59 protein-coding genes and 2 pseudogenes (1 of these 61 running past the window's edge) are annotated in these 94,360 nt (G+C 61.4%); 25 read left to right on the top strand and 36 right to left on the bottom strand.

Features of this window, described 5'->3' with window-relative positions; genetic code table 11:
- Both ASD60_RS15800 and ASD60_RS15795 read right to left on the bottom strand, forming a co-directional pair.
- A pseudogene (locus ASD60_RS15800) lies at positions 1 to 2,408 on the bottom strand (type IV secretion protein Rhs); the annotation flags it as partial.
- Entirely contained in the window at positions 2,327 to 4,213 is a 1,887-nt protein-coding gene (locus tag ASD60_RS15795) for a DUF6531 domain-containing protein (protein WP_442966007.1), read from the bottom strand. The gene ASD60_RS15795 and the pseudogene ASD60_RS15800, both read right to left, overlap by 82 nt.
- Positions 4,214 to 4,457: 244 nt before the next feature.
- Between ASD60_RS15795 and ASD60_RS15790 the strand changes: the two genes are divergently transcribed.
- From ASD60_RS15790 to ASD60_RS15770, 5 genes are all read left to right on the top strand, one after another.
- Complete coding sequence (locus ASD60_RS15790) at positions 4,458 to 5,153, top strand: HAD-IA family hydrolase (RefSeq protein ID WP_056854884.1); 696 nt, start codon at positions 4,458 to 4,460, stop codon at positions 5,151 to 5,153.
- Positions 5,154 to 5,234: 81 nt separating this feature from the next.
- Complete coding sequence (locus tag ASD60_RS15785) at positions 5,235 to 5,969, top strand: thioesterase II family protein (protein WP_056854883.1); 735 nt, start codon at positions 5,235 to 5,237, stop codon at positions 5,967 to 5,969.
- A 183-nt stretch (positions 5,970 to 6,152) separates the two neighbouring features.
- Positions 6,153 to 17,138: a non-ribosomal peptide synthetase gene (locus tag ASD60_RS15780; protein ID WP_056854882.1), complete on the top strand. Its 10,986-nt coding sequence runs from the start codon at positions 6,153 to 6,155 to the stop codon at positions 17,136 to 17,138.
- A complete protein-coding gene (locus ASD60_RS15775; RefSeq protein WP_056854881.1) occupies positions 17,138 to 28,900 on the top strand; it encodes a non-ribosomal peptide synthase/polyketide synthase in 11,763 nt (3,920 codons plus the stop codon). The genes ASD60_RS15780 and ASD60_RS15775 overlap by 1 nt, the downstream gene beginning before the upstream one ends.
- A 132-nt stretch (positions 28,901 to 29,032) precedes the next feature.
- A complete protein-coding gene (locus ASD60_RS15770; protein WP_056854880.1) occupies positions 29,033 to 29,989 on the top strand; it encodes an alpha/beta hydrolase in 957 nt (318 codons plus the stop codon).
- Between the two features lie 822 nt (positions 29,990 to 30,811).
- Here ASD60_RS15770 and ASD60_RS15765 read toward each other — a convergent pair.
- The 5 genes from ASD60_RS15765 to pvdM all read right to left on the bottom strand — a co-directional run bounded on the left by ASD60_RS15765 (position 30,812) and on the right by pvdM (position 39,111).
- Positions 30,812 to 33,292 carry a TonB-dependent siderophore receptor gene (locus ASD60_RS15765; protein WP_056854879.1) on the bottom strand — a complete coding sequence of 827 codons (2,481 nt, stop codon included), beginning with the start codon at positions 33,290 to 33,292 and terminating at the stop codon, positions 30,812 to 30,814.
- A gap of 240 nt (positions 33,293 to 33,532) precedes the next feature.
- Positions 33,533 to 35,179, bottom strand: a complete 1,647-nt coding sequence (locus ASD60_RS15760; protein WP_056854878.1) for a cyclic peptide export ABC transporter — start codon at positions 35,177 to 35,179, stop codon at positions 33,533 to 33,535.
- Between the two features lie 275 nt (positions 35,180 to 35,454).
- Positions 35,455 to 36,327, bottom strand: coding sequence for a dihydropyoverdine dehydrogenase (gene pvdO, locus ASD60_RS15755; RefSeq protein WP_056854877.1), 873 nt, complete (start codon positions 36,325 to 36,327; stop codon positions 35,455 to 35,457).
- A gap of 112 nt (positions 36,328 to 36,439) precedes the next feature.
- Complete coding sequence (gene pvdN, locus ASD60_RS15750) at positions 36,440 to 37,732, bottom strand: pyoverdine-tailoring periplasmic protein PvdN (protein ID WP_056854904.1); 1,293 nt, start codon at positions 37,730 to 37,732, stop codon at positions 36,440 to 36,442.
- A 29-nt stretch (positions 37,733 to 37,761) separates the two neighbouring features.
- Positions 37,762 to 39,111: a pyoverdine-tailoring dipeptidase-like protein PvdM gene (gene pvdM / locus ASD60_RS15745; RefSeq protein ID WP_056854876.1), complete on the bottom strand. Its 1,350-nt coding sequence runs from the start codon at positions 39,109 to 39,111 to the stop codon at positions 37,762 to 37,764.
- A gap of 254 nt (positions 39,112 to 39,365) precedes the next feature.
- Between pvdM and pvdP the strand changes: the two genes are divergently transcribed.
- Positions 39,366 to 40,985 (top strand): pyoverdine maturation tyrosinase PvdP, encoded by a 1,620-nt coding sequence (pvdP, locus tag ASD60_RS15740; protein WP_056854875.1) that lies wholly within the window; start codon positions 39,366 to 39,368, stop codon positions 40,983 to 40,985.
- A gap of 133 nt (positions 40,986 to 41,118) precedes the next feature.
- Here pvdP and ASD60_RS15735 read toward each other — a convergent pair whose 3' ends face one another.
- From ASD60_RS15735 to ASD60_RS15725, 3 genes are read right to left on the bottom strand one after another with little or no spacing between them, the layout of a single operon-like run.
- Complete coding sequence (locus tag ASD60_RS15735) at positions 41,119 to 42,513, bottom strand: efflux transporter outer membrane subunit (RefSeq protein ID WP_056854874.1); 1,395 nt, start codon at positions 42,511 to 42,513, stop codon at positions 41,119 to 41,121.
- Between the two features lie 7 nt (positions 42,514 to 42,520).
- A complete protein-coding gene (locus ASD60_RS15730; RefSeq protein WP_056854873.1) occupies positions 42,521 to 44,494 on the bottom strand; it encodes a MacB family efflux pump subunit in 1,974 nt (657 codons plus the stop codon).
- Positions 44,495 to 45,667 (bottom strand): efflux RND transporter periplasmic adaptor subunit, encoded by a 1,173-nt coding sequence (locus ASD60_RS15725; RefSeq protein WP_056854872.1) that lies wholly within the window; start codon positions 45,665 to 45,667, stop codon positions 44,495 to 44,497.
- Between the two features lie 388 nt (positions 45,668 to 46,055).
- On the opposite strand from ASD60_RS15725, the gene ASD60_RS15720 reads away from it, so the two are divergent.
- The 5 genes from ASD60_RS15720 to ASD60_RS15700 all read left to right on the top strand — a co-directional run bounded on the left by ASD60_RS15720 (position 46,056) and on the right by ASD60_RS15700 (position 52,672).
- Positions 46,056 to 46,568, top strand: coding sequence for a sigma-70 family RNA polymerase sigma factor (locus ASD60_RS15720; protein ID WP_082557599.1), 513 nt, complete (start codon positions 46,056 to 46,058; stop codon positions 46,566 to 46,568).
- 149 nt (positions 46,569 to 46,717) lie between these two features.
- On the top strand, positions 46,718 to 48,055 hold the full coding sequence (locus tag ASD60_RS15715; RefSeq protein ID WP_056854870.1) for a lysine N(6)-hydroxylase/L-ornithine N(5)-oxygenase family protein: 1,338 nt from the start codon (positions 46,718 to 46,720) through the stop codon (positions 48,053 to 48,055).
- Positions 48,056 to 48,277: 222 nt separating this feature from the next.
- On the top strand, positions 48,278 to 48,691 hold the full coding sequence (locus ASD60_RS15710; RefSeq protein WP_056854869.1) for a hypothetical protein: 414 nt from the start codon (positions 48,278 to 48,280) through the stop codon (positions 48,689 to 48,691).
- 108 nt (positions 48,692 to 48,799) lie between these two features.
- A complete protein-coding gene (locus tag ASD60_RS15705; protein WP_056854868.1) occupies positions 48,800 to 49,426 on the top strand; it encodes a response regulator transcription factor in 627 nt (208 codons plus the stop codon).
- Positions 49,427 to 49,465: 39 nt separating this feature from the next.
- Positions 49,466 to 52,672: a transporter substrate-binding domain-containing protein gene (locus tag ASD60_RS15700; protein WP_056854867.1), complete on the top strand. Its 3,207-nt coding sequence runs from the start codon at positions 49,466 to 49,468 to the stop codon at positions 52,670 to 52,672.
- Here the strand turns inward: ASD60_RS15700 and dkgB are convergent.
- Together dkgB and ASD60_RS15690 are read right to left on the bottom strand one after the other, a co-directional pair.
- On the bottom strand, positions 52,669 to 53,472 hold the full coding sequence (gene dkgB, locus ASD60_RS15695) for a 2,5-didehydrogluconate reductase DkgB (RefSeq protein WP_056854866.1): 804 nt from the start codon (positions 53,470 to 53,472) through the stop codon (positions 52,669 to 52,671). The genes ASD60_RS15700 and dkgB overlap by 4 nt on opposite strands.
- A 264-nt stretch (positions 53,473 to 53,736) precedes the next feature.
- Positions 53,737 to 54,276: a PaaI family thioesterase gene (locus ASD60_RS15690; protein ID WP_056854865.1), complete on the bottom strand. Its 540-nt coding sequence runs from the start codon at positions 54,274 to 54,276 to the stop codon at positions 53,737 to 53,739.
- Positions 54,277 to 54,511: 235 nt separating this feature from the next.
- Between ASD60_RS15690 and ASD60_RS15685 the strand changes: the two genes are divergently transcribed.
- Together ASD60_RS15685 and ASD60_RS15680 are read left to right on the top strand one after the other, a co-directional pair.
- The gene (locus ASD60_RS15685) at positions 54,512 to 55,378 is read left to right on the top strand and encodes a pirin family protein (RefSeq protein ID WP_056854864.1); all 867 of its coding nucleotides are present in this window, start codon (positions 54,512 to 54,514) and stop codon (positions 55,376 to 55,378) included.
- 147 nt (positions 55,379 to 55,525) lie between these two features.
- Positions 55,526 to 56,968, top strand: a complete 1,443-nt coding sequence (locus tag ASD60_RS15680; protein WP_056854863.1) for a mechanosensitive ion channel family protein — start codon at positions 55,526 to 55,528, stop codon at positions 56,966 to 56,968.
- Positions 56,969 to 56,989: 21 nt separating this feature from the next.
- Here the strand turns inward: ASD60_RS15680 and ASD60_RS15675 are convergent, their stop codons facing one another.
- On the bottom strand, positions 56,990 to 57,949 hold the full coding sequence (locus ASD60_RS15675; protein ID WP_056854862.1) for a FecR domain-containing protein: 960 nt from the start codon (positions 57,947 to 57,949) through the stop codon (positions 56,990 to 56,992).
- Positions 57,949 to 58,455, bottom strand: coding sequence for a sigma-70 family RNA polymerase sigma factor (locus ASD60_RS15670; protein WP_056854861.1), 507 nt, complete (start codon positions 58,453 to 58,455; stop codon positions 57,949 to 57,951). Before ASD60_RS15670 ends, ASD60_RS15675 begins: the two co-directional genes overlap by 1 nt.
- A 213-nt stretch (positions 58,456 to 58,668) precedes the next feature.
- On the opposite strand from ASD60_RS15670, the gene ASD60_RS15665 reads away from it, so the two are divergent.
- Positions 58,669 to 59,109: a carboxymuconolactone decarboxylase family protein gene (locus ASD60_RS15665; protein WP_056854860.1), complete on the top strand. Its 441-nt coding sequence runs from the start codon at positions 58,669 to 58,671 to the stop codon at positions 59,107 to 59,109.
- A gap of 221 nt (positions 59,110 to 59,330) precedes the next feature.
- Here ASD60_RS15665 and ASD60_RS28395 read toward each other — a convergent pair.
- The 4 genes and pseudogenes from ASD60_RS28395 to ASD60_RS15650 form a co-directional block, all read right to left on the bottom strand.
- A pseudogene (locus tag ASD60_RS28395) lies at positions 59,331 to 59,599 on the bottom strand (type II toxin-antitoxin system RelE/ParE family toxin).
- Entirely contained in the window at positions 59,589 to 59,780 is a 192-nt protein-coding gene (gene relB, locus ASD60_RS15660; protein ID WP_056854859.1) for a type II toxin-antitoxin system RelB family antitoxin, read from the bottom strand. The pseudogene ASD60_RS28395 and the gene relB overlap by 11 nt, the downstream one beginning before the upstream one ends.
- A 237-nt stretch (positions 59,781 to 60,017) precedes the next feature.
- Positions 60,018 to 61,199, bottom strand: coding sequence for an acetyl-CoA C-acyltransferase family protein (locus tag ASD60_RS15655; protein WP_056854858.1), 1,182 nt, complete (start codon positions 61,197 to 61,199; stop codon positions 60,018 to 60,020).
- A complete protein-coding gene (locus ASD60_RS15650) occupies positions 61,196 to 61,978 on the bottom strand; it encodes an enoyl-CoA hydratase-related protein (RefSeq protein WP_056854857.1) in 783 nt (260 codons plus the stop codon). Before ASD60_RS15650 ends, ASD60_RS15655 begins: the two co-directional genes overlap by 4 nt.
- Before the next feature lie 217 nt (positions 61,979 to 62,195).
- Here ASD60_RS15650 and ASD60_RS15645 point away from each other — a divergent pair, with 217 nt between their 5' ends.
- Genes ASD60_RS15645 through ASD60_RS15635 form a run of 3 tightly spaced genes read left to right on the top strand, consistent with a single transcriptional unit; the run spans position 62,196 to position 65,665 of the window.
- A complete protein-coding gene (locus tag ASD60_RS15645) occupies positions 62,196 to 63,302 on the top strand; it encodes a polyamine ABC transporter substrate-binding protein (protein WP_056854856.1) in 1,107 nt (368 codons plus the stop codon).
- A 39-nt stretch (positions 63,303 to 63,341) separates the two neighbouring features.
- Positions 63,342 to 64,760, top strand: a complete 1,419-nt coding sequence (locus ASD60_RS15640; protein ID WP_056854855.1) for an aminotransferase — start codon at positions 63,342 to 63,344, stop codon at positions 64,758 to 64,760.
- Positions 64,757 to 65,665, top strand: a complete 909-nt coding sequence (locus ASD60_RS15635) for a LuxR C-terminal-related transcriptional regulator (protein ID WP_056854854.1) — start codon at positions 64,757 to 64,759, stop codon at positions 65,663 to 65,665. The genes ASD60_RS15640 and ASD60_RS15635 overlap by 4 nt, the downstream gene beginning before the upstream one ends.
- A gap of 56 nt (positions 65,666 to 65,721) precedes the next feature.
- Here ASD60_RS15635 and paaZ read toward each other — a convergent pair whose 3' ends face one another.
- The 14 genes from paaZ to paaF form a co-directional block, all read right to left on the bottom strand.
- On the bottom strand, positions 65,722 to 67,791 hold the full coding sequence (paaZ, locus tag ASD60_RS15630; protein WP_056854853.1) for a phenylacetic acid degradation bifunctional protein PaaZ: 2,070 nt from the start codon (positions 67,789 to 67,791) through the stop codon (positions 65,722 to 65,724).
- Positions 67,792 to 67,853: 62 nt separating this feature from the next.
- Positions 67,854 to 69,500, bottom strand: coding sequence for a cation acetate symporter (locus ASD60_RS15625; protein ID WP_056854852.1), 1,647 nt, complete (start codon positions 69,498 to 69,500; stop codon positions 67,854 to 67,856).
- The gene (locus ASD60_RS15620) at positions 69,497 to 69,805 is read right to left on the bottom strand and encodes a DUF485 domain-containing protein (protein ID WP_056854851.1); all 309 of its coding nucleotides are present in this window, start codon (positions 69,803 to 69,805) and stop codon (positions 69,497 to 69,499) included. Before ASD60_RS15620 ends, ASD60_RS15625 begins: the two co-directional genes overlap by 4 nt.
- A gap of 176 nt (positions 69,806 to 69,981) precedes the next feature.
- Positions 69,982 to 71,058 (bottom strand): 1,2-phenylacetyl-CoA epoxidase subunit PaaE, encoded by a 1,077-nt coding sequence (paaE, locus tag ASD60_RS15615; RefSeq protein ID WP_056854850.1) that lies wholly within the window; start codon positions 71,056 to 71,058, stop codon positions 69,982 to 69,984.
- Between the two features lie 34 nt (positions 71,059 to 71,092).
- A complete protein-coding gene (gene paaD / locus ASD60_RS15610; protein WP_056854849.1) occupies positions 71,093 to 71,626 on the bottom strand; it encodes a 1,2-phenylacetyl-CoA epoxidase subunit PaaD in 534 nt (177 codons plus the stop codon).
- Complete coding sequence (gene paaC / locus ASD60_RS15605; RefSeq protein ID WP_056854848.1) at positions 71,613 to 72,374, bottom strand: 1,2-phenylacetyl-CoA epoxidase subunit PaaC; 762 nt, start codon at positions 72,372 to 72,374, stop codon at positions 71,613 to 71,615. The genes paaD and paaC overlap by 14 nt, the downstream gene beginning before the upstream one ends.
- Before the next feature lie 8 nt (positions 72,375 to 72,382).
- Positions 72,383 to 72,664: a 1,2-phenylacetyl-CoA epoxidase subunit PaaB gene (gene paaB / locus ASD60_RS15600; RefSeq protein ID WP_007943393.1), complete on the bottom strand. Its 282-nt coding sequence runs from the start codon at positions 72,662 to 72,664 to the stop codon at positions 72,383 to 72,385.
- 28 nt (positions 72,665 to 72,692) lie between these two features.
- Positions 72,693 to 73,682 (bottom strand): 1,2-phenylacetyl-CoA epoxidase subunit PaaA, encoded by a 990-nt coding sequence (gene paaA, locus ASD60_RS15595; RefSeq protein WP_056854847.1) that lies wholly within the window; start codon positions 73,680 to 73,682, stop codon positions 72,693 to 72,695.
- A 297-nt stretch (positions 73,683 to 73,979) separates the two neighbouring features.
- The gene (paaK, locus tag ASD60_RS15590; protein WP_056854846.1) at positions 73,980 to 75,305 is read right to left on the bottom strand and encodes a phenylacetate--CoA ligase PaaK; all 1,326 of its coding nucleotides are present in this window, start codon (positions 75,303 to 75,305) and stop codon (positions 73,980 to 73,982) included.
- Positions 75,306 to 75,404: 99 nt separating this feature from the next.
- Positions 75,405 to 76,616, bottom strand: coding sequence for a 3-oxoadipyl-CoA thiolase (pcaF, locus tag ASD60_RS15585; protein WP_056854845.1), 1,212 nt, complete (start codon positions 76,614 to 76,616; stop codon positions 75,405 to 75,407).
- Positions 76,609 to 77,058 (bottom strand): hydroxyphenylacetyl-CoA thioesterase PaaI, encoded by a 450-nt coding sequence (gene paaI / locus ASD60_RS15580; RefSeq protein ID WP_056854844.1) that lies wholly within the window; start codon positions 77,056 to 77,058, stop codon positions 76,609 to 76,611. Before paaI ends, pcaF begins: the two co-directional genes overlap by 8 nt.
- The gene (gene paaH / locus ASD60_RS15575; RefSeq protein WP_056854843.1) at positions 77,051 to 78,568 is read right to left on the bottom strand and encodes a 3-hydroxyacyl-CoA dehydrogenase PaaH; all 1,518 of its coding nucleotides are present in this window, start codon (positions 78,566 to 78,568) and stop codon (positions 77,051 to 77,053) included. The genes paaI and paaH overlap by 8 nt, the downstream gene beginning before the upstream one ends.
- Positions 78,569 to 78,571: 3 nt before the next feature.
- Positions 78,572 to 79,363, bottom strand: a complete 792-nt coding sequence (gene paaG / locus ASD60_RS15570; RefSeq protein ID WP_056854842.1) for a 2-(1,2-epoxy-1,2-dihydrophenyl)acetyl-CoA isomerase PaaG — start codon at positions 79,361 to 79,363, stop codon at positions 78,572 to 78,574.
- A 37-nt stretch (positions 79,364 to 79,400) separates the two neighbouring features.
- Entirely contained in the window at positions 79,401 to 80,174 is a 774-nt protein-coding gene (paaF, locus tag ASD60_RS15565; protein WP_056854841.1) for a 2,3-dehydroadipyl-CoA hydratase PaaF, read from the bottom strand.
- 348 nt (positions 80,175 to 80,522) lie between these two features.
- Between paaF and paaY the strand changes: the two genes are divergently transcribed.
- The 3 genes from paaY to feaR all read left to right on the top strand — a co-directional run bounded on the left by paaY (position 80,523) and on the right by feaR (position 83,152).
- Positions 80,523 to 81,119: a phenylacetic acid degradation protein PaaY gene (gene paaY / locus ASD60_RS15560; protein ID WP_056854840.1), complete on the top strand. Its 597-nt coding sequence runs from the start codon at positions 80,523 to 80,525 to the stop codon at positions 81,117 to 81,119.
- A gap of 92 nt (positions 81,120 to 81,211) precedes the next feature.
- Positions 81,212 to 82,135 (top strand): phenylacetic acid degradation operon negative regulatory protein PaaX, encoded by a 924-nt coding sequence (gene paaX / locus ASD60_RS15555; RefSeq protein WP_056854839.1) that lies wholly within the window; start codon positions 81,212 to 81,214, stop codon positions 82,133 to 82,135.
- Between the two features lie 102 nt (positions 82,136 to 82,237).
- A complete protein-coding gene (gene feaR, locus ASD60_RS15550) occupies positions 82,238 to 83,152 on the top strand; it encodes a transcriptional regulator FeaR (RefSeq protein WP_056854838.1) in 915 nt (304 codons plus the stop codon).
- Between the two features lie 130 nt (positions 83,153 to 83,282).
- On the opposite strand, the gene tynA is transcribed toward feaR, so the two are convergent.
- The 3 genes from tynA to ASD60_RS15535 all read right to left on the bottom strand — a co-directional run bounded on the left by tynA (position 83,283) and on the right by ASD60_RS15535 (position 86,702).
- Entirely contained in the window at positions 83,283 to 85,571 is a 2,289-nt protein-coding gene (gene tynA / locus ASD60_RS15545) for a primary-amine oxidase (RefSeq protein ID WP_056854837.1), read from the bottom strand.
- 107 nt (positions 85,572 to 85,678) lie between these two features.
- Positions 85,679 to 86,353 carry a DUF3313 domain-containing protein gene (locus ASD60_RS15540; RefSeq protein ID WP_056854836.1) on the bottom strand — a complete coding sequence of 225 codons (675 nt, stop codon included), beginning with the start codon at positions 86,351 to 86,353 and terminating at the stop codon, positions 85,679 to 85,681.
- Between the two features lie 46 nt (positions 86,354 to 86,399).
- On the bottom strand, positions 86,400 to 86,702 hold the full coding sequence (locus ASD60_RS15535; RefSeq protein ID WP_056854835.1) for a hypothetical protein: 303 nt from the start codon (positions 86,700 to 86,702) through the stop codon (positions 86,400 to 86,402).
- Positions 86,703 to 86,866: 164 nt separating this feature from the next.
- On the opposite strand from ASD60_RS15535, the gene ASD60_RS15530 reads away from it, so the two are divergent.
- From ASD60_RS15530 to ASD60_RS15510, 5 genes are all read left to right on the top strand, one after another.
- Entirely contained in the window at positions 86,867 to 87,574 is a 708-nt protein-coding gene (locus tag ASD60_RS15530; RefSeq protein WP_056854834.1) for a response regulator, read from the top strand.
- On the top strand, positions 87,571 to 88,926 hold the full coding sequence (locus ASD60_RS15525) for an ATP-binding protein (protein WP_056854833.1): 1,356 nt from the start codon (positions 87,571 to 87,573) through the stop codon (positions 88,924 to 88,926). Before ASD60_RS15530 ends, ASD60_RS15525 begins: the two co-directional genes overlap by 4 nt.
- Before the next feature lie 96 nt (positions 88,927 to 89,022).
- Positions 89,023 to 89,523: a sigma-70 family RNA polymerase sigma factor gene (locus ASD60_RS15520; protein WP_056854832.1), complete on the top strand. Its 501-nt coding sequence runs from the start codon at positions 89,023 to 89,025 to the stop codon at positions 89,521 to 89,523.
- Between the two features lie 40 nt (positions 89,524 to 89,563).
- Positions 89,564 to 90,547, top strand: a complete 984-nt coding sequence (locus ASD60_RS15515) for a FecR family protein (RefSeq protein WP_056854831.1) — start codon at positions 89,564 to 89,566, stop codon at positions 90,545 to 90,547.
- Between the two features lie 98 nt (positions 90,548 to 90,645).
- Positions 90,646 to 93,072 carry a TonB-dependent siderophore receptor gene (locus ASD60_RS15510; RefSeq protein ID WP_056854830.1) on the top strand — a complete coding sequence of 809 codons (2,427 nt, stop codon included), beginning with the start codon at positions 90,646 to 90,648 and terminating at the stop codon, positions 93,070 to 93,072.
- A 65-nt stretch (positions 93,073 to 93,137) separates the two neighbouring features.
- On the opposite strand, the gene ASD60_RS15505 is transcribed toward ASD60_RS15510, so the two are convergent.
- Positions 93,138 to 94,360, bottom strand: partial view of a trypsin-like serine peptidase gene (locus tag ASD60_RS15505; RefSeq protein WP_056854829.1) — the 3' portion only. The gene runs 304 nt beyond the window's last position; only the last 1,223 of its 1,527 coding nucleotides appear in the window; its start codon lies beyond the right edge, outside the window — the gene reads right to left on this strand; the stop codon is at positions 93,138 to 93,140.

The following is a 94,360-nucleotide window of genomic DNA, read 5'->3' as shown; positions in this document are numbered from 1 at the left end:
AGGTAGCTGCGGTAGTGGCTTGGGCTGCTTTCGGCGATGAGGTGGTCGCCTTGCCAGAAAAACGCCGTGGTCTGGCCGTCGACGGTCTTGCTGATGCGTCGGCCGAAGGCGTCGTAGCGGTAGGACGTTTCGCGGCCGTCGGGGGCGGTGAAGCCGATCAGGCGGTGCTGGCTGTCGTAGCGGTATTCGCGCAGGTCCTGGCCGCGGCGTTCGCCGATCAGGTTGCCGWAGGCGTCGTAGCGGTAATGCCGGTCGGCGTGGCGCAGCAGGCGGTTGCCCTTGAGGTGCCAGGGGCCGGGGCGGTCGTGGATCAGCAGGTTGCCGGCCGGGTCGTGGCTGAAGTGTTCCGGGKCCTGCCCGCGGGCGTGGCGCACGTGGGTCAGGCGGTCGAGCGGGTCGTACTGGTAATCGCGCTGGCCGTGGCGGGTGTCGGCGACCTGTGCGAGGTTGCCGTTGGCGTTGTAGGCGTATTCRCGACGGTACAGCGGACGCTGCTGCTGGCTGACGGCGTGGGCCTGCAAGCGSCCCTGGTCGTCGTAGGYAAAGTCGCTGTGCAGCACACCGTGCTGGCGCTGCTGTTCGCGGCCGCCGACAAAGCGGTGGGTGGTCAACCGCGAGCCGTTGAGGTCGATCGCCGTCAGYGCCCCGCCYTGGGCGCGGTGATACGTGAGGCGGCTGTTGTCCGGCAAGCGCAGGTGCTGCAACTGGCCGCMGGCGTCATAGCCATACCGCAGGGTGCCCCAGCCCTGATGCTCGGTGATCAGCCGGTCGTGGGCGTCATACKCGAACTCCAGCGGATGGTCCTGACCGTCGTCGACGCTGACCAGCCGCCCCAATCCGTCGTAGCGGTACTCGACCTTGGCCCCGTCGGGCAGGGTCTTGACCAGCAGCCGTCCGGCGCTGTCACGCTGGTAAGCGGTAATGAGCTGCGAGCCGTCATCGCCGAACTCGGTTTTCTCCAGCAACTGGCCGTTGAGGTCGTAGGCGTAGGCGGTGCGGCGCCCGTCGAAGCCGGTTTCCTGTCGGATCAAGCCCGTGGGCGTGTAGTCCAGCCGATAGGTRTCGCCGACTTCGTTTTCGATTTCGGTGAGCAGCAGCTGGGCGTGCTCGTAGCGGTACCTGAGCGTGCTGCCGTCGGGGTTGATCCGCCGACTGACCARGTGCAGRTCGTCGGCGTATTCAAARCGGGTGACCCGCCCCAGTTCATCGGTTTCAGCGGTGATCTGGCCGTAGGCGTTGTAGCTGTAACGACGGCTGGCGCCTGTGGGAAACGTGGTCTGCAGCAGTCGGCCGACGGCGTCCCACTGGTAACGCGTAATGGCACCGAATTCATCCTGAACCGTCGTCCGGCGCCCCCGCGCATCGTAGGCATACTGCCGGCGTGCGCCGTCGGGCAGGGTTTCGCCGAGCAAYTGGCCGAGGCCGTTCCACTCGAACACATGCCGGCTGTGGTCCGGATACCGGATCGTCAGCAGCCGTCCCTGCGCGTCGTACTCGTGGTAGGTGCTCTGGCCGTCGGGGTCGATCAGCCAGGTCAGATCGCCCTGGGCGTTGCGTTGATAGGTCCACTTGGCCTGGCCGCGATAACGGGCATGCAGGAAACCGTTGCGGTACTCGTAGGACGTCGGCTCGCCTTCCGGCGGAATCAGCGCGATCARCCGYCCGASYTCGTCGTAGCGGTATTCAGTGACCGCACCGAGGGTGTCCTGCTCGGCGATCAAACGACCCTGGGCGTCATAGGCCTTGCGCTGTTCGCCACCGTCGGCCGCGACCCGCCGCACCAGGCGCGCGCGGTCGTCGTGGGCGTAGGTTTCCTCGCTGCCGTCGGCGTGCCGGAGCAACACGCTGCCGTCGTCGCCCCARACATAGCGCGTGTCCATCTGGGCAAACGAGGCCCAGTGRCGGATGCAACGGGCGGCCTTGCCGGACTTTTCCCACTCCCAATAGAAACTCGCACCCCCGGCCAGCTGCCGTTGCAGGATGACGTGCTGTTCGTCGTAGTCGTAGCGCTCGCTTTCGCCGGCGGCGTTGCKGGCCTCGATCAAGCGCCCGCGGGCGTCRTAGCGGTAGCTGACCAGCGTCTGCTCGGTGCGCCAGRCCGGCGGCTGATCGCCCGAACAATCAAAACGCTGGTAGTCGACGGCGATCAAATGGCGACGCTCATAACGCAGCAGCAAGCCACGTCCGGCGCCGTTATCCAGACGCTGGATGCGCTGGGAAATGTCGCGCTGCACGGTCAGACGWTTGCCATAGGCATCGCTGATCGCACTCAGGCGCCCGCCGACAAAGTGATAAAAGCGCGCCGCCTCACCGGCCAGGGCGACGATCAGCTCTTCGGGCGCATCACCGAGGTAAATCGCCGCCCGCGACAGGCTGTTGTGRATYGCCGGGCGGGCCGCGCTGGGCAAGGGAAACGGCGTGCGGCGGGTTTCGGCATCAACCCACACCACCCCTGGGAAATGTCGCGCTGCACGGTCAGACGATTGCCATAGGCATCGCTGATCGCACTCAGGCGCCCGCCGACAAAGTGATAAAAGCGCGCCGCCTCACCGGCCAGGGCGACGATCAGCTCTTCGGGCGCATCACCGAGGTAAATCGCCGCCCGCGACAGGCTGTTGTGGATCGCCGGGCGGGCCGCGCTGGGCAAGGGAAACGGCGTGCGGCGGTTTTCGGCATCAACCCACACCACCGTGTCGCCGTCGATCTCCAGGCGCTGGCCCAGTGAATGGCTCCAGCCAAAGCCCAGGCCGCTGTCGATCTCCACCGCGCTGGTGCGATACAAACGGGTGAATTCGAACGGCAGCACCCCATCCAAGGAACCGTCGCTGAGGGTCAGCAGTTCTTCGCCGGTGACCAGCGACACCGGGCAGCCATGGGTGGCGGTGCGGTCGGCGGCGTCGGCGCTGTCGCCGTTGGGGTTTTTCGCTTGCGCAGGGACATCATCCTGATGTTCCTGGCGAGCCAGACGGGTCATGGCTGCGGACTTGTTACGAGCGATGGCGACGGGGTTGTCCACCAGCACATCTGCCGACCCTGTCGGGCTGATGCGCATTGGCACCGCAGGCGCGGGTTTCAGGGGCGCGTTGCGGACATTGATCACCACGGGTTTGAGAGCGCCCGCGTGGCTGGACAGATCAGAGCGGCGGGCCAGTTCGGCCAGGCGCAAACCTGCTGCTGCGAGCCATCGTCGGGTGCGTTCGGACTTGATCTTCGCCAGCACCTTGGTGCTGATGCCGAGACCCAGGCCGGCAGGACCGGTCAAGCGCACGAGCAGGAAACTGATCAACAACTCTGTACGAATTTGCGCCACGACTTCAGCGATGTACTGCGGCGGCAACATCCTCAGCCAACTGGTGAACGCCGCCAGATGAATGAACATCAACGGCTCGTCGCTCAACACCAGCAACACGTTGGCGATCGCTTCCGCCGAGGCGTTCAGCAGCGTGGCGAGTTCGACTTCGCTCAGGTATTGAAGGAGTTTTTCACTGTTGGCCTGCAGGTCCGCCATTAGGGCAAAGACCTGCTTCACGTCATCCCATAGACCCTGCAGCGCTTTCTCGAACCCAAGCCAGTCCGCTTGCTGCAACAGGCCGTAGCGCTGGATGAAATCCGCCTCGGAAAAGTGGCTCCACTGCGGTTCAAACTCGAGGGTCCATTCGTTGCGCAGCCAGCCTTCCAACTCACCGACAACGTCCTGGTAAGAGTCGTACAGCGCTTTGACGTGTTCGCGGGTTACGTTGGGAAAAAAAGTGATGCGGTAGCGCTTGCCACGCCAGCAATCAGGGATTTTGAGGATGCCGCTCGGGCCAATGGTTTGATGGATCGGCTCGCCGTATTTCGCGCCGTCGGCACCTTCGGATATCAACGGTTCGAGCTTGACCGGGGTATTGCCGATGGGCACGAAGCGCGCGGCTTCGAACATGTGCACCAAGGTCAACGGGCCGCTGGCGGGGCACGTGGCAACCGTGGAGCTGACGGGTGTGGTGGAGTTTTTCGGGGCGCTCAGGCGGATTTCGTTGCCGACCTTGAACACTTGCTCGACAGCCAGTGTCCCGCCAGTCCAGAAATTTTCCGCCCAGGATTGATAGTCGTTGAGGCATAGGCGGAAATCACCGAGCACCGCTTCGACGTCCGGTCGCTGCGGGTTCATGGCAGCGACCACCAGCAGGCCGATGGTGTTGTTCAAGGCCAGCAGCTTGTCTGGATCAAACATTCGCGGGGTTTCGCCTGGAGAAATAGGCGGGAAACTTTGCGTTGGATCAGGTGCGAAAGAAGTCGGGAAAATTGGAGTTTTCTGTAGGGCGAATCGCTAAATCAGTGTCGCCGCTTCGTCATGGGGCGGGTTTTGCCCGTTGCCCTGGGGCTGCCACGCTCGCTATGCTGCTGAAACCTTTAATCCATCACGGAACGGCCGCACCTGAGCCGCCTGGGATATCGTTCAATACGGATCAGATGCGATGAATGCACCGCTGAAAGAATTCGGCCCGATCAAGGCCGTGATTTTCGATATGGACGGCTTGTTGCTGGACACCGAGGGCATTTACACCGAAGTCACGGCTCTGATCGCTGCACGCTATGGGCGAACTTTCGACTGGAGCCACAAGCAGAACATCATCGGTCGTGGCGCGGGTGATCTGGCGCGCTACGTGGTCGAGGCGCTGGAGCTGCCGATCAGTGCCGAGGAATTCCTGGTGATCCGCGAACCTCTGATGCGCGAGCGTTTTCCTACAGCGCAGGCAATGCCTGGCGCACAGGAGTTGGTTCGGCATCTGAAGGCGCACAACATTCCGATTGCCGTCGGCACCAGTTCTTCGAGCCAGTCGTTCGGTCAGAAAACCACGTTGCATCGCGACTGGTTTGCCTTGTTCGATTTCATCGTCACCGCCGATGACCCGGACGTGGGCGCGGCCAAACCTGCACCGGATATCTTTCTGACTGCCGCGCGGCGCCTGGGCGTTGCTCCCCGGGATTGCCTGGTGTTCGAAGATTCACCGTTCGGTGTCACGGCGGCGAAGGCAGCGGGGATGACCGCGGTCGCGATTCCGGACGCGGCCATGGCTGACGAAAAGTACGCACACGCCGATGGCATTCTTCGTACGCTCAAAGCCTTCAAGCCGGGCGCCTTTGGCTTGCCGGCTCTGGAATGGGCCTGACATCTGTAGGCATTTGATCGGCGACTAATTCCAGGCGTACTTCATCCGTTCTCTGAACAGACAACTTTTGAGGTACGTCCGGTGACCCCGCTGACATTGCTGTGCCTGCCTTATTCTGGCGCGAGCGCCATGGTCTATAGCCGCTGGCGGCGCAAACTGCCGGAGTGGATCAAGCTGCAACCGGTGGAATTGCCGGGGCGTGGCGCGCGCTACGGCGAGCCGTTGCACACCGACATGCGCCGCCTGGCCCTGCAATTGGCCCACGAACAAAAAGCCATGCTCAAGGCACCGTATGCCTTGTTCGGCCATAGCCTGGGTGCCTTGCTCGCCTGTGAGATGGCCCATGCGTTTCGTTCGCTGGGCGTTGCGGAACCGGTGGCCTTGTTCGCCTCCGGCACCGCGGCGCCAACCATGCGTCTGGAATACGACCGTGGTTTTGCCGAGCCGAAAACCGATGCCGAATTGATCGAGCAACTGCGCAGCCTCAATGGCACCCGCGAAGAAGTGCTGGCCAATCAGGAACTGATGAGCCTGACACTGCCGATCCTGCGCGCCGACTTCCAGCTCTGCGGACGTTTCGAGCCGATCCAGCGACCACTGCTCAAGTGTCCGGTGCACGTACTCGGCGGCAAGGCAGACCGAGCGACCACCGAGCAGTTGATCGGCTGGAGCAAGGAAACCCACGGCAGCTTTTCCTTAGACATGCTCGCTGGCGGGCACTTCTTCATTCATGAGCATGAAGCCAAGGTACTCAAGGTGATCAAGGATCAGCTCGACGTTCATCATCGACGGCACGCTATGGCCGTCACTGCCTGACCCCGATTCTTGTAGGAGCAAGCTTTGCTCCTACCGGTTTTTGGGGTGGTCAGTTTTCTGTTATCGCCCTCGTTTTATCTCTCTTCTGATAGTTGTTCTCATTCGCTAATTTTTCCGGTCTGCATTCGTTTTATAGGGACGACGTGCCTTTGTGCTTCCCGCCACTGATCCGGATACCAAGAAATGAATGCTGAAGACTCCTTGAAACTTGCTCGCCGGTTTATCGGGTTGCCCCTGGAAAAGCGCCAGGTGTTCCTCGCGGCCTTGCACAAGGAGGGCGTTGATTTCGCCCGTTTTCCCATTCCTGCCGGCGTCGACGCCGAGGATCGCCAGGCGCTGTCGTACGCCCAGCAACGCATGTGGTTTCTCTGGCAACTGGACCCGCAAAGCGGTGCGTATAACTTGCCCGGTGCGGTGCGCCTGAGCGGTCGTCTGAATCTGGCGGCGCTGGAGCAGGCCTTCGCCAGCCTGGTGGCGCGTCACGAAACCCTGCGAACGGTGTTTGCACCGCAGCCCGACGACAGCCTGCTGCAAGTGCCGGCGACGGCGCCGCTGGAGATCGAACACGTCGATTTCTGCCGCTTGCCGGCCAATGAGCGCGAGCAAGCCGTGGCACAAGCCGCCGAGCGGCAATCGGTGTTGCCGTTCGACCTGGGCACGGGGCCGCTGCTGCGTGTCACCTTGCTCAAACTCGCCGAGCAGGAACACGTCATGCTGTTGACCCTGCACCACATCGTCTCGGATGGCTGGTCGATGAACGTGCTGATCGATGAATTCATCCGCTGCTACGACGCTTTCGATGCCGGTACGCAACCGCAACTGGCGCCATTGCCGATCCAATACAGCGACTACGCCTTGTGGCAGCGGCGCTGGCTGGAGGCGGGCGAGCAAGCGCGGCAGCTCGAATACTGGCAGGCACAATTGGGCGACGAACACCCGGTGCTGGAACTGCCGCTGGATCATCCGCGCCCGGCAATGCCGAGTCATCGTGGCACCCGCTACGAGTTCGCCGTCGACGAGCACCTCGCCGAGCAACTGCGCGCCACTGCACAGAGGCACAACGTCACGTTGTTCATGCTGCTGCTCGGCGCGTTCAACGTGCTCCTGCACCGCTACACAGGCCAGCGCGACATCCGCGTCGGTGTGCCGATTGCCAACCGCAACCGCGGCGAAATCGAAGGCCTGATCGGTTTCTTCGTCAACACCCAGGTGCTGCGCACGCAACTGGACGGCCAGACTCGGGTCGACGAACTGCTGTATCGCATCAAGGAAACGGCCCTTGGCGCACAGGCTCATCAAGACCTGCCGTTCGAGCGACTGGTCGAAGCCTTGAAACTGGAACGCAGCCTCAGCCATACGCCGCTGTTCCAGGTGATGTACAACCACCAGCCGCAGGTTGCCGACATCAGCAGCGTCACTACCGCCTCCGGTTTGGCGCTGGGCATGATCGAGTGGCAAGGGCGCACCACCCAGTTCGACCTGACCCTCGATACCTATGAAAAGGCGGGAAAGCTGCACGCCGCATTGACCTACGCCAACGACCTGTTTGACGCCACGACCATCGCACGCATGGCGCAGCACTGGACGCGCTTGCTGCAAGGCATGGCCGGCGATTCACAGCAACGCATCAGTGATTTGCCGATGCTGGAACAGGCCGAATACCAGCGCATCGTGCACGACTGGAACCGTGCCGATGAACGCTTCGCCGAAGATTTGTGCATTCATCAGATGATCGGCAAGCAAGTGTCCGAAAGCCCTGACGCATTGGCCGTGACCTTTGCGGACAAACGCCTGACCTACAGCGAACTCGACCAGCAAGCCAATCGCCTGGCACACAAACTGATCGAACTGGGCGTCGGCCCGGAAATCCGCGTCGGCGTGGCAATGCAGCGCTCCGAACAGCTGCTGGTGGCCTTGCTCGCGGTACTCAAGGCTGGCGGTGCCTACGTACCGCTCGACCCGGATTACCCGGCCGAGCGTGTCGCCTACATGCTGGAAGACAGCCGCGCGCTGCTGCTGTTGACCGAACAGGACGTGGCCAAGACCCTGAACGTGCAGGCCGCAACCCAATTGCTGATGCTCGATGGCATGGCGACAGGCCTGGCTGATTACCCGAGCGATGCCCCGATCACCCGTGTCACGCCGGACAACCTGGCCTACGTGATCTACACCTCCGGCTCCACCGGCAAGCCCAAGGGCGTGGCTATCGCCCACCGTAACGTGCTGGCGCTGATCGACTGGTCCGCATCGGTTTACAGCCGCGAAGACATCCAGGGCGTGCTGGCCTCGACCTCGGTGTGCTTCGATCTGTCGGTGTGGGAGTTGTTCGTCACCCTGGCCAACGGCGGTTCGCTGATCATCGCCCGCAATGCCCTGGAGCTGCCGCTACTGCCGGCCCGGGATCAGGTGCGGTTGATCAACACCGTGCCTTCGGCGATCAATGCGCTGCAACGCGACGGGCAGATCCCGCCGAGCGTGCGCATCATCAACCTGGCCGGTGAGCCGCTCAAGCAAAGCCTGGTGGAGGCGTTGTACCGGCAAGCGAGCGTCGAGCATGTCTACGACCTGTACGGCCCGTCGGAAGACACCACTTATTCGACCTGGACCCGCCGCGAGGCCGCTGGCCGCGCCAACATCGGCCGCCCGCTCAAGCACACCGCCAGCTATCTGCTCGATGCCGACCTGCAACCAGTGCCGCAAGGCGTGTCTGCCGAGCTGTACCTGAGCGGTGCCGGGATCACGCGCGGCTACCTCGCACGGCCCGGCATGACCGCTGAAAAGTACGTACCCAACCCGTTTTCCAGCACTGGCGAACGCCTGTACCGCACCGGCGACCTGACCCGTTATCAGGCCGACGGTACTCTGCAATACGTGGGCCGCATCGACCATCAGGTCAAGGTCCGCGGTTTCCGTATCGAGCTGGGAGAAATCGAAGCGCGGTTGTTGCAGCAGGACGCGGTGCGCGAACTGGCGGTGCTGGCTCAGGACGGCGTCAGCGGTCAGCAGTTGGTGGCGTACATCGTGCCGAGTGACTTGGCACTGATAGTCGATGCCGATGCTCAAGCGATCCTGCGCGAGACATTGAAAGCGGCGCTGCGTCAGCATTTGCCGGACTACATGGTCCCGGCGTTCCTGCTGTTCCTCGAACATCTGCCGCTGACCCCTAACGGCAAACTCGACCGCAAGGCGTTGCCGGCGATTGATGGATCGACCCAACAACGCGAACACGTTGCACCTCGTAGCGAATCGGAAAAATCCCTCGCCGCCATTTGGCAAGATGTGCTGGCTCTCGACAGCGTCGGTGTGGAAGACAACTTTTTCGAGCTGGGCGGCGACTCCATCGTTTCGATGCAAGTGGTCAGCCGTGCGCGGCAGGCCGGGATCGTGCTCAGCCCCAAGGACTTGTTCCAGCACCAGACCATCCGCAGCCTCGCTCAAGCGGCACGCACTGGCGGGCTATCGCAGATCGATCAAGCTCCGGCGGTTGGCGAAGTGGCACTGGCCCCGGTACAGCAATGGTTTTTCGAACAAGAGATCCCCGAGCGTCAGCACTGGAACCAGTCGCTGCTGCTGGTACCGCGCGTGGCGTTGAATGTCGAAGTGCTGGAGCGTGCCCTGGAGCAATTGCTGACTCAACACGACAGCTTGCGCCTGCGTTATGCACAGGCAGAAAACGCCTGGCTGCAAACCTATGCCGCGCCGACCACGCAGTCGGTGTTGTGGCAGCGCAAGGCGCAATCGGTCGGTCAGCTCAACGTCTTGTGCGATCAAGCCCAGCGCAGCCTCGACCTGCACGACGGACCGTTGCTGCGGGCAATGCTGGTTGCGATGGCCGATGGCTCAGAACGTTTGCTGTTGGTTATCCACCACTTGGCGGTGGACGGTGTTTCCTGGCGCGTGCTGCTGGAAGATTTGCAGCACTTCTACAACGGCGGTACCGCGCAGGCGAAAACCAGCACCTATCAGCGTTGGGTCGCGCGTTTGCAGGAACATCTGCCGGCCTTCGAACGCAACCTTGGTCACTGGCAGAGCCAACTGCAAGATGCGCCGAACGACCTGCCCTGCGAGCGCCCGAACGCTGCGCTGGAAAACCGCTACGAGCACAAGCTCGAACTCAAACTCGACAGCGAGCAAACCCGCAAGCTGCTGCAACAGGCGCCGGCGGCTTACCGCACCCAGGTCAACGACCTTTTGCTGACCGCACTGGCCCGTGCCGTTTGCCGCTGGAGCGGGCAGGGCAGCACGTTGATTCAGCTCGAAGGTCATGGCCGCGAAGACCTGTTCGATGAGATCGACCTGACCCGCACTGTTGGCTGGTTCACCAGCCTGTTCCCGGTCAACCTGAAACCCTGCGCCGATCTCGGCGCGTCGATCAAAACCATCAAGGAGCAATTGCGCAACGTTCCGGACAAAGGCCTGGGCTACGGCGCGCTGCGTTATCTCGCCTCGACACCGGTACGCGATGCACTGGTAGCGTTGCCGCAACCGCGCATCACCTTCAACTATCTCGGGCAGTTCGACCGGCAGTTTGATGAAGGCGCGTTGTTCACGCCGTCCACTGAAGGCAACGGTGTGGCGCAGGACCCCACGGCGCCGCTCGGCAACTGGCTGGTGGTTGAAGGCCAGGTCTACGGCGGCGAGTTGTCCCTGAGCTGGGGTTTCAGCCGCGAGATGTTCGACACCGGCACCATCCAGCGTCTGGCTGACGAGTACACGTTGCAGCTCAACGCACTGATCGATCATTGCTGCGCGCTTGAAGTGGCGCAGGCCACGCCGTCGGACTTCCCGTTGGCGCAGATCGATCAGGCGCAACTCGATGGATTGCCGCTCTGCGTCTCGACGCTGGAAGACTTGTATCCGCTGTCGCCGATGCAACAAGGCATGTTGTTCCACACCCTGCACGAGCCGCAGGTCGGCGCCTACATCAGTCAGTTGCGTTTGGACATCGGTGGCCTGGACGTCGAGCGTTTCAGCCGCGCCTGGCAGGCCGCGGTCGAGCGTCACGACATTCTACGCAGCAGCTTCCATTGGCAGGGGCTCGACGTCGCGCATCAGGCGATTGCCCGACAGGTGACGCTGCCGCTCGAGGTGCTTGAAGCGACCGACACCGACGCACTGGCCGATGCCGAACGGGCGCGAGGTTTCGAACTGGGCAGCGCACCGCTATTGCGCTTGAAACTGGTGCGTACCGGCACCGACGCCTGGCACCTGATCTACACCAGCCATCACATCCTGATGGATGGCTGGAGCAACGCGCAGTTGCTTGCCGAAGTGATCGAGTTTTACGCAGGCGGGCAATCGCTGCCGGCGCCGACGGGGCAGTACCGCGATTACCTGGGCTGGTTGCAACAGCAATCGGCCGACGCTGGCGAGCAGTTCTGGAAAGCTGCGTTGGCACCTCTGCACACACCGACGATGCTGGCCGAAGCCCTGCGCCCACCCGTCGGCGTCGAGGGCAGCGAGGACCTTCGCGTGACCCTCGACAGCCGCGCCACCCAGCGCCTGGGCGAGTTTGCCCGCCAGCAAAAAGTCACCCTCAACACCGTGTTGCAAGCGGCATGGAGCCTGTTGCTGCAACGCTACACCGGTCAGGATTGCGTGGTATTCGGTGCCACGGTGGCCGGGCGTTCGGCACCGCTGCCGGGCATCGAAGAGCAACTGGGGCTGTTCATCAACACGCTGCCGCTGGTGTGCTCGATGAAGCCCGACCAGAGCGTCAGCCAGTGGTTGGGTGAACTGCAAGGCCTGAACCTGGCGATGCGCGAGTTCGAGCACGTGCCGCTGTACGACATTCAAGGCTGGGCGGGGCAACAGGGTTCGACGTTGTTCGACAGCCTGCTGGTGTTCGAAAACTTCCCCGTCGCCGAAGCCCTGAAGCAGGGGGCGCCGGCCGGGTTGTCGTTCGGCAACCTGCATAACCATGAACGCACCCACTATCCGCTGACCCTCGGCGTCGAGCTGGGCGAAGCGTTGAGTGTCGATTTCAGCTATGACGCGGCGCGTTTCAGTGCCGCTCAGGTGGCGCAGCTCGCAGCTAATCTGCAGCACCTGCTGAGGCAATTCGTGGCAGCGCCGGAAATGGCACTGGGAGAGCTGGAACTGCTCGATATCGCAGGCAAGGACGCGTTGCTCGCCATCAGTCAACCGGCAATGGTCGAGTTATCCACAGGGCTTTTGGCTCACGAGCGAATTGCCGCGCAAGCAGCTGCCGCTCCGGATGCGCTGGCATTGCAGGTCGATGGCCAAAACCTGAGCTACGGCGAACTCAATGCCCAGGCCAACCGCCTGGCTCATCGTCTGATCGACAACGGCGCCGGCCCCGGCAAACGTATCGGCCTGGCCTTGCGGCGCGGTCCACAGTTGATTGTCAGTTTGCTCGCGGTACTGAAAAGCGGCGCGGCCTATGTGCCACTGGACCCGAAATACCCGGCTGAGCGCCTGGGCTACATGATCGAGGACAGCCGCCTTGAGGTGCTGCTGTGCGAACCCGGCCTGCTGGCCGATTTGCCGCTGCCAGTGCAAGTGCGCCTGTTGAGCCTGGATGAAGCCGCAGGCTATCCGGCCAACGATCCACCAAGCCATGTCGTTGCCGAGGATCTGGCCTACATCATCTACACCTCCGGTTCCACCGGCCGGCCCAAAGGCGTGGCGATTGCCCACGGTGCGCTGCGCGAGTTTTGCCAGACCGCTGCCGATTATTCGCGGTTGTCGGCCGCCGACCGCGTGCTGCAATTCGCGACCTTCAGCTTCGACGGTTTCGTCGAGCAGTGCTACCCGGCGCTGTGCGTCGGCGCGGCGTTGATCATGCGCGGTGACGAGTTGTGGGACGCCGGCCGGCTGGCCGCGCAAATCGTCGCCCAAGGCGTCACCGTGGCCGATTTGCCGGCGGCCTACTGGTTCCTGTTGGCCCGTGAATGCGCCAGTGGCATGGTGCGCAACCTTGGCGATTTGCGTCAGGTGCACGTCGGCGGCGAAGCCATGTCAGTGGAAGGGTTGCGCCTGTGGCATCAGGCCGGTCTGAGCCCTGTGAGGTTGCTCAATACTTACGGTCCGACTGAAGCGACCGTGGTCTCCAGCGTGCACGATTGCCAACTGCAAGATGCCAGCGATGCGTTCGGTATCCCGATTGGTCGTGCAATCCCCGGTCGTGCGCTGTATGTATTGGATTCGGCGGGTCAACTGCTGCCCGCCGATGGCGTCGGCGAGTTGTGCATCGGAGCTCCGGCCTGCCTGGCGCAAAGTTATTTCGACCGCCCGGCGCTGACCGCCGAACGCTTTCTGCCCGACCCGTTTGCCCGTGAACCGGGGGCGCGGCTGTACCGCAGCGGTGACCTGGCGCGCTATAACGCCCAGGGCGATCTGGAGTACGTCGGGCGCATCGACCATCAGGTGAAAATTCGCGGGTTGCGCATCGAGATGGGCGAGATCGAAGCCTGCCTGCAAGCTCGGGACGAGGTACGTGAAGCGGCGGTCATCGCCCAGGACGGTACGCAACTGGTGGCGTACATCGTCGCCAGTGGCGCGGTTACGTCCGAGACACAATACCTGCAAGCGCTCAGGTCGGTTCTGCGCCAGTCGCTGCCGGAATACATGGTGCCGAGCCATTTGCTCCTGCTCGACAAGCTGCCACTCAACAACAACGGCAAACTCGACCGCAAGGCCTTGCCAAGGGTTGAAGCCAGTGCTGCACAACGGGCCTTCGTCGCACCGCTGGAAGGGCTGGAATCGCAGCTGGCGCAGATCTGGCAGCATGTGCTGCAAGTGGAAGAAGTGGGCCGCGACGACAACTTCTTCGAGTTGGGCGGCCACTCGTTGCGGGTGCTGCAAGTGATTTCGCGGGTGCGTCAGCAACTGAACATCGAACTGTCGGTGAGCAGCCTGTTTTCCGCTGCGAGTCTCTCGGAGTTTGCCGAGCGTGCGGCGCCTGCCGAAATCAGCGCTCAGCCGCCACTGCAACCTGCGGCGGCCGATCAGCCGCGAGTTCTGTCCTACGCCCAGCAGCGTCAGTGGATTCTCTGGCAGCTGGACCCGCACAGCAGTGCCTACAACATCCCGGCCGCACTGCGCCTGAAGGGACCGTTGAACCGCGACGCACTGCGTGCAGCCTTCCTGCACTTGCAGGCCCGTCACGAAACCCTGCGCACGACCTTCGAACAGGACGGTCAGCATGCCCGCCCGTTGGTGCACGCCGAGCTGGCGTTGCAGTTGAGCGAGCGACCAGTTGTTGAGTCGGCGCTCAGCGATGCGCTGGCCGAAGAAATTGCCCAGCCGTTCGACCTGCGCACCGGTCCGCTGTGGCGAGCGTTGCTGCTGCAAGTCAGCGCCGAAGATCACGTGCTGGTGCTGACCGTGCACCACATCGCCGCCGATGGCTGGTCGATGCAGGTGATGGTCGATGAATTCAGTGCTTTGTATCAGGCCGCCATCGAGGACTGCGCGCCTAATCTCAACAGCTTGCCGGTGGCTTACAGCGACTATGCCCGCTGGCAGCGCGACTGGCTGGAAGCGGGCGAGGGCGCTCGGCAACTGGCGTGGTGGCGCGAGCAACTGGACGGCAGCCAGGCACCGCTGGAACTGCCGAGCGAACTGAGCCGTCCGGCCCGTCGCAGCGGGCGCGGTGCCAGCCTGATGCTCAACGTCGATCGGCAACTGCTGGCCGGTTTGCGCGAGCGTGCGCAGGAGCAGCAAGTGACCTTGTTCATGCTGTTGCTGGCGAGCTTGCAGACCCTGCTGCACCGCCAGAGCGGGCAGTCGGGCATCAGCGTCGGCGTGCCGAGCGCCGGTCGTTCGCGGATCGAAACCGAAGGCCTGATTGGCTTCTTCATCAACACCCAGGTGCTGCGTGCCGACATTGACGGGCAACAGCCGTTCAGCGTCTTGTTGCAACAGGTCAAACAAACGGCACTGATGGCGCAGGCTCATCAGGACTTGCCGTTCGAGCAACTGGTCGATGCCATGCAGCCTGACCGCAGCCTCAATCACAGCCCATTGTTTCAGGTGCTCTACAACCACCAGCAGCAGATGGGCGCGAGCGTCGAGCGGGTGGTCGGCGGTTTGCAGGTCGAGCGCTTGCACTGGCAACAGCACACCGCACAATTCGATCTGGTGCTCGATACCCAGGAACAAGGCGACACACTGGACGCCAGCCTGACCTATGCCAGCGATCTGTACGACGAAGCCTCGATGCAGCGTTTCGCCGAGCAATGGCTGAACCTGCTGCGTGCGGTGGTGGCCGATCCGCAGCAGCGCGTCGCCGAACTGCCGTTGCTGCAAGCCTCGCAGTACGACGCTTTGATCGAGCACTGGAATCCGGCGTTCCAGCTGCAAGCGCCATCGCCGACCTTGCATCAGTTGTTCGAAGCGCAAGCCGCGCAACGGCCGGACGCGGTGGCGCTGGTCTTTGAGGGCGAACACCTGACCTACGCCGCGCTCAACGCCCAGGCCAACCGCCTGGCGCGCAAGCTGCGCGAGCAGGGTGTCGGGCCGGAAGTGCGCGTGGGCATCGCCACCGAGCGGGCGCTGCCGCTGGTGGTCGGTCTGCTGGCGATTCTCAAGGCCGGTGGCGCCTATGTGCCGCTCGATCCGCAATACCCCGCCGAGCGCTTGAGCTACATGATCGACGACAGCGGCATTGCGCTGCTGTTGACCCAGTCTCACTTGATCGACGGTTTGCCGGCACGTGATGGCGTGCAGGTGCTCGACCTGGGCGCGATGCAACTGGACGCTTACAGCGCCGACAACCTGGCGCCGCTGGCGACGGCGGACAATCTCGCCTACGTGATCTACACCTCCGGCTCCACCGGTCGCCCGAAAGGCGCTTTGCTCAGCCACGGCAACGTCGGGCGCCTGCTGACGGCCACCGCCGAACAGTTCAACTTCGGTCCGGACGATGTGTGGACCCTGTTCCATTCCTACGCGTTCGATTTCTCGGTGTGGGAGCTGTTCGGTTCGCTGTGCACCGGCGGGCGCCTGGTCATCGTGCCGTACTACATCAGCCGTGAGCCGCAGGCATTCCACCGCTTGCTCTGCGATCAAGGGGTGACGGTGTTGAACCAGACCCCGACCGCGTTCCGCCAGTTGCTGCCGATTGCCTGCGCCAGCGCACGCGATCTGGCGCTGCGTCAGGTGATCTTCGGCGGCGAAGCACTGGAAGTGGCGAGCTTGCGCCCGTGGTTCGAACGCTTCGGCGATCAACAGCCGACGCTGGTGAACATGTATGGCATCACCGAAACCACGGTGCACGTGACCTACCGCGCCATTCGCCGGGCCGACCTCGACGGCAAGGCCCAGAGCCCGATCGGCCTGCCGATCCGCGACCTGCGCTGGTACTTGCTCGACAGCCAGTTACAACCGGTGCCGGTGGGGGTGGCAGGCGAGCTGTACATCGCCGGCGCCGGTCTGGCGCGGGGTTATCACGGACGTTTCGGCCTCACCGCCGAACGCTTTGTACCGAGCCCGTTCGACGCTTCGCAACGGCTCTATCGCAGTGGCGACTTGGCGCGCCAACGTGCCGACGGCAGCATCGATTACCTCGGGCGCATCGACCAGCAAGTGAAGATCCGCGGTTTCCGCATCGAACTGGGCGAGATCGAAGCCGCGCTGCTGGCGCAACCCGGCGTTCGCCAGGCGGTGTTGAGCGTGTACACCGCTGACGCCGGGCCGCAGCTCTGCGCCTATGTCGTCGCCGAGCAAACCCCGCATGACCCGATTGCCTGGCGTGACAACCTGCGCGCCGCGCTCAAGGTCGACCTGCCGGACTACATGGTGCCGAGCCACTGGCTGCTGCTCGATGACTTGCCGCTGACCAGCAACGGCAAGCTCGACCGCAAGGCTTTGCCGCTGCCGTTTGCCGAAGACTGGCAGCGACCGTTCGAAGCCCCCGAGGGCCAACTCGAACAGCAACTGGCGGCGATCTGGGCCGACGTGCTGGCCGTGGCGCAGATCGGGCGGCGCGACAACTTCTTTGAATTGGGCGGGCACTCGCTGCTCGCCGCCCAGGCCAATGCCCGCGTGGAACTGGAATTGGGCATCGAGCTGCCGTTGCGCGCGCTGTTCGAAAGCCACGACCTTCAGGCTTACGCCGCCATGGCCTCGCAACAAGCCCCGACTGACAACGATGCACGTCTGGATGCGCTTGAGTCGCTTCTCGACGAGATGGAGATCAACTGATGGAACACAGCACCGCCATGCGTATCGCCACCCGTTTCGCCGGCCTGCCTGCCGACAAGCGCCGCGAGTTTTTGAGCAAGATGCAAGAGCAGGGTGTGAGCTTCGGTCAACTGCCGATTCCAGCCGCCGTCGAGCCGCCAGCGCACTTTGAACTGTCCTACGCGCAGCAGCGCCAATGGTTCCTCTGGCAACTCGATCCACAGGGTTCGGCGTACAACATTCCCGCGGCCCTGCGTCTGCATGGACCGCTGAATGTAGAGGCCCTGCAACAGAGTTTTGACCGGTTGCTGGAACGGCACCAAAGCCTGCGCAGCCGTTTTGTCGAGGATGACGGCCAGGTGCTGCAATCCTTGGCGACGTTCACTTCATTGGCTATCGAGCAGCACGATTTGCGCGATGAACCTGCGGCGCAACGCTTCGAATATGCAATGAAAAAAGTCGAGCAGGAGATCGCCCGCCCATTCGATTTGCAGCACGGCCCGTTGTTGCGTGTCAGCCTGCTGCAACTGGATGCCGAGGATCATGTGCTGGTGCTGACCCTGCACCACATCGTCACCGATGGCTGGTCAATGGGGGTATTGATTGAAGAGTTTTCCCGACTGTATGCCGCCCATTGCCAAGGGCTGGACGCAGAACTGCAAGGGTTGCCGATCCAGTATTCGGATTACGCCGCGTGGCAACGGCGCTGGATGGAAGCGGGGGAGCTGGAACGGCAACTGAACTGGTGGCGTGAAAAACTCGGCAGCGAACAGCCGCTACTTGAACTGCCGACCGATCGCCCACGCCCGGCCCAGCCGAGCCAGCGCGGTGCGCGACTGGACTTCGCCCTCGACGCGGACTTGGCCAGCGGTCTGCTGACCCTGGCCAAACAACGCAGCGTGACGCCGTTCATGCTGTTGCTGGCCAGTTTCCAGGCCTTGCTCTATCGCTACAGCGGCCAAGCCGACCTGCGCATCGGTGTGCCGATCGGTAACCGTAATCGCAGCGAAACCCGTGGCCTGATCGGTTTCTTCGTCAACACCCAGGTAATGCGCGCCGAACTCGACGGGCGCCTGCCGTTCAGCCAGTTGCTGGAGCAGACCCGCGTTACTTCGCTGGATGCCCAGGATTACCAGGACTTGCCGTTCGAGCGTCTGGTGCAGGCGCTGCAAGGCGAGCGCAGCCTCAGCCACAGCCCGCTGTTCCAAGTGATGTTCAACCACCAGCAAGCCCGGCCGGCAGCGGTCAGCGGTTTGCTGGCGGGGCTGCGGGTCGAGGCGTTGAACGCCACGGCGCAGACCACGCAATTCGACCTGCAACTCGACACCCAGGAACAGGGTGACCAACTGTTCGCCAGCCTGACCTACGCCACCGACCTGTTCGACTCCGAGCGCATCGAAACACTGGCCCGGCATTGGCGCAACTTGCTGGCCGGCGTGCTGGCAAACCCGCAAACCCCGCTGGCCGAATTGCCGCTGCTGGATGTCGACGAGCGCCTGCGTATCCTCGATGAACTCAACGACACCGCTCAGGACTATCCGGGCGAAGTCTGTGTGCAACGGCACTTCGAAGCGCGGGTGCTTGAAAATCCTCAAGCGACGGCGCTGGTGTTCCAGGGCCAGACCCTGAGTTATGCACAGCTGAATCTGCGCGCCAACCGCCTGGCCCATCACTTGCGCGGGCGAGGTGTCGGCCCGGAAGTGATCGTCGGGATCGCCTGCGAGCGCTCGTTGGAAATGGTCGTCGGCCTGTTGGCGATTCTCAAGGCCGGTGGCGCCTATGTGCCGTTGGACCCGGAGTATCCGCGCGATCGCCTGAGCTACATGATCGAAGACAGCGGTATTTCGCTGTTGCTGACCCAGGCGCATTTGCTGGCTCAATTGCCGACCCCGGACACCGTGCGCACCTTGTGCCTGCATGCCGACGCCGATTGGCTGAGCGATCTGCCGGGCAGCGATCTGCCAAACATTGCCGTGGCGGAAAACCTTGCCTACATGATCTACACCTCCGGTTCCACCGGTAAGCCTAAGGGCGCGGGCAACCGCCATGTGGCGCTGCACAACCGCATCGAATGGATGCAGCAGGCCTACAACCTGCAACCGTCGGACCGCGTGCTGCAAAAGACCCCGTTCAGTTTCGACGTGTCGGTGTGGGAGTTTTTCTGGCCGCTGATGAAAGGCGCCACGCTGGTGATCGCCGCGCCGGGTGAGCATCGCGACCCGCAACGCCTTGCTGCATTGATCGTCGAGCAGTCGATCACCACGCTGCACTTCGTGCCGTCGATGCTCTCGGCGTTCATTGGCGCTGATGAAGCGCTGGCCTGCACCTCGCTGACCCGGATCATTTGCAGCGGTGAAGCGCTGCCGATGGAGTTGCAGCGCCAGACCCTGCGCAGCCTGCCCCGAGCCAACCTGTACAACCTGTATGGCCCGACCGAAGCGGCCATCGACGTGACTCACTGGACCTGCGTCGAAGAGGGGCGCGACAGCGTGCCGATCGGCCGCCCGATCGCCAACCTGCGCACCTGTATCCTCGACAGCGAACTGCAACCATTGCCGCTGGGCGCGGTGGGTGAGTTGTACCTCGGCGGTGTCGGCCTGGCCCGCGGTTACCACCGTCGCGGCGCGTTGACCGCCGAGCGTTTTGTGGTCGACCCGTTCGGCAGCGGCGAGCGTTTGTACCGCACCGGCGACCTGGCGCGTTACCGCGCCGACGGCGCCATCGACTACTGCGGACGCATCGACCATCAAGTGAAGATCCGTGGCCTGCGCATTGAACTGGGGGAAATCGAAGCGCGCCTGCAAGAACATGCCAGTGTGCAGGAAACCGTGGTGCTGGCCCTCGACGGCCCGAGCGGCAAGCAACTGGTGGCCTACATCGTGCCGCAGGAACGTACCTTGGTCGACGCCGATGCCGAACGGCAGGGCGTGTGGCGTGAAAGCCTGAAAAGCCATTTGCTCGGCAGCCTGCCGGATTACATGGTGCCGGCACAGACGGTGCTGATCGAGCAAATGCCCCTGAGCCCCAACGGCAAGCTGGACCGCAAACGCCTGCCGGCGCCGACCGCGCAGGTCAGCCAGCGCTCATTCGAAGCACCGCGCAGTGCCCATGAGCAGGTGCTGGCGCAGATCTGGCAGGACGTGCTGGGCGTTGAACAGGTCGGGCGTCAGGACAACTTCTTTGAGCTGGGCGGCGACTCGATCATCTCGATCCAGGTGGTCAGCCGTGCTCGCCGCGCCGGCCTGAGCCTGCAACCGCGCGACCTGTTCCAGCAGCAAACCCTGCAAGCCTTGGCCGCCGTGGTCAAGGAGCAAGCCGCGCCGCTGGCACAACAGGGGCCGGTGGACGGCGTACAAACACTCACGCCGATCCAGCGCTGGTTCTTCGAAGAGCCGATCTCGCACCGCGCACACTGGAACCAGGCGGTGTTACTGGCGCCGCGTGAAACCCTTGAGTTGCCGCGCCTGCAAGGCGCCCTGCAACGTGTGCTCAAGCAACACGATGCCTTGCGTTTGCGATTCAGCCAGGTCGACGGTCAATGGTCGGCGCGCTATGTCGGCGCCGACAGTGCCGACGTCATCGACATGCTCTGGACCGCCCGCGTGGCCAGCGATGCTTCGCTGGAATCGGTGTGCGACGAAGCCCAGCGTAGCCTCAGCCTGCAAGACGGTCCGCTGCTGCGGGTGGCGCTGATCGCCCACGCCGATGGTTCGCAACGGTTGCTGCTGGTGATCCATCACGTGGCGGTGGACGGGGTTTCGTGGCGGGTGTTGCTGGAAGATTTGCAGGCCGCCTATCAAGGTGAAGCATTGCCGCCAAAAACCAGCGCGTTCCAGGCCTGGGCCGACAAGCTCGGCGCTTACGCACGCTCTGAAACCGCCGCCGCCGAACTGCACTGGTGGCAGGCGCAACTGGCCGGGGCCAGCGATTCGCTGCCGGCAGCCAACCCGCAAGCGAGTCAGGCCGGGCATCTGCGCCAGGGCGTGAGCATCGGCCTGGACCGCGATCAGACTCGCCAATTGCTGCAACAAGCACCCGCGATCTACCGCACCCAAGTCAACGATCTATTGCTCACCGCACTGGCCCGCACCCTCAGCCGTTGGACCGGCCACGCATCGGCGCTGATCCAGCTCGAAGGCCATGGCCGCGAAGAACTGTTCGACGATATCGATCTGACCCGCACCGTTGGCTGGTTCTCCAGCCTGTTCCCGGTGCGCCTGACGCCGACCGCCGAGCTCGGCGCTTCGATCAAGGCGATCAAACAGCAACTGCGCGAAGTTCCAGGCAAAGGCCTGGGCTACGGCCTGCTGCGCTACATGGGCGATGCTGCGGCGCAATCGGCATTGGTCGCGCTGCCCCAGGCGCGGGTGACGTTCAACTATCTCGGCCAGTTCGACCAGAGCTTTGCCGAGGACGCCTTGTTCTCCCCAGCCAAGGAGTCCAGCGGTGCCGCGCAATCGGCGGATGCGCCGTTGCCGAACTGGCTGTCCGTGGACGGCCAGGTCTACGGCGGCGAATTGAAACTCGATTGGACCTTCAGCCGTGAATGCTTCGACCTGCGCGACATTGAAGCTCTGGCGATCGATTTTCGTGCTGAGCTGTTGGCGCTGATCGACCATTGCCTGAGCGACGGCGCGGGCGGCGTGACCCCGGCGGACTTCCCGCTGGCGCGGCTGAGCCAGGCGCAACTTGATGAATTGCCGGTGCCGCCGGCGCATATCGAAGACGTGTATCCGCTGTCGCCGATGCAGGCCGGTTTGCTGTTCCACAGCCTCTTTGAGTCGGCGTCCGGCGCCTATGTCAACCAGCTCAGCGTCGAGGTACGCGGCCTTGATGCGCAACGATTGGGCCGGGCGTGGCAAGCGGTGCTCGACAGTCACGCGATCCTGCGCAGCAGCTTTCACTTCCCACAGGGTTTCGAAGCGCCAGTGCAATTGGTGCATCGTCATCTGCAATTACCGCTGACCTGCCTTGACTGGCGTGATCGCGACGATCAGGCCCAAGCACTGGCGCAACTGATCGACAGCGAACGCCTGCAACTGGATTCAACTCAAGCGCCGTTGATGCGTTTGACGCTGGTGCGCCTGGATGACGAGCGTCAGCAGCTGATCTACACCCACCATCACTTGTTGCTCGACGGCTGGAGCAATTCGTTGTTGCTGAGTGAAGTGTTGCAGCGTTACGCCGGACAGGAAGTGCCCGTGCCAATAGGACGATTCGCCGACTACATCGGCTGGCTGCAACGTCAGGATGCCGAGGCGGACGAGGCCTTCTGGCGCGGGCAACTGGCGAGCCTGGACAACCCGACGCTGTTGTCTCAGAGCCTTGCGCATGGCGATAACAAACAGCCCTCGCCAGCGGAGTTTGCCGACCATCGCCAGACCTTCGATGTCGCCACCAGCCAACGTTTAAGCGACTTTGCCCGCCAGCAGAAAGTCACCCTCAACACCTTGGTGCAAGGCGCGTGGGCGCTGTTGCTGCAACGCTATAGCGGGCAACGCAGCGTGGCGTTCGGCGCCACTGTGGCCGGGCGTCCGGTGGATTTGCCGGGGGCCGAAAGCCAGCTCGGGTTGTTCATCAACACCTTGCCTGTGATCAGCAGCCCCGACGCGGTGGAAAGTGTCGAGCAATGGCTGAACCGCTTGCAGGCGCAGAACCTCGAACTGCGCGAACACGAATTCACCGCCCTCGGTGACATCCAGCGCTGGGCCGGGCGTGCCGGTGAGCCGCTGTTCGACAGCCTGCTGGTGTTCGAAAACTTCCCGGTGGCCGAGGCCTTGCAACAGGGCGCGCCGGCCGGTTTGAGCTTCTCGATCCCGAACAACCACGAACGCACCAATTTGCCGCTGACCCTGGCGGCCACCGCCGAAAGTCAACTGAGCCTGCACTGGAGCTACCAGTGCAGCCACTTCAGCAGCACGGCGATTGTGCGCATGAGCGAGCACCTGGCCGCGTTGTTGGCAGCCATGGTTGCCACGCCTCAGGCAGCGTTGAGTGAACTGGACCTGCTGACCGCACCCGAACGCACCCAGCAATTGCTGGAATGGAACCCGCCGTTCAAGGTCGCGCAAAACCCGCTGTGCGTGCATCAGTTGATCGAGGCCCAGGCCGTTGCCCGGCCTGATGCCACGGCGCTGATTTTCAACGATGTGCAACTGAGCTTCGACGAGCTCAACCGCCGCGCCAACCGCTTGGCCCACCATTTGCGCGGGCGCGGTATTGGTCCCGAAGTGCGGGTCGGCCTGGCGATGCAGCGTTCGCCGGAAATGATCGTCGGTCTGCTGGCGATCCTCAAGGCGGGCGGCGCATATGTGCCGCTCGACCCGGCGTATCCGGCGGAACGCCTGCGCTACCTGATGGATGACAGTGGGATCTCGCTGCTGATCAGCCAATCCTGGCTGCGGGAAAAACTGCCATCGCCCGAAGGCCTGGCGGTAGTGGAAATCGACCGCGAGCCGCTGGAGTCCATGGCCGACAGCAACCCGGTCAACCTGACTTGCGGTGAAAACCTCGCCTACCTGATCTACACCTCGGGTTCCACCGGGCGGCCGAAAGGTGTGAGCGTGGCCCACGGTCCGCTGGCCATGCATTGCCTGTCCATCGGCGAGTTGTACGGCATGACCCCGGACGACCGCGAACTGCAATTTGCCTCGATCAGCTTCGACGGTGCCCACGAACGCTGGCTGACACCGCTGGTGTTCGGTTCGGCGGTGATGCCGCGCGACGACGAGTTGTGGAGCGTGGAGCGCACCTGCGCCGAGATCGAAAAACACCGCATCACCATCGCCTGCTTCACCCCGAGCTACCTGGCGCAGATCGCTGACTACATGGGCGAAGCCGGGCGCGATTTGCCGATCCGCTCTTACACGCCGTGCGGTGAAGGCATGGCCAAGCATGCCTTCGATGAAGTCCAGCAAGTGCTGCAACCCAAACGACTGATCAACGGCTACGGCCCGACCGAAACGGTGATTACCCCACTGATCTGGCTGGCCTATCCGGATACCGAATTCGACTCGGCGTTCATGCCGATCGGACGGCCCGTTGGCAACCGCAGTGCCTATATTCTGGACGGCGGCTTGCAGCCGCTGCCGGTGGGCGTGGCGGGCGAGTTGTACCTGGGCGGCGAGGGCGTGGCGCGGGGTTATCACCAGCGCCCGGACCTGACCGCCGAACGTTTCGTGCCGGATCCTTTCGTGCCGGGCGCGCGTCTGTATCGCAGCGGCGACCTCGCACGATTCCGCGCAGACGGGGTGGTGGAATACCTCGGTCGCATCGACCAGCAGGTGAAGATTCGCGGGTTCCGTATCGAACTCGGCGAAATCGAAGCCTGCCTGATGGAACACGAAGGCGTGCGTGAAGCCTTGGTCATCGACCGCGATGGCCCGACCAGCCGTCAGTTGGTCGGTTACGTGGTGCCGCGCGATCCGTTGGCAGATGAACAAGACCTGCGTGAGGCACTGACGGCGCACCTGCGCAGTCGCTTGCCGGCGCACATGTTGCCGGCGCACCTGATGTGCCTGGCGGCACTGCCGCTGACGCCGAACGGCAAGCTCGATCGTCAGGGTTTGCCAGCGCCGCAAGCCTCGCGCCAGAGCCTCGATCAAGTGGCAGCGGCATCGCCCGCCGAGGCGCTGTTGGTAGAAATCTGGCAGGCGCTGCTGGGCCTGGATTCGCTGGGCGTCACCGAGAATTTCTTCGAACTGGGCGGTGACTCGATCATTTCCCTGCAAGCGGTGAGCCGTGCCGGGCAGCGCGGGCTGGTGTTCAGTCCGAAGCAGTTGTTTGAGCAACAGACCATCCGTGCACTCGCCGCCGTGGCGACCCGTCGTGAAGCTACGTTGGTCGACACGCCGACCGTCGAGGCGTTTGCCCTTGTTCCGCAGATTGATGCAGCGGCTCGTACAGGGCTGCAAGACCTGTATCCACTGTCACCGATGCAGCAGGGCATGCTGTTCCATTGCCTCGATTCGCCGGAGCTCAACCCCTACGTCAACCAATTGAGCGTGGCGGTCGACGGCTTGCAGGTGCCGCGTTTCCGTGCGGCGTGGCAAGCGCTGGTCGAGCGTCACGAAGTACTGCGCGCGGCGTTCCGCTGGCGTGATGGGCTGGCCGATCCGCTGCAAGCGGTGTTCGCCGAGGTCGAGTTGCCGATCGAAGAACTTGACTGGCGCGAGCGTAGCGACACCGAGCTGGCGCTGAGTGAACTGGCGGCTTCCGAGCAGGCCAAGGGCTTCGACCTGAGCTGCCCACCGCTGATGCGCTTCATTCTGGTTCGCCTCGGTGAAGCGCGTTACCAGATGATCTGGATCTACCATCACCTGCTGCTGGACGGCTGGAGTGCTTCGCGTCTGCTCGGCGAAATGCTGCGCCTGTACCACCACGACAGCCTGCCGGCGCTGACCGGTCGCTACGCCGACTACATCGCCTGGCTGCAACGCCAGGATGATGCCCAGGCCGAAGCTTTCTGGCGTGAGCGTCTGGCCTTGCTGGAAGCACCGACCATTCTGGCCAAGGCCTCCGGTGCCAGCGGTTGCGGCCATGGCGTGATGTACAGCGACCTCAATGCCGAGGCGACGCGCAAGTTGCACAGCTTCGCCAAGCGCCAGCGCGTGACCCTCAACACCCTGGTGCAAGGCGCCTGGCTGTTGCTGTTGCAGCGCCATAGCGGCCAGCGCAGCGTGGCATTCGGCGCCACGGTGGCGGGGCGTCCAACCGCTTTGCCCGGTGCCCAGGACATGCTTGGCCTGTTCATCAATACCTTGCCGGTGATCCAGACCCTCGACCCGCAACAGCCGCTCGGTAAGTGGCTGCGCGAGTTGCAGGATTACAACCTGGCGGTGCGCGACTACGAACACACGCCGTTGTCCGACGTCCAGCGCTGGGCCGGGCAGGGTGGCCAGGGGCTGTTCGACAGCATCATCGTCTTTGAAAACCATCCGGTGGACCGTGCCTTGCGCGGTGGCGAGGAAGGCGAGTTGCGCTTCGCCGAAGTCGGCAGCGGCGGCGTCACCAACTTCCCGATGGACTTGATGGTCAGCGCCAACGAGGAAGGCCTGGAAGTCGAATACCTGTACCTGCGTGATCGCTTCAGCGAACAGGAAGTCGAGCGCATTCGTGCACAACTGGAAGGCTTGCTGCGTGCATTGCCTGAGGATGCCGACTGCTTGCTCGGCAACATTGGCTTGCCCGAAGCGCGTTTGAGTCTGCCGCAAGCGTCTGCCGACAACACTGATCTATTGCACGCGTTCAATCAGCATGTCCGTCATCAGCCGCAGAAAATGGCGTTGTTCTGCGAGGACCGGGAGCTCAGCTATGCCGAGCTCGATGCACAGGCCAACGGTCTGGCGCAGCAATTGATCGCTCGCGGCATCGGCGCGGAAAACCTGGTGGCCGTGGCGCTGCCGCGTTCCGAACGGACCCTTGTCGCGTTCCTCGCGGTGCTCAAGGCGGGCGCTGCGTATCTGCCGCTGGACCTCGCGTACCCGGCCGAACGGCTGGCGTACATGCTCAGCGATTCAGCGGCGAGCCTGTTGATTTGCGACAGCGACATCGGTGAACGCCTGACGTTGGCCGACAGCCCGCCGCGTTTGTTGCTTGATCAACTGAACGTTGCCGGCAGCAGCGAGTGCCCGGTTGTCGAGCCGCTGCCCGGCCACCTGGCGTACCTGATCTACACCTCGGGGTCTACCGGCCAACCCAAAGGCGTGGCCGTGGCGCGGGGGCCGATTGCCCGGCATTGCCGCGGCGTCATCGATCTTTACGAACTGGCAACCCGCAGCCGTGAATTGCACTTCATGTCGTTCGCCTTCGACGGGGCCCAGGAGCGTTGGCTGAGCGTAATGCTGGCCGGTGGCAGCCTGGTGATCCGCGAGGACAACGTGTGGACGCCGGAGCAAACCCTGGAAGTGTTGCATCGGCACAGCGTCACCGTCGCCTGCTTCCCGCCTGCGTACCTGCAACAGATGGCCGAAGTGGCCGAGCGTCTGGGCAATCCCCCGGCGGTCGAGGTGTATTGCTTTGGTGGCGATGCGGTGCCGGACGCGAGTTTCGAACAGGTCAAGCGTGCCTTGCGGCCGAAGCGTCTGGTCAACGGTTACGGTCCGACTGAAACCGTGGTCACGCCGCTGCTGTGGCGTGCCGAGGCCCGCGAACGTTGCGATGCCGCCTATGCGCCGATTGGGCGTGGCGTCGCGGGGCGCGGCTTGTACATACTCGATGCCGATCTCAATCCGTTGCCGGTGGGTGTCAGTGGTGAGTTGTACCTGGGCGGCGAATGCCTGGCGCGGGGTTATCACCAGCGGCCGGGGATGAGCGCCGAGCGTTTCATTCCCGACCCGTTCGAGGCCGGTGGCCGCATGTACCGCACCGGTGATCTGGTGCGCCAGCGTGAATGCGGCTTGATCGACTACCTCGGCCGACTCGACCAGCAAGTGAAGATTCGTGGTTTTCGCATCGAACCGGGCGAAATCGAAGCGCGCTTGCGCGATTGCGTGGGCGTGCAGGATGCCGCCGTGGTGGTGCACGACACGCCGACCGGCAAGCAGTTGGTCGGGTATGTGGTGGCTGGCGCTGCGGTCGGGCTGGACCGTCGCTTGAAAGCCGAGCTGCAAGCGCAAATGCCGGACTACATGGTGCCGGCGCGAATCCTCGTGCTGGAGCGTTTCCCGCTGTCGGCCAACGGCAAGCTCGACCGCCGCGCACTGCCCGAGCCGGAATGGGCGCTGGGCGGCTATCGCGCGCCGCGCAATGCGCTGGAACAGGCGTTGACCGCGATCTGGCAAGACGTACTCGGCGTGCCGCAAGTGGGCATCGACGACAACTTCTTCGAACTCGGTGGCGACTCGTTGCAGGTGCTCAAAGTCATCTCACGGGTGCGCAGCCAGCCGCAGCTGGGCTTTGAGTTGAAACTGCGCGACTTGATGCAGAAACCGTGCATCGCCGAGCTCAGCGGCTATCAGGCAAACGAGTCTGCAAAAGCACCGGACCCGTTGTTGGCGCTCAATAGCCGGGTCGCCAATGTGCCGGCGCTGTTCTGCCTGCACGCCGGTTTCGGCACGGTGTTCGACTACGAACCGCTGGCCCGGCGTCTGGACGGTCGGCGCACGGTATATGGCCTGCAATGCCGCATGTTGCTTGATCCGCAGTGGCAGGACGAATCGCTGCTGGCGATGGCCCAGGCCTACGCCCAACGGCTTCGTGCACAACAGCCGCACGGTCCGTATTACCTGTTGGGCTGGTCGTTGGGGGGCGCGTTGACGCAACTGGTCGCTCGGGAACTGGAAGACCAAGGGCAAACAGTGGCGTTTGCCGGACTGGTCGACAGCTACGTGGCGGGCACCGCGGAAGCGGGGGACTGGCGCGAAGATTTGGCGGACTTCCTGAAGTTCGTCCTCGGTCAACCGTCTGAAGAAGCAGAAGCATTGATTGATTTGAAAGCCGCTGGCCTGAGTGAACGGGAAGGCGCCGCAGCGGTGATTGAAGCGGCAATGCACGGTGCCAACGAAAACGCGGCGTTGGGCGCGAGCGAGCTTTCGCAGATCTTCGCCACCGGCTCATCGCTCAAACAACTGGCGCTGGCGCAACGACGATTGCCATCGGTGCAGGTGGCGGCGCATCGCTGGTGGGTGGCCGGGCGTGATGACGAGCGCCGGGTGTTCGAAGCGCAAGTCGGTCATCACGGCGTGGATCGCTTGTTGGCGGGCGGGCATTACGAGTTGTTGCGTGGTGATGTGTTGCTCAATGAGCTTGAGCAACTGTTGGAGCGCCGGACAGCTATTGCTTGAAAACGTTAGTGGCGAGGGAGCTTGCTCCCGCTGGACTGCGCAGCAGGCCCATTCTTGGGGCCGCTTCGCAGCCCAACGGGAGCAAGCTCCCTCGCCACAGGTTCCCTTCATTGTGTAAAAGGATTCGTCCCAATGGCCGTACTGCCAGAACTTGAAGCATTCCTCGAACTCGCCGAGTTCGGCCGTCTGACCGGTAAAAATCGTCCGATGCACGAACAGACGCCGCAACAGGCGCGGATCGACTTCGAAGCGTCCTCGGGCTTTCTCGATGTGCCGCTGGCGCACATTGCTTGCGAAAACTTCAGCATCGCCGCGCGTGATGGTTACAGCCTCGCGGCTCGCCTGTATCGCGACGGGCAAGCGGCCGATGGCCTGCAACCGGTGATGTTGTATTTCCACGGCGGCGGATATGTGGTCGGCAGCCTCGATTCCCACGATGCGTTGTGCCGTCGGCTGGCGGCGCAGGGTGGTTTTGCCGTGTTGACGGTGGATTACCGGTTGGCGCCGGAATGGCGTTTTCCAACCCCGGTGCAGGACGCCTGCGATGCCGGCAACTGGCTGGTTCGCGAAGGTGCGGCGCGTGGCCTGGATGCATCACGGGTGGCACTGGCCGGCGACAGCGTCGGTGCGACCCTGGCCACGGTGTTGTCGTTGATTGCCGTGCGCGACCCCGCAGAACTGGCGTTGAAGCCCAAGGCGCAGTTGCTGGTGTATCCGGTCACCGACGCCACCACTCACCGCGCTTCGCATCGCGACTTTGCCGAAGGTTACCTGCTGGAAACCCCGACCCTGGACTGGTTCTACGCCCACTACGGCCGCACTCCGGCAGACCTGGCGGATTGGCGCTGCTCGCCGTTGTTGGCTGAAGACTTGTCGGGCGTGGCCCCGGCGCTGGTGTACCTGGCCGGGCATGATCCGCTGCATGACGAAGGGCTGGCCTATGCCGAGCGTTTGCGCGCTGCCGGCAATGACCTGACCTTGCTCGAACAACCAGGCATGACCCATGATTTCTTGCGCATGGCGGGGTTGTTGGGGGAGGTGGAAGGGATTCACCGTGAAGTGGCGGGGTGGGTGCGGTCGAGGGTGTGAGATGAACCCAGATCGTTCCCACGCTCTGCGTGGGAATGCCTCAATGGACGCTCTGCGTTCGGCTGTTGAAGGGACGCGGAGCGTCCCGGGCTGCGTTCCCACGCGGAGCGTGGGAACGATCCAAAGGTGGCGGGGTGGGTGCGTTCGCGCATGTGAGATGAAACCAGATCGTTCCCACGCTCTGCGTGGGAATGCAGGTCCCGGGCTGCGTTCCCACGCGGAGCGTGGGAACGATCCAAAGGTGGCGGGGTGGGTGCGTTCGCGCATGTGAGATGAAACCAGATCGTTCCCACGCTCTGCGTGGGAATGCCTCAACAGACGCTCTGCGTTCGGCTGTTGAAGGGACGCGGAGCGTCCCGGGCTGCGTTCCCACGCGGAGCGTGGGAACGATCCAAAGGTGGCGGGGTGGGTGCGTTCGCGCATGTGAGATGAACCCAGATCGTTCCCACGCTCTGCGTGGGAATGCCTCAACGGACGCTCTGCGTTCGGCTGTTGAAGGGACGCGGAGCGTCCCGGGCTGCATTCCCACGCGGAGCGTGAGAACGATCCAAAAAGTGGCGGGGGGGGGGGGACGTCCCGGGCTGCRTTCCCACGCGGAGCGTGRGAACGATCCAAAGGTGGCGGGGTGGGTGCGTTCGCGCATGTGAGATGAAACCAGATCGTTCCCACGCTCTGCGTGGGAATGCCTCAACGGACGCTCTGCGTTCGGCYSTKGAAGGGACGCGGAGCGTCCCGGGCTGCGTTCCCACGCGGAGCGTGGGAACGATCCATGAAAAATGCCCGCATCTCTCGATGCGGGCATTTTCAGCTCAGCTCAACAGCTCAGAAGTCGTACTTCGCCGTGAGTTGGAAATTGCGCGGCTCGCCGTAGAAGGTGGTGCCGAAGTTGCCCAGACCCGTCAGGTACTTCTTGTCGAAGATGTTGTAGGCGTTGGCGGTGAAGCTCAGGTGTTCGTCGTACTGATAGCGGGTCATCAGGTCCACGAGGGTGTAGCCGCCTTGCTTGAGATTGACGCTGGCGCCTTGACCACTGCCATCCACATTCGGGTTGAAGGTCTGGCCGTAAAACGCACTCTGCCAGCTTACGCCACCGCCGACGGTGACCTGGTCCAGGGCGCCAGGCAGACGGTAAGTGGTGAACGTGCGCACGACGTGTTCCGGTTTGGTGGTCGCCAGCGGGAAGCCGAAGATGCGTTGTTCTTCCTTGTCGCGGGAACGGGCGTAGGTGTAACCAGCCGACACGTTCCAGCCTTCGGCCAGTTCACCGGCCATTTCCAGTTCCACACCTTTGGTGGTGGCGCCGTTGGTTGGCTTGTAGACGTCCTGCCCGGTGGCGGTGTCGGTGGTGACGTACTGGGCGACGTTGTCCTGTTCGATGCGGAAGAAGGCCAGGCTGGCGTTCAGCTTGCCTTCGAAGTAGGCCGCTTTCAGGCCGGTTTCATAGCTGTTGCCTTCCACCGGATCCAGGGTCTTGCCGCTGGCGTCCTTGTAGATCTGCGGCTGGTAGATGTTGGTGTAGCTGGCATACACCGAGTAGGTATCGTCGAGGTCATAGACGACGCCGGCGTAGGGCGTGACGACACCGTGTTCCTTATAGCTGGCATGCGTATCGCCCAGACCGGCGCCAGGGTAGTAGGTGTAATCCTCGTTGTACTTGAAGGTGCTGACGCGGCCGCCAAGGATGAACGACAGGTCGTCGGTCGGTCGCAGGCGTGTGGCCAGGTACGCGCCGTTCTGGCTCTGGGTGCGCTCGTACTTGCCGTTTTTCGGGAACTCCGGTTTGGCGATGTGGCCCTTCCAGTCGAAGATATCGCCCGGCACCAGGCCGAATTCGCTGCTGTCGTAAGTCGAACCGGTCTGACGGGAATGGGAGGTCATGAAACCCGCCACCAGTTCATGTTCGCGACCACCCAGGCTGAACGGACCGGAAACGTTGACGTCCGCGGTGTTCTGCACGCGATGACCTTCCCAGCGACCCCAGTAGAAGAACATGCCTTCGCCGGTGGCACGATCCGGGTTGCCGCCGCTGGCGGACGCCAGTTGGGTGTCGTGATCGGTGGTCTTCTGATCGAGGGTGACCTTGAGATTCCAGTCGTTGGCCAGCGCTTGTTCCAGGGAGGCGAAGTAAGTGGTGCTGTCGAAATCACGACGGCTCCAGTCAGACCCCGGGTTGAAACTGCGGGAGAAATCGGTACGGCCGCCATCGGTGTAGAACGGTGAGTTACCGGTCCAGGAACTGCCGCGCGGGGTAGCGCTGGATTTGTCGACGCCCAATGTCAGCAGGGTATCGTCGGTCAGGTCGGCTTCGAGGATGCCGTAGTACAGGTCTTTCTTCTGGCTGTAGTGGTCGATGTACGAATCTTTGTCCTGCAGGGCACCAACGAAGCGACCGCGCACGCTGCCGGAGTCGTTGAGCGAGCCGGAGATGTCGCCTTCGGTGCGGTAGTTGTCCCACGAGCCGACGGTGCCGCTGACCGAAGCCTTGAACTCCTTGGTCGGTTTCTTGCGCACCAGGTTGACGGTGGCGGCAGGGTCGCCGGCGCCAGTCATCAGGCCGGTCGCGCCTTTGATGATTTCGACACGGTCAAGGCTGGCCGAGTCGTCGCTGTTGTTCGGGTTTTCGCCGTAGACACCGTCGTAAGGAATGTTGACGCCATCGTATTGGAAGTTGGTGATGGCAAAGCCACGGGTGGAAAACTCGGTGCGGTCACTGTCGTACTTTTGCATGGTGACGCCAGGCGTATTGCGCAGCACATCACTCACGCTCTTGGAGCCTTGGTCATCCATTTGCTGACGGGTTACCACGGTCACCGATTGCGGCGTTTCGCGAATGGTCAGCGGCAGTTTGGTGGCGGTGGTGGTAGCGCCGGTGGTGTAGGAACCGGTGCCTTCGGTGGTCAGGCCCAGGGCCTGGCCGGAGATGGTGGTCGCGCCCAGTTGCAGGCTCGAAGAGCCGCCGGACATCAGCGTCACACTGTTGCCGTTGATCTGGAACGAGATGCCGGTGCCTTTGAGCAATTCGGCCAGCGCCTCGGAAGGTTCGAGCGAACCGGATACCGCACGGGATTTAAGACCGGCCACCTGGTCCGGGCTGTAGAGGATTTGCAGATTGGTCTGCATGCCCAGTTGAGTCAGCGCGCTGGACAGCGGTTGCACAGGAATACTCACTTTTACAGGTGCAGCATTGGCCATCGAGCTCCCCAGCAAGGTGGCGGTCAGCAGTACGCTGGTCAGCAAGGTTCGATGCAAGGTCGGCCGCTGTACGGCCAGCGCGAGAGGTGTGCGGCATGGAAGGGATCGCATTACTGCCTGTGCTCCTGAAAGTGTCGTGCAGAGTTTTTGTTAATGGGAATTATTATTAAGACGGGGCGTGAGTGCGAAACCGGAAAAATAATTTTTCCATTTTTGAAACCTGCACAAAAACCTGCGGGAGCGGGCTTGCCCGCGATAGGGCCATCACCTTCAACATGGATGTCTATTGACCCACCGCTATCGCGGGCAAGCCGCTCCCACAGGTTCTGCGCAAGGTCTTGAAATGGGTGATCAGGCCGGGGTCAATTCGCTCACGACCCGGCCGCTTTCCATGCGCACCAGTTGGTCGGCGACATCGAAGTAACGGTCATCGTGGGAGATCACGATGATGGTCTTGCCCAGGCGTTTGAGGTCCGGCAGCAGCTCGGTGTAGAAAACCCGGCGGAAGGTCGGGTCCTGGTCCGCCGCCCATTCGTCGAACACCAGAACCGGCCGTTCTTCCAGCCAGGCATTGACCAGCGCCAGACGCTTGCGCTGGCCGGTGGAAAGGTCGGTGGTGGTGAAGTTGCCGTCCTTGACGCTGACCTTGTGCGCGATTTCCAGGCGTTGCAGGTACTTGTTGGCATCTTCCGGGATGTGCGTGTCGCCCTGGACCACGTCGTCGAACAGGTAGTAGTCGGCAAAAATGGTGGTGAACAACTGGCGATAGTCGTCGCGGTTCTGTGCATCGATGGCCTCGCCGTTGACGCGGATCTGCCCCTGTTGCGGGGTGTACAGGCCCAACAGCAACTTGATCAGCGTGGTCTTGCCGCAGCCGTTTTCGCCGACGATGAAAGTGATGTCGCCCTGTTTGATGGTCAGGTTGACCGGACCCAACTGGAACGGTGTGGCACCGTCCACCGACGGGAAGGTGTAGCGCACGTCCGCCAGTTGCAGTTGGTGCACGGCGGGTTTGACGTCGCCCTGATCGCTGAGCAACAGGTGCGGCTCAGGGGTGGAAAACTGTTCGGACAATTGAGCGATGCGGCGAAAGGCAATCTGCGCGCGGCTGACGATCGGCAAAGTACTGATCAGATGTTCCAGCGGGCCTTTCATGTACAGCAGCACCAGCACGAAGCCGCTCATCACGGTCTTGTCGGCGCTCGGCCAGAAGGTTTGCAGCGCCAGGGCCAGGCCGATGACCACGAAGAACAGCATCGAGCCGAAGGTCTTGGCAATGACGAAAGTATTGATCGAGCGCACTTGGGTGTTGCAGATGAATTCGGCGGTGCCCTTGATGCCCGAAGTGAACATGCGCTGGCGGCGCGGGCGGTGAATCCGCAGTTCCTTGGCACCTTCGGCGATGGCGTTGTAGTGCTTCTGCAACTCGTCTTCGGCATCGCGGGCAGCCATGAAGCCCTGTACGCCTTTGCTCTGGGCATAGGCCTGGATCGCCGTGCCGATCATGATCGCGGCCAGCATGATCATGAACATCGGCCATGACAGGATTGCCAGGTAGCCCATGCAACCGAGGGTCACGGTGACGGAAATCGCCAGCGGCGCGAAGGCGAAGGCGAAATCACTGATGGTGTCGACGTCGTGGGTCAACACCGGGATCAGTCGATGGCTGCGGTAGCGTTCGATCTGTTCGATCGGTGCCGACAGGACTTTCTCACCCAACTGTTTGCGCAGCTTGGCGATGATGTGCTGGCCGACATAGTTGGTGCCGATGTCGGAGCAGATCGAACTGGCCAGCGCCAACAGACACAGGCCGGCGAACAGCGCCACCACGCCCTGGGTCAGGCCGTCCGAGTGCAATGCGTTGTTGATGGTCGCCAGCAACACCGTGACGCTCAGGCCGCCGACCATGCCCAGGAAAATGGACGCGGCGACGATCAGTCGAAAGGGTTTGAGCAGGGCGAACAATTCGCCGATGGCGCCGCGAGTGGGCTGGGTCATGGAAGACTGTTCCTTGGGTCGTAAGGCAGATACCCAGTAGAACGTCTGGTCGAGGGGTTAATTTAGCGTCGGTTGACTGGTGGTGACCGTCGCTCGAATGAATGAAGGTGACGCGGAGCGTCACGGGATGCATTCCCACGCGGAGCGTGGGAACGATCAATCAACCCTGTGGGAGCCAGCCTGCTGGCGATGGCGGACGGTCAGTCGACATCTCTGCTGACTGACAAGTCGTCATCGCCAGCAGGCTGGCTCCCACAGGGGGAACGTGGTGTGCCTTAGAGCTGGCGCACTACGCGAAAGCCTATCCAGTCCCCGCGTTCCTGTGGGTACTGGCTGTTGCGGTTGCCGGAGCGGGAGAACACCGGCGCTTCACCCCAGTCATTGCCGCGGATGCGCACGGCTTCGCAGTTGGCTTCCAGCCAGGCACTACCGTCGGTGGGGGCGCCGACGTAGCTCGGATGTTCGCAATCCTCGACCCATTCGTAGACGTTGCCATGCATGTCGTACATGCCGAAGGCGTTAGGCGGGTAGCTGCCGACCGGTGAGCTGTAGCTGTAGCCGTCAGCCGGGCCGTAGGTGTTGGCGTGCCTGGCGATGCTGTATTGCTTGCCTTCATCGAACGGGAAGGGGAACGGACCCTTGGTACCGCCGCGTGCCGCGTATTCGCGCTGTGCTTCGCTGACCATGCTGTACTTCTGCCCGGTTTTCTTCGACAGCCAGGCGATGTAGTTTTTAACGTCATCGAAGTTCATGCACACCGCTGGCTGGCGCGGGGTCTGTGGATAACGCGGCTTGCTGGCGATGCACTCGCGACCGGGTCGGGTATCGCCGTTGGCGATGGTCACGCCGCTTTCCTTGACGTAGCTGTCCCACTCGCCTGCGGTGATCTGGAAGCGGCTCATGGCGAACGGCCTGGCGAACGTCACGTCATGCATCGGCCCTTCATCGGGCTCGCGGCCGACTTCGTCATCGGGGGTGCCCATGGTGAAGGTGCCGGCGGGCAAAACCACCATTTCCGGGCAATCGCGGCAGTCCTTGAATACCTTGCCCGGTGGCGTTGGTGTGGCGGCGTGGACGGCGGTTGGCAGCAGGCCGGCCGTGATGGCGGCCAGGGCGAGGGCCTTGAATGGCAGCAGATCACTGTTCATGTGTCATCTCGATAAAAAGGTGAGAGTCGAATCTGTAGGAGCCAGGCTTGCCGGCGAAGGCGATGTGATGGACGCCTTCGCCGGCAAGCCTGGCCCCTACGAAAATCAGGCGTCAGGCGATTTTGTTGAGTAGGGCCATGAAACGGTCGATTTCGCTTTCGCTATTGAGCAGACCCGGGGCAATACGGATCACCGGGCCGACGTCGCGGTCGACCGAGTCGCAGACCACGCTGTTTTGCATCAGTGCGCTGGCGATCTTTTCGCAATCCTGCTGCTTGACCCTGAAAAACGTGAAACCGGCCGACAGCTGCGGACTCTGCGGGGTAACCAGCTCGATCCGCGGCTGTTCCAGCAGCCGCAGCTTGGCGTAGGTGTTGAGTTCATGAATGCGCGCCTGGACATCGGCCTTGCCCAGGTCCAGGTGCAGCTTGAACGCTTCGTCCGCCGCCCAGCGATGTTCGAAACTGTGATAGCCGCCGGGGGTCATGATGGTTGCGAAATCGGTGGCTTCGCCGAAGGTCGGAATGATCGGCGTGACGTCCCTGACCTCGGCCGAGCGCGCGCAAACGATCCCGGTGCCACGGGGGCCGAACATCCATTTGTGGGTGCCGGCGATGAAGAAATCGCAGTGCATGTCGGGGAAGTCGAGATTTTCGACACCGAAGCCGTGGACGCCGTCGACCACGTACAGCAGGCGGTCCTTTTCTTCGCGCTGGCGGTTCAGCTCTTCGACCAGCTTGCCGATTTCACCGATCGGCAATTTCACGCCGCTGCCCGATTGCACCCAGGTCATGCCCAGCACGCGGGTTTCGGGGCGAATGCCTTTGGCGATCGAGTCGAGCACTTCGTCCACTGAAATGTCGTGGCTGTTTGCAAACAGCTTGAGTTTGCGCACCTTCGTGCCCTGGCGTTGCTGGCGAAACTCCAGGGTGTAGTGGGTCGAGTAATGCTCGTGTTCGCTGACCAGGATTTCCTGGTCCGGGCGCACATGAATACCGCCGTAGATCATCGCCAGGCCTTCGGTGGTGCTGCCGGTCAGTGCGATCTGTTCAGGCGTGGCATTGAGGTAACGGCCAGCCCAGACCCGCACGTTGTGCTCGCGTTTTTCGGTTTCCTGCAGGTCCCAGTCCATGGCGCGGCCGGGGTTGCGGTCGATGCTGGCGCGGTGCATGTCGATGGCGTTGCGCACCGGCGTCGGGTGCGAGGTCACCAGGAAGTTGGCGAAGTGCAAGTAGTCCGGGTCTTGATTGAACAGCTGGCGCAGTTGCGCCCATTTGCCCTTGGCCAGGGGTTGCGATGGCTGCTGTGGATTGCCGGCCAGCGCCGGCAGATTCACGCCGGCAGCCAGCGGCAGGCCGGCGGCGAGAATACCGGCCTGCTTGAGGAATGAACGACGGTTGGTCATGGCTTCGGCTTCGCTTGGCAAATGTGGCATCAGTTTTTGGCGACGGGTCTGGAGGATTTCTCGACCTGATCCCAGACCCGCAGAAAATTGCCGCCCCAGAGCTTGGCGATGTCGGCTTCGCCGTAGCCGCGGCTGATCAGCTCGGCGGTGACGTTGCGCGCCTCGCTGACATCCTTCCAGCCATCCAGGCCGCCGCCATCGTTGAAGTCGGAGCTGATGCCCACGTGGTCGATACCGATTTTCTTCACCGCATAGTCAATCGCATCGCCGTAATCCTTGAGCGTGGCCTTGGGTTCTTCGTCGACGATGGCGTAGAGCTGGCTGGCGTATTCGCCAAAGCGTTGCTCGGACCAGACCGTGATGACCGGATCCCCCGGCATCAGCGCCATCTCCAGACCTTGCAGCGGTTGCAGGTCGAAGCGCGCACGCAGGGCGTTGAGCTTGGCCTGCGTGGCCTGGCTCAGCGGGCGGATGTAGGTCGGGAAACCGACAATCTGCACCACGCCCCCGCTGTCCTTGATCAACTGCATTTCGTGGTCGCTGAGGTTACGCGGAATATCCACCAGCCCGCGGGGCGCCGAATGCGAGGCGACCATTGGCGTGCGGCTCAACCGGGCGACTTGTTCCAGGGCTTTGGTCGACATCTGCGACACGTCGATGATCACGCCCAAATCATTGAGACGGTGCACGGCTTGTTTGCCGAGGTCCGAAAGCCCGCCGAGGGCGTCCCGCGAATCATTGAAGAACGGCAATGGCCGCGACGAATCGGCCCAGGCGTTATTGCCCACGTAGCTGAAGCCGAACATGCGCATGCCGCGCGCGGCCCATTTGTCCAGGGCATTGAGGTCGTTGCCCAGCGGGTAGGCGTTGAGCATGCTCATGAAGATCGCGAACTTGCCTTCGCCATGCAGGCGACGGAAATCATCGGGGGTGTAGGCGATGGCCACCTGATTGGGGAAGTCACGCACCAGCGTGGTGATGATCTTGTAGCGGGTTTCCTGTTCGAAGCGTGCTTCTTCGATGAAACCGGCGGTGGGGCGATGGGGTGCGTTGGGGCCGTTCCAGATTTCCGGCCAGCCGAAAATGGTCAGCGCGGCACCGGAGAGGCGACCGCGAGCGGTTTTCACCAGGTCGAACTGGCCGCTGCCGTCCTTGTCGGCTTCGTTGCCGGCAGTGCCGAAGTCCATCGGCACGGTGATGTGGCTGTCGAACGAGAGCAGGCGTTCGTGCAATTCATCGGCCTGCTTCATCACTTTGACCGGGTAACCGGGATTGTCCTTGAACCAATAATCCCAAGCCGCGAAGCCGGCACCTGCGCTGATCGCCAGGGCCAATGGCAGGCCGATGTAAAGAGCCTTTTTCGAACGTGGTTTTGTCATTGCCGTCTCAGTCAGGTTCGCCGCGGGGGGCTTTGCTATCTGGGAGGAACGAGTGGGCAGCTGAAGAATTTAGGTGATTGCACTGGCCTCATCGCTGGCAAGCCAGCTCCCACAATGGACGGTGGTGTTCACATAATCCCATCCAAACTCGATACCTGTGGGAGCTGGCTTGCCAGCGGTGCTTTTAAATTTCGCAGGGCAACAAACGTTCTAGCTTGGATAAAGCCTGCTCCATGGCTGACACAGGTAGGGCAATGACGATTTCTCGACGATGGTTCATGGCGGGCCTGGCGCTGACCGGCGCTGCCGTGCCTGCGGCTTTTTATGGGCATCGCCAATGGACGAAACCGGACCCGACAATCACGCCGGGTGAAGCTTCATTCGATGTCGCGGATGTCGCCGGCCAGCGCTTGGCGGACACCCTGCGCGGAGTCTGGCAGATTCGTTTCGAAGGCCGTGACGCAGGTCTTGAAGGTTTGCCGCGCGAAGGGCTGGAAGTGTTTCTCGACATCGGTCACAAGGGCCGTGGCCTGATCGGTTTTCTCGACACCGCTGAACGTCTGCGCTCCAGCGAACAACCCCGCTACCGGGTGCTCGGTGATCTGGCCAGTGCCAAACCGGCGCAGTTGAGCTGGCGACTGGTGAGCGCGACGGGAAGCTGCGATTACGAATTCAGCATGGCGCTCGATGAGGTCTGGGCCGGGTTCGGCAATGCCGGCAGCGGCTCACTCAGTGGTCGCGTGCTGGATCTGGATCGACCCTTGATGCTGACGGCGCAGGACAACCGTTTTGTTGCCGTGAAAAAAGTCTTCCCCGAAGCCCGGGAGCGCACCGGTTTGAACCCGCCGCTATTGGCGTGGCTGACGTCCCAGGAGCATCGCCTGTTTCACCAGCTCTGGCATGCGTCCCGGGACAAGTGGCATACCTTGCCCGAAGACAAGCGCAATGCCTTGCGCGGTATTGGCTGGCAACCCGGTCCGCGGGACCAGGAGCGAGATGCCCGTGGCAAACGCAAGGATCGCAACGGCTCGGGCGTGGATTTTTTCTTCATGCACCGGCACATGCTCGGCACCGCGCGCTCAATGCAGGATCTGCCGTCGTGGACGCATTTCCCGCTGCCGCAGCCCGAACTGGCCCGGGACCGCATCGGCTTCGCCAACTATTTCGACAATCACGACGGCACCGCGCTGCCGCCGACCTGGCTGGCCGAGGACGATGACGAGTACTCGCAGTGGGTCAGCGATATCAAGACTGCCGAGACCTACCACAGCAATTTCCAGGTTTGGGAATCGCAGTACCGCGATCCGCGTTATCTGTCGAAGTTGACGCTGGGGCAGTTCGGCTCGGAGGTGGAGTTGGGTCTGCACGACTGGCTGCACATGCGCTGGGCCTCGGTGCCGCGTGACCCATCCAACGGTCAGCCGGTGCCGTTCGCCCGGGATCCGGCGGACTTCTCGGCGCGTTGGTATGCGCCGGAAAACGATTTTCTCGGTGATCCGTTTTCCTCTCACGTGAATCCGGTGTTCTGGCATTTCCATGGCTGGATCGATGATCGCCTGGAAGACTGGTTCCGCGCCCATGAGCGCTTTCATCCGGGGCAGGTCAGCCGGCTTGAGGTCAACGGTGTGCCGTGGTTCGCACCGGGGCGTTGGGTCGAGATCGCCGACCCGTGGCTCGGTCCGGCCACCCATGGTTGCAGCACCACACCGGGGTTGCAGGCGGGTAAGTCAGTGGAAATGGACCCGGAAACCATGAAGCTGGCGCTGCGGATTACCTTTGGCGAGGATGAAAAGAAGCTCGAAGACCTGTTTCGCAAAGTGCCGCAACGACCTTGGTATGCGCGGCATTTAAAGGCCAAACAAAGTCAGGCCTGAGCACCGCAGTGATCGTTCCCACGCTCCGCGTGGGAATGCAGCCCGGGACGCTCTGCGTCCCATCCAGAGCCGAACGCGGAGCGTCCGTGGAGGCATTCCCACGCAGAGCGTGGGAACGATCAATCGCCACAAATCACATAGCCTGCCACCCACCCCCAAGCGCCTTGTACAGCGCAATACTCGCCTGCATCCGCGACAGCCGCAGTTGCACATTCAAGTCCTGCGCCGCATACAGCGTGCGCTGGGTTTCCAGCACGGTCAGTAAATCCTCGGCCCCCGCTTCATAGCGACTTTGCGCAAGGTTGAACGCGGTTTGCGCCTGTTGCAGTTCTTCACTTTGCCACTGCCGTTGTTCGTCCAGCCCGCGAATGCTGTTCAGCGCTTTTTCCACTTCGGCGAAACCATTGATGATTGCGCCACTATAGGTTTCCAGCAGCTCTTGCTGTCGCGCTGTGGCCTTGTCGCGTTCGGCGCCGAGGCGGCCATTGTTGAACACCGGCGAGAGCAAACCGGCGGTGAGGTTGTAGAAGGGACTGCGCAGAATGTCTGCGGCACGATCGGCGCCGGAGCCGATTTCCGCGCTCAGGGTCACGGTCGGCAACATGGCGGCGCGGGCTACGGTGACGTCGGCCTGGGCGGCGGCCAGTTGTGCTTCGGCGCGGGCGATGTCCGGTCGACGGCTGAGTAATTGGCTGGGCACCCCGGCATCAATGGCTGGCCATGACAGTTGATCGAAGCGCTCCTGGCCCAAAGACAATGCCTGCACCGGACGGCCGAGCAGGGTGGCGAGGCTGATCTGCGCGTCCCTGACCTGCTGCTGCACCAGCGGCAACTGGCGTTGCTGCGCGGCCACCAGGCTTTTCTGCTGAGCCAGTTCCAGCGCCGTCGCCGAGCCCGCGTCAAAACGGGTCTGCACCAGTTTCAACACACTCTGCGCGTTGGCCAGATTCAACTCGGCAATGCGGCTTTGCTCTTGCAGCGACAAGGTCTGTGCGTAGCCGCTGGCCACGCCGCTCAGCAGCGTCAGCTCAACGGTCGCCTGATCGAATTCGCTGGCGCGCAGGGCAAATTGCGCACTGTCGCGGGAGGCACGCTGGCCGCCCCAGAAATCGACTTCGTAACTCGCGGTGAGATTGGCGTCGAAGTAATCCACAGCGTCATTACTGCTGTCGGCGTCGAGTTGGCTGTAACCGCTGCCGCGCAGCAGTTTTTGCCGGTTGGCGTTGGCCCCGGCCTTGACTTCGGGCAACCGTGAACCACCAGCGACTACCGTTTCAGCCTGTGCCTGGCGCACTCGGGCGATGGCAGCGGCCAGGTCGTAACTGCCGACCCGGGCCTGTTCGATCAGCCGTCCCAGTTGCGGGCTGCCGAAGCGGTTCCACCATTGCTGATTGTCGTGAACGGCGCCTGCGGTGTGCGGCGATTGCCAGGCGGCGGGCGGCACAACGCCGCTGTCCGGGCGCTGGGCAGGGCTGCCGCAAGCGCTGAGCAACAAACACAGAGTCAACAGGCTGAGTGGCGGCTTCATCAATCGTTTATTCACTGGTAAGGGCCGTGACCGGGTCGAGTCGAGCAGCTTTGCGGGCCGGCATGAAGCCGAAGACAACACCGGTGACCAGGGCGCAGCCGAAGGCGCCCAGCACCGCTATCAGGGAGAAGGCGACCGCGACTTCGCTGAGGACCAGCACGCCACCGACGATCAGCGCCAGGGCAATTCCGGCGAGCCCGCCGACGACCGACAGCATCACGGCTTCCGTCAGAAACTGGCGCAGGATATCCCGCTGCCGGGCGCCGGTGGCCATGCGAATACCGATCTCGCGAGTGCGCTCACGCACAGTCATGAGCATGATGTTCATCACACCGATACCGCCCACCAGCAGCGAAATCGCGGCAATCGAACCGAGCATCAGCGACAGGGTGTTCTGCGTGCGCGCTTCGGCCTGGATCATCGCCGCGTTGTTGGTCAGTTCGAAATCCTTCTTGCCGTTGTGCAGGCGCAGCATCAATTGCTCGATGGCGCGTTCCGTTTCCTTGACCTTGCGCGCATCGGCGGCGGCAATCGCGATGTACTCCGGGTTGTGTGTGCCGAACAGGCGCACGCTGGCGGCGGAGTAGGGGATGGCGATGCGGTCGTCGCTGTCGGAGTCGCCGGAGCTGGCACCTTTTTCCGCCAGCACCCCGACCACCTGGAACGGCACGTTCTCGATCAGGATGTATTGGCCAATCGGGTTGGCCACGTCCTTGAGCAGTTTAGTGCGGACCTTATGGCCGATCACCGCCACGGCTGCCGCGTTCTGTTCGTCGGCTTCGGTGAAGTAACTGCCTTCGACTACAGGCCAGTTGAAGATCGCGGGGAAGTTGGTGTCGTTGCCGCCGACGTAGCTCAAATGGTCGAGGTTGCCGAAGCGCACCCCGGCTTCCTGGCCGTTGACCGGCATGATGCGCATCACTTGCGGCAGGCTGGCCACGGCCTTGACTTCGTCGAGGGTGACGATGCCCAGCGGTGTACGCGGGTTGGGCGACGACCCGCTGAGGTAAATGATGTTGGAGCCGAACGCGCCCATCTGCGCCATGACCTGACGCTTGCTGCCTTCGCCCACGGCCAGCATCACCACCACCGAAGCGACGCCGATGATGATCCCGAGCAGGGTCAGCGCAGTACGGAACTTGTTGATCCACATCACCCGCCAGGCGGCCTGGACCGCGTCGACCAGTTCGCCTTTCCAGGCACCGGTAGCTTGGGCACCTTCGCTCAGGCGCTTACGCAAATCGACGGCTTGCAGTGCACCGGAGGTTGCCGACTGTTGCGCGGCGGGATTGTCACGGGCGCTGTCACTGATGATCAGGCCATCGCGTATTTCAATGATGCGTTTGGCCCGGGCCGCCACTTCGCGATCGTGGGTGATCAGGATCACGACGTGGCCCTGGCTCGCCAGTTCGTCAAGCAGCGCCATGACTTCCTTGCCGCTGTGGCTGTCGAGGGCGCCGGTGGGTTCGTCGGCCAGGATGATGTGGCCGCCATTCATCAAGGCGCGGGCAATCGACACCCGTTGCTGTTGCCCGCCCGAGAGTTGGTGCGGGCGGTTGCCTGTACGCGCGCCCAGGCCGAGGCGGTCGAGCAGGGCGGCGGCGCGGGCGTGGCGCTCGGCAGCCGGAGTGCCGGCGTAGATGGCCGGCATCTCGACGTTTTCCTGGGCCGAGCCGGATGGAATCAGGTGGTAACCCTGAAACACGAAGCCGAACGCTTCGCGGCGCAACCAGGCCAGTTCGTCACTGTCGAGCGCCGCGACATTTTCCCCGGCGAAGCGGTACTCGCCCGAGGTCGGCCGGTCGAGGCAGCCGAGGATGTTCATCAGCGTCGACTTGCCGGAACCGGACGCGCCGACAATCGCCACGAATTCCCCGGCATGGATCGACAGGTCAATGCCGCGCAACACGTGAACTTCAGGTGCGTCGCCACCGCCATAGGCCTTGCGGATGTCCTGCAGTTCGATCAGGGGCGTTTGCATTCAACCGCCACTCCCGTCGGCCGGGCCGATCAACAGGTGATCGCCTTCTTGCAGGCCGTCGAGAATCTGCACCCGCAGACGATCGCTGATGCCGGTGCGGACGTTGCGTTGTTCGATGCTGCCGTTTTTGGCAACCACTTGCGCGGTCTGGCTGTCGGCTTGTGCGCCGGCTTGCAGCGCCGCAATCGGCGCGGTGAGAACGTTTTGCGCCTGATCGGCGACAAAAAATACCTGGGTGGTCATTTCTGCCATCAACGCGTTATCGGCGTTATCGACGTCGAGCAGTACGGTATACAGCACCACCCGAGCGCTGCCGCTTTTGCTTGAACTGGCGGGGCTGCCACCACCCTGACTGGTTTGGTCGAGAGGTTTTGGCGGCACCGGCAGAATTTGTCGCACGGTGCTTTTCCAGCGTCGGGCGCCACCGCTGAGGGTGGTGAACCAGGCCGTCATGCCGGGTTTGACGTGGCCGATATCGGCTTCAGAAACTTCGGCCCAAACCGTCATCGGTGACAGTTTGGCGATACGCAGAATCAACGGCGTCTGCTGCTGGGCATTGAGGGTCTGGCCCTCGCGGGCGTCGAGTGCGACTACGGTGCCGGACATCGGCGCGTAGATCCGGGTGTAGCCGAGTTCGGCCTGATCGCTGCGCAGGCTGGCCTGGGCCTGGCGAATCTGCGCCTGGAACATGTCGATGCGCGCTTGGGTGGCGCGCAGTTCGGCCTGGGCGGTCTGCACATCTTCTTCGCGGGTGGCGCCACCGGCCTTGAGATGCTGTTGACGCTGGAATTTTTGCCGGGCGAGTTCGTGCAGCGCGCGCTGTTCTTCAAGCTGTGCCTTGAGGTTTTCGATGGAAAAACGTCCAGCGTCGAGTTTGGCCTGTTGCGTGGATGGATCGATTTCCACCAGCAACTGGCCTTCCTTGACGACATCTCCGACTTCCACATGGATCTTGTGGATTTGCCCGGACGCCTGCGCGCCGACATCGACATAACGCCGCGGTTGCAAGGTGCCTAGCGCGGTCACGCTGCTTTCGATATCGGCGCGGGTGACCTGCACCGTGACGAACTGGTCTCGGCCAGGAGGGATGATCTGCCAGGCGGCGACGGCGATAACGGGGATCAGACAGAGCGCAGCAAGCAGGGCGCGTCGGGCGGGACGGGGACGTTTCATGCAGGGTTCCGGCCAAAGGATTTCGGCCCGTCGTTCAGCGCGGGGGGCGGATAGAGACGGGTAGCTGTCCTGTAAACGAAGAAGCCATTGGGGAATTTAGCCTGGGACATATGGCGTGACAGCTGCCGCGTGCCTGGGTGATACAACCCTCCTGTGGCAGCTGGCTTGCCAGCGATAGCGGTGGATCAGTCAGTGAATGTGCCGGCTGATACTCCGCCATCGCTGGCAAGCCAGCTCCCACAGGTATTGTGTAATTCGGAGGTTTCCACGGCCCGACAACTATTTGTCAGCCAAGACAAAGCAATACTTTAAATCTATATGAGAATTACTATAAATTACGCAGCTCAATTGCCACTATCGTGCCATTGCCTGTTTTCTGGTCGATGAAGTGGCTCAAGACCGTCCCCGTGCCGGAGTCATGTTGGAAAACTACTATCGCGAGCTGGTGTGTTTCCTGAACGCCAAGCTCGGCAACCGACAGGTTGCCGAAGATGTGGTGCATGACGCTTATCTGCGAGTCCTGGAGCGCTCCAGCGACGCGCCGATCGAGCAACCGCGGGCGTTTCTTTATCGTACGGCGCTGAACCTGGTGATCGACGATCATCGGCGCAATGCACTGCGCCAGGTCGAGCCGCTGGATGTGCTGGACAACGAGGAGCGTTACTTCTCCCCGTCACCCCTCAACAGCCTCGATCACGGCCAGCGCCTGGACATGCTCCAGCGCGCGTTGGCGGAATTGCCTCGGTTGTGTCGCGAGAGTTTTCTGCTGCGCAAGATCGAAGGCCTGTCACATCCGCAAATCGCCGAGCAGTTGGGTATTTCCAGGGCCATGGTCGAAAAGCACATCGTCAATGCGATGAAACATTGCCGGGTGCGCATGCAGCAATGGGATGCGCACTGATCGGCGTCCTTTGATGCCTTGCGGTTAAATTTTATTTCACTGTCCTCGTTCCTACTCAACAGACGACCTACTGTCCTGCTCCAGGCCGGTCAGGTCACTTAGGCTCTCCTTGCCCCGTCGCCCCGGGGTTCATCCAGAGGACACTGGAAATGACACAGGCAATTGCATCGCCCATCGTTCACGACCTGATCGGCGTCGGCTTCGGCCCTTCGAACCTGGCGCTGGCCATCGCTCTGCAAGAGCGCGGTCCGATCCAGGGCGAACTGGATGTGCTGTTTCTCGACAAACAGGCGAACTACAGCTGGCACGGCAACACGCTGTCGACCCAGAGCGAGTTGCAGATTTCCTTCCTCAAGGACCTGGTGACCTTGCGCAACCCGACCAGCCCTTATTCGTTCGTCAATTACCTCAAGGCCCACGGGCGCCTGGTCGACTTCATCAACCTGGGCACCTTTTATCCGTGCCGCATGGAGTACAACGACTACCTGCGCTGGGTTGCCGCGCAATTCGAGCCTCAGAGCCGCTACGGCGAAGAAGTGCTGACCATCGAGCCGGTGCTGCACAACCAGCAGGTTGAAGCGCTACGCGTGATTTCCCGTGATTCGACGGGCCATCAACATGTGCGCACCGCGCGTGCCGTGGTGGTCAGCGCCGGTGGCACGCCGCGTATTCCCGAAGCGTTCAAGGCGCTGAAAGAGGATGGCCGGGTGTTCCATCATTCGCAGTACCTGGCGCAAATGGCCAGGCAGCCGTGCGTGAACAACCAGCCGATGAGCATCGCGATCATCGGTGGTGGGCAGAGTGCGGCGGAAGCGTTCATCGATCTCAACGACAGCTTTCCTTCGGTGCAGGTCGACATGATTCTGCGCGGCTCGGCGCTCAAGCCAGCCGACGACAGCCCATTCGTCAACGAAGTCTTCTCGCCGGAGTTCACCGACCTGGTATTCCACCAGCAGAGCAGCGAGCGTGAGCGTCTGGTCAACGAGTACCACAACACCAACTACTCGGTCGTGGACATCGACCTGATCGAACGCATCTACGGCATTTTCTATCGCCAGAAAGTCTCGGGCATTGCCCGTCACGCGTTCCGCACCCTGACCACCATCGAGACAGCCACCGCCACTGAGCGCGGTATCGAACTGGCGGTGCGCAACAATGCCACCGGCGAAGTCACGGCTCGCCATTACGATGCGGTAGTGCTGGCCACCGGATACGAGCGGCAGATGCACCGAAAACTGCTGGCACCGCTGCAAGCGTATCTGGGTGATTTCGAGGTGGACCGCAATTACAAGCTGATCACCGACGAACGCTGCAAGGCGGGCATTTATATGCAGGGCTTCTGCCAGGCCAGCCATGGCTTGAGCGACACGTTGCTGTCGATCCTGCCGATCCGCGCCGATGAAATCGCTGGCTCACTGTATGACCATGGCAAGCATCGCGGGCATGCCAGTTCGGTGGAGGATCTGTTATTGGCGACTGCCAGCTAAAGATTTGCCGGCTGCACAAGCGTTATCGCGGGCCCGTTCCCACAGTTCGATCTTTCATCACACATCTTTGTGTCCACTGAAGATCCCTGCGTGAGCGGGCTTGCCTGCGATTGCGCTCTGATAAACCGAACCGGTGCATTGGTATTTGGGAAAAGTCCTACAGAAAGGCCTTCGGGTCTTCCGTAGTCTTGCCACCTCAATAATCTGACCGGGGAGGCCACGTTGTTCAAAAAGTCCATACGCATCCTGATCGCGGATGAACAACACTTTAACCGGCTAAGAATCGAGCGCTGGTTCAACCAGCTCGGTTATTACCGGGTGGCCCCGGTGCAAGACATGGCAGAGCTGCTGGTTCTGGTGGAGTACGCCAGCGAGCCTTTCGATCTGTTGATCATCAACGCCGCAATGGGACACGGAAAATTCGACCTGCTGGATTTCTGCCTGGATAACCAACAGCTCGATCGCGTGATGATCTACGACGGCCAGCGCGCGCAACTGCCTGCAATCGCGCTCTGCGCGCAGCGCAAAGTCAGTGTTAGCCATGCCTTGTTGCCGGATCTCGCTTCGATCCAGCGGCTGATGGCCCTCGCGGATTCACGGCGACCGTCTGTCGGCACTGTCATTTCTGTCAGGTAGTTTCGCCTCGCTTTCCATGCAACAGTCCAGGCGCAGCCGCTGCGTCTATTCGCGCCTTGCTCAAAGACTGTCAGCGCCCGTTTATCGTGTAATTGCCCAGGAGTTGCCATGAAGTCAGTGCTGATTGTGGACGATCATCCGGTGATTCGCGGCGCAGTCAAAATCGTCCTCAAGCTGGAAGGGTACAAACGCATCTACGAAGCCTCCACCGGTAATGAAGTCCTGCCGATGATCCGTGAACACCAACCGGAACTGGTGATACTGGACCTGAACCTGCCGTTTCTCGATGGGCTTGATGTGTTGGCTCGCATCAAGGCGGGCGAGGTGAATTGTCGCGTGGTGGTCTTTACCTCTCAGGAGCCGTCGTTTTATCAGGATCGCTGCATGCGCGCCGGAGCCGCTGCCTATGTCGCCAAGACCAACGACCTTGAGCACCTGCACAAGGCGGTGCACGCGGTGATGGGCGGATATACCTACTTCTCGCGGCTGCCCACAAGTTCAGTGTCGATGAGCACGTTGCAGCGCAGTGAAAAACAGATGATCGACAATCTGTCAGACCGGGAGTTGACGATTTTTCAGCATCTGGCCCGCGGAATGAGCAACAAGACCATCGCCGACATCATGCATTTGAGCCACAAGACCGTCAGCACCTACAAAACCCGTTTGATTGAAAAACTCAACGTGGATTCGTCGGTGCATCTGCGGGATCTTGCCCGGCGTAATCATTTGATCTGAGAGAACGCCATCGAACTTTCGCGCAGCTTTAGAAAACGTTTGTTGCTGGTGCTTTGTTTGTGGGCATCGAGTGTCTGTGCGCAACCGCAAACACTGACGCTGCTCGGGCGCTCCAGCGTGGAAGGAGGTAGCGTCCAACTGTCGGAAGCCGATGCACGCTGGCTGCAGCAAAAACGTCGATTGGTGCTGGCGGTGTCAGCACCCGACTATCCACCTTTCGACATCACCACCACGGGACATGCCCTGGAGGGGCTGACGGCAGACTATGCCGACCTGCTCAAACAGTTGTTGCAGACAGAGATTGAAGTTCACCGCTACGCCACACGCGCCGAGGCGGTGCAGGCCCTCAAGCAAGGAGCGGCCGACCTGCTGGGAACGGCCAACAGTTATGAGGCGCAAGACCCGCAGTTACAGATGTCCAGTACCTATGCCGTCGATCAACCGGTGTTGGTCACCCGTACCGACTCACCGCAAACGCTGGATCGGGCGCTGGCCGGCAAACGTCTGGCGATGTTGTATCACTACTTGCCGGAAGAGTACGTGCGGCAGTTCTATCCCGGGGCTCGGGTAGAGTTGTTTCCTTCGACGCTGGGCGCGGTGGGGGCCGTGGCGTTCGGGCAAGCGGATATCTACCTGGGTGATGCCATCAGTGCCCATTACCTGATCAGCAAGAACTACCTGAACAACGTTCGACTGGCGAAATTTTCCTCCATTGAACCGGGCCGATTTGCGTTTGCCCTGGCCGGTGACAATCGCCGGTTATTGCGCATCGTCAACCAGGCATTGGCGGCGATCAGCGCCAATGAACAGATCAGCATCTTGCGCCGCTGGGGCGCAGGGGGGGCCACTGTTTCCGGCACCCAGCCATTGCAGCTAAGCGTGGTCGAGCAGCGCTGGCTCAAACAAAACCCGCGTTTGCGGGTGGCGATCAATGAAAACATGATGCCCATTTCATTTTTCGACAGTGAAGGCCGATTTCGCGGTATTGCTGCCGACGTTTTGGAAAAAGTCAGCCTGCGCACCGGTTTGAAGTTCGATATGCGACCGACCCAATCCGTCGCTGAAATGCTTGAGTGGATCAGGACCGGGCAGGTGGACCTTGTCGCGGGGATCAGCCCCAGTATTGAACGCGAAGCCCAATTGCTATTCACCCGTCCGTTCCTCACCAGTCCGAATGTGCTGGTCACCCGCGTGGAACCGGGCAGCCCCGCGACCCTCGACGACATGGCCGGCAAAACACTTGCCGTTACCCAAGGCAACAGTGCTGGCGAATTCATCCGTCAGAGTTTTCCGCAGATCCGGCTGGTCAACGCATCGGTGACGGCGGATGCGATGGAGAAGGTCGCGCAGGGCAGGGCCGATGGCGGTATCAATTCGTTGATCGGCGCCCGCTACATGATTTCGCGGCTGTATCGTGGGCGATTGCAAGTGACCAGCACCGTCGGCGTCGAACCTGCTCGCGGCACGCTGGCGACCAGTCGAAACGCGACAGAGTTGCATTCGATTCTGGACAAGGCGTTGCTGAGCATTGCCCCCGAAGAAATCGACGAGATGACTCAGTATTGGCGCAATGACCTGATGCTCGAACAGAGTTACTGGTTGCGCCATCGCCAGCAAATTCTTCAGGCCTTTGCGGTCGCCGGCAGTTTGTTGTTGCTCGCTTTGGCCTGGATTGCCTGGCAGCGTCGGCAGATCCGTCAGCGCCAGCAATTGCTTGCCCAATTGCAAGACGCCAAGGAGGCGGCCGATGAGGCAAACCGGGCGAAGACCACGTTTCTGGCAACCATGAGCCATGAAATTCGTACGCCCATGAATGCCTTGATCGGCATGCTGGAACTGGCGCTGAAAAGGGCGGACGAGGGCGTGACCGACCGTGCGGCCATCGAGGTGGCGTCCAATGCCGGGCAACAGTTACTGGGGTTGATTGGCGACATTCTGGACATTGCGCGCATTGAGTCCGGTCATCTGTCGCTGACCCCGGAGCGGGCCAATCTGCAGGACCTGGTGCTCTCGGTGGGTCGGGTGTTTGAAGGCCTGGCGCAGCAAAAGAACCTGCGCTGGCGGGTCGAACTTGAGGAACACAGCGACCGCGATGTGCTGGTCGATCCCACGCGCTTCAAGCAGGTGTTGTCCAACCTGTTGAGCAACGCGATCAAATTCACCCAAGAAGGTGAGGTCAGCCTGACTCTGCGCACGGTGTCGACGTCATCCGATCGATTGGCGGTCAGCCTGCGTGTAGAAGACAGCGGCATCGGCATCAGCACCGCGGACCAGCAGCGATTGTTCAGCCCCTTCGTGCAGGCCGGCAATAGCCGGCAATCTGGCCGCCAGGGTTCCGGTCTTGGACTGGTGATCAGCCGCACGATATGCGAAATGATGGGCGGCCGATTACATCTCCACAGTGTGCTCGGAAGCGGTACGCAAGTGGACATCAACCTTGAGCTGATCGCGCTGCAACCGTTGCCGGCCATTGAAGTACCCAAGCATGACGACCTGCCACCCACTCGAGCGCTGTTGATTCTGGTGGTTGACGATTATCCGGCGAATCGCTTGTTGCTTTCGCGGCAGTTGAGCTACCTGGGGCATCACGTGCTGTTGGCGGAAGATGGCCAGCAGGGTTTCGAGCAGTGGCGCGGGCACGAAGTGGACCTGGTCATCACCGATTGCAACATGCCGGTTGCCAGTGGTTATGAACTGGCGGGTGCGATCCGCGATGAAGAACGGTTCGAGGGCGGATCACCGACATTGATTCTGGGGTTTACCGCCAATGCACAGCCGGAGGAAAAAATCCGCTGTATTGAGGCGGGTATGGACGATTGTCTGTTCAAACCGATTCGATTGGGCGACTTGAGCAAATGGCTGGCCGAAAGGTTCGGCCACCTCCCGACGGGCGCGAACGAACAACGGCCAAACGCCGAGATCGACTTGAGCGGTTTGGCGAAGTATGTCGGTGCGGACGATGAACTGATCGCCGAATTGCTGCGCGACGTAATGGCGACTAATCGCGATGATCGCGCGCGTCTGCTGCAGGCACATGTCACCCACAATTATCCTCTCCTGCAAGAGCTGGCGCACCGTATCAAGGGCGGCGCGCAGATGGTTCGTGCGCAGTCATTGGTGACGTGTTGCGAACAACTGGAGCGTGCCTGCGGCGAGGGCCGCGCTTCGCTGATCGACGCCGCCGTCGATCAGCTGCAACAGGCGATGACGCGCCTGGACCGTAGTCTTGAGGTCAGGCGCGATTAATCCCAGTTCGGTGCGATGCCTTTGGGGCTGGTCAGGCGTTGGCCGCGATCCAGGCTGCAGATCAGCGCCATGTCGGCGTCACTCAACTGCATGCCACAGGCCTTGAGGTTGCTGGCGAGGTTGATGCGTTTGGTCGACGAGGGAATCACCGCGTACCCCAACTGCATGGCCCAAGCCAGGGTGACCTGTGCCGGTGTCGCCTGAAGGCGCTCGGCGATGTGTGCAATGACCGGGTCCTTGAGTACTTCGCCATAGGCCAGGGTCATGTACGACGTGATCTGGATACCCTGGCTTTGCGCGAACTCGACCACCTTGCGGTTTTGCAAGTACGGGTGCAGTTCGATCTGGTGGGTGGCGATGTTTTCGGCACCGACGGCGGCGATCGCCCGTTGCATCAGGTCGATGGTGAAGTTCGACACGCCGATCTGCCGAGTCAGGCCCAGGCGCTTGGCTTCGAGCAGGGCGCCCATGAATTCTTCGACCGATACCTGGTCTTCGGGCGAGGGCCAGTGGATCAGCGTCAGGTCCAAGTAGTCGGTCTGCAGTTTTTGCAGGCTTTCCTTGAGGCTTTCAAGCAGACGATCCTTGGCGAAATTGGCCACCCAGATCTTGCTGGTGATGAACAGCTCTTGCCGGGGGATGCCGCTGGCGGCAATGGCTTCACCGACTTCAGCTTCGTTTTCGTAGATTTGCGCGGTGTCGATGGCCCGGTAGCCAAGTTCCAGAGCGGTGCTGACCGAATCGATGACCACCTGGCCTTGCAAGCGAAAAGTACCAAGACCGAATGCGGGAACAGACATGAATGACTCCAGAGGTTGCAGTGGGAATGCATTGAGTATCCGCGCCTGCATTCGCGGGAAAAACCGCTGGGTGGGCAAAGCAATGTTTACCGTAAGTCAAGAAACGCTGTATTCCGGTGAGGTTATCGACGTTTGAAATGTCCTCTTCGCGAGCGACCCCGCTCCCACATTTAATCTTCAGTGAGCACGGGCTTTTTTGTGTCCCATATAGATTAAATGTCTGAGTGGGCTCGCTTGCGAAGGCAGCACCGCGGTTCTGGAGCCTTACCCTCGAGCCTCAAGAATCATGCAAGTGGTCGTCCCTGTCGCATACAAGCGCCCATCCACATCATAAATCCGCCCTTCGGCCAGTGCTGTCGAGCGCCCCAGATGGACGATTTTGCCCTCGGCGCGCACCGGGCCGCTGGCGTTGTTCAAGGCGCGGACGTAGCTGATGCGCAGGTCCAGCGTGGTGTAGCCCTGGCCTTTTTTCAATTGCGTATGGATCGCACAACCCATGCAGGAGTCCAGCAACGTTGCGGCATAGCCACCGTGCACGGTGCCCAGCGGGTTGTAGTGCCTTGAATCGGGCGTGCCCTGAAAAACGAACAGCCCGGCGGACCATTCGATTGGGATGAAATCCATCAGCACGCCAATGGGCGGCGAGGGCAGGTCACCGTTGCCGATGCCTTCGAAAAACTCGGCAGGCGACAGGGCGCTGACCTCGGCCATGGACAAACTGCCCGGCCCCTGAAGTCGGGCGCGCATGGCCTGTTCCTGGGCGATCCATTGGGCGAGGGTGGCTTCGCGGTTGGGGCTTTGCATATTCAAGACCTCGGGCAGGAGCGGATATTATGGTTGTAATTCTCGGTAATATTATGTCCGGAATAAAAAGTCCGCCAGTCCCATAAATCCTGAGCTTCTCACTATCAGAGGGTGTTGATGCCTTGCACCATCGTTCTCCCGATAGAACACAGAGACTGATTTTTGCAGTCTAGTGCAGCAAAGGTCATGGTTTTAAGCTTTGTCCATGGCCTTACTCACTTCATCAGGAGACACCATGAAAAACATCATTGGTATCTACACCAGTCCACGGACCCATTGGGTCGGCGACGGTTTTCCGGTGCGCACGCTGTTTTCCTACGACAACCTGGGCAAACACATCAGTCCGTTTCTGCTGCTCGATCACGCCGGCCCCGCCGAATTCACTCCGACCACCGAGCGACGTGGTGTGGGGCAGCATCCCCATCGCGGCTTTGAAACCGTGACGATCGTTTACAAAGGTGAAGTGGAACACCGCGATTCCACCGGCAGCGGCGGCAAGATCGGCCCCGGCGATGTGCAATGGATGACTGCCGCTTCCGGGATCCTGCATGAAGAGTTCCACTCCAGCGACTTCGCCAAAATCGGCGGCACGCTGGAGATGGTGCAACTGTGGGTCAACTTGCCGGCCAAGGACAAAATGGCCGAGCCCGGTTACCAGACAATCCTCGATGGCGATATCCCGAGCATCGCCTTGAAGGACAACGCCGGCCGCCTGCGATTGATTGCCGGCGAATTCGATGGCCATACCGGCCCTTCGCACACCTTCACGCCCATCGATGTCTGGGACCTGCGCCTCAATGGTGGCAAGTTGCTGACACTGGACTTGCACGAAGGTCGCAACACAGCAGTGGTGGTGCTGCGCGGCACGGTCCAGGTCAATGGCCTGGAACTGGTGCGAGAAGGGCAGCTGGCGCTGTTCGAGCGCAAGGGCGATCAGTTGAGCCTTGAAGCCAATAGCGACGCAGTGGTGCTGTTGCTCAGCGGCGAACCGATTGATGAACCTATCGTTGGTCACGGCCCGTTCGTGATGAACAGCGAGCAAGAAATCCACCAGGCGTTCGCCGACTTCCAGTCCGGCCGCTTCGGCCAGATGCACGGTTGACTGCAGGAGCTACCGCAGGTTGCGGTCTTTTGATCTTGATCTTCGGACGTTCTCGGAGCGATAAAAATCAGGATCAAAAGATCGCAGCCTGCGGCAGCTACAATGTGTGCGATATTTGCGTTCATTGTCCTGTGCCGGAGTTGCTTGATGCTGTCGTTGATCGCCGAACACCCGTTGATCTGCGCCTTGGTCCTGATCCTGATCGATATGGTCATGTGGCGCTTGATCGACGCCAACCACCACAGCTGGAAACTGTTCCTGCGGGTAGTGATTTTTTCGCTGTACAGCGTTTTGCTGTTCAACGAAGGCATGAACCCGATGGTGCCGGCGCCGTGGGCGGACAACGTGCCGTTGCACCTGGCGGCCACCGGTTTGCAGATCGCCTGGTGGTTATTCGCCGCGCGCACCCTGACGGTGCTGATTGGCGCGGCGATGATGCAAAGGGTCGGGCATACCGGGCGATTGCTCCAGGACCTGCTCGGTGCGCTGATTTTCCTGATCGCGGTGATTGCCGCGCTGGCCTATGTGCTCGATTTGCCGGTCAAAGGCGTGCTGGCGACTTCCGGCGCGCTGGCGATCATCGTCGGCCTGGCGTTGCAGAGCACACTCAGCGATGTGTTCTCCGGGATCGTCCTCAATACCACCAAGCCCTACCAACTGGATGACTGGATTGCCATCGACGGCACCGAAGGTCGGGTTATCGACATCGACTGGCGGGCCACGCGGTTGCAGACATCCCAGGGCAGCATGATCGTGATCCCCAACTCGCTCGCGGCCAAGGCCAAGATCACCAACTTCAGCCGGCCCAGTGACATGTTCGGCGTTTCCATCAGTTTGCAGGTCAGCCCCCATGTCCGTCCGCAAACCGTGATCGATGCTCTCGAGCGGGCCATGCAAGGCTGCCGCATTCTGCTGAGTGCGCCGGGGCCGAAGGTGGCGCTCAAAAGCTCCAGCGCTGCTGGCGCGGACTATGAAATCAGCGGGTTCGTTGCCTCGATGAGCGAAAAGCGCACGGTGCGCAATCAGCTGTTCGACCTGGCATTCCGGCACTTGCGGGCGTCCGGGATCAATTTGCTCTCGAGCGTCGAGCCCAATCCCGAGAGCGATTCTTCACGGCCACGGGCGTTGCTCGACAGTTCGCCGATTTTCTCGACCTTGCGCCAGGAAGAGAAAGAAACCTTCAGCCAGAACATGGCCCTGCAGACTTTCCGTGCCGGCGAGACGATCCTGGCGGCGGGGGAGGTCAGTCATCACTTGTTCATCATCGAGTCCGGCGTGGTGTCGGTGACGTTGAACGTCCACGGCGCGCTCATTGAAACCGGGCGCATGGGGCCAGGGGAAGTGATCGGCGAGGCTGGCATCCTCACCGACACATCGTCGGCTGCCGAGTTTGCCGCGAAGACTTTTTGCACGCTTTACCGTATTGAAAAGGACTACCTGAAACCGTGCCTGGATGCTCGCCACGACATCAACGATGCGATGAAAACCTTGCTGGATTTCCGCTTGCACAAGGTGCAGTCGCTGATTCAGGAAGAACCGGTTGTGGTGCGCAAGAAAGGGTTTTTGCAGTGGTTGCTCAAGCGCGCCTGACGGCGGTAAAGGTCGTCGGCGTCAGACCCTCGGCTCGACCGTCAACCAGTATTGGGTCATGCGGCTGATATTCAGCGGCAAGGTATCGCTGAGCAGGCGCAGGCTGGCGTCGGTGTCGCGCAGGGAAAATGCGCCCGACACACGCAGCCCGGCGACGTCCGGGTGGCAGCGCAATACCCCCGGGCGGTAGCGGCCAAGTTCGCTCAACAGTTCATCCAGACGCATGTTGTTGGCCAGCAGCATGCCCTTGTCCCAAGCGACGGTGTTGAGGTCAAAACGCTGCGCAGCCTCGGCCCTGTCGAGCCTGAAGCGCTGACGCTCGCCAGCACTGAGGGTCGTGCCTTGGCTAAGTAATTGCGGCGTGACCACCACTTGCCCTTCTAGAACGGACACCTGACTTGTGGCGTTTTCTGTGCGCACGCAAAACCGGGTGCCCTGCGCATGAGCCGTGCCTTGCGGAGTTTCGACGATAAAGGGGCGCGCGCCGGGGTCTTTGGCGCTGCTGATCAACATTTCGCCATTGAGCAACAGGACGCGTCGCTCTTGCGGATTGAAAGCGATGTTCACCGCGCTGTCGGTGTTGAGCAGCAACTGGCTGCCATCGGGCAGTTGCAGGTTTTTCTGTTCACCCACGGCGGTGCGCTGATCGGCGGTCCATTGCTCCCAAGGCAGGTGTTGCGATGCCATACCCAAGGGCCCGGCAATAAACAACAAGCCCAGGCGGGTGAGGGTCTGTCGGCGACTCAAGCCCTCTTTGCGTGAAGCCCGTTGCAAAGTCTGCATGGCGAGGTTGGCCGGCACACCACGAAAATCCCCGAGCAGTACTTCGACCCGCTGCCAGGCCTGGGCATGCTCGGCACTGCGGCTGCGCCATTGGGCGATGGCCTGGTGATCGGCGGCCGTTGCCGTGCCGGAATGCAGTTGCACCAGCCAGTCGGCGGCTTCGCCAAGAATCTGCGGGTTGATCATCGACGAATTCATCAGGCGACACTCAGGCAGGCAATGAACGCCGTGCGCATGTGGCGTTTGACGGTGATCAACGAGACATTCAAACGGGTGGCGATCTGCGCGTACGTAAGGCCCTCGATCTGCGACAGCAAGAACGTTTCGCGGGTGACGGCGGGCAGTTCCCGTAGCAGCGCTTCGATGCGCCACAGGGTTTCGAGGATCAGCAGACGGGTTTCCGGCGACGGCACTTCGGCCGCCGGCAAATGCGCGATGGTTTCCAGGTACGCGCGCTCGATGTCCTGCCGCCGCCAGCGGTCAATCACCAGGCCTTTGGCAATGTGCGTCAGCAATGCCCGCGGCTCGCTGCCCAGCGGTTTCACCACCTGACGTGTCAACAAGCGCAGGAAGGTGTCGTGGGCCAGGTCGGCCGCATCACAACGGTTGCCCAGTTTGCGATGCAGCCAACTCTGCAGCCAACCGTGATGTTCGCTGTAGAGATGATGAACTTGCTGGTTCAGGGATTGATCGGCGGACGGCATGGCGGGCAAGTACTCGACTCGGGCATCCTGCGTGAGTGCAATTAAGAATTGATCGCATTCTAGTAGGGCGGGCCGAGTGATGGCAATTCACATTTCGTACTTTTCTTTCGGGGCCTGTGTCGGTGGTCTCCTCGACTTCTCGAATATTGGCTATTTGCCCAAAACACTCGCGAGACTAACGTAGCTCCACATCCATTTGCCCTGGAGCACACCATGCAACCGCGTATCGATTTCTACACCGCCAGCCCTGACGCCCTCAAAGCCATGATTGCGCTGGAAACCGCTGTATCCAAGCTGCCGCTGGAAAAGAACCTGATCGAACTGGTCAAGTTGCGCGCCTCGCAAATCAACGGTTGTGCCTTCTGCATCGACATGCACACCGCTGACGCGATCAAAGGCGGCGAAACCCCACGCCGTCTGTTTGCCGTGACTGCCTGGCGTGAAGCGCCATTCTTCACCGAACGTGAACGCGCCGCTTTGCTGTGGACCGAATCCCTGACCCAGCTCAGCCTGACCCACGCCCCGGATGAAGATTACGAGGTGGTCGCGGCCCAGTTCAGCCCCAAGGAACTGGTCGACCTGACAGTCGCCATCAACACCATCAACAGCTGGAACCGCCTGGCCGTCGGCTTCCGCAAAACCCCTCAGGCCTGATTTTCAGGAACAGTGCCGAGGCTCAATGGGCATCGGCACTCGGCGTGGGTGCTGGTTGCTCCTTGCGCATCAAGGGCACCATCGCTTTCCGGTTATGTCATTTGCTTGCCTGTCGGCAGAAAAATTGCGATCTGGCATAAGGCATTGCACATTTCAGGTGCAGGCTTCAACGGACCAAGGTATTCAGACGTAGAACCACACCAACCCAGCACTGTTAGGCTTCACGGGTATTCTTGCCTGGCATGCAAAACGGATACGATTTCGATTCGATCCGTCACCCGGTAGACACCAGATAATTGGGATGAACAACAATCTCCCGCGTACCGTGTACGCGACCGAATCGATATAGGTAGGGATGTTGCGGAAGGGCTGAGGTAGCAACCTCAATGGCTTGGTACAGCTCGCTAGCGGCTACAAGGTGGCGGTCGCCGATGTAATCAATGATTTGCCACAGCTCAGTTCGGGCTTCGGGTCGCCACTCAACCAGCATTGAGCTTATTGCGCTTGCTTTCGATTAGGGCGCGCAGGTCAGCCATTACCTGATCGTGCGGAACATTCGGGTGTGGATCATCGAGCGATGTCTGTACTTTTGCACGGAACCAACGGTCGTAGCTGTCGGCCTGCTCTTCGGTTTCAAACTCTGAAACGATGAGGGAAAGTTCAGCGCTCATTGAGTGACCTCCGGGATCGATACCTGGCAGTCTAATCAGTCGGTGGCTCACTGTCGTGGATTTCAAGAGTGCATCATGCCCAGCAACTGCATCTTCTGATCATCGTGCTGACCGAAAGTCTGTTGTCGGATCCGGGTTTCACTCGGTGCTGTGGAAGCTGCCGCAGGCTGCGACCTTATAAAGACAAGGTCAAAAGATCGCAGCCTGGTTTCACTCGACAGCCCCTACGGCAAGGGGTTAGACGCGCTCGAAAATCGCCGCAATCCCCTGACCACCACCGATGCACATGGTCACCAGCGCGTAGCGGCCGTTGGTGCGGTGCAGTTCGTGGATGGCTTTGGTGGCGATGATCGCGCCAGTGGCGCCGACCGGGTGGCCCAGGGCGATGCCCGAGCCGTTCGGGTTGACTTTGGCCGGGTCGAGGTCGAGTTCCTGGCTGACCGCGCAGGCCTGGGCGGCGAAGGCGATGTTGGCTTCGACCACGTCCAGGTCAGCGACGGTCAGGCCGGCGCGTTTGAGTGCCAGGCGCGTGGCAGGGATCGGACCGAGGCCCATCAGTTCCGGTTCGACGCCGGCGTGGGCGTAGCTGACCAGGCGCGCGAGTGGCTTGAGGTTATTGACCTGGACAGCGGTGCCGGTAGCCATGACCAGGGCAGCGGCGCCGTCGTTCAGGCCCGAGGCGTTGCCGGCAGTCACCGAACCGTCTTTCTTGAACGCAGGCTTCATTCCGGCCAATTGTTCCAGGGAGGTGGCACGCGGATGCTCGTCGACGCTGAACAGCTTGGTGCCCTTGCGATCCTGGATTTCCACGGTGGCGATTTGTTCGCTGAAGTAGCCGTTGGCAATCGCGTGGGCGGCGCGTTTCTGGTCTTCAAAGGCCAGGGCGTCTTGCATCTCGCGGGTGATGCCGTTGCGTGCGGCCACGTTTTCGGCGGTGATGCCCATGTGAATGCCATGGAACGGGTCATGCAGGATGCCGAGCATGTAGTCGATGACCTGGGCGTTGCCCATGCGCGAACCCCAGCGGGCGCTTGGCATCAGGTACGGGCCACGGCTCATGGATTCGGCACCGGCACCGACGACGATGTCGGCGTCGCCGAGCATCAGGGTCTGCGCGGCGTTGATGATCGCTTGCAGGCCCGAACCGCACAGGCGGTTGACGTTGTAGGCTGGGGTTTCCTTGGGAATGCCGGCGTTCATTGCGGCAACCCGGGAAATATAGGCGTCACGGGTTTCAGTCGGGATCACGTTGCCCATCACCAAATGGCCGACGAGCGCCGGGTCTACGGCGGCCCGCTCCAGGGCGGCTTTCACAGCGGTGGTCGCGAGGTCGGCCAATGGCACGTCCTTGAGCGAACCGCCGAAGGTACCGATGGCGGTACGGGCGGCGCTGACTACGAAGATGTCCGGGGTGTTCATGACTGGGCTCCTTTCGGTGGATTCTTATCTGTACTGCGATTGAGCAGGGCATTCAAGGCTGTTTTCGCCTCTTCGCTGTTGAGGCGCTGGATGAACAGCGTGTTTTCTTCGCGCAGGGTGGCCTGCAGTTCTTCCATACCCGGCTGCTTTATCAATTGCCGGGATTGGCGCAAGGCTTGCTGAGGCATCGCCAAAAAGCGCTGGGCAATTTTGGCGGCCGCGGCCAGGCACTGTTCGCCGTCATCGAAGGCTTGGTTGGCCAGGCCCCAGGCCACCGCTTCGCTGCCATCGAGGCTGTCACCCAATAGCAGCAGGCGCGCGGCACGGGCATGGCCGAGCAGGCGAGGCAATAGCAGGCTGGCGCCAAATTCGGGGCACAGACCCAGATTGACGAACGGCGTGCGCAGCTTGGCGTCGCGCGTAATCAGCACCTGATCGCAATGCAACAGCAGGGTGGTGCCGATACCGATGGCCGCTCCGCAAACTGCTGCGATCAACGGCTTTTGCAGGTGCGTCACGGCGCGCATCAGGCGAAACGCGGGGCTGTCCAGGTGCTTCGGCGGTTCCTGCAGGAAGTCCACCAGGTCGTTGCCACTGGTAAAACAGTTCGGGCCGCCGGTGATGATGATCGCCCCCACGGCATCGTCTTCATTCGCGGTAAGCAACAGGTCGGCCAGCCGCGTGTACATGCTGTTGGTCAGCGCGTTGAGCTTGTCCGGGCGGTCGATGGTCAGCGTCAGCACGCCATCGCGGTGTTCTTGTTTGATCAGGTCGGTCATGGCGCGCTCTTGGCGAGTCGGTTCAACGGGCACTTTAAGCGTCAGGCAAACCCTGCCGCTATGCCAAAACGGGTCAACCGGGCTGATGCTTTTTGCCATGTCGCCGGCCCATCGGGTGTTCACACCCATTCGGGGTATGGTGCCGACCTGTGAATCCGCCAATAGTAGGTACATCCGCTCATCCAGAGCCGAACTCGCTTGATAAGGTGCATTTGCTATGGGCAAGACACTGCTTAAGGTGATTTCCAGTCTGTTTGTTGTACCACTGACCCTGAATGCCTACGCCGCCGAGGTAAACGACAGCAACACGCTGCGGCTCTATAACTGGGCGGATTACATCGGCGAGAAAACCCTCGCCGATTTCGAAAAAGCCACCGGCATCAAAGTCATCTACGACACCTTTGATGCTTACGAAACGGTGCAGGCCAAGTTGCTCACCGGGCACTCCGGCTATGACCTGATCGTGCTCAACGCGTCCCTCGCACCGCCGCTGATCCAGGCCAAGGTGTTCCAGCCACTGGACAAGAAACTGCTGCCGAGTTGGACCAACCTCGATCCGAAAATCTTGCAGGACCTGCAAGGTTTCGACCCCGGCACGATGTATTCCGCGCCCTATACCTGGGGCAGCAATGGCATCACCTACAACGTCGACAAGATCAAGGAGCGCATGCCGGACGCGCCCATCGGTTCGCTGGCGATGATTTTCGATCCGAAAATTGTCTCGCGCTTCGCCGATTGTGGTGTGACCCTGGTCGATGCGCCGACCGAAGTGATTCCGCTGGCCCTCAAATACCTTGGCCGCGATCCTCGCAGCGCCAAGCCAGAGGACCTGAAAGCCGCGCAGGAACTGCTGTTGTCGGTGCGGCCATACATTCGCAAATTCGACTCGGTCAATTACCTGACCAGCCTGCCCAACGGCGACGTGTGCATGGCCATGACCTGGTCCGGCGATTACGCCACAGCCATGGCCCGCGCCGAAGAAGCCAGGTTGAACATCAACCTGTCCTACTTCATTCCCAAGGAAGGTTCGTTGATCTGGTTCGACAACCTTTACATCCCGGCCGACGCGCCCCACGTCGCCAATGCCCACAAGTTCCTGGAGTACCTGATGCAGCCGCAGGTGATGGCGGACGTCACCGACTACATCCATTACGCCAACAGCAACGCCGCGGCCACGCCTTTGTTGAAGGCCGATGTACGCAACAACCCGGCGATTTACCCTGATGCCGAAACCCGCGAACGGCTGTTTCCGCAGAAGACTCAGGACGGCAAGGACATGCGGGCCATGACCCGGGTCTGGAGCACCGTCAAGAGCGGCATTTGATTGGTTCGAACGTTAGTCAATTCGGTTAGAGGTTTACTTATGGCGACGCCAACACGCAGCGTTTTTTCCCCAGCGGATGAATCCCGGCTGGTCAAAGCCGACAAGGCCCACCATATGCACGGCTATCACGTGTTCGACGAGCACGCCGAACAGGGTTCGCTGAACATCGTCGCCGGAGACGGCGCCTACATCTATGACACCCAGGGCAACCGCTTCCTCGATGCAGTGGGTGGCATGTGGTGCACGAATATCGGCCTGGGGCGTGAAGAAATGGCCGACGCCATCGCTGACCAGGTACGGCAATTGGCCTATTCGAATCCGTTTTCCGACATGTCGAACAACGTCGCCATCGAGCTCTGCGAGAAGCTCGCCAGCCTGGCGCCGGGGGATCTCGATCACGTGTTCCTGACCACCGGCGGCTCCACCGCTGTGGACACCGCGTACCGACTGATCCAGTACTACCAGAACTGCCGTGGAAAACCGCAAAAGAAGCACATCATTGCGCGCTTCAACGCGTACCACGGCTCTACCACACTGACCATGTCGATCGGCAACAAGGCTGCCGACCGGGTGCCGGAGTTCGATTACGCCAACCCGCTGATTCATCACGTCTCCAACCCCAACCCGTACCGTGCTCCAGACGGCATGGATGAGGCGCAGTTTCTCGAATTTCTGATCAAGGAATTCGAAGACAAGATCCAGTCGATTGGCGCTGACAAGGTCGCGGGTTTCTTCGCCGAACCAGTGATGGGCTCGGGCGGGGTGATCATTGCGCCCAAGGGCTATCTCAAGCGCATGTGGGAAGTCTGCCAGCGCTACGACATTCTGTTCGTCGCCGACGAAGTGGTGACTTCGTTCGGACGCCTGGGCAAGTTCTTCGCCTCCCTCGATGTGTTCGATGTGCAACCCGACATCATCACCACTGCCAAGGGCCTGACCTCAGCTTACCTGCCGCTGGGCGCGTGCATTTTTTCCGAGCGCATCTGGAAGGTCATCGCCGAACCGGGCAAGGGCCGTTGTTTCACCCACGGTTTCACCTACAGCGGTCATCCGGTGTGCTGCACGGCGGCGCTGAAGAACATCGAAATCATCGAACGGGAAAACCTGCTGGCCCATGTCGAGGATGTCGGCGGCTATCTGGAACAACGTCTGGCGACGCTGCGGGACTTGCCGTTGGTGGGCGATGTGCGCTGCATGAAGCTGATGGCGTGCGTGGAGTTTGTCGCGGACAAACGCACCAAGGAACTGTTTGCCCACGAGATCAACATTGGCGAGAAAATCCATTCGCGGGCCCAGGCCAAAGGCTTGCTGGTGCGGCCGATCATGCACCTCAACGTCATGTCGCCGCCGTTGATCCTCACCTATGCGCAAGTCGATGAGATCGTCGAGACCCTGCGGGTGTGCATCCTGGAGGTGGCGGCCGAACTTTCAGCGAACGGCCAGTACGCGGGCCAATGATTTCGTCGATCAAGCTGTTACCAAGGGCTTGCGCAGCCGCTAGACTGCGGGGCATGAGCAAACCAGACGACAATACGCTGATCGCCATACCCTTCGGGGCATTGCACAAATGGCATGGGGGAATGCGCGAGGCATTCGCCCATATCGATGAGCCTGACGCCCTGCAACACCTGGCATCCGCGTTGGCGCAACTGGCGGGCGTCGAGTCGATGATGATCAGCCTGGAGCGCAAGGACCGCGTGCCACAGTTGCTGCATCAGCGCGGGATTGCCCAGGAATATCAGGTGTCGATTCTTGAGCGTTATTTTGCCGGGGGCTATTTGCTCGACCCGTTCTGCCTGGCGGTGGAGCAGGGGCTGGCGCAAGGGTTCTATCACCTGGAAGAAATCGCCCCGGACCACTTCTTCGACAGCGACTACTACAAGACTTATTACCTGAACGCGGGCTGTTCCGAAGACAGCTACTACATCGTCGATACCGGCAATGACACGAAGATTTCACTCAGCCTGTTTCAGGGTTTCGGCGGTGAGTGCCTGTGCGCCGAGCAATTGAATCTGCTGCGCGCCGTGGAACCGCTGGTGCGTGAATTCATCAGTGAATTCAGCCAGCGCGGGATGCTGCGCAGTCGCGAGATCCAGTGCGACCAGGATCAGGGCCAACGCGATGATCTCAAGCATCGAGTGCAGTCGGCTTTCGAGCATTTCGGCAGCGATTTGCTGACCGAGCGCGAGCGGCAAGTGGCGCACATGGTCCTGCGCGGGCATTCGGTGAAGTCTACGGCCAGCCAGATGGGCATCTCGCCGGAAACCGTGCGCATGCACCGCAAGAACCTGTACCTGAAGCTGGAGGTGGGGTCGCAGTCGGAATTGTTTGCGCTGTTTATCGAGTGGTTGCGCAGGCACTGAGCCTTTCACGATCGTTCCCACGCTCTGCGTGGGAACGATCAGTCAATGGTGCGAGGTCAGTCTTCGCGTTTTACAACCAACGTTAAAATGTCATAGCTGGCCACCAGTTCGCCGAGTTGGTTGGTCACCTCCACATCCCACGCCACCACGCCTTGCGGAATTCCTTGAGGGCTCTTCTTGCCCTGGTCGATCTTGCGTTTGCAGGTCAGGCGCGCCTGGATGGTGTCGCCGATGCCCACCGGGTTGATGAAGCGCAAGGTGTCCAGGCCATAGTTGGCCAACACCGGCCCCGGCGCAGGCGACACAAACAGCCCGGCTGCCGCCGACAGCACGAAGTAACCGTGGGCAATGCGCTTGCCGAATTGCGATTCCTTGGCGGCGATCTCGTCGAAGTGCATGTAGAAGTGGTCGCCCGACAGGCAGCCGAAGTTCACCAGATCGGCCTCGGTCACCGTGCGGCGGTGAGTCAGCAGCGATTCGCCGATCTGCAGGTCCTGGAAGTATCGACGGAACGGATGCACTTCGGTTTCGATGACCTTGGCACCGCGCACGTACTCGCCGGTGACCGCCGCCAGCATGGTTGGCGAACCTTGAACCGCCGCGCGTTGCAGGTAGTGTTTCACCGCACGCAGGCCACCGAGTTCTTCACCGCCACCGGCGCGGCCCGGACCGCCATGCTTGAGTTGCGGCAGCGGCGAGCCGTGACCGGTGGATTCGCCAGCGGACTCACGGTCCAGCACCAGTAACCGACCGTGCAACGCAGCCGCCACCGGAATGGCTTTGGCGGCGATGTGCGGATCCTTGGTGATCAAACTGGCCACCAGGCTGCCTTTGCCGCGTGCAGCCAGGGCCAAGGCTTCATCCAGATCATCGTAGGCCATCAAGGTGCTGACCGGGCCGAACGCTTCGATATCGTGGGCGCCGCCCTCGGCATGCGGGTCGCGGGCCTGCAACAGGGTTGGCGCGAAGAACGCGCCTTTGTCGACTTTTTCACCACGCGGTTCAAAGCCATCGCGCGCGCCAAACAGCATGTCGCTGCTCTGCAACAGCGCTTGCAGACGTTCAGTCACGTCCTTCTGCTGGTCGTGGGACGCCAGCGCACCCATGCGCACGCCTTCCACCGACGGGTCGCCGACCACCACTTTGGCCAGGCGATCGCGCAGGCGGGTGGCAACCGCATCGATGTGTTTGGCCGGGACGATGGCGCGGCGGATGGCGGTGCATTTCTGCCCGGCCTTGGTGGTCATTTCCCTGGCGACTTCCTTGATGAACAGCTCGAACTCTTCGTCATCCGGGGTCACGTCCGGGGCGAGGATCGCGCAGTTCAGCGAGTCGGCTTCGGCATTGAACGGCACCGAATTGCGAATCAGGTTCGGGTTGACCCGCAGCTTGGCCGCGGTATCGGCCGAACCGGTGAAGGTCACCACGTCCTGGCCTTGCAGGCGGTCGAGCAGGTCGCCGGTGCCGCCGATGATCAATTGCAGGCTGCCGGCCGGCAACAGACCGGATTCGTCCATCAGTCGCACTACGGCTTCGGTCAGGTAGCTGGTGGCGCTGGCCGGCTTGACGATGCACGGCATGCCGGCGAGGAAGCTCGGGGCAAACTTTTCGAGCATGCCCCAGATCGGGAAGTTGAACGCATTGATGTGCACCGCCAGGCCACCACGAGGCACCAGGATGTGGGTGCCGGCGAAGGTGCCCATTTTGCTCAGCTGCATCGCCGGGCCTTCATGGACGACGTTGCCCGACGGCAGTTCCCGCGAGCCGAGGCTGGCGTAGGTGAACAGCGTGCTGTTGCCGCCCTCGATGTCGATCCAGCTGTCGGCGCGGGTGGCGCCACTGTGGTGGGAAATCGCGTAGAGCTGTTCCTTGCGCTCGCTCAAGTACAGAGCCAACGCCTTGAGACGTTGGGCGCGTTGCTGGAAGTCCAGCGCCATCAGGCCACTGATGCCCTGGCGGCGACCGTGCTCGATGGCTTCGGCGAAGTCCGGGCGCTCTTCATGGGTGTACGCAATATCGTGGCCGTCGATGGCACTGCGCAGGACTTGCGCGCCGTGTTGGCCGAGCCAGCGGCCGGCGATGAAGCTTTGCAGGGTTGGGGCATGCGGTGCAGTTGAGGAGGACATCAGGATTGCTCCGGGTATGGTCAGTGTCTGGCGCGGTTCGAGCCGCGCCGGTCAAAAGAGGATCAGTGCTGGCTGGCGCCCGAGGCGCCGATACCGGTCATGGAACGGATGAACTGCGCCAGATAACGGCCGCGTTCAAGGGCTGCACGGGGTGACTGGTCGGTGACGGAAAACAGCCAGGCGCTGAAGAACGCCAGGCTCATGGAAAACAGCGCCGGGTTGGAATACGGGAACAGTGCCTTGTCGTGATGCATGACGTTGACCCACACGGCCGGGCTCAGTACCAGCAGGACAATCGCCGAGACCAGGCCAGCCAGGCTGCCGAGCACTGCGCCACGAGTGGTCAGGCCTTTCCAGTACATCGAAAGGAACAGCACCGGGAAATTCACCGAGGCGGCGATGGCCAGCACCAGGCCGGAGAGGAAGGCAATGTTCTGCGACTCGAACAGTAGGCCGAGGATGATCGCCAGCACGCCGATGCACAGGGTGGCGATTCGCGACACGCGCATCTCTTGCTGTTCGCTGGCCTGGCCCTTGCGCATCACGCAGGCATACAGGTCATGGGACACCGCCGAGGCGCCGGACAGTGCCAGCCCGGCAACCACCGCCAGAATGGTGGCGAAGGCCACCGCCGAGATGAAACCGAGGAACAGGTTGCCGCCAACGGCCTGGGCCAGGTGCACGGCGACCATGTTGCCACCGCCGATGATCGCGCCACTGGCGTCACGGAATGCCGGGTCGGTGCCGACCATGACGATGGCGCCGAAGCCGACGATGATCAGCAGCAAGTAGAAGTAACCGATGAAACCGGTGGCGTAGAACACGCTTTTACGCGCTTCCTTGGCATCGCTGACGGTGAAGAAACGCATCAGGATGTGCGGCAGGCCGGCAGTGCCGAACATCATGCCAAGCCCTAAGGAAATTGCGTCGATCGGGTTCGACAGCAAACCGCCGGGTGCCATGATCGCGCCGCCCTTGGCATGCACGGCAGTGGCGCCGGCAAACATCGCTTCGGTGCTGAAACCGAAGTGCTTGAGCACCATGAACGCCATGAAACTGGTGCCGAACAGCAGCATCACCGCCTTGATGATCTGCACCCACGTGGTGGCGAGCATGCCGCCGAAGGTCACGTAGAACACCATCAATACGCCGACCAGCATCACGGCGTAGAGGTAGTCGATGCCGAACAGCAATTCGATCAGCTTGCCAGCGCCGACCATCTGCGCCACCAGGTACATCAGCGCCACGGTCAGGGTGCCGAATGCCGACGTCAGGCGCACCGGGGTTTGTTCCAGTCGATAGGAGACCACGTCGGCGAAGGTGTATTTGCCCAGGTTGCGCAGGCGTTCGGCAATCAGGAACAGGATGATCGGCCAGCCCGCGAGCACGCCCAATGCGTAGAGCAGGCCGTCGTAGCCATTGAGGAACATCATCGCGGAAATGCCGAGGAACGAGGCAGCCGAGATCATGTCACCGGCAATCGCCAGGCCGTTCTGAAAACCCGTCATGCCGCCGCCAGCCGTATAGAAATCGCTGGCGGAGCGGGTGCGCAGTGCCGCCCAGCGTGTCACGCCGAGGGTGAACAGCACGAACACCAGGAACATGCCAATGGCATTCCAGTTGAGCGGGCGGGACACGCCATCGGCGGCCACCGCCAGATCAGTGACCACCGCCAGCGGCAACAGGAACAACGCGAGAAGACGGCTCATCGGGCGCACTCCCGCTTGAGTTTTTCGTTCAGCGGGTCGATCACGTTGTTGGCGCGATAGACATAGAAACCGGTCAGGGCAAAGGCCAGCACAACGATGACCACACCCACCAGCATGCCCACGGTGGTCACGCCGCCGCTCAGGGATTGGCCGAGGGTGGCGGGGGAGAACGCGACCAGCAACACGAAGCCGAAGTAGATCACCAGCATGATCAGCGACAGCGACCAGTACAGCGTCTGCTTGCGCCGCACCAGTTGAATGAAGTCGGGGTGCTGGCGGATGAGTTCTATGTCTTGGGGTGTCATGACGCGCTCTCCTTTGTTGTTTTTGTTTTGGGGTGAAACAGTATTTCGGGTCTATCGCTAAAACTGTGGGAGCGGGCTTGCCCGCGATAACGATGGATCAGTCACCAGTGATGTTGAATCTGATGGCCTCATCGCGGGCAAGCCCGCTCCCACAGGGTTTGGTGTGGCGCCTGATATCAGAGCTGGTCGAAATCCAGCACCACCTTGTCGCTGATCGGGAAGGCCTGGCACGACAGCACATAACCGGCGGCCACTTCGTAGTCTTCCAGAGCGTGGTTGCTGTCCATTTCCACTTCGCCTTCGATCACCTTGCATTTGCAGGTCGAGCACACGCCGGCCTTGCACGAATAAGGCAGCTCGGCGCCCTGGGCATTGCCCGCATCGAGGATGCTCTGGCTGTTACGCGGCAGGTCGAAGGCCAGGGCGCGGCCGTCGCTGATCACGGTGATTTGGCTGACCGCTGAATCCACCTGGCGCGCCGCTTCACGGGCTTCGCGTTTTTGCTGGCTGCCGGCGGCGGCGAACAGTTCGAAATGGATGCGTTCAGGTTGCATGCCCTTGGCCTTGAGACCATCACGCACGGTCTCGGTCATCTCCTGCGGACCACAGATGAAAGCGGCGTCGAGCGCCTTGACATCGAGCCAACGGCTGAACAGTTGCTCGCATTTCTCGGCGTTGATCCGGCCGTTGTACAGGTCGACGTCCTGTTGCTCGCGGCTGAACACGAAGATCAGGTTAAGTCGTTGCAGGTAGCGGTTTTTCAGGTCTTCGAGCTGTTCGCGAAACAGCGCGCCGGAGCTGGAGCGATTGCCGTACAACAGGGTGACGCGGCTGTGGGGTTCGGTTTCCAGGGTGGTCTTGATGATCGACAGGATCGGCGTGATGCCACTGCCGGCGGCCACGGCCAGATAGTTGCCATGACGCGCCGGGTCGAGTTCGACGCAGAAATGCCCGGCCGGAGGCATCACCTCCAGCGTGTGGCCGGCCTTGAGCTGCTCGTTGGCAAACGCCGAAAAGCGTCCACCGGCCACACGCTTGACGGCGATGCGCAGTTCACCGTCGTTGACCCCGGTGCAGATCGAATAGGAGCGACGCACTTCTTCGCCGTCCAGTTGGGTACGCATCACAAGGTGCTGGCCCTGGGTGAAGTGAAAACTGTCCTGCAAGTGCTGCGGAATTTCGAAGGCGATGGACACCGCGTCACGGGTTTCGGCGCGTACATCCTTGATGGTCAGGCTGTGAAATTTGCTCATTGTTGTTCTCCAGCTGGGACGGCCGATTCGCCGCTCAGATGCACTTGAAATAGTCGAACGGTTCCCGGCAATCGACGCAGCGGTACAGCGCCTTGCACGCGGTGGAACCGAACTCGCTGAGCACCTCGGTGTGGGCGCTGCCGCATTGCGGGCATACAACCTGCGGGCTTTCGCCGAGCAGGCTGCGCTTGCTGGTGCTGCCCTCGGGCGGGGCGATGCCGTAGGCGCGCAGGCGTTCGCGCCCACTGTCGCTGATCCAGTCGGTGGTCCAGGCCGGGGTCAATTTGCGTTCCAGCTGTGGCGCCTTGAATCCGGCGAGCTCCAGGGCATCACGGATATCGCTCTCGATCACTTCGGTGGCCGGGCAACCGGAGTACGTCGGCGTGACCACAACGTGAAGGTGCCCGGCCTGCCAGCCCAGATCGCGGACAATGCCCAGGTCGACCACGCTGACCACCGGGACTTCCGGGTCCATGACCCCGGCCAGAATCGCCCAGGCGGCAGCCAGGTCGGACGGTTGCGCCGGCCGGGCGCCGAGGTCGCTGGCGATCAGCTCACCAGGTTGCATCGGGGTACGCTCGTGGCAGGAACTGCATCTCGGCCAGCAGAATGCCCAAGTGTTCGCTGTGCAGGCCCTTGCGCGCATTCAGATAGAAATAGCTCGGCGCGGCGGGTACGGGCAGGGTGGCGCTGGTGAAGATTTCGTTGACCTTGGCTTGCCACTGCGCGGCGACGCTGGCGATGTCCGGGGTGATGCCGGCTTCGCACAGGCGCTGTTCGCTGTCGTCGGCGGCGATCAGTTCTACAGTGAAGCGCCAGACTTCGGGGATTGCCGCGAGCATGCGCTTGTGGCTTTCCTCGGTGCCGTCACCCATACGCTCGACCCATTCGCCGGAGCGGCGCAGGTGATAGGTCACTTCCTTCACTGCCTTGGCGGCGATCCCGGCGATGCGTTCGTCGCTGGACTGGCTCAGACCCTGCAGCACCGGCAAATGCCAGGCGTCATAGAGGAACTGCTTGAGCATGGTCACTGCGAAGTCGCCGTTGGGTTGTTCCACCAGCAGCAGGTTGCGGTAAGCGCGCTCATCGCGACGAAACGCCAGGTGATCGGCATCGCGGCCGTCACCAAGCAATTGGGCGGCGTATTCCAGCCAGTTGCGCGCCTGGCCCACCAGGTCGAGGCCGACGTTCATCAGCGCCAACTCTTCTTCCAGCGCCGGGGCCTTGCCACACCATTGGCACAGGCGCTGCCCCTGGATCAGGGCGCTGTCGCCAAGACGCAACAGGTATTCGATCAAATCAGTCTTGTTGTCCATGGTCGACCTCACATGTGCCCGACTTCGGCCGGCAACTCGTAGAAGCTGGCGTGGCGGTAGACCTTGTCGTCCGACGGGTCGAACAGCGGGTCTTTTTCATCCGGCGACGAAGCGGTGATCAGGGCTGAAGGCACCACCCACAGGCTCACGCCTTCGCTGCGACGGGTGTAGAGCTCGCGTGCGTTCTCGATGGCCATGGTGGTGTCGGCGGCATGCACGCTGCCGACGTGCTTGTGGTTGAGGCCGTGCTTGCTGCGCACGAAGACTTCGAAGAGGGTCCACTCGGACATTTCAATTACTCCACATCAGGTGGCCGAATCAGGCGGCGTTCTTGTTTTGTTTTTTGCGGGCGTGGGCGACGGCGGCTTCACGTACCCAGGCACCGTCTTCAATCGCCTTGCGGCGGGTGGCAACGCGTTCGGTGTTGCACGGACCGTTGCCCTTGAGCACTTCGTAGAATTCGCTCCATTGGATTTCGCCAAAATCGTAGTGACCGCGTTCGGCATTCCACTTCAGGTCCGGATCGGGGCAGGTGCAGCCCAGCAGTTCCAGTTGCGGGATGGTTTGGTCGATGAAGCGCTGGCGCAGTTCATCGTTGCTCTGGCGCTTGATTTTCCAGGCCATCGATTGCGCGCTGTTCGGCGAGTGTTCGTCGCTCGGGCCAAACATCATCAGCGACGGCCACCACAGACGATTGATCGCGTCCTGGACCATGTCTTTTTGCGCCTGATTACCGTGGCGCATCATGGTCAGAAGAATTTCGTAGCCCTGGCGCTGGTGGAAGCTCTCTTCCTTGCAGATGCGCACCATGGCCCGGGAGTAGGGGCCGTACGAGGTGCGCTGCAACACCACCTGGTTGACGATCGCGGCACCGTCGACCAGCCAGCCCACCGCGCCCATGTCGGCCCAGTTCAGCGTCGGGTAATTGAAGATGCTCGAATACTTGGCCTTGCCGCTGTGCAGTTTGGCGATTTCTTCATCACGGTCGGCGCCGAGGGTTTCCATGGCGCTGTACAGGTACAGGCCGTGGCCGGCTTCGTCCTGGATCTTGGCCATCAGTTGCAGTTTGCGTTTGAGCGTCGGCGCGCGGGTGACCCAATTGCCTTCGGGCAGCATGCCAACGATTTCGGAGTGGGCGTGTTGGGAAATCTGCCGGATCAGGGTCTGGCGGTAGGCATCTGGCATCCAGTTCTTGGCTTCGATCTTGATTTCTGAATCGATTTTTTCCTGGAAGGCGCGTTCCTGTTCGGACATTTCCGAGAGGTCCTTGATGCGCTTGACGCCGGTTTCTACGAGCTGTGCGTACATTTTTTGTTCCCGCCTTGAAATCTGTTCTGGGGCATGGAGAACTTTATAAGCGATACAGAAATTATTATCAAACATAAAATGACGTGTCGCGTTTGTTTTTTGTATCGCTTTCGATTGATCGTTCCCACGCTCCGCGTGGGAATGCATCCCGTGACGCTCCGCGTCACCGTTGCGCAGGCGGCGACTGCGGGACGCAGAGCGTCCCCGGCGGTATTCCCACGCGGAGCGTGGGAACGATCATCTTCCGTGCGCCCAAAAAAAAGCCCCGCAAAAGCGGGGCTGAAAAGGGTGCAGCAGTCATGCTTTCGGACGTTTGTCCAGTACGTGGCAGGCCTTGCCTTCCGAGCGTTTGATCGAATGGAACGGCTGCAAGACAATCCGCGAGCTGATGCCGATATACGTCTTGATGTGTTTGCTCAATTCCCCGCAAACAGCCTTCTGTTGTTCGTCACTCAGGTGCTGGTGCTCTGCCTTGAGTTCGACATGCACATCCACGCTGTCCAGGTTGCCATTGCGATACAGATGGATCTCATAACACTCGGCAAGTTGTTTGACTTTCAGGACCTGTTCTTCAATCTGCGTCGGGAACACGTTGACCCCGCGAATGATCAGCATGTCATCGCTGCGTCCGGTGATTTTGTCGATGCGTCGCATCGGCCGCGCGGTGCCCGGCAGCAGGCGGGTCAGGTCGCGGGTGCGGTAGCGGATCATCGGCAGGGCTTCTTTGCTCAGGGAGGTGAACACCAGTTCGCCCATCTGGCCGTCTGGCAGGACTTCGCCAGTGACCGGGTCGATGATTTCCGGGTAGAAATGGTCTTCCCAGATGGTCGGGCCGTCCTTGGTTTCGGCGCATTCCATGGCGACACCTGGCCCCATGATTTCCGACAGGCCGTAGATGTCCAGCGCGGTGATGCCCAGGCGTGCCTCGATAGCGCTGCGCAGTTCGGCGGTCCACGGTTCGGCGCCGAAGATGCCCAGGCGCAGGGCCAGTTTGTGCGGGTCGATGCCCTGGCGCTCGATCTCATCGGCGATGTTGAGCATGTAGGACGGCGTGACCATGATGATGTCCGGCTGGAAATCCTTGATCAATTGCACTTGCTTTTCAGTCTGGCCACCGGACATCGGAATCACGGTGCAACCCAGGCGTTCGGCGCCGTAGTGCGCGCCGAGGCCGCCGGTGAACAGGCCGTAGCCGTAGGAAATGTGCACTTTGTCGCCACGGCGGCCACCGGCAGCACGGATCGAACGGGCCACCACATTGGCCCAGGTGTCGATGTCGTTCTGGGTGTAGCCGACCACGGTCGGTTTGCCAGTGGTGCCGCTGGACGCGTGCAATCGCACGATGTCGTGCATCGGTACGGCAAACATGCCGTAAGGGTAGTTGTCGCGCAGGTCGGATTTGGTGGTGAAGGGAAACTTCGCCAGGTCATCCAGGGATTTGATGTCATCCGGGTGCACGCCCAGCGCATCGAAACGCTGACGATACAGCGGCACGTTGTTGTAGGCGTGGTTCACGCTCCAGCGCAGGCGTTCCAGCTGATGCTGGCGCAGCTCGTCGATGCTGGCGGTTTCCAGCGGGTCCAGCACAGGGTTGAGCACGGCTTTGGCAATTGGCATGTTCATGTATTCACTCGAATTGTTTTTGTGTTCCAGCCCCCGCGTGCAGGGGCTTTGAGTGCATGCCCCAAGGATACCTCTGGGCTCCTTGGGAATCGCGATTCTTTAGTGGGGTAGACGCTCGATGATCAGCGCGATCCCTTGGCCGACGCCGATGCACATGGTGCACAGGGCGTAGCGACCGTTACGTTCTTCCAGTTCATGCAACGCAGTGGTCACCAGCCGTGCGCCGCTCATGCCCAGTGGATGACCCAACGCGATGGCGCCGCCATTGGGGTTCACCCGCGGATCGGTGTCGCTCAGGCCAAGCTCGCGCAGCACCGCCAGGCCCTGGGCGGCGAACGCTTCGTTGAGTTCGATCACGTCCATGTCGGCCAGGCTCAGGTTGGCCAGCTCCAGCACCTTGCGCGTGGCCGGCACCGGGCCGATGCCCATGATCCGTGGTTCGACGCCGGCAGTGGCCATGGCCACGACCCGGCCACGGGCGGTCAGGCCGTGGCGTTTGGCGGTTTCCGGGTTGGCCAGCAGCAGCGCGCAGGCGCCGTCGTTGACCCCGGAGGCGTTGCCGGCGGTGATGCTGCCGCCTTCGCGGAACGGCGTCCCCAGTTTGGCCAGTTGCTCAAGGGTGGTGTCGCCGCGCGGGTGTTCATCGTGCTCGACCACTTTGGCCGGGCCTTTGCGCTGCGGGATTTCTACCGCGACGATTTCTTTCCCCAATCGCCCACTGGCCTGGGCGGCCGCGGCGCGTTGCTGGCTGCGCAGGGCAAAGGCATCCTGGTCAGCGCGGGAGATGTTGAACTGTTCGGCGACATTCTCGGCGGTTTCCGGCATGGAATCGATGCCGTAGGCCTTTTTCATCAGTGGGTTGACGAAGCGCCAGCCAATGGTGGTGTCGAACATTTCGGCCGCACGAGAGAACGCCTGCTCAGCCTTGCCCATCACCAGCGGCGCGCGCGACATCGACTCAACACCCCCGACCAGCATCAACCCGGCCTCACCACTGCGAATCGCCCGCGCCGCCGTGCCGACAGCATCCAGCCCGGAGCCGCACAAACGATTGAGGGTGGTGCCCGGCACGCTCACCGGCAACCCGGCCAGCAACGCCGACATGCGCGCGACGTTGCGGTTGTCTTCGCCGGCCTGGTTGGCGCAGCCGTAGATCACGTCGTCGACGCTGCTCCAGTCGACTTGCGGGTGGCGGCGCAGCAGTTCGCGCAACGGCACCGCGCCGAGGTCGTCGGCGCGCACGCTGCTCAATGCACCGGCGTAGCGGCCTATCGGGGTGCGGACTGCATCGATGATCAGGGCGTCATTCATTCGGGTTCTCCTGCGTCAGCACCGGGCCGCGCACTTTGTAGGATTTGCCATGGAACAGGGCGATCAACTGGCCCTGCTGGTTTTCAATGCGCACGTCGTAGTTGCCGGTGCGCCCGGAGCGGCTTTGCTCGATGCAGTCGGCGTTGAGCGTGTCACCCAGGCGGGCCGGGGCGATGTAGTCGATGCTGCAACCGATGGCCACGGTGGCTTCGTTGTAGCTGTTGCAGGCAAAGGCAAACGCCGAGTCGGCGAGGGCGAACAGGTAACCGCCGTGGCAAGTGCCGTGGCCCTGGAGCATGTCCGCGCGCACGGTCATGCCGACCCGGGCACAACCGGGGCCGGCCGAGAGCAGGCGCATGCCCATGGCCTGGCTGGCGGTGTCGCGCTGGAACAATGCTTGTGCACAATCGCTGGCCAATGTCATGGCTTGGTGATTAGTCATGGAAGTGTCTCCCTTCGGCGACCCGACGGCGCAGCAGCAGCGACGGCCGGTAGCGCTCCTCGCCATAACTGGCCTGCAGGTTTTCCAGCGTTTCAAGAATGTGCGACAGGCCAATGGCATCAGCCCAGGCCAACGGCCCCTGCGGATAGTTGACCCCGGCGCGCATCGCCAGATCGATGTCGGCAGCCGACGCCACGCCTTGCAGCAGGGCGTCGGCCGCTTCGTTGGCGAGCATCGCCACGGTGCGCAGCACGGCGAGGGCCGGGCTGTCACTGAGCAGGCTGACCTTGAGCCCGGCCCGTTCCAGCAAGGCCACGCCTTGTTCAAGAGCCTGTGGATCGATGCCAGCCGCATGGCTGATGGCGATGCGTTTGGCGTTGACGTAATCGAACGCCAGATCCAGCAGGATCAGGTTGCGCAGCCCGTCTTCCCGAGCCCGCTGACAGGCCATGCGCCCATCGCTCAAGGCCAGCACGGCGTCACCGATCCGCAGCAAACCCTTGCCATCGCGCTGGATGATCTGGACGCCTTGTTCGCGCAGTCGCACAAGCAAACCTTGGGCGATACCGAGGTCGCCTTCCACGGCACAAACCTCGACCTGCGCGTCGCTGCTGATTTGCGTGGTGTGCGGGCGCTCTGCCCCTTGGGCGTAGCTGTAGAAACCCTGGCCGCTCTTGCGCCCCAGACGTCCACCGTCGACCAGCTCTTTCTGGATCAGCGACGGCAGGAAGCGCGTGTCCTGGTAATAGGCGTCGAACACCGAGCAGGTCACGGCGTAGTTGACGTCGTGGCCGATCAGATCGGTCAGTTCGAACGCGCCCATGGCAAAGCCACCGGCCTCGCGCATCAACGCATCCAGTGTCGGGCAGTCGGCCGCGCCTTCCTGAAGCATCCGCAGACTTTCGGCGTAAAACGGCCGGGCCACGCGGTTAACGATGAAGCCCGGTGTGGAGCGGGTGTGCACCGGTTTTTTGCCCCAGGCCCTGGCGGTGTCGTACAGGCACTCGGCCAATGTCGGATCGCTGGCCAGCCCGGAGACGATTTCCACCAGCGCCATCACTGGCGCCGGGTTGAAGAAGTGCAGGCCGAGCAAGCGGTGAGGATGTTCAAGCTGCGCAGCGATGCTGGTGATCGACAGCGACGAGGTATTGCTGGCGAGGATGCAATGTTCGCTGCAAATGCCTTCGAGCTGACGGAACAGTGCACGCTTGACCTCGAGGTTTTCGACGATGGCCTCGATGATCAGCGCGCAGTCGGCCAGGGCTTCGATGGCGTCCACCGCCTGCAGGCGAGCAACGGTTGCAGTGCGCGATTCGGCCGACAGCTTGCCGCTTTCGACCCGTTTGCCCAGTTGCCGATCGATGCCTTCAATGGCTTGAGCGGCCGCGCCTGGGCGATTGTCCAGCAGCAGCACCGGATGCCCGGCCTGCGCCGCGATCTGGGCAATGCCCGCGCCCATGGCACCGGCGCCGATCACGGCGATGCGTGCGTTGGTGTTGAGTGCGCTCATGACTCAGCGCCCCTTGAAAACTGGGGTGCGTTTTTCCATGAAGGCGCCGACGCCTTCGCGGTAGTCCTCGCTGCGCCCGGCCAGACGTTGCAGGTCACGCTCCAGTTCCAGCTGTTCGTCAAAGCTGTTGCTCAGGCTGGCGTTGAGGCTGCGCTTGATCAGCGCCAGGCCGTAGGTCGGCTGCGTCGCCAGATGGCGGGCCAGTTTCAGCGCTTCGTCGCGCAGGTCGGCGTCGTCCACGCACTGGTAGATCAAGCCCCATTGTTCGGCCTGTTCGGCACTCAGGCGGTTGCCCAGCAGTGCCAGAGCCTTGGCCCGAGCCATGCCGACCAGGCGCGGCAAGGTCCAGGTGCCACCGGAATCAGGGATCAGGCCGATTTTGCAGAACGCCTGAATGAAGCTCGCCGAGCGCGCCGCCAGTACCAGATCGCAGGCCAGTGGAATGTTGGCACCGGCCCCGGCTGCCACACCGTTGACCGCGCAAATCACCGGCATCGGCAGGTCGCGCAGCTGGCGGATCAGCGGGTTGTAGAACTTCTCGATGGACTCGCCCAGATCCGGCACGGCGCTGCCCGGGGCGACGTTGCGGTCGCTCAGATCCTGCCCGGCGCAGAAGCCGCGACCTTCACCGGTCAGCAGCAGCACGCGCACGTCCGGGTTTTGCCGCACTTGTTTGAGCGCTTCTTTGACCTCGCCATGCATCTGGGTGTTGAAGCTGTTGAGCTGGTCCGGGCGATTGAGGCTGAGCAGGGCGACGCCGGCCTCGATGGAAAACAGGATGTGTTCGAAGTTCATGTTCTTGGCGCTCTCTTGGAGATCTCGAATTCAGTGATTACTGGCCGGTAAAGGTCGGCAGGCGTTTTTCCTGAAAGGCGGCAATGCCTTCGTTGCGATCGCGGGTGCCGGCCAGCACGGTGAAGGCGTGGCGCTCGAAGCGCAGGCCGCTGGCGAGGTCGGTGTCCATGGCTTTGAGCAGGGCTTCCTTGGCCAGGCGTACTGCCAGCGGCGCCTTGACCGCGATGCTGCGGGCAATGTGCAGGGCGCGTTCGACGGTGAATTCCGGTTGCGTCACTTCGCTGACCAGCCCGGCGCGTTGGGCCTGGCGGGCATCGATCGGTTCGCCGGTGAGGACCATTTGCATGGCCATGGATTTGCCGACCGCGCGCAACAGGCGTTGGGTACCGCCCGCGCCGGGCATGATCCCGAGATTGATTTCCGGCTGGCCGAAGCGGGCGTCGAGGCCTGCAATGATGATGTCGGCGTGCATCGCCAGTTCGCAGCCACCGCCCAAGGCGAAGCCGTTGACGGCGGCGATCAGCGGTTTGCTGAAGCGGGTAATGGCTTGCCACGATGCCTGGCGCGGATCGTCAAGGATACCGACCAGATCGCGCTCAGCCATTTCCTTGATGTCGGCGCCAGCGGCGAAGGCTTTGCGGCTGCCGGTGAGTACGACGACGCGGGTGTCGGGATCGGCTTGCGCAGCATTCAGTTCATCGGCCAGTTCACCGAGTAACTCAGTGGTCAGGGCGTTCAATGCTTGTGGGCGCTGCAGGGTAATCAGGCGGACGCCAGGCTCGATCAACTCGACGGCAAGGGTTAGAGGCATGGCGGATGCCCTCACGGTGCACGCTCGGCGTGATGCCGGCTCGTTATTGGATCGGCCGCTGGGGCCGGTTTTGCCAAAGTATAGCTACAACGTGATACGTAAAAGCAATATGAAAATAGAATTAATGTGTCTTAATTGAGGGTCTTCTGGTTTGATGTCACTGCGATTGAGGGGCCCTGTGTGAGTGATTTGACTCGGTTTTATTGGGTTTTTCGTTGATTTTAGGACCCTGCTGGCATTCGTCGGAAAGGGCTGTTTCAAGTGATACGCTTTTTAGTCTTTGTGATTGCAAAAGTGATGTGATACAAAATGAGTCATTAATTGCATCGCTTTGTGAAGGAACCTGCCATGACCTGCTACAGCCTTGATGGCCTGACTCCAGTGGTTGACCCAAGCGCTTATGTGCACCCGTCCGCTGTATTGATAGGTGACGTGATCATCGGCCCGCGTTGCTATGTCGGTCCGCTGGCCAGCCTGCGTGGCGATTTCGGGCGGATCGTGCTGGAGGAGGGCGCCAACCTGCAGGACACCTGCGTCATGCACGGCTTCCCCGACAGCGACACCGTGGTCGAGCGCAACGGCCACATCGGCCACGGCGCGGTGCTGCACGGCTGTCGGATCGGCGCCGATGCGCTGGTGGGGATGAACGCGGTGGTCATGGACAACGCCCGGATCGGTGCGCGTTCTTTCGTTTCGGCGGCGGCGTTCGTCAAGGCCGGGTTCGAATGTCCGGAGCAATCGCTGGTGATGGGTGCACCGGCCGGCGTCAAGCGCACCCTCAGCGATCAGGAAGTGGCGTGGAAGCAGGCGGGAACGCGCGAATACCAGCAACTGGCCCAGCGTTGCCTGGAGCAGATGCAGGTTTGCGAACCGCTGAGCGAACCGGAGCCGGATCGGCCGCGAATCAGCGACAGCGGCCTTCGCCCCAAAGGCAACACTTTGTGAACATGGTCCCCTGCAGGCTGGCTCCTGCAAGGGATTGGGATTAACACCCCGGCATTCGGTATATTCCTTTTCTTTTTTCGCTCGGTACGCCCATGTCGTCCCTGACACCCTTGAACCATCTGATTACGCGCTTCCAGGAGCAGACGCCGATTCGCGCCAGTTCCTTGATCATCACGCTGTACGGTGATGCCATCGAGCCCCACGGTGGCACCGTGTGGCTGGGCAGCCTGATTCAATTGCTCGAGCCGATCGGCATCAACGAACGGCTGATCCGCACCTCGATTTTCCGTTTGACCAAGGAAGGCTGGCTGACCGCCGAGAAAGTCGGCCGCCGTAGCTATTACAGCCTGACCGGCACCGGTCGCCGGCGTTTCGACAAGGCGTTCAAGCGGGTCTACAGCACCAGCATGCCGGCCTGGGACGGTTCGTGGTGCCTGGTGATGCTGTCGCAGTTGACCCAGGACAAGCGCAAACAAGTGCGCGAAGAACTGGAGTGGCAAGGTTTTGGTGCGATTTCGCCAGTGGTCCTGGCCTGCCCGCGCAGCGACCGTGCCGATATCAACGCAACGCTGCTCGACCTGGGGGCCCAGGAAGACACCATCGTCTTCGAAACCACCGCTCAGGATGTGCTGGCCTCCAAGGCCCTGCGCCTGCAAGTGCGCGAGAGCTGGAACATCGAGGAACTGGCGACCCATTACAGCGAGTTCATCCAGCTGTTCCGACCGCTCTGGCAAGCGCTTCGCGAGCAGGAGAACCTGCAACCCTCGGACTGCTTCCTGGCACGGATTCTGCTGATTCACGAGTACCGCAAACTGCTGCTGCGCGACCCGCAATTGCCCGACGAGTTGTTGCCCGGTGATTGGGAAGGGCGTGCGGCCCGGCAGTTGTGCCGCAATATTTACCGTTTGATTTACGCCAAGGCCGAAGAGTGGCTCAACAGCGCACTGGAGACGGCCGATGGTCCGTTGCCGGATGTCGGTGAAAGCTTTTATCGACGTTTTGGCGGACTCAAGTAACACGTCATTGTTCAGGGAGAGGTGCGGTTCAGGAGACTAGAAGCATCCCGATGTCGTGTGGATTGGCGTAGACAATAAAAATAAGCCTGCGTGAGGCCTGACATGATTTCTACAACCGCACAGCGCCAGGACGGGTTCGATCAGTGGATCCATCAGATCAACCAGATCTGCGGCGCCTTCAACGCACAACCCCTGGGCAGCGACTTTGCCGGGCGGATCCGCGAATACCACAGCGATGCCTTAAAGCTCAGCTTCGTCGATGCTTGCCAGGCACGGCTCTACCGCACGCCGCAACAAGTGGCGGCGGGCGAGGACGGCAAGTACTTTGCGGTGTTCCAGCTCGATGGCACCGCAGGCATGGCCCAGGGCGACGACAAGGTGCTGTTGTCCGCCGGTGACATCACCCTGATCGATGCCTCGCGGCCCAGTGATTTCACCTACAGCGAAAATTCCCGGCAATTGTCGTTGATCCTGCCGTATCAACTGGTCCAGCAAACCCTGCGCTTCAACCAGGTCAAGTGCGGCCACCGGATCGCGGCGACATCGCCCATTGCCATGCTTTCGCATCGCTTGATCCTCGATGCCACGCGCCAGCAGAACCTCAGCCGCCAGGAAAGTGAAGCGACCCTGGAAGCGATTGTCAGCCTGCTGCGTCCGGCCATCAGCCAGACCGACGATTGCACAGACCCGCATGAACGGATCTTCCGCAAGACCCTGAGCTTTATCGACGCGAACATCCGCTCCGAGGAACTGTGCCCGGAATGGCTGGCGCGGGAAGTCGGCATGTCGACCCGAGGTCTGTACCGGATGTTTGCCAAGAAAGGCCTGGTGGTGGCGCGCTACATCAAGAACCGACGGCTGGACCTGTGCGCTGAATCCCTGCGTCAGTCAGGCAAGGAACAGAAATTGTCGGTGCTGGGGTATTCGTGGGGGTTTTCCGATTCGAGCTACTTTTCCACAGCGTTCAAATCGCGCTTCGGCATTGCACCGGGCGAATACCGCAAACAGTACGCCTGATTTCATGAGCACCGCTTGACCCTGTGGGAGCGGGCTTGCCCGCGATAGCGGTGTATCAGACAACAATGCTGTCCACTGACACTCCGTCATCGCGGGCAAGCCCGCTCCCACAGGTAATGTGCTTACCGTTTTACTTCGCTGAATTGAGATTCAACGTTGGCGTTTCATCAAAGAAGTTCCACGGCTTGAGCAGCACATGCACCCATTCGGTCGGCATGATCGGCCATTCCTCGGCGCGGGCGATGTGGGTGGTGCCGGTGGTCAGCCAGACCACATTGTCGGTGTTCTCGATGGACTGGTTGTCCTGGGTGAACTGCCCCAGCCCCGAGTCCTTGTCCGAGCGGTTCGGGTATTTGCCTTCCGGGTACTTTTCCTCCGGGTTGTACTGCGTCACCCACAGTTGCTTGTCCATGAAACTCAGCCGGTGGTAGAGCCATTCGTCCTTGCCGAAGTTGGCACCCTTGGCCACCGGGTGCGTGCCGCCGGCATACGGAATCAACTGGTAGGACACCGGGTTGCCGACCTTGTTTTCCTTGCTGAAGTTGGTCAGCAGGCGCACGGTCGACGGGTCGAATTTCTGCGCCGCTTGCTGTTCGCTGGTGATTACTCTGGTCTCGGTCTGCATGGTGCTGGTGCGCGGTCCGCCGCGGTCGTTGGGCAACACCACCGGGTTCACTTCCACCAGCGAGTTCTGCTCGCCGTCCACATCCATATCGAGGCGGAAATTGTAGATGTGCTGGTGCGTGGTGCCGACAATGTTGTGGTCGAGCAGAGTGCCGTAGCGGGTGTCTTCCTTGGCGGTATCTTCGTGCATGGTCCTGGATTTCACGCCCTTGACCGCTTCGATACCGGTGGCACCGGCATCGATGCCGAGGGTGCCGTTCTGCTGGAAGACCCAGTCGAAGATGTAGTCGTAGTTGCCCACGGTGCTGATCCAGCGCACCACCAGTTCACGCCGCTCGGTGCTGAGGTTGGGCTGGCCCATTTCCTGGTGTTTGTACTCCGGGCCGGCATAGCGCTCGAATACCGCGATGGCCCGGGGGATGGCGGTTGGTGCGCCGGTGTAGTCGGCGATGGTGGCGTCCAGCAACACGGCGTTTTGCGGCGCGTCTTTGCCGCGGGCAATCGGTGAAGTCAGGGTGCCCATGCCGTAGTCGCCTGAGTCCAGGTAGGCCTTGAAGTACCAACCGACATCGGGGTCGCCGTAAGGCACGATCATCCCGCCCAGCGAGCCTTCGTACATGATCTTGCGTTTCTTGCCCTTGTCGTCGTAAGTAACGGTGGACAGGATCGGCCCGACCCGCGAGTCGAGGCGAACATGGAAATCCCAGTTCTGCCAGTGAATGCTGTTGCCGCTGATGGTGTAGTTCTTGCCCTCGGGTTCGATGATTTCCAGCGGTTTGACGGCCACGGCCTGGCGTCCACGTCCGTCATACGGCGTCGGTTTCATCGGCACCGGGATCAGCGCGTCGTCTTCGATCTTGATCAGTTTTTTCTGTTCCAGATCGACAATCGCCACCAGGCCTTCGATCGGGTGCGCCCAAAAATTGCCGTCATCGACATTCAGGTAGCTGACGATTTTCAGCAGGCGTTTGTCCTGCGCCAGGCCGTCCTTGCCGTCGAAGTAACCGACGGTCAGCGGTGTCGCCACGACCTTCTTCACATCGGTGATACCGCGCTTGGCCAAGGCTTGCGCGTATTCCGGGCTGGTTTCCACGGCGGTCTGCACCGTGGCGAAATCGTCCAGCAACACCATGCCATGGGCGCCTTGCAGCGGTGTCCAGGACTTGAGCTGTTTGCTGTCGAGATCGACCAACGCTTCGATCACATGCTTGCCGTCCAGTACCACGATCGAAGCCTGGCGCGGCTGGCTGACGTTTTGCCCCGTAAGGACGAAGTTCCACACCTGATCCTTCGGCGGTTCCTTGACCGAGACTTCGGTGAAGCGAAAGCCAGGTTTGTAGTTTTCCGATTGTTTGACGATGTCCACCGCCGCCGTGATTTCAGCCGCGCTCAAGGGGTTGAGCGGGCTGGGGCGGGTTTCGACAACGAAGGTCTTGTCCAGGCCGGACTGGAACACCTGGTTGATGAAGTCCTTGGACATGAACGCCGTATGGTCCTTGAACACCACCGGCACCGTCAGCTCGATGCGCTTGCCGTTGAGCATGGCGACTTTGCTGTCAGGCTTGACCTTGAGGTAGACCCCATCCTTGGCAATGGTGAACAGGTTCGAATAATCGTCCCATTTGACCGTGGCCCCAAACGCTTCAAGACCCGCCTGCAGTGGCACCATTTCCGCTTGGCCACCATGGGCCAGGGCATTGCCGGCGCAGAAAGACAGGCCGAGGGCACTCAGGGAAATGGCCAGGGCGAGCCGGGCAAGCGGTGATCTCTTTGGTGATGCGTGGGTGCTGGACATGTGTGCATTCCTGAGGAAAAGCCGGTGACTGGCATTCTTGCACTTTGCTACAGCCAGCCGCCGGATGCATTGGGATTCCTGCCAGATTGCTTTGGATGCGTGCCGGGTTACTGTTTTTTGCGCATCGCCACGTACGAATTGCGCAGGTCGCTGGCCCAACCATCGAGCACGCTCTTGACGTTCGCCGTCGTGATGACTTGCTGGTCGTTTTCCAGCGGGACACCCGTGCCTTTGCGCACCACTTCAGCTACCACGGCCTTGGTCCCGCCATCGAGAAACAGCACTTCGGTAGCGATTTCACTGTCCTGGTCGCGGATCCCGGTGGCCGTGCTGACGCCCGCTGCAACCAGGGTAATCGGCAACCATTCATAGTAGCGCAGGCTTTGGGTGCTGGCCGTGACGCCGGTGATCGCGGGCCGAACGATCAGGGTGTTGGGGCCTGGGGTCGTGACCACGGGCAACACTTTGCCCAGTTCGTGCTTGAGCACGGCGTCGTAATACCAGGTGGTGTCCGAGAGCGTAGTCTGCGGAATTCGCTCAGTAGGCAGGGGCTGTGGATAGAACTGGCTCGGTTCGATGTACACCTGCGTGTAACGCTGGACCTTGAGTGTCGGGCTCACCCAGCTCAGCACGGTTTGCCCCGACGGCGACTGGTGTTCGGTCAAAACGCTGTAGTCCTTCAAGAAGCCCGAGTAGGCCTCAGGTGTGACTTTGTTGTTGCTGCACGCCGCAAGGGCCAGGGTGGTGGCAGCCAATAGCGGCAGCGAGAAGTGTTTTCTCATCAAGGGATTCCTGAGTGGATGAATTGCGCAAGGGGCTTGCCGCTGATCATCTGCCGCCCGGCAGCTCTTCCGAGCATTCGATACGCAGGCCGCCATGGGCCATGATCCAGTGGGTGAATTCGGCAATGGGCACTGAGTGGATGTATTCCACCCAGTTGCTGTCGGTCGGGCTGTAGCGCTCGTAATAACGGCGCAGTACAACGTGGGTCCGATCGTCGGTCAGACCCAGGCATGCCTGCTGGAATAAAATCGGTTCGTCGTCGCCTGGGGTACTTGTGCGCTGATTGAGGATCACGCTATGCGCGCTATCGACCGCCTCGATCGGGTAGGTGCTGTTCGATCCCTGCATGGAAGACCTCATGGGTTGAAAGTCGCGCAGGGTGCCGCAGGGGGATTGCGGTGGTATGTCCGAAAAATGTCCGGGATGTAGAAATGTTGCTCGATTGAAATATATGACCGCGGCCGCGCAATGGTTTTAGATACGCTCCTTTTCCGACCCATGGACCCCTGAACGTGAGCAGACTGCTGATCGTCGACGACGATGTGGAAATCCTGGACTTGCTGAAAAAGTTCTTTGTTCAGCATGCCTACGAAGTGGATCTGGCCACCCAGGGTGACGCCATGTGGGCGGTGATCGAAAAAAACCGCCCGGACATCATCATTCTTGACCTGATGCTGCCGGGCGAAGGCGGCCTGAGTCTTTGCCAGAAGCTGCGGGCGAGAACGGCAATTCCGATCATCATGTTGACCGCCATGGGCGAGCTGAGCGACCGCATCATCGGTCTGGAACTGGGCGCTGACGATTACCTGACCAAACCGTTCGACCCGAGGGAGCTGCTGGCCCGTCTGCGCGCTGTGCAACGTCGCGCAGGCGAGAAAAGCCTGGGGCAGGAACCGACGCGGCCGGTCATTACCTTTGCCGATTGGCAACTGGATATCACCTGTCGCGAGTTGCGCTCACCCGAGGGCGTGATGATTCCGCTGTCGGCCGGGGAGTTCGATTTGCTGCTGGTTTTTCTCGAGCATCCGCAACGCATTCTCACCCGGGAACAACTGATCGACCTGGCGCGTGGCCAGGGCCACGATGCCTATGACCGCAGCATCGATGTGCAGGTCAGTCGCCTGCGCCGCAAGATCGAACCGGACAGCAAGCGCCCGGACCTGATTCGCACGGTGCGCAACGGCGGCTACATGTTCTCTGCCAGGGTAACCCGCTCGTGATCCGTCGACTGGCCCCTCGCGACACTCTCAGAAGCCGGATCGCGCTGACCATCGTCGCGGCGATGATCGCTTCGCTGGCACTCAATGGTTTGTTCATGCAGCTCGCCGGTACATGGGGCCGTCCGCCCATCGAACGCACGGGCTTGCTGGAACAGATGGCGGCGAATGTGCGGGTAATCGAAGCGGCGCCGGCGGCCTCGCGTTCGCATTTGGCCGCTGCGGCAAGCAGCCCGATGCTTGAGGTGAACTGGCACCCGCAGCGGTCCGATTTCCACCTGCCCTCGGGCGGTAAACAGGTGACGCCGAACAGTTCGCCGTTACAGCAATTGCTGGGTGATACTCCCCGAGACATAGAAGTCTTCAACCCCGGCGACTGGCCGGACGAAAGCCCTCAGGCGCACTACGTTGCACTCGTGCAGTTGCTCGATGGCAGCTGGTTGTCGTTCACGCCGCCGGAACGAAGCTGGGGGCTCGACGCCAATGTCCGGATCCCGATCATCATTGCCCTGGGTCTGATCGCAACCCTGCTCGTCGCCTGGGTTGCCACCCGGCAACTGGCCAACCCGCTGCAACGCTTTGCCAGCGCCGCGCGCCGCTTCGGCGGGGATTTGCATGCGCCGCCGATCAAAATCGAGGGCCCCCATGAGATTCGCCAGGCCATCATCGCCTTCAACACCATGCAGGCGCAGATTCGGCACTTTCTCAGCGAGCGCACGCAAATGCTCGCCGCCATCTCCCACGACCTGCGGGCTCCTTTGACGCGGATGCGCCTGCGCAGCGAGTTCATGGACGACCTGGAGCAGCAGCGCAAAATGGTCCGTGACATCGAAGAAATGCAAACGATGATCAACGCGGCGCTGGGCTTTTTCCGCGAAGAAACCCACAGGGAGCAAACCACTGCGTTCGATCTCTCGGAGTTGCTGCAAACGATCATCGATGATTTCCGCGACCAAGGTATCGAGGTCGATTTCACTGGCCCGGCCCATCTGGTGTACGACGGCCGCCCGCTCGGGATCAAGCGGGTGGTGGTCAATCTGCTGGAAAACGCAGTGAAGTATGCGAGTAAGCCGAGCATCCAGCTGATGGAGGATGAGCAGCGGGTTTGCATCGAAGTCATGGACGATGGCCCGGGCATTCCCGAGTCTGCGCTTGAGCGAGTGTTCGAGCCTTTTTATCGACTGGAAACCTCACGCAACCGTGATACTGGCGGTGTCGGCCTGGGATTGTCCGCTGCGCGGGCAATCGTTCGCGAACAAGGCGGAGAGCTGACACTGCGCAATCGCAGCGGCGCGGGGCTGATTGCGCGTGTGCAATTGCCCGGCGCTCGCAGGGCAAACGCTGCCGGACGATAGCGGATGGCGGGCTGTTTGCCCACTGAGCTGCAAATCGTTGCCTTGGGTTAATAGGAAGCATTACTATTCACGCCCCCGTCTCCACAGCACACCGAAATGATCCCCAAGCTGCCCCGCAGACACGGCTTTTTCGAGCATTACGAAGAGTTGGTTGGCACCTGGACCCGTCGCCTGAGAAACCGTCAGCAGGCTGAGGATCTGGCCCACGACACCTTCGTGCGGGTGCTTGAGGCGAATTCGGCGGCGGTGGAGCAACCTCGGGCTTACCTGCACCAGACCGCGCGCAATATCGCGGTGGACGGTTATCGGCGTGAGGATCGGCGGGGCGCCATGGAGTCAGAGGCGATTGATCTCAGTGTGTCGTCAACCGGCGACCCGGAGCATTTCATGCACGCGATCCAATTGGCCGATTCCATCGAGCGCGCGCTCACCGAATTGCCGATCAACTGCCGCAAGGTGTTTGTCTGGCAGAAAATCGAAGGCCTGACCCAGGCTGAAATCGCCGAACGCCTGGGGTTGTCCAAGAACATGGTGGAAAAGTATATGATCCGCACACTGCGGCATCTGCGCGACCGCCTGGACGGACTGCAATCATGAGCGCCGGCCATTTTTCATCCCCAGCCAAACAGGAACTTCCATGATGGATACTCGTGCTTGTGCGTGCGGGCAAACAGCGGTCCGCGATGAAGCGGCGCGGTGGTTTGTGCTATTGCAGGAACCTGCGGTCGATGTCCAAACGCATCGCCAGTTCGAAACCTGGCTGGACCAACACCCGCAACATCGAAGCGAATTCGAATGGCTCCAGGGGCTGTGGAAAGCTGCCGACCTGGTGCCTGCGGCGCGTCTGCAAGCGCTGTGTCAGGAAGCGCCAACGCGCAACAAACGCCGCCCGCTGCTGCGTTATGCGGTTGCCGCCAGCGTGTTGGCGGTAGCGCTCGGGCTGGGTTTGTTCAGTGGTCTGAATCATCCAGCGCCTTATACGGCTGAGTTTTCCACAGCACTGAACGAGCGTCGCCATGTGGCGCTGCCGGATGGCTCGGTGGTCGACCTGGACAGCCGCAGCCGGATTCAGGTGCGATTTGAAAAAGACCGGCGCACCGTTGAACTGAGTGAAGGCGAGGCGATGTTCAGCGTCCAGCCTGACACCCGCAGACCCTTCATCGTCGAGGCCGGCAACGGCAAAGTCACGGTCACCGGCACCCGTTTCGATGTGCGCCGTGGCGCCAGCGAAACCCGGGTCGTGGTGGAGCAGGGCACCGTCAAGGTTCAGGGGCACGACGCTGCCGACAACGATTTCATCAACCTTACGGCTGGCCTGGGCACCCACGTCGATGCGCACGGCAAAGTCGCGGCGGCCTATGCGGTCAACCCGGCGGAACTGACCGCCTGGCGCAACGGCAAACTGGTCTTCAACAACGCCAGGCTGGCCGATGTCGCCGAGCAAGTCTCGCGCTATCGCGAGACGCCGCTCAAGGTCGGCAGCCGCGCAGTCGGCGATCTGCGCCTGACCAGCGTGTTCAAGTCCGACAACACCGATGCGCTGCTCAAGGCCTTGCCGAGCATACTTCCGGTGGCCGTGCGTACCCTCGCTGACGGCAGTCAGGAAATAATTTCAAAATAAAATTCAGGTTTTTTTCGAGTTCATCGTCTTCCTGTTCAACTGCAACTGGTTTGCATTAACAAGCGCACACTCTTGCGATTCACAGGACGCCGTTTGACGTGAAAAAATCCGCCGCTAAAAACAACAATCTCCCTTGGTTGCCCTTGGCGCTCGCACTGGCGATCAACGTTGCGATGCCCCAGGCCTTCGCGGCCGACGCCATTAAAATCAGGGCGCAGCCACTGGGTCAGGCCTTGAGTGAGCTGGGCCAGCAAACATCGTTGCAGGTTTTTTTCAGCCCTGAACTGGTGGCCGGCAAACAGGCTCCGGCGGTGGAGGGCAATATTTCCCCGGAAGAGGCGCTGCGTCAGCTGTTGCAGGGCAGCGGCCTGCAATACCAGATCGATGAAGGCTCGGTCACCTTGTTACCGGCGCCAACGGCGGCTGCAAAAGGGCCACTGGAATTGGGCGTGACCGACATCAAAGTGGTCGGCGACTGGCTCGATGATGCCGACGCCGCCGTGGTGCAGAATCACCCGGGCGCGCGGACCGTGATCCGCCGCGAAGCGATGGTCGAGCAAGGTGCGATGAACGTCGGCGACGTTCTGAAACGTGTGCCGGGCGTGCAAGTGCAGGACGCCAACGGTACCGGTGGCAGCGACATTTCCCTGAACGTTGGTGTTCGCGGCCTGACGTCGCGCCTGTCGCCGCGCTCCACCGTGCTGATCGACGGCGTGCCTGCGGCGTTCGCGCCTTACGGCCAACCGCAGCTGTCCATGGCACCGATTTCCTCCGGCAACCTCGACAGCATCGACGTGGTGCGCGGTGCCGGTTCCGTGCGTTACGGACCACAGAACGTGGGCGGTGTGATCAATTTCGTGACCCGTGCGATTCCGGAACAAGCCTCTGCGGAAATCGGCACGACCCTGGAAACTTCCCAGCACGGTGGCTGGAAGCACATCGACACGTTGTTTGCCGGCGGCACGGCGGACAACGGCATGGGCGTGGCGCTGTTGTACTCCGGCGTGAACGGCGACGGCTACCGTGAACGCAACAACGACAACGACATCGATGACGTGATCCTCAAGACTCACTGGGCGCCTACGGATTACGACGATTTCAGCCTCAATTTCCATTACTACGATGCCAGCGCCGACATGCCCGGCGGCCTGACCCAGGCGCAGTACGACGCTGACCCGTTCCAGTCCGACCGGAACAACGACAGCTTCAGTGGCCGTCGCAAGGACGTGTCGTTCAAATGGGTCCGCCAACTCGACGACCGCACTCAGGCCGAAGTGCTGACGTACTACACCGACAGTTTCCGCGGCAGTAATATCGCCGCCCGCGATCAGAGAACCATCGGCTCGTTCCCGCGTACCTACTACACCTTTGGCATCGAACCGCGTGTATCCCATGTGTTCGATGTCGGCCCGACCACCCAGGAAGTCAGTGTCGGTTATCGCTACCTGAAAGAAGCCATGCACGAAGAGGCCAGCCGCCTGGGGCTCAACAGCAGCAACGAGCCGGTGGTACGTCCAGGTTCGGACGGGCATGTCTATCAGGACCGAACCGGTGGCACCGAAGCCAACTCGGTGTATATCGACAACAAGATCGATGTCGGCCAATGGACCGTCACTCCCGGTATTCGCTTTGAACATATCAGTACCGACTGGCACGACCGCCCGGTACTCGACACGGCCGGCCGGCCCGTACCGGAAAAGAAACGCAGCATCGAAAGCAACGAACCGCTGCCAGCGCTGAGCGTGATGTATCACATCTCCGATGCCTGGAAACTGTTCGCCAACTATGAAACTTCGTTCGGCAGCCTGCAGTATTTCCAGCTCGGTCAGGGGGGTACAGGCGACAGCACTGCCAATGGTCTGGAGCCGGAAAAAGCCAAGACCTATGAAATCGGCACGCGCTACAACGATGACGTGTGGGGCGGCGAAGTGACGTTGTTCTACATCGACTTCGATAAAGAGTTGCAGTACATCAGCAACGATGCGGGCTGGACCAACCTGGGCGCAACGACCCACCAGGGGATCGAAGCATCGGTGCATTACGACATGGCGGCACTGGACCCGCGTCTGGCCGGTCTGACAGCGAATGCCGGCTACACCTACACCCGTGCCGTCTATGAAGGCGATATCCCGGATTTCGAGGGGCGTGACCTGCCGTTCTATTCGCGTCAGGTGGCCACCGCCGGGCTGCGTTACGACATTGATCGCTGGACCTACAATATCGACGCCTTTGCCCAGTCCAAACAGCGCTCACCGGGTGTTGCGGTGAACGCCGACGGCAGCTTCAGCAACAACTACATCACCGAGGGCACGGCCGATGGTCAGTACGGTGACATTCCGGGCTACGTCACCTGGAACGTCCGTGGCGGTTATGACTTCGGTCCGCAGGTGTCGAACCTGAAGCTGGGCGCGGGGGTGAAAAACATCTTCGACAAGCAGTACTTCACTCGCTCCAGCGACAATAACTCGGGCATGTACGTTGGCGCGCCGCGTACGTTTTTCGTGCAGGCCAGTGTTGGCTTTTAATCTTACTAAGTGATGCTTTCCTGATGGTTCCCGCAGATTATCAAACTGCGGGAACATATCCTTGCTTATTCGGGAAGCTGGAAATCAACGATAGGAGAAGGGTTTCCTGCCAGATCATTAGTTTTAAGACAAACTTTCACCGGGCCGTTTGTTACATCAACAGTAAAAACGCCGATTGATGGTTGTACCCTCTTGTAACCTTGCTGGTCCAGACAGTCAGTTTTTTCGCGTGAAACTACCTTGTATTGGTACGAATAAGCATCCAAATCGGGAGAGACCGGAAAAGCTCTCACTGTATACTCTGACGGGTCGTTCTGGTTTTGACTGATAGAATAAATAGGGGTGAGCTGGCTCGGCCCCTCAAGCATCCATCGCCAGTAAACTCGTGCATTACGCGCATCCCATTGACCCGGCGCGCCGATTTTGTGCTCCTGCCCCATAATGCATAGCAAATACATGCCGGCACCGTCGTGCAACTCTCGACTCAGCTTGTTCTCGCCGCTTGTATTGCTGGAAATTGCCTCGCTGTAACCCGTTGGCACTCCACATTCATTAATTGTTCGCGTGAACTTGTATCGGTAATAAGGACTATCCACAGCGAAGGGCTGGGTCCAAAGCCATGGTATGACGGCTCCGGAGTGATCACGCTCAAGCTTAATGAAAGTGTTCACGGGTGGAGTGGCTGAAAACTTGAAGTTCGGGCCTACAGAGCAGGATGGGTTGAGAGGGTCAAACCGTCCCTGGTTAAAGCACGCTTGTAAGCCGATTGCCGACGTGGAGTAATTGGTATTCAACTTTTTACTTACCTTGCCGTCCATGACTTCGCAGGGTGCACCGCTGCTGCATCGCGAATGCCCACTGCCTTGTGTGGTCGTGCCCACCACTGCAAGAATTTCATTGTTGAAGCGTCCTAGTACCGGCGATCCTGAAATGCCGCTCATGACATCCAGGCATCGATTGCTGAGTTGATCCTGCCATGCCCATAGGCCCTCAACAATGCCGGTCGAGTGCTCGCGCGGGCAGGCCATTCGTTGAATGTGGCGTTGTAGAGGTGCTCCAACTATCAATACACCAGACTCCGCGGGCAGACTGGTTGCCAATTTTAATGGCTGAATACCATCGCTAATCACTTGTCCAATAGTACGATCAAGTTGAAGAATCGAAATATCCTGCCCTCGGATAGTGCTCCAATTGATTCGTTTAACGGGGTACGATTTGGTGAACTCGATGGTATCTGCAAAGAAGTTGAAAGTAACTTTTCCAGTTGCATCTTCGTCTACCAGAACCA

The sequence above is a fragment of the Pseudomonas sp. Root562 genome, assembly GCF_001427125.1.
Lineage (GTDB): Bacteria > Pseudomonadota > Gammaproteobacteria > Pseudomonadales > Pseudomonadaceae > Aquipseudomonas.
Note: the sequence above shows the minus strand (reverse complement) of the source record. Positions and strands in the feature narration are given on the sequence as shown.

What these genes read in the sequence shown, in the direction of transcription:
- ASD60_RS15790 (WP_056854884.1), top strand. Translation starts at nt 4,458, where the DNA reads ATGAATGCACCGCTGAAAGAATTCGGCCCGATCAAGGCCGTGATTTTC.
- ASD60_RS15780 (WP_056854882.1), top strand. Translation starts at nt 6,153, where the DNA reads ATGAATGCTGAAGACTCCTTGAAACTTGCTCGCCGGTTTATCGGGTTG.
- ASD60_RS15775 (WP_056854881.1), top strand. Translation starts at nt 17,138, where the DNA reads ATGGAACACAGCACCGCCATGCGTATCGCCACCCGTTTCGCCGGCCTG.
- ASD60_RS15770 (WP_056854880.1), top strand. Translation starts at nt 29,033, where the DNA reads ATGGCCGTACTGCCAGAACTTGAAGCATTCCTCGAACTCGCCGAGTTC.
- ASD60_RS15765 (WP_056854879.1), bottom strand. Translation starts at nt 33,292, where the DNA reads ATGCGATCCCTTCCATGCCGCACACCTCTCGCGCTGGCCGTACAGCGG.
- ASD60_RS15760 (WP_056854878.1), bottom strand. Translation starts at nt 35,179, where the DNA reads ATGACCCAGCCCACTCGCGGCGCCATCGGCGAATTGTTCGCCCTGCTC.
- pvdO (WP_056854877.1), bottom strand. Translation starts at nt 36,327, where the DNA reads ATGAACAGTGATCTGCTGCCATTCAAGGCCCTCGCCCTGGCCGCCATC.
- pvdN (WP_056854904.1), bottom strand. Translation starts at nt 37,732, where the DNA reads ATGACCAACCGTCGTTCATTCCTCAAGCAGGCCGGTATTCTCGCCGCC.
- pvdM (WP_056854876.1), bottom strand. Translation starts at nt 39,111, where the DNA reads ATGACAAAACCACGTTCGAAAAAGGCTCTTTACATCGGCCTGCCATTG.
- pvdP (WP_056854875.1), top strand. Translation starts at nt 39,366, where the DNA reads ATGACGATTTCTCGACGATGGTTCATGGCGGGCCTGGCGCTGACCGGC.
- ASD60_RS15735 (WP_056854874.1), bottom strand. Translation starts at nt 42,513, where the DNA reads ATGAAGCCGCCACTCAGCCTGTTGACTCTGTGTTTGTTGCTCAGCGCT.
- ASD60_RS15730 (WP_056854873.1), bottom strand. Translation starts at nt 44,494, where the DNA reads ATGCAAACGCCCCTGATCGAACTGCAGGACATCCGCAAGGCCTATGGC.
- ASD60_RS15725 (WP_056854872.1), bottom strand. Translation starts at nt 45,667, where the DNA reads ATGAAACGTCCCCGTCCCGCCCGACGCGCCCTGCTTGCTGCGCTCTGT.
- ASD60_RS15715 (WP_056854870.1), top strand. Translation starts at nt 46,718, where the DNA reads ATGACACAGGCAATTGCATCGCCCATCGTTCACGACCTGATCGGCGTC.
- ASD60_RS15705 (WP_056854868.1), top strand. Translation starts at nt 48,800, where the DNA reads ATGAAGTCAGTGCTGATTGTGGACGATCATCCGGTGATTCGCGGCGCA.
- dkgB (WP_056854866.1), bottom strand. Translation starts at nt 53,472, where the DNA reads ATGTCTGTTCCCGCATTCGGTCTTGGTACTTTTCGCTTGCAAGGCCAG.
- ASD60_RS15690 (WP_056854865.1), bottom strand. Translation starts at nt 54,276, where the DNA reads ATGCAAAGCCCCAACCGCGAAGCCACCCTCGCCCAATGGATCGCCCAG.
- ASD60_RS15685 (WP_056854864.1), top strand. Translation starts at nt 54,512, where the DNA reads ATGAAAAACATCATTGGTATCTACACCAGTCCACGGACCCATTGGGTC.
- ASD60_RS15680 (WP_056854863.1), top strand. Translation starts at nt 55,526, where the DNA reads ATGCTGTCGTTGATCGCCGAACACCCGTTGATCTGCGCCTTGGTCCTG.
- ASD60_RS15675 (WP_056854862.1), bottom strand. Translation starts at nt 57,949, where the DNA reads ATGAATTCGTCGATGATCAACCCGCAGATTCTTGGCGAAGCCGCCGAC.
- ASD60_RS15670 (WP_056854861.1), bottom strand. Translation starts at nt 58,455, where the DNA reads ATGCCGTCCGCCGATCAATCCCTGAACCAGCAAGTTCATCATCTCTAC.
- ASD60_RS15665 (WP_056854860.1), top strand. Translation starts at nt 58,669, where the DNA reads ATGCAACCGCGTATCGATTTCTACACCGCCAGCCCTGACGCCCTCAAA.
- relB (WP_056854859.1), bottom strand. Translation starts at nt 59,780, where the DNA reads ATGAGCGCTGAACTTTCCCTCATCGTTTCAGAGTTTGAAACCGAAGAG.
- ASD60_RS15655 (WP_056854858.1), bottom strand. Translation starts at nt 61,199, where the DNA reads ATGAACACCCCGGACATCTTCGTAGTCAGCGCCGCCCGTACCGCCATC.
- ASD60_RS15650 (WP_056854857.1), bottom strand. Translation starts at nt 61,978, where the DNA reads ATGACCGACCTGATCAAACAAGAACACCGCGATGGCGTGCTGACGCTG.
- ASD60_RS15645 (WP_056854856.1), top strand. Translation starts at nt 62,196, where the DNA reads ATGGGCAAGACACTGCTTAAGGTGATTTCCAGTCTGTTTGTTGTACCA.
- ASD60_RS15640 (WP_056854855.1), top strand. Translation starts at nt 63,342, where the DNA reads ATGGCGACGCCAACACGCAGCGTTTTTTCCCCAGCGGATGAATCCCGG.
- ASD60_RS15635 (WP_056854854.1), top strand. Translation starts at nt 64,757, where the DNA reads ATGATTTCGTCGATCAAGCTGTTACCAAGGGCTTGCGCAGCCGCTAGA.
- paaZ (WP_056854853.1), bottom strand. Translation starts at nt 67,791, where the DNA reads ATGTCCTCCTCAACTGCACCGCATGCCCCAACCCTGCAAAGCTTCATC.
- ASD60_RS15625 (WP_056854852.1), bottom strand. Translation starts at nt 69,500, where the DNA reads ATGAGCCGTCTTCTCGCGTTGTTCCTGTTGCCGCTGGCGGTGGTCACT.
- ASD60_RS15620 (WP_056854851.1), bottom strand. Translation starts at nt 69,805, where the DNA reads ATGACACCCCAAGACATAGAACTCATCCGCCAGCACCCCGACTTCATT.
- paaE (WP_056854850.1), bottom strand. Translation starts at nt 71,058, where the DNA reads ATGAGCAAATTTCACAGCCTGACCATCAAGGATGTACGCGCCGAAACC.
- paaD (WP_056854849.1), bottom strand. Translation starts at nt 71,626, where the DNA reads ATGCAACCTGGTGAGCTGATCGCCAGCGACCTCGGCGCCCGGCCGGCG.
- paaC (WP_056854848.1), bottom strand. Translation starts at nt 72,374, where the DNA reads ATGGACAACAAGACTGATTTGATCGAATACCTGTTGCGTCTTGGCGAC.
- paaB (WP_007943393.1), bottom strand. Translation starts at nt 72,664, where the DNA reads ATGTCCGAGTGGACCCTCTTCGAAGTCTTCGTGCGCAGCAAGCACGGC.
- paaA (WP_056854847.1), bottom strand. Translation starts at nt 73,682, where the DNA reads ATGTACGCACAGCTCGTAGAAACCGGCGTCAAGCGCATCAAGGACCTC.
- paaK (WP_056854846.1), bottom strand. Translation starts at nt 75,305, where the DNA reads ATGAACATGCCAATTGCCAAAGCCGTGCTCAACCCTGTGCTGGACCCG.
- pcaF (WP_056854845.1), bottom strand. Translation starts at nt 76,616, where the DNA reads ATGAATGACGCCCTGATCATCGATGCAGTCCGCACCCCGATAGGCCGC.
- paaI (WP_056854844.1), bottom strand. Translation starts at nt 77,058, where the DNA reads ATGACTAATCACCAAGCCATGACATTGGCCAGCGATTGTGCACAAGCA.
- paaH (WP_056854843.1), bottom strand. Translation starts at nt 78,568, where the DNA reads ATGAGCGCACTCAACACCAACGCACGCATCGCCGTGATCGGCGCCGGT.
- paaG (WP_056854842.1), bottom strand. Translation starts at nt 79,363, where the DNA reads ATGAACTTCGAACACATCCTGTTTTCCATCGAGGCCGGCGTCGCCCTG.
- paaF (WP_056854841.1), bottom strand. Translation starts at nt 80,174, where the DNA reads ATGCCTCTAACCCTTGCCGTCGAGTTGATCGAGCCTGGCGTCCGCCTG.
- paaY (WP_056854840.1), top strand. Translation starts at nt 80,523, where the DNA reads ATGACCTGCTACAGCCTTGATGGCCTGACTCCAGTGGTTGACCCAAGC.
- paaX (WP_056854839.1), top strand. Translation starts at nt 81,212, where the DNA reads ATGTCGTCCCTGACACCCTTGAACCATCTGATTACGCGCTTCCAGGAG.
- feaR (WP_056854838.1), top strand. Translation starts at nt 82,238, where the DNA reads ATGATTTCTACAACCGCACAGCGCCAGGACGGGTTCGATCAGTGGATC.
- tynA (WP_056854837.1), bottom strand. Translation starts at nt 85,571, where the DNA reads ATGTCCAGCACCCACGCATCACCAAAGAGATCACCGCTTGCCCGGCTC.
- ASD60_RS15540 (WP_056854836.1), bottom strand. Translation starts at nt 86,353, where the DNA reads ATGAGAAAACACTTCTCGCTGCCGCTATTGGCTGCCACCACCCTGGCC.
- ASD60_RS15535 (WP_056854835.1), bottom strand. Translation starts at nt 86,702, where the DNA reads ATGCAGGGATCGAACAGCACCTACCCGATCGAGGCGGTCGATAGCGCG.
- ASD60_RS15520 (WP_056854832.1), top strand. Translation starts at nt 89,023, where the DNA reads ATGATCCCCAAGCTGCCCCGCAGACACGGCTTTTTCGAGCATTACGAA.
- ASD60_RS15515 (WP_056854831.1), top strand. Translation starts at nt 89,564, where the DNA reads ATGATGGATACTCGTGCTTGTGCGTGCGGGCAAACAGCGGTCCGCGAT.